The sequence below is a fragment of the Amycolatopsis stemonae genome (assembly GCF_054781455.1).
In genome coordinates this window covers 622,294-734,360 of record NZ_BAAGUJ010000003.1, presented here as the reverse complement: position 1 = coordinate 734,360, position 112,067 = coordinate 622,294, and the positions used below count along the sequence as shown (strand labels likewise).

General features: G+C 72.1%; 104 protein-coding genes (2 of these 104 only partly in view). 54 read left to right on the top strand and 50 right to left on the bottom strand.

Annotation, left to right across the window (positions count from 1 at the left end; genetic code table 11):
* Positions 1–126, bottom strand: partial view of a Stk1 family PASTA domain-containing Ser/Thr kinase gene (gene pknB, locus ACYVLJ_RS15245; RefSeq protein WP_460439061.1) — the beginning only. The gene continues 1,899 nt to the left of window position 1, outside the view; 126 of the gene's 2,025 nt are visible here — the first part of the coding sequence; it begins with the start codon at positions 124–126; the stop codon falls past the left edge of the window.
* Positions 127–229: 103 nt separating this feature from the next.
* Here pknB and ACYVLJ_RS15240 point away from each other — a divergent pair, with 103 nt between their 5' ends.
* Complete coding sequence (locus ACYVLJ_RS15240) at positions 230–598, top strand: Rv2175c family DNA-binding protein (protein ID WP_451973989.1); 369 nt, start codon at positions 230–232, stop codon at positions 596–598.
* Between the two features lie 355 nt (positions 599–953).
* Here the strand turns inward: ACYVLJ_RS15240 and ACYVLJ_RS15235 are convergent, their stop codons facing one another.
* The 5 genes from ACYVLJ_RS15235 to merB are packed head-to-tail and all read right to left on the bottom strand — an operon-like array spanning position 954 to position 5,968.
* Positions 954–1,733 (bottom strand): LLM class F420-dependent oxidoreductase, encoded by a 780-nt coding sequence (locus tag ACYVLJ_RS15235; RefSeq protein ID WP_451973979.1) that lies wholly within the window; start codon positions 1,731–1,733, stop codon positions 954–956.
* Positions 1,730–2,656 carry a phytoene/squalene synthase family protein gene (locus tag ACYVLJ_RS15230; protein WP_460439060.1) on the bottom strand — a complete coding sequence of 309 codons (927 nt, stop codon included), beginning with the start codon at positions 2,654–2,656 and terminating at the stop codon, positions 1,730–1,732. The genes ACYVLJ_RS15235 and ACYVLJ_RS15230 overlap by 4 nt, the downstream gene beginning before the upstream one ends.
* Entirely contained in the window at positions 2,653–4,125 is a 1,473-nt protein-coding gene (gene crtI / locus ACYVLJ_RS15225; protein WP_460439059.1) for a phytoene desaturase family protein, read from the bottom strand. The genes ACYVLJ_RS15230 and crtI overlap by 4 nt, the downstream gene beginning before the upstream one ends.
* Before the next feature lies 1 nt (position 4,126).
* Complete coding sequence (locus ACYVLJ_RS15220; RefSeq protein ID WP_460439058.1) at positions 4,127–5,218, bottom strand: polyprenyl synthetase family protein; 1,092 nt, start codon at positions 5,216–5,218, stop codon at positions 4,127–4,129.
* Between the two features lie 60 nt (positions 5,219–5,278).
* A complete protein-coding gene (gene merB, locus ACYVLJ_RS15215; RefSeq protein ID WP_451973971.1) occupies positions 5,279–5,968 on the bottom strand; it encodes an organomercurial lyase in 690 nt (229 codons plus the stop codon).
* A 114-nt stretch (positions 5,969–6,082) separates the two neighbouring features.
* Between merB and metF the strand changes: the two genes are divergently transcribed.
* The 3 genes from metF to ACYVLJ_RS15200 all read left to right on the top strand — a co-directional run bounded on the left by metF (position 6,083) and on the right by ACYVLJ_RS15200 (position 9,776).
* A complete protein-coding gene (gene metF, locus ACYVLJ_RS15210) occupies positions 6,083–6,967 on the top strand; it encodes a methylenetetrahydrofolate reductase [NAD(P)H] (protein WP_451973969.1) in 885 nt (294 codons plus the stop codon).
* A 42-nt stretch (positions 6,968–7,009) separates the two neighbouring features.
* Positions 7,010–8,698 (top strand): DUF885 domain-containing protein, encoded by a 1,689-nt coding sequence (locus ACYVLJ_RS15205; protein WP_460439057.1) that lies wholly within the window; start codon positions 7,010–7,012, stop codon positions 8,696–8,698.
* 211 nt (positions 8,699–8,909) lie between these two features.
* Positions 8,910–9,776 (top strand): DMT family transporter, encoded by an 867-nt coding sequence (locus ACYVLJ_RS15200; RefSeq protein WP_460439056.1) that lies wholly within the window; start codon positions 8,910–8,912, stop codon positions 9,774–9,776.
* Positions 9,777–9,779: 3 nt separating this feature from the next.
* On the opposite strand, the gene ACYVLJ_RS15195 is transcribed toward ACYVLJ_RS15200, so the two are convergent.
* Together ACYVLJ_RS15195 and ACYVLJ_RS15190 are read right to left on the bottom strand one after the other, a co-directional pair.
* Entirely contained in the window at positions 9,780–10,352 is a 573-nt protein-coding gene (locus tag ACYVLJ_RS15195; RefSeq protein WP_451973962.1) for a GNAT family N-acetyltransferase, read from the bottom strand.
* A complete protein-coding gene (locus ACYVLJ_RS15190) occupies positions 10,349–10,861 on the bottom strand; it encodes a YbaK/EbsC family protein (RefSeq protein WP_460439055.1) in 513 nt (170 codons plus the stop codon). The genes ACYVLJ_RS15195 and ACYVLJ_RS15190 overlap by 4 nt, the downstream gene beginning before the upstream one ends.
* Positions 10,862–11,416: 555 nt before the next feature.
* Between ACYVLJ_RS15190 and ACYVLJ_RS15185 the strand changes: the two genes are divergently transcribed.
* The 5 genes from ACYVLJ_RS15185 to ACYVLJ_RS15165 are packed head-to-tail and all read left to right on the top strand — an operon-like array spanning position 11,417 to position 15,591.
* Complete coding sequence (locus tag ACYVLJ_RS15185; RefSeq protein WP_460439054.1) at positions 11,417–12,052, top strand: SAV_6107 family HEPN domain-containing protein; 636 nt, start codon at positions 11,417–11,419, stop codon at positions 12,050–12,052.
* Entirely contained in the window at positions 12,042–12,809 is a 768-nt protein-coding gene (locus ACYVLJ_RS15180; protein ID WP_451973956.1) for a maleylpyruvate isomerase family mycothiol-dependent enzyme, read from the top strand. The genes ACYVLJ_RS15185 and ACYVLJ_RS15180 overlap by 11 nt, the downstream gene beginning before the upstream one ends.
* 59 nt (positions 12,810–12,868) lie before the next feature.
* Positions 12,869–13,600, top strand: a complete 732-nt coding sequence (locus tag ACYVLJ_RS15175) for a VOC family protein (protein WP_460439053.1) — start codon at positions 12,869–12,871, stop codon at positions 13,598–13,600.
* 15 nt (positions 13,601–13,615) lie between these two features.
* Positions 13,616–14,449, top strand: coding sequence for an alpha/beta fold hydrolase (locus ACYVLJ_RS15170; protein WP_460439052.1), 834 nt, complete (start codon positions 13,616–13,618; stop codon positions 14,447–14,449).
* A gap of 56 nt (positions 14,450–14,505) precedes the next feature.
* A complete protein-coding gene (locus ACYVLJ_RS15165) occupies positions 14,506–15,591 on the top strand; it encodes a GNAT family N-acetyltransferase (protein ID WP_460439051.1) in 1,086 nt (361 codons plus the stop codon).
* A 236-nt stretch (positions 15,592–15,827) separates the two neighbouring features.
* On the opposite strand, the gene def is transcribed toward ACYVLJ_RS15165, so the two are convergent.
* From def to ACYVLJ_RS15135, 6 genes are read right to left on the bottom strand one after another with little or no spacing between them, the layout of a single operon-like run.
* Positions 15,828–16,328: a peptide deformylase gene (gene def, locus ACYVLJ_RS15160; RefSeq protein WP_451973948.1), complete on the bottom strand. Its 501-nt coding sequence runs from the start codon at positions 16,326–16,328 to the stop codon at positions 15,828–15,830.
* Positions 16,329–16,364: 36 nt separating this feature from the next.
* On the bottom strand, positions 16,365–21,029 hold the full coding sequence (locus ACYVLJ_RS15155; protein WP_460439050.1) for a DEAD/DEAH box helicase: 4,665 nt from the start codon (positions 21,027–21,029) through the stop codon (positions 16,365–16,367).
* A complete protein-coding gene (locus ACYVLJ_RS15150; RefSeq protein ID WP_460439049.1) occupies positions 21,007–21,807 on the bottom strand; it encodes a DeoR/GlpR family DNA-binding transcription regulator in 801 nt (266 codons plus the stop codon). The genes ACYVLJ_RS15155 and ACYVLJ_RS15150 overlap by 23 nt, the downstream gene beginning before the upstream one ends.
* Entirely contained in the window at positions 21,779–23,098 is a 1,320-nt protein-coding gene (locus ACYVLJ_RS15145) for an MFS transporter (RefSeq protein WP_460439048.1), read from the bottom strand. The genes ACYVLJ_RS15150 and ACYVLJ_RS15145 overlap by 29 nt, the downstream gene beginning before the upstream one ends.
* Positions 23,095–24,123 carry a PdxA family dehydrogenase gene (gene pdxA, locus ACYVLJ_RS15140; protein ID WP_460439047.1) on the bottom strand — a complete coding sequence of 343 codons (1,029 nt, stop codon included), beginning with the start codon at positions 24,121–24,123 and terminating at the stop codon, positions 23,095–23,097. The genes ACYVLJ_RS15145 and pdxA overlap by 4 nt, the downstream gene beginning before the upstream one ends.
* The gene (locus ACYVLJ_RS15135; protein WP_451973938.1) at positions 24,120–25,370 is read right to left on the bottom strand and encodes a four-carbon acid sugar kinase family protein; all 1,251 of its coding nucleotides are present in this window, start codon (positions 25,368–25,370) and stop codon (positions 24,120–24,122) included. The genes pdxA and ACYVLJ_RS15135 overlap by 4 nt, the downstream gene beginning before the upstream one ends.
* Before the next feature lie 180 nt (positions 25,371–25,550).
* On the opposite strand from ACYVLJ_RS15135, the gene ACYVLJ_RS15130 reads away from it, so the two are divergent.
* The 5 genes from ACYVLJ_RS15130 to ACYVLJ_RS15110 all read left to right on the top strand — a co-directional run bounded on the left by ACYVLJ_RS15130 (position 25,551) and on the right by ACYVLJ_RS15110 (position 29,777).
* Positions 25,551–27,407 carry an Hsp70 family protein gene (locus ACYVLJ_RS15130; RefSeq protein ID WP_460439046.1) on the top strand — a complete coding sequence of 619 codons (1,857 nt, stop codon included), beginning with the start codon at positions 25,551–25,553 and terminating at the stop codon, positions 27,405–27,407.
* Between the two features lie 44 nt (positions 27,408–27,451).
* Positions 27,452–27,646 carry a DUF3046 domain-containing protein gene (locus tag ACYVLJ_RS15125; RefSeq protein ID WP_451973934.1) on the top strand — a complete coding sequence of 65 codons (195 nt, stop codon included), beginning with the start codon at positions 27,452–27,454 and terminating at the stop codon, positions 27,644–27,646.
* Positions 27,647–27,883: 237 nt separating this feature from the next.
* Positions 27,884–28,930: a recombinase RecA gene (recA, locus tag ACYVLJ_RS15120; RefSeq protein ID WP_451973932.1), complete on the top strand. Its 1,047-nt coding sequence runs from the start codon at positions 27,884–27,886 to the stop codon at positions 28,928–28,930.
* An 86-nt stretch (positions 28,931–29,016) separates the two neighbouring features.
* Positions 29,017–29,544: a regulatory protein RecX gene (locus ACYVLJ_RS15115; RefSeq protein ID WP_451974305.1), complete on the top strand. Its 528-nt coding sequence runs from the start codon at positions 29,017–29,019 to the stop codon at positions 29,542–29,544.
* Complete coding sequence (locus ACYVLJ_RS15110) at positions 29,544–29,777, top strand: hypothetical protein (protein ID WP_460439045.1); 234 nt, start codon at positions 29,544–29,546, stop codon at positions 29,775–29,777. Before ACYVLJ_RS15115 ends, ACYVLJ_RS15110 begins: the two co-directional genes overlap by 1 nt.
* Positions 29,778–29,783: 6 nt before the next feature.
* Here ACYVLJ_RS15110 and ACYVLJ_RS15105 read toward each other — a convergent pair whose 3' ends face one another.
* From ACYVLJ_RS15105 to edd, 4 genes are all read right to left on the bottom strand, one after another.
* Positions 29,784–31,136, bottom strand: a complete 1,353-nt coding sequence (locus tag ACYVLJ_RS15105) for an MFS transporter (protein ID WP_460439044.1) — start codon at positions 31,134–31,136, stop codon at positions 29,784–29,786.
* A gap of 19 nt (positions 31,137–31,155) precedes the next feature.
* Positions 31,156–33,144 carry a PEP-utilizing enzyme gene (locus ACYVLJ_RS15100; protein WP_460439043.1) on the bottom strand — a complete coding sequence of 663 codons (1,989 nt, stop codon included), beginning with the start codon at positions 33,142–33,144 and terminating at the stop codon, positions 31,156–31,158.
* 214 nt (positions 33,145–33,358) lie between these two features.
* Positions 33,359–33,964, bottom strand: coding sequence for a bifunctional 4-hydroxy-2-oxoglutarate aldolase/2-dehydro-3-deoxy-phosphogluconate aldolase (gene eda, locus ACYVLJ_RS15095; RefSeq protein ID WP_451973924.1), 606 nt, complete (start codon positions 33,962–33,964; stop codon positions 33,359–33,361).
* Positions 33,961–35,841: an IlvD/Edd family dehydratase gene (edd, locus tag ACYVLJ_RS15090; RefSeq protein ID WP_460439042.1), complete on the bottom strand. Its 1,881-nt coding sequence runs from the start codon at positions 35,839–35,841 to the stop codon at positions 33,961–33,963. Before edd ends, eda begins: the two co-directional genes overlap by 4 nt.
* A gap of 253 nt (positions 35,842–36,094) precedes the next feature.
* On the opposite strand from edd, the gene ACYVLJ_RS15085 reads away from it, so the two are divergent.
* Genes ACYVLJ_RS15085 through ACYVLJ_RS15060 form a run of 6 tightly spaced genes read left to right on the top strand, consistent with a single transcriptional unit; the run spans position 36,095 to position 41,594 of the window.
* Entirely contained in the window at positions 36,095–36,382 is a 288-nt protein-coding gene (locus ACYVLJ_RS15085; RefSeq protein ID WP_451973920.1) for a hypothetical protein, read from the top strand.
* Complete coding sequence (locus ACYVLJ_RS15080; RefSeq protein WP_460439041.1) at positions 36,379–37,203, top strand: hypothetical protein; 825 nt, start codon at positions 36,379–36,381, stop codon at positions 37,201–37,203. Before ACYVLJ_RS15085 ends, ACYVLJ_RS15080 begins: the two co-directional genes overlap by 4 nt.
* Positions 37,204–37,252: 49 nt before the next feature.
* Positions 37,253–39,169, top strand: coding sequence for a succinate dehydrogenase flavoprotein subunit (locus ACYVLJ_RS15075; protein ID WP_460439040.1), 1,917 nt, complete (start codon positions 37,253–37,255; stop codon positions 39,167–39,169).
* Positions 39,166–39,918 (top strand): succinate dehydrogenase/fumarate reductase iron-sulfur subunit, encoded by a 753-nt coding sequence (locus ACYVLJ_RS15070; protein WP_451973914.1) that lies wholly within the window; start codon positions 39,166–39,168, stop codon positions 39,916–39,918. Before ACYVLJ_RS15075 ends, ACYVLJ_RS15070 begins: the two co-directional genes overlap by 4 nt.
* 30 nt (positions 39,919–39,948) lie before the next feature.
* Complete coding sequence (locus ACYVLJ_RS15065; protein ID WP_451973912.1) at positions 39,949–40,473, top strand: GNAT family N-acetyltransferase; 525 nt, start codon at positions 39,949–39,951, stop codon at positions 40,471–40,473.
* Entirely contained in the window at positions 40,470–41,594 is a 1,125-nt protein-coding gene (locus tag ACYVLJ_RS15060; protein ID WP_460439039.1) for an amidohydrolase family protein, read from the top strand. Before ACYVLJ_RS15065 ends, ACYVLJ_RS15060 begins: the two co-directional genes overlap by 4 nt.
* On the opposite strand, the gene ACYVLJ_RS15055 is transcribed toward ACYVLJ_RS15060, so the two are convergent.
* Positions 41,581–42,432: a helix-turn-helix domain-containing protein gene (locus ACYVLJ_RS15055; RefSeq protein WP_451973908.1), complete on the bottom strand. Its 852-nt coding sequence runs from the start codon at positions 42,430–42,432 to the stop codon at positions 41,581–41,583. The genes ACYVLJ_RS15060 and ACYVLJ_RS15055 overlap by 14 nt on opposite strands.
* A 372-nt stretch (positions 42,433–42,804) precedes the next feature.
* Here ACYVLJ_RS15055 and ACYVLJ_RS15050 point away from each other — a divergent pair, with 372 nt between their 5' ends.
* Positions 42,805–43,743 carry a DUF4037 domain-containing protein gene (locus ACYVLJ_RS15050; RefSeq protein ID WP_460439038.1) on the top strand — a complete coding sequence of 313 codons (939 nt, stop codon included), beginning with the start codon at positions 42,805–42,807 and terminating at the stop codon, positions 43,741–43,743.
* Positions 43,736–44,425: a YoaK family protein gene (locus ACYVLJ_RS15045; RefSeq protein ID WP_460439037.1), complete on the top strand. Its 690-nt coding sequence runs from the start codon at positions 43,736–43,738 to the stop codon at positions 44,423–44,425. Before ACYVLJ_RS15050 ends, ACYVLJ_RS15045 begins: the two co-directional genes overlap by 8 nt.
* Here the strand turns inward: ACYVLJ_RS15045 and ACYVLJ_RS15040 are convergent.
* The 5 genes from ACYVLJ_RS15040 to ACYVLJ_RS15020 form a co-directional block, all read right to left on the bottom strand.
* Positions 44,379–45,116 carry an SDR family NAD(P)-dependent oxidoreductase gene (locus tag ACYVLJ_RS15040; RefSeq protein WP_460439036.1) on the bottom strand — a complete coding sequence of 246 codons (738 nt, stop codon included), beginning with the start codon at positions 45,114–45,116 and terminating at the stop codon, positions 44,379–44,381. The two genes, ACYVLJ_RS15045 and ACYVLJ_RS15040, sit on opposite strands and share 47 nt — an antisense overlap.
* 153 nt (positions 45,117–45,269) lie before the next feature.
* Positions 45,270–46,184 (bottom strand): amino acid ABC transporter permease, encoded by a 915-nt coding sequence (locus ACYVLJ_RS15035; protein WP_451973900.1) that lies wholly within the window; start codon positions 46,182–46,184, stop codon positions 45,270–45,272.
* A complete protein-coding gene (locus ACYVLJ_RS15030) occupies positions 46,181–46,867 on the bottom strand; it encodes an amino acid ABC transporter permease (RefSeq protein ID WP_451973898.1) in 687 nt (228 codons plus the stop codon). The genes ACYVLJ_RS15035 and ACYVLJ_RS15030 overlap by 4 nt, the downstream gene beginning before the upstream one ends.
* Positions 46,868–46,943: 76 nt before the next feature.
* Positions 46,944–47,795, bottom strand: coding sequence for a glutamate ABC transporter substrate-binding protein (locus ACYVLJ_RS15025; protein ID WP_451973896.1), 852 nt, complete (start codon positions 47,793–47,795; stop codon positions 46,944–46,946).
* A 53-nt stretch (positions 47,796–47,848) separates the two neighbouring features.
* Positions 47,849–48,577 (bottom strand): amino acid ABC transporter ATP-binding protein, encoded by a 729-nt coding sequence (locus ACYVLJ_RS15020; protein ID WP_284741287.1) that lies wholly within the window; start codon positions 48,575–48,577, stop codon positions 47,849–47,851.
* A 276-nt stretch (positions 48,578–48,853) separates the two neighbouring features.
* On the opposite strand from ACYVLJ_RS15020, the gene ACYVLJ_RS15015 reads away from it, so the two are divergent.
* Positions 48,854–49,528, top strand: coding sequence for a response regulator transcription factor (locus tag ACYVLJ_RS15015; protein ID WP_451973894.1), 675 nt, complete (start codon positions 48,854–48,856; stop codon positions 49,526–49,528).
* Positions 49,529–49,532: 4 nt separating this feature from the next.
* Complete coding sequence (locus tag ACYVLJ_RS15010) at positions 49,533–50,930, top strand: sensor histidine kinase (RefSeq protein WP_451973892.1); 1,398 nt, start codon at positions 49,533–49,535, stop codon at positions 50,928–50,930.
* Here the strand turns inward: ACYVLJ_RS15010 and ACYVLJ_RS15005 are convergent.
* Complete coding sequence (locus tag ACYVLJ_RS15005) at positions 50,927–51,853, bottom strand: TAXI family TRAP transporter solute-binding subunit (RefSeq protein WP_451973890.1); 927 nt, start codon at positions 51,851–51,853, stop codon at positions 50,927–50,929. The two genes, ACYVLJ_RS15010 and ACYVLJ_RS15005, sit on opposite strands and share 4 nt — an antisense overlap.
* An 82-nt stretch (positions 51,854–51,935) precedes the next feature.
* Between ACYVLJ_RS15005 and ACYVLJ_RS15000 the strand changes: the two genes are divergently transcribed.
* On the top strand, positions 51,936–53,141 hold the full coding sequence (locus tag ACYVLJ_RS15000) for an NAD(P)/FAD-dependent oxidoreductase (RefSeq protein ID WP_460439035.1): 1,206 nt from the start codon (positions 51,936–51,938) through the stop codon (positions 53,139–53,141).
* A 50-nt stretch (positions 53,142–53,191) separates the two neighbouring features.
* Here the strand turns inward: ACYVLJ_RS15000 and ACYVLJ_RS14995 are convergent, their stop codons facing one another.
* The gene (locus ACYVLJ_RS14995; RefSeq protein ID WP_460439034.1) at positions 53,192–53,857 is read right to left on the bottom strand and encodes a DUF4097 family beta strand repeat-containing protein; all 666 of its coding nucleotides are present in this window, start codon (positions 53,855–53,857) and stop codon (positions 53,192–53,194) included.
* Between the two features lie 376 nt (positions 53,858–54,233).
* On the opposite strand from ACYVLJ_RS14995, the gene ACYVLJ_RS14990 reads away from it, so the two are divergent.
* Positions 54,234–55,595, top strand: coding sequence for a beta-1,3-glucanase family protein (locus ACYVLJ_RS14990; protein ID WP_460439033.1), 1,362 nt, complete (start codon positions 54,234–54,236; stop codon positions 55,593–55,595).
* Here the strand turns inward: ACYVLJ_RS14990 and ACYVLJ_RS14985 are convergent.
* Entirely contained in the window at positions 55,553–56,053 is a 501-nt protein-coding gene (locus ACYVLJ_RS14985) for a M15 family metallopeptidase (RefSeq protein WP_460439032.1), read from the bottom strand. The genes ACYVLJ_RS14990 and ACYVLJ_RS14985 overlap by 43 nt on opposite strands.
* Positions 56,054–56,140: 87 nt before the next feature.
* On the opposite strand from ACYVLJ_RS14985, the gene ACYVLJ_RS14980 reads away from it, so the two are divergent.
* Positions 56,141–56,809 carry a response regulator transcription factor gene (locus tag ACYVLJ_RS14980; RefSeq protein ID WP_460439031.1) on the top strand — a complete coding sequence of 223 codons (669 nt, stop codon included), beginning with the start codon at positions 56,141–56,143 and terminating at the stop codon, positions 56,807–56,809.
* Positions 56,802–57,917, top strand: coding sequence for a sensor histidine kinase (locus ACYVLJ_RS14975; RefSeq protein WP_460439030.1), 1,116 nt, complete (start codon positions 56,802–56,804; stop codon positions 57,915–57,917). Before ACYVLJ_RS14980 ends, ACYVLJ_RS14975 begins: the two co-directional genes overlap by 8 nt.
* Here the strand turns inward: ACYVLJ_RS14975 and vanX are convergent.
* Genes vanX through ACYVLJ_RS14960 form a run of 3 tightly spaced genes read right to left on the bottom strand, consistent with a single transcriptional unit; the run spans position 57,893 to position 60,532 of the window.
* Positions 57,893–58,501, bottom strand: a complete 609-nt coding sequence (gene vanX / locus ACYVLJ_RS14970) for a D-Ala-D-Ala dipeptidase VanX (protein WP_451973876.1) — start codon at positions 58,499–58,501, stop codon at positions 57,893–57,895. The two genes, ACYVLJ_RS14975 and vanX, sit on opposite strands and share 25 nt — an antisense overlap.
* Positions 58,498–59,532: a D-alanine--D-alanine ligase family protein gene (gene vanA / locus ACYVLJ_RS14965; RefSeq protein WP_460439029.1), complete on the bottom strand. Its 1,035-nt coding sequence runs from the start codon at positions 59,530–59,532 to the stop codon at positions 58,498–58,500. The genes vanX and vanA overlap by 4 nt, the downstream gene beginning before the upstream one ends.
* Positions 59,525–60,532, bottom strand: a complete 1,008-nt coding sequence (locus ACYVLJ_RS14960; protein ID WP_460439028.1) for a D-isomer specific 2-hydroxyacid dehydrogenase family protein — start codon at positions 60,530–60,532, stop codon at positions 59,525–59,527. Before ACYVLJ_RS14960 ends, vanA begins: the two co-directional genes overlap by 8 nt.
* A gap of 220 nt (positions 60,533–60,752) precedes the next feature.
* Here ACYVLJ_RS14960 and miaB point away from each other — a divergent pair, with 220 nt between their 5' ends.
* Both miaB and ACYVLJ_RS14950 read left to right on the top strand, forming a co-directional pair.
* Positions 60,753–62,234 (top strand): MiaB/RimO family radical SAM methylthiotransferase, encoded by a 1,482-nt coding sequence (miaB, locus tag ACYVLJ_RS14955; RefSeq protein ID WP_460439027.1) that lies wholly within the window; start codon positions 60,753–60,755, stop codon positions 62,232–62,234.
* Positions 62,231–62,704, top strand: coding sequence for an Rv2732c family membrane protein (locus tag ACYVLJ_RS14950; RefSeq protein WP_451973868.1), 474 nt, complete (start codon positions 62,231–62,233; stop codon positions 62,702–62,704). Before miaB ends, ACYVLJ_RS14950 begins: the two co-directional genes overlap by 4 nt.
* Here ACYVLJ_RS14950 and ACYVLJ_RS14945 read toward each other — a convergent pair.
* Positions 62,701–63,132, bottom strand: a complete 432-nt coding sequence (locus ACYVLJ_RS14945; RefSeq protein WP_460439026.1) for a hypothetical protein — start codon at positions 63,130–63,132, stop codon at positions 62,701–62,703. The two genes, ACYVLJ_RS14950 and ACYVLJ_RS14945, sit on opposite strands and share 4 nt — an antisense overlap.
* A 171-nt stretch (positions 63,133–63,303) precedes the next feature.
* A complete protein-coding gene (locus ACYVLJ_RS14940) occupies positions 63,304–64,617 on the bottom strand; it encodes a DUF349 domain-containing protein (RefSeq protein ID WP_451973864.1) in 1,314 nt (437 codons plus the stop codon).
* A 219-nt stretch (positions 64,618–64,836) separates the two neighbouring features.
* Between ACYVLJ_RS14940 and miaA the strand changes: the two genes are divergently transcribed.
* Both miaA and dapF read left to right on the top strand, forming a co-directional pair.
* The gene (miaA, locus tag ACYVLJ_RS14935) at positions 64,837–65,748 is read left to right on the top strand and encodes a tRNA (adenosine(37)-N6)-dimethylallyltransferase (RefSeq protein ID WP_460439025.1); all 912 of its coding nucleotides are present in this window, start codon (positions 64,837–64,839) and stop codon (positions 65,746–65,748) included.
* 10 nt (positions 65,749–65,758) lie between these two features.
* A complete protein-coding gene (gene dapF, locus ACYVLJ_RS14930; protein WP_460439024.1) occupies positions 65,759–66,586 on the top strand; it encodes a diaminopimelate epimerase in 828 nt (275 codons plus the stop codon).
* Between the two features lie 16 nt (positions 66,587–66,602).
* On the opposite strand, the gene valS is transcribed toward dapF, so the two are convergent.
* Positions 66,603–69,113 (bottom strand): valine--tRNA ligase, encoded by a 2,511-nt coding sequence (gene valS, locus ACYVLJ_RS14925; RefSeq protein ID WP_451973858.1) that lies wholly within the window; start codon positions 69,111–69,113, stop codon positions 66,603–66,605.
* A 9-nt stretch (positions 69,114–69,122) separates the two neighbouring features.
* The gene (locus ACYVLJ_RS14920) at positions 69,123–70,376 is read right to left on the bottom strand and encodes an MFS transporter (protein WP_451973856.1); all 1,254 of its coding nucleotides are present in this window, start codon (positions 70,374–70,376) and stop codon (positions 69,123–69,125) included.
* A gap of 61 nt (positions 70,377–70,437) precedes the next feature.
* Here ACYVLJ_RS14920 and ACYVLJ_RS14915 point away from each other — a divergent pair, with 61 nt between their 5' ends.
* The 3 genes from ACYVLJ_RS14915 to ACYVLJ_RS14905 are packed head-to-tail and all read left to right on the top strand — an operon-like array spanning position 70,438 to position 73,484.
* The gene (locus ACYVLJ_RS14915) at positions 70,438–70,941 is read left to right on the top strand and encodes an ArsR/SmtB family transcription factor (protein ID WP_451973854.1); all 504 of its coding nucleotides are present in this window, start codon (positions 70,438–70,440) and stop codon (positions 70,939–70,941) included.
* Positions 70,942–70,983: 42 nt separating this feature from the next.
* Positions 70,984–72,426: a GTPase HflX gene (hflX, locus tag ACYVLJ_RS14910; protein WP_451973852.1), complete on the top strand. Its 1,443-nt coding sequence runs from the start codon at positions 70,984–70,986 to the stop codon at positions 72,424–72,426.
* A gap of 53 nt (positions 72,427–72,479) precedes the next feature.
* Positions 72,480–73,484, top strand: a complete 1,005-nt coding sequence (locus tag ACYVLJ_RS14905; RefSeq protein ID WP_460439023.1) for a hypothetical protein — start codon at positions 72,480–72,482, stop codon at positions 73,482–73,484.
* 197 nt (positions 73,485–73,681) lie between these two features.
* Here ACYVLJ_RS14905 and lexA read toward each other — a convergent pair whose 3' ends face one another.
* Positions 73,682–74,341, bottom strand: coding sequence for a transcriptional repressor LexA (lexA, locus tag ACYVLJ_RS14900; RefSeq protein WP_460439022.1), 660 nt, complete (start codon positions 74,339–74,341; stop codon positions 73,682–73,684).
* Positions 74,342–74,694: 353 nt separating this feature from the next.
* Here lexA and ACYVLJ_RS14895 point away from each other — a divergent pair, with 353 nt between their 5' ends.
* The 3 genes from ACYVLJ_RS14895 (at position 74,695) to ACYVLJ_RS14885 (ending at position 78,848) form a co-directional block, all read left to right on the top strand.
* The gene (locus ACYVLJ_RS14895; RefSeq protein ID WP_460439021.1) at positions 74,695–75,162 is read left to right on the top strand and encodes a LysM peptidoglycan-binding domain-containing protein; all 468 of its coding nucleotides are present in this window, start codon (positions 74,695–74,697) and stop codon (positions 75,160–75,162) included.
* A 352-nt stretch (positions 75,163–75,514) separates the two neighbouring features.
* Entirely contained in the window at positions 75,515–76,009 is a 495-nt protein-coding gene (gene nrdR, locus ACYVLJ_RS14890) for a transcriptional regulator NrdR (RefSeq protein WP_451973846.1), read from the top strand.
* 31 nt (positions 76,010–76,040) lie between these two features.
* Positions 76,041–78,848 (top strand): vitamin B12-dependent ribonucleotide reductase, encoded by a 2,808-nt coding sequence (locus tag ACYVLJ_RS14885; RefSeq protein WP_460439020.1) that lies wholly within the window; start codon positions 76,041–76,043, stop codon positions 78,846–78,848.
* Positions 78,849–78,875: 27 nt separating this feature from the next.
* Here the strand turns inward: ACYVLJ_RS14885 and ACYVLJ_RS14880 are convergent, their stop codons facing one another.
* Genes ACYVLJ_RS14880 through ACYVLJ_RS14865 form a run of 4 tightly spaced genes read right to left on the bottom strand, consistent with a single transcriptional unit; the run spans position 78,876 to position 81,586 of the window.
* Positions 78,876–79,667, bottom strand: coding sequence for an isocitrate lyase/PEP mutase family protein (locus ACYVLJ_RS14880; protein WP_460439019.1), 792 nt, complete (start codon positions 79,665–79,667; stop codon positions 78,876–78,878).
* Entirely contained in the window at positions 79,664–81,115 is a 1,452-nt protein-coding gene (locus tag ACYVLJ_RS14875) for an MFS transporter (RefSeq protein ID WP_460439018.1), read from the bottom strand. Before ACYVLJ_RS14875 ends, ACYVLJ_RS14880 begins: the two co-directional genes overlap by 4 nt.
* A gap of 1 nt (position 81,116) precedes the next feature.
* Positions 81,117–81,431, bottom strand: a complete 315-nt coding sequence (locus tag ACYVLJ_RS14870) for a VOC family protein (RefSeq protein ID WP_460439017.1) — start codon at positions 81,429–81,431, stop codon at positions 81,117–81,119.
* On the bottom strand, positions 81,428–81,586 hold the full coding sequence (locus ACYVLJ_RS14865) for a ribbon-helix-helix domain-containing protein (RefSeq protein WP_451973836.1): 159 nt from the start codon (positions 81,584–81,586) through the stop codon (positions 81,428–81,430). The genes ACYVLJ_RS14870 and ACYVLJ_RS14865 overlap by 4 nt, the downstream gene beginning before the upstream one ends.
* Before the next feature lie 101 nt (positions 81,587–81,687).
* Between ACYVLJ_RS14865 and ACYVLJ_RS14860 the strand changes: the two genes are divergently transcribed.
* On the top strand, positions 81,688–82,422 hold the full coding sequence (locus ACYVLJ_RS14860; protein WP_460439016.1) for a ferritin-like domain-containing protein: 735 nt from the start codon (positions 81,688–81,690) through the stop codon (positions 82,420–82,422).
* Between the two features lie 147 nt (positions 82,423–82,569).
* Here the strand turns inward: ACYVLJ_RS14860 and ACYVLJ_RS14855 are convergent, their stop codons facing one another.
* Positions 82,570–84,582 carry a prolyl oligopeptidase family serine peptidase gene (locus ACYVLJ_RS14855; protein ID WP_460439015.1) on the bottom strand — a complete coding sequence of 671 codons (2,013 nt, stop codon included), beginning with the start codon at positions 84,580–84,582 and terminating at the stop codon, positions 82,570–82,572.
* A gap of 172 nt (positions 84,583–84,754) precedes the next feature.
* On the opposite strand from ACYVLJ_RS14855, the gene ACYVLJ_RS14850 reads away from it, so the two are divergent.
* Positions 84,755–85,702 (top strand): neutral zinc metallopeptidase, encoded by a 948-nt coding sequence (locus tag ACYVLJ_RS14850; protein WP_451974303.1) that lies wholly within the window; start codon positions 84,755–84,757, stop codon positions 85,700–85,702.
* On the opposite strand, the gene ACYVLJ_RS14845 is transcribed toward ACYVLJ_RS14850, so the two are convergent.
* Positions 85,695–86,267, bottom strand: coding sequence for a DinB family protein (locus ACYVLJ_RS14845; protein ID WP_460439014.1), 573 nt, complete (start codon positions 86,265–86,267; stop codon positions 85,695–85,697). The genes ACYVLJ_RS14850 and ACYVLJ_RS14845 overlap by 8 nt on opposite strands.
* Positions 86,268–86,344: 77 nt before the next feature.
* On the opposite strand from ACYVLJ_RS14845, the gene pdxR reads away from it, so the two are divergent.
* From pdxR to ACYVLJ_RS14830, 3 genes are all read left to right on the top strand, one after another.
* Entirely contained in the window at positions 86,345–87,751 is a 1,407-nt protein-coding gene (gene pdxR / locus ACYVLJ_RS14840) for a MocR-like pyridoxine biosynthesis transcription factor PdxR (protein WP_460439013.1), read from the top strand.
* On the top strand, positions 87,748–88,170 hold the full coding sequence (locus tag ACYVLJ_RS14835) for a hypothetical protein (protein WP_460439012.1): 423 nt from the start codon (positions 87,748–87,750) through the stop codon (positions 88,168–88,170). Before pdxR ends, ACYVLJ_RS14835 begins: the two co-directional genes overlap by 4 nt.
* A gap of 102 nt (positions 88,171–88,272) precedes the next feature.
* Entirely contained in the window at positions 88,273–88,704 is a 432-nt protein-coding gene (locus ACYVLJ_RS14830) for a CBS domain-containing protein (RefSeq protein WP_451973825.1), read from the top strand.
* 50 nt (positions 88,705–88,754) lie between these two features.
* Here ACYVLJ_RS14830 and ACYVLJ_RS14825 read toward each other — a convergent pair whose 3' ends face one another.
* Positions 88,755–89,921 carry a hypothetical protein gene (locus ACYVLJ_RS14825; protein WP_460439011.1) on the bottom strand — a complete coding sequence of 389 codons (1,167 nt, stop codon included), beginning with the start codon at positions 89,919–89,921 and terminating at the stop codon, positions 88,755–88,757.
* A gap of 243 nt (positions 89,922–90,164) precedes the next feature.
* On the bottom strand, positions 90,165–91,724 hold the full coding sequence (locus tag ACYVLJ_RS14820; protein WP_460439010.1) for a DUF4139 domain-containing protein: 1,560 nt from the start codon (positions 91,722–91,724) through the stop codon (positions 90,165–90,167).
* An 83-nt stretch (positions 91,725–91,807) separates the two neighbouring features.
* Between ACYVLJ_RS14820 and ACYVLJ_RS14815 the strand changes: the two genes are divergently transcribed.
* Positions 91,808–93,613 (top strand): Xaa-Pro dipeptidyl-peptidase, encoded by a 1,806-nt coding sequence (locus ACYVLJ_RS14815; protein ID WP_460439009.1) that lies wholly within the window; start codon positions 91,808–91,810, stop codon positions 93,611–93,613.
* Positions 93,613–94,251 carry a YdcF family protein gene (locus ACYVLJ_RS14810; protein WP_460439008.1) on the top strand — a complete coding sequence of 213 codons (639 nt, stop codon included), beginning with the start codon at positions 93,613–93,615 and terminating at the stop codon, positions 94,249–94,251. Before ACYVLJ_RS14815 ends, ACYVLJ_RS14810 begins: the two co-directional genes overlap by 1 nt.
* Here the strand turns inward: ACYVLJ_RS14810 and ACYVLJ_RS14805 are convergent.
* Positions 94,248–94,889 (bottom strand): response regulator, encoded by a 642-nt coding sequence (locus ACYVLJ_RS14805; RefSeq protein WP_451974301.1) that lies wholly within the window; start codon positions 94,887–94,889, stop codon positions 94,248–94,250. The two genes, ACYVLJ_RS14810 and ACYVLJ_RS14805, sit on opposite strands and share 4 nt — an antisense overlap.
* A complete protein-coding gene (locus ACYVLJ_RS14800) occupies positions 94,886–95,998 on the bottom strand; it encodes a sensor histidine kinase (protein ID WP_460439007.1) in 1,113 nt (370 codons plus the stop codon). Before ACYVLJ_RS14800 ends, ACYVLJ_RS14805 begins: the two co-directional genes overlap by 4 nt.
* Positions 95,999–96,093: 95 nt before the next feature.
* Between ACYVLJ_RS14800 and ACYVLJ_RS14795 the strand changes: the two genes are divergently transcribed.
* Entirely contained in the window at positions 96,094–96,948 is an 855-nt protein-coding gene (locus tag ACYVLJ_RS14795) for a M23 family metallopeptidase (protein WP_451973815.1), read from the top strand.
* 158 nt (positions 96,949–97,106) lie between these two features.
* The gene (locus tag ACYVLJ_RS14790) at positions 97,107–98,231 is read left to right on the top strand and encodes a DUF4192 domain-containing protein (protein ID WP_460439006.1); all 1,125 of its coding nucleotides are present in this window, start codon (positions 97,107–97,109) and stop codon (positions 98,229–98,231) included.
* A 314-nt stretch (positions 98,232–98,545) separates the two neighbouring features.
* Here ACYVLJ_RS14790 and galE read toward each other — a convergent pair whose 3' ends face one another.
* The 3 genes from galE to ACYVLJ_RS14775 all read right to left on the bottom strand — a co-directional run bounded on the left by galE (position 98,546) and on the right by ACYVLJ_RS14775 (position 101,535).
* Positions 98,546–99,535 carry a UDP-glucose 4-epimerase GalE gene (gene galE / locus ACYVLJ_RS14785; RefSeq protein ID WP_451974299.1) on the bottom strand — a complete coding sequence of 330 codons (990 nt, stop codon included), beginning with the start codon at positions 99,533–99,535 and terminating at the stop codon, positions 98,546–98,548.
* A 102-nt stretch (positions 99,536–99,637) separates the two neighbouring features.
* Positions 99,638–100,822, bottom strand: coding sequence for a galactokinase (gene galK, locus ACYVLJ_RS14780; RefSeq protein WP_460439005.1), 1,185 nt, complete (start codon positions 100,820–100,822; stop codon positions 99,638–99,640).
* Entirely contained in the window at positions 100,819–101,535 is a 717-nt protein-coding gene (locus ACYVLJ_RS14775; protein WP_451973809.1) for a metal-dependent transcriptional regulator, read from the bottom strand. The genes galK and ACYVLJ_RS14775 overlap by 4 nt, the downstream gene beginning before the upstream one ends.
* 113 nt (positions 101,536–101,648) lie before the next feature.
* On the opposite strand from ACYVLJ_RS14775, the gene ACYVLJ_RS14770 reads away from it, so the two are divergent.
* The 4 genes from ACYVLJ_RS14770 to ACYVLJ_RS14755 all read left to right on the top strand — a co-directional run bounded on the left by ACYVLJ_RS14770 (position 101,649) and on the right by ACYVLJ_RS14755 (position 107,946).
* Positions 101,649–102,494 carry a sulfurtransferase gene (locus ACYVLJ_RS14770; RefSeq protein WP_460439004.1) on the top strand — a complete coding sequence of 282 codons (846 nt, stop codon included), beginning with the start codon at positions 101,649–101,651 and terminating at the stop codon, positions 102,492–102,494.
* A 465-nt stretch (positions 102,495–102,959) separates the two neighbouring features.
* A complete protein-coding gene (locus tag ACYVLJ_RS14765) occupies positions 102,960–104,129 on the top strand; it encodes an acetoin utilization protein AcuC (RefSeq protein WP_460439003.1) in 1,170 nt (389 codons plus the stop codon).
* Between the two features lie 2 nt (positions 104,130–104,131).
* A complete protein-coding gene (locus ACYVLJ_RS14760; protein ID WP_451973801.1) occupies positions 104,132–106,810 on the top strand; it encodes a bifunctional acetate--CoA ligase family protein/GNAT family N-acetyltransferase in 2,679 nt (892 codons plus the stop codon).
* Between the two features lie 2 nt (positions 106,811–106,812).
* Positions 106,813–107,946, top strand: a complete 1,134-nt coding sequence (locus tag ACYVLJ_RS14755) for a serine hydrolase domain-containing protein (RefSeq protein ID WP_460439002.1) — start codon at positions 106,813–106,815, stop codon at positions 107,944–107,946.
* Here the strand turns inward: ACYVLJ_RS14755 and ACYVLJ_RS14750 are convergent, their stop codons facing one another.
* A complete protein-coding gene (locus ACYVLJ_RS14750) occupies positions 107,947–108,966 on the bottom strand; it encodes an acyl-CoA dehydrogenase family protein (RefSeq protein ID WP_460439001.1) in 1,020 nt (339 codons plus the stop codon).
* Positions 108,967–108,975: 9 nt separating this feature from the next.
* Entirely contained in the window at positions 108,976–110,139 is a 1,164-nt protein-coding gene (locus ACYVLJ_RS14745) for an acyl-CoA dehydrogenase family protein (protein WP_460439000.1), read from the bottom strand.
* 70 nt (positions 110,140–110,209) lie between these two features.
* On the opposite strand from ACYVLJ_RS14745, the gene ACYVLJ_RS14740 reads away from it, so the two are divergent.
* The 3 genes from ACYVLJ_RS14740 to ACYVLJ_RS14730 form a co-directional block, all read left to right on the top strand.
* On the top strand, positions 110,210–110,401 hold the full coding sequence (locus ACYVLJ_RS14740) for a ferredoxin (RefSeq protein WP_460438999.1): 192 nt from the start codon (positions 110,210–110,212) through the stop codon (positions 110,399–110,401).
* An 82-nt stretch (positions 110,402–110,483) separates the two neighbouring features.
* Positions 110,484–111,341 carry a 3-oxoacyl-ACP reductase gene (locus ACYVLJ_RS14735; protein WP_451973791.1) on the top strand — a complete coding sequence of 286 codons (858 nt, stop codon included), beginning with the start codon at positions 110,484–110,486 and terminating at the stop codon, positions 111,339–111,341.
* Positions 111,338–112,067, top strand: the 5' portion of a protein-coding gene (locus ACYVLJ_RS14730) for a glucose 1-dehydrogenase (protein ID WP_451973789.1). 35 nt of this gene lie beyond the right edge of the window; 730 of the gene's 765 nt are visible here — the first part of the coding sequence; its start codon is at positions 111,338–111,340; its stop codon lies off the right edge, out of view. Before ACYVLJ_RS14735 ends, ACYVLJ_RS14730 begins: the two co-directional genes overlap by 4 nt.

Here is a 112,067-nt window from a genome sequence, read left to right as displayed (position 1 = left end):
CGGCCGGTCCAGCCGGGTGTCGGTCCCCCGGTAGACGGAAGACATTCCGCCGTGGGCGAGCAGCCGGTCCACCCGGTAGCGCCGCTCGAGGAGCGTGCCGACCAGGCTGGGATGGGTGCGAGTCACGAGTAAGGATCGTACGGAACCGCACACGGTTGGTGCAGGAGACCTCGCGGGTCACCCGTGCGTACTAGCGGGTGAGGGGACGAAATGTGGCACAGTGTCACCTGTGAGTGGGATTCCTGTCGCCGATGACGTCCTCGACACCGCGGTCGCGGTCCTCCCGTTGACGGAGGTGGCGACCGTTCTCGGGACCTCGGCCAACAAGGTCCGGCAGATGCTGCGCGACGGGCACCTCATCGCGGTCAAGCGCGGTGGCGAGCTGTGCGTGCCCGGCGACTTCTTCGTCAAGGACGGCGTCGTCAAGGGATTGGCGGGGACGATCACCGTGCTCGCCGACTCCGGGTTCTCCCGGACCGAGATGCTGCGGTGGCTGTTCACGGCCGACGAGACCCTGCCGGGCAGCACGCCGATCAACGCCCTGCGCACCAGCCACGGCACCGAGGTCAAGCGGCGCGCGCAGGCGATGGCGTTCTGACCTGCGCGGATACGGCGTCGCGGCGAGGAGCTGAACGCCCGCCGCGGTGAGCAGGGCCGCCGTGGCCCGGTGATCTTCACGCTCGCGGCCGTCGTGAACACCTGCGCGCGGACGTGCTCCGGTGCCTCCCGATGGCGGATCGCGAACAGGCCGTGAGCTGCGGGCCTTCGGCGACCCCGGCTATGGCTGCGCGCCCGGCAGCGGGTAACAGACGGTGACCATCCCGATGCCGGTGCAGGAGATCGCCGACGCCACCGTCGCCCGCCTCAGCGGGTCGCCGCCCACCGGGCCCCGAAGCCGTGAAGGCCACGTCGACGGAACCGAAGTCCCTCGATGCGGCCTTCACGGACGAAAATCAGGCGTTGGTCTTGTCGCGCCAGGCGATCCACTTCTCCAGCGCGCCCAGGTCGTAGTCCGGGCCGCCGACGCCGACCGTGAACGTCGTGACGCCCAGGTCCAGCAGCTGGGGGCCCAGCTCGTCCGGCTCGCCCTGGACGCCGCACGACCGCTCGATCTCCGCCGGGTCGCGGCCGACGTCCGCGCAGTGCTGGTCGAGGATCTTCACCTTGCGCTCGACGACCTCCGGGTCGCCGAAGCCGTGCCAGATGTCGCCGTGCTTCGCGACCAGCTTGAGCGTCTTCTTCTCGCCGCCGCCGCCGATGAGCACCGGGATCTTGCGGGTCGGCGGCGGGTTCAGCTTGCCCAGCCGCGACTCGATGCGCGGGAGCGACTCCGCCAGGTTGTCGAGGCGGCCGCCGGCGGTGCCGAACTCGTAGCCGTACTCGTCGTAGTCCTTCTCGAACCAGCCGGAGCCGATGCCGAGGATGAGCCGGCCGCCGGAGATGTGGTCGACCGTGCGGGCCATGTCGGCCAGCAGCTCGGGGTTGCGGTAGCTGTTGCAGGTCACCAGGGCGCCGATCTCCACCCGTGACGTCGACTCCGCCCACGCGCCGAGCATGGTCCAGCACTCGAAGTGCTTGCCCTCGGGCTCGCCGTACAGCGGGTAGAAGTGGTCCCAGTTGAAGACGATGTCGGCACCCAGGTCCTCGGCGGCCGAGGCGGTGCGCCGGATGGCGTCGTAGTCGGCGTGCTGCGGCTGGAGCTGCAGCCCGATCCGGATCCGTCGATTGGTCATGATCGCAGCGTACGACCGCCGCGGAACGTCTCGCGCGCCCAGACCGCGGCCAAGGGTGGTAGTGCGACTACCAGCCTCCGCGCCTTCGGGACGACCGCGCGCCGTGTCAGGACGTCGTAGTCGAGCGCGACGATCTCGTCGAGGATGCCTTCGTACAGCGTCAGCGCCGTCCGCACGCACGCCCGCGACTCCGGGCGCAGCAGCGGAACGCCCGCTTCGGCCCGCCGGTACACCGCTCGCGTCCGCGCGACGAAGTACGCCAGCGCCGCCCGGATCCGCGGGTCGGGACGCCGTCGTTCCAGCAGGTCGCGGGTGACGCCGAACGCGGCCAGTTCCGACGTCGGCAGGTACAGCCGGCCGCGATCGAGGTCCTCGCCGACGTCGCGCAGGAAGTTCGTCAGCTGGAACGCTTCGCCCAGCGCGATCGCGCCCGGCTCGGCCTCGGCCAAGGTGCCCACCGTGCCGAACACCGGCAGCATCTGCAGCCCGATCACCGCGGCCGAGCCGTACATGTACTCGCCCAGCTCGGCGAAGGTCGGGTACTCGACCGGCTCGAGGTCCATCCGCATGGACTTCAGGAACGCGTCGAACAGTTCGCGGGAAATGCCGTAGCGCCGCACGGTGTCGGCCAGCGCCGCGAGCACCAGGTCGTCGGGCACCCCGCCGGCGTGGACGACGTCGACCATCGCCGCGACGCGGTCCAGTGAACCCGCGGGATCGCTGCCCGGCGCCGGGTTGTCGACCAGTTCGTCGGCCATCCGCGCGAACCCGTAGAGCGTGTGCGCGGCGGGCCGGGCCCGCGCCGGCAGCAGCCGGGTGGCCAGGAAGAACGTGCGCCCGTAGTGCGCGTTGATGCGGCGGCATTCCGCGTACGCGGCGCGCAGGGCCGGGTCGGTGATGCCCGCGGCGTCGAGTTCGTTCACCGGCCGGTGATCCTTTCCGCTGCCAGTCGCCCGGAGATGAGCACCGGCGGGATGCCGACGCCCGGGGTGGTGCCGCAGCCGGCGAGCACCACGTTGCCCGCCGCGCGCACCAGGTTCGCCGGCCGGAACGGGCCGGTCTGCGGGAACGTGTGCGCGAGCGAGAACGGCGTCCCGGCCGCGAGCCCGCGCGCCGCCCAGTCCGCCGGGGTGATCGTCTCGTCGACGGCGAAGGCTTCGCCGAACCCGGTCAGCCCGCGTGCTTCGAGCGTGCGAAGCAGTTCCTCCCGGTACGGCCCGCGGACGCGGTCCCAGTCGATCTTCCCGCTGCGCAGGTTCGGCGCGGGCGCGAGCACCGAGACGATCTCCCCGCCGCGCCCGGCCAGTCCCGGGTCGGTCGCCGTCGGGCGCGTGACCAGCAGCGACGGGTCGCTCATGAGCTTCCCCTCGCGGATGATCTCCGCGAACGTCCGCTCCCAGGCGCCGCCGAAGAAGATCGTGTGGTGCCCGAGGTCCCACTTCCGGGTGGTCCGGCCGTGCAGGACCACGGCCGACGGCGAATACCGCAGCGGCAGCGGCCGCCGGGGCCGCGCGCCGATGAGCCGGTAGGCCGCGCCCAGCTCGGTGGCGAGCACGACGGCGTCGCACTCGATCCGCTCGCCCGAGCGCGTCCGGACCGCGCGCACCCGTGAATTCACCCGCTCGAGCCACGCGGCTTCGGTGCCGAACCGCACGTCCGCGCCCGCCCGGGCCGCCGCGCCGGTCATCGCCCGGCCGATCTCGCCCATCCCGCCTTCGGGGTAGTGGACGCCGCCGACGGTGTCCATGTAGGCGATGACGCCGTACGCGCCGATCGCGCTCGCCGGATCCAGCCCCGCGTACAGCGCCTGGAACGTGAAGAGCCGCCGGACCCGCTCGTCGAGCAGGTAACGGCCGACGCGCGGGCCGAGCCGGCCGAACCCGCCGAGCGCCGCGAGCTTCGCCAGCTCGGGGCGGGCCAGGTCGAGCGGCGAGTCGAAGTTCGCGCCGATGAACCGGTCCTTCTGCACCGCGTACAGCTCGGTCAGCCAGCGCCGCAGCGCCCGGTAGCCCACCGCTTCGCGTGCGCCCGCGAAGGCGCGGATCTCGGCCTCCATCGCGTCGCCGTCGGTGTGCAGGGCCAGGGTGCTGCCGTCGGCGAACCGCGCCCGGTAGGCGGGGTCGAGCCTGGTCAGGCGCAGGTTCTTGGCCAGCGGCTCGCCGACCGCGGCGAACGCCTCCTCCAGCAGCTCCGGCATGGTCAGCACGCTCGCGCCGGTGTCCACGGCGTTGCCGTCGAAGTTCCGCTGCCCGGCCCGGCCGCCCGGGACGTCGGCCTGCTCCAGCAGCGTGACGCGCCGCCCGGCGCCGAGCAGGTGCAGGGTCGCCGAAAGCCCGGCCAGCCCGGCCCCGATCACGACGACGTGGTCGGCGGGCCCGTCGATCTTCCGCACGTCAGTACGTCCGCTGGGTGGCCTTGACGACCAGGCCGGTCAGCGCCTCGGGCGCCGGCTCGGCCAGGTGCGCGCGCTCGAGCGCGGCCATCGCGGCGGTGGTCAGCTCGTCGATCCGCCGCTCGACCGCGTCGACCGCGCCGACCTGCTGCAACGCCATCCGGACGGTCTCGACGTCCTCGTCGGAGAGGTCCGCGTCGCCGATCGCGTCCGCGATCACGGTGGCCGCGGCGTCCTCGCCCTTCTCGGCGGCGAGCTGCAGGCCCAGCGCGACGAGCAGGGTGCGCTTGCCCTCGCGCAGGTCGTCGCCGGCGGGCTTGCCGGTGACGGACGGGTCGCCGAACACGCCGAGGAGGTCGTCGCGCAGCTGGAACGCGACACCGACCTCGCCGCCGAACTCCAGCAGCGTGCCGATCAGCTCGTCCGACGCCCCGCCCAGCGCGGCGCCCAGGTGCAGCGGCCGCTGCACGGTGTAGGCGGCGGTCTTGAGGCGGTCGATCTTCAGCGCGGCCTCGACCGACGCGTCACCGGTGGCCTGCGTGCGGACGTCGAGATACTGCCCGGCGAGCACCTCGGTGCGCATCGCGCGCCAGGCCGGGCGGGCCGCGGCGAGCGTCTCGGCGGGCAGCGGCGCGCCGGCGAACATGTCGTCGGCCCAGGCCAGGGCGAGGTCGCCGACCAGTACCGCGGTGGCCAGGCCGAACGTCGCGGGGGAGCCGAGCCAGCCCTGGTCGGCGTGCAGTTTCGCGCCCGCGATGTGCACGGTCGGGAAGCCGCGGCGGGAGTCGGAGGAGTCGATCAGGTCGTCGTGGATGAGCGCGCACGCCTGGATCAGCTCCAGGCTGGACACCGCCTGCAGCACGCCCTCGGCGTCCGGCCCGGCCGGGTCGCCGCCCGCGCCGCGCCAGCCCCACCACGCGAACGTCGGCCGCAAGCGCTTGCCCCCGGTCAGCACGAACCCGCTCAGCGCGTCGATTCCGGCGGCCACGGTCGGCTCGGTGCCGAGGATCTCCGCGCCCGCCCGGCCGAGGAACCCGGCCAGCGCGCGCTCGACGTGGGCGGGCAGGTCGGCGTCGGAGACGGGCGCGTTCATGCCGCCATCCTCGCGGAACCCGCGGGGCCGCGGACCGCCGGGGCGGCCCGATGTGGCGAATCAGACTCCGGCCGCCGGCGCCCAGAACGGCCCGCTCAGGCCCGCTTCGGCGAAGTAGGCGACCGCGCTGTCCGGTTCGCGGCGGCGGTAGCCGCGCTCGAGCCGGCCTTCGTACCAGCCGCGGGCCAGCCGCCAGAGCGTGACGAGGTCCATCACGTACCCCCGCTCCTGCCCGGTCGCCGCCAGCCACGCGTCCACACAGGACTCGCAGCAGAACAGCCGCTGGTGGTCGCAGGTGCGCAACACGTCGTCCCACATGCGCGCGGCGGGCACGAGGAAGTGCGCCACCTGAGAGCCTTCGGGCGGCGCTTCCCGGCGCACGACCAGCGCGTGCGGCTGGCCGCAGCCGGGGCAGCGGGTCGCGACCAGCACCTCGGGCTCGTCCTCGACGAGGTGCGGGATGGCGAAGGAGTCCCACGCGCAGCCGCCCCACCAGAGCGTGTGCGACCCCATCACCGAGAAGCCGAGCGACTTCGCCGCGAACGGGTGGGCGAGCACGACGTGCTCGCAGTCGTCGAGCACCAGGTGGTGGGCCTCGGCGAGGCGGTGCAGCGCCTGCTTGGCGACGGCCAGGGAGCCGCCCGCCGCGTCGGCCAGTTCCGGCGCGGACGGCGCCCGGCCGCGGTCGGCGAACGCGTGGTAGACGGCGAGGCGCACGTCCTCGTCCCAGCTGGCGTCGTCGTCCCTCATAGGTCACTCCCGGTGGTGCGCGCCCAGTTTAGTCCTCGAACGCGACTCGAACGGCAGTCTCGCGACGCGGACGGGGGCTCCCGCATGCCGGGCGTGGGCCCTTAACATTCGAGTATGAAGTCGGTGATCGAGCGGGTGCGGGGTGACGGGCCGAAGTTCTCCATCGAGTTCTTCCCGCCCCGGGACACGGCGGACGAGGCTGTCCTGTGGAAGGCGATCCGGGAGCTCGAGCCGTACGACCCGGCCTACATGTCGATCACCTACGGCGCCGGCGGCTCCAGCCGCGACGGCACGGTCCGCAGCATCGCCCGCGTCGCGACCGAGACGACGCTGGTGCCGATGGCGCACCTGACCGCGGTCAACCACTCCGTCGCCGAACTGCGGAACGTGATCGGCTGGTACGCCTCGGTCGGCGTCCGCAACATCCTCGCGCTGCGCGGCGACCCGCCCGGCGACGTCTACGGCGAGTGGATCCCGCACCCCGAGGGCCTCACCTACGCCGAAGAGCTGGTGCAGCTGGTGCGCGAGCTGGGCGACTTCTGCGTCGGCGTCTCGGCGTACACCTACGGCCACCCGCGCTCGCCCGACCTGGAGTCGGACACGAAGTACCTGGTCCGCAAGCTGCGCGCGGGCGCGGACTTCGCGATCGCGCAGTTGTTCCACGACCCCGAGGACTTCCTGCGGCTGCGCGACCGGGTGGCCGCGACCGGCTGCGACGTCCCGGTGCTGCCGGGCGTCATGCCCCTGACGACCATGCGGACCCTGCAGACGACGATCAAGCTGTCCGGCGCGCCGGCCCCCCGCAAGCTCCTGGACCGGCTCGAACCGCTGGCCGAGGACCCCAAGGCGTTCCGCGCGGCGGGCATCGACGTCACCACCGAGCTGTGCGAGAAACTGATCGCGGAAGGCGTGCCGAACCTGCACTTCTACACGTTCAACCGCTCGAAGGCGACGCGCGAGGTGATCGCCCGGCTCGGGCTCGTCCCAGCCCGGACATAAGTCCGTACCACCAGCCCTGGGTGGGCCGGTAGCGTGCGGCACATGGCTTCTACTGCTTCCTCGGACGTGCACGCGATCTGCGACCGCTACGTCGACGACTACGCGGCCGCCGACCCGGTCGCGGCCACCTCCTTCGGCGTCAAGGGTCACGACGACCGGCTGACCGACTACTCGGCCGAGGGGTACGCCGAGCGCGCCGGACTGGCCGCGCGGGCGCACGCCGCCGTCGTCGCGGCCGAGCCGAAGGACGCCGCCGAGCGGGCCGCGAAAGCCGTGTTCACCGAGCGCGTGGGCCTGGAGCTGGAGATCCACGAGGCGGGCCTCGACGTGGCGAGCCTCAACGTCATCTCCAGCCCGGTGCAGGAGCTGCGGATGGCGTTCGACCTGATGCCGCTGGAGAACGAGCACGACTGGTCGGTCGTCTCGGCCCGGATCGGCGAGGTCCCGAAGGCGCTGGCGGGCGTCCGCGGCGGCCTGCTCGCGGCCGCCGACGCGGGCCACGTCTCGGCGCTGCGCCAGGTCGGCAAGGTCGCGGAGCAGTGCGAGACGTGGGCGGGTCTGAAGGACGAGACGGGCTACTTCACCCAGCTCGCCGCCGGCGCGTCTTCCCAAGGCGAAGCGCTGAAGACGGACCTTGCGCACGGCGCGCGGGCCGCCGAAGAGGCGTACGCGGAGTTCGCCGGGTTCCTGCGCGCCGAGCTGGCGCCGAAGGCCCCGGTCAAGGACGCCGTCGGCGAGGACGTCTACCGCCTGTGGTCGCGGTACTTCGTCGGCGCGGCCCTGGACCTGCGCGAGGCGTACGAGTGGGGCTGGGCGGAGTTCGCCCGGATCGAGTCCGAGATGCGGGCGGTCGCCAACCGGATCAAGCCGGGCGCCACGATCACGGAGGCCGCGGCGGTGCTCGACGCCGACCCGCGCTACCGCGTCCAGGGCCGCTCCGAGTTCGAAGCGTGGATGCAGCACCTGTCCGACGAGGCGCTGAAGTCGTTGCGCGGCAAGCACTTCGACATCTCCGACCGGGTGATGGCCCTGGAGTGCCGGATCGCCCCGCCGGGGGGCGGCGTCGGCGCGTACTACACGGGCCCGAGCGAGGACTTCAGCCGGCCGGGCCGCATGTGGTGGTCGCTGCCCGCCGGCCGCGACGAGTTCGTCACCTGGCGCGAGACGAGCACGGTCTACCACGAGGGCGCGCCCGGCCACCACCTGCAGATCGCGACCGCGGTGGACCAGTCGGAGGGGCTGAACAAGTACCAGCGCCTGATGGCGTTCACCTCGGGCCACGCGGAGGGCTGGGCCCTGTACGCGGAGCGCCTGATGGAGGAACTGGGCTACCTCGCGGACGAGGGCGACCTGCTGGGGATGCTGTCGGAGCAGCTGTTCCGCGCCGCCCGCGTGGTCGTCGACCTGGGCATGCACCTGGAACTCCCGATCCCCGCGGGCACGGGCTTCCACGAGGGCGAGCGGTGGACGCCGGAGCTGGGCCTGGAGTTCATGCTGACCCGCACGATCACGGACCAGGCCCACGTCCGCGACGAGATCGACCGCTACCTCGGCTGGCCCGGCCAGGCCCCGGCGTACAAGATCGGCGAGCGCCTCTGGCTGGCGGCCCGCGCCGAGGCGCGAGCCCGCGCGGGATCGGCGTTCGACATCAAGCGGTTCCACACGGAGGCCCTGCGGATGGGCGGCATGGGGCTCGACACGCTGCGGGAGCAGCTGGCCCAGCTGGACTGACGTGCGCGGCGGCCGCCGGAAAACCGGTGGCCGCCCGCCCGTAGGCTCCGCTACTTTCCGGTCCGTGCACCGGATCCTGTTCGTCACCCCGCCGCCCCGCGCCTGAGCGGGGTGGTCCTCCGCCGCGTGGCCCGAGCGCCCGCGGCTGCCTTGTCTTGCGCACCGCCCCGCGTCGTCGATCTCCCGATCCCTTCGACGCAGGAGCGTTCCCTTGGTGTCCCTGCCCACGCGCGCCCGGTCTTCGGCCGCGCTCGTCCTCGCCGGTGTCCTGTGGGGCACCGGCGGTCTCGCCGGCTCGCTGCTCGGCCGGCTCGCCGACCTCCACCCGCTCACCGTCGCCGCCTACCGGTTGCTCGTCGGCGGCGGGATCGCGACCGCCGCGGTCCTCCTGACCGGCGGCACCGTCCCGCGGACCGCGCCGGCAGCCCGGCGGCTCCTCGCTGTGGGCGCGCTGTTCGCGCTGTTCCAGGCGAGCTACTTCGCCGCCGTCGCGCTCAGTTCGGTGAGCATCGCGACGATGACCACGATCGGCGCGTCCCCGGTGTTCGTCACCCTCGCCGCGGTGCGGAAGCCGGGCCGCTGGACGCTCGTCTCGATCGCGGGCACGCTCGCCGGGCTCGTCCTGCTCCGCTGGTCACCCGGGCAGCCCGGTCACCTGCTCGGCGGCCTCGGCTGCGCGCTGCTCGCGGCGGCCGGGTTCGCGACGCTGACGTTGCTCACCGCGAAACCCGTCCTGGACCCGCTGGCCACGACGGCGTTCGGCTGCCTGACCGGCGGCCTCCTGCTCACGCCCGCGGCGGGCTGGGCGGGCATGGCGCTGCCGCTGCACGCGGACGTCCTCGCGGTCGTCTGCTACCTCGGCGCGGTACCGACCGCTCTCGCCTACGCCGCGTACCTGCGCGGCCTGGCGACCGCGCACCCGGTGCTGGGCGCGCTGTCGGCGGTGCTCGAGCCGCTGACCGCGGCGGTGCTCTCCGCGCTGCTGTTCGGCGAGCGGCTGAGCGTCACGGCGTGGTGCGGTGCGGCCGTCCTGGTCGCGGCGCTGGCCGTGGGCTACTGGCGGCCCGAACGGCGCTGAGCGTCAGCGCCGGTCGAGCGGCAGGGCCCGCCCGAGGATCGCGAACGGGCGTGGATCGCCGGCGAAGTGGTAGTCGCGCAGGACGTCGACGAACCCGGTGCGCCGGTAGAGCTTCCACGCCCGGCTCGTGCCCTCGGGCGTCGACAGCAGGACGTTCGCGCTCGGCACGCCCTCCAGCAGGCCGCGCAGCAGGTCCTCGCCGATCTGGTGGCCCTGGTTCTCCGGCTTGACGTGGATCTCGGTCAGCTCGAAGTAGTCCGTCAGCCACCGCTCCGCCGCTTCGGGCCCGAAGCGGCGGCTCAGGCCGTGGCGGACCTGCTCGTGCCACCACTGCCCGGCCCGGCCGCGGTAGCCGTAGGCGAGCCCGAGCAGGACGTCGTCGGCGTCGAGCGCGGCCATGCAGCGCCAGCCCTCGCGCAGCGCGTGGGTGAGCCACATCGGGGCGCGCTGCTCGGCCGTGCCCGCCGGGTACCGCATCGCCCGGACGTAGATGTCCAGCGCCTCGGGCAGGCGCGAGCGGAACTCGTCCGTCGAGAGCTGGACGTAGCGGGAGCAGCCGGCGGGCATCGCGGTCACAGCGGTCCATCTTCCTCCGCGCCGTCGAGCGCACCCGGGGTGCCCCCGGTCAACGCCACGAGGTCCGCGAAGGTCGTGGGGTAGACGGCCTTGGGGTGCCCGGCGGCGGCCCAGACGACGTCGTGCCCGCGCAGCGCGGTGTCGACGAGCGTCGGCAGCCGCGACGGGTGCCCGGTGGGTGCGACGCCGCCGATCGGCTGCCCGGTGTGCGCCCGCACGAAATCGGCGTCGGCCTTGCCGATTTCGCCTCCGGCCAGCCGCTCGAGGATGGCCGGATCCGCGCGGTGGGCCCCCGAGGTGAGCGCGAGGAGCGCGTTTTTGTCGGACCCCAGGCGGAAGATGAGGCTGTTGGCGATGGCCCCCACGGGCACGCCGAGCGCCTCGGCCGCCTGAGCGGCGGTCCGGACCTCGGCGGGCAGAACGCGGATGCCTTCGGCGGCGGCGTGCTGCCCGGCCTCGGCCAGCGCGGCCGCCACCTTGGCGACGGCGGGGTGGTCCAGCGAACTCATGAACCTATGAGATCACGCCACCGACCTGGTGTCCCGCGGGATTCCACCCCCGGGGTTGAGCGGACGCCCGGTCCGGGGTTACTCTGGAAATTGTTCGAACAGACGTTCGACACTGGTGAGCGCGCACCGGTCAGGTGCCCGGCGGCGGGACGGGGGAAGCGTCTCGGCGCCGGGCGCTCGATCGGGCTCACAACGCGCAGGAGGAGGGTCGTCATGTCCGTCCCGGTCGTGTCCCCCGCGGACCCCGGGCAGCCGCAGCTGCCCATGCCGCTGCGCCCACCGGCCACCGGCCGATCCCCGCTGCGCTCGTCACCCCAGTCATCCCCCTCGGGCGCGGCCTGCACGGAGCCCCGCAGGCGCCGCCGCCCGGCGGACGCCACCCAGCCCGAACTGCCGATGACGCCGCCCGTTGACGCTGGTCAGCCGGAGTTGCCTGTGGTCTCGCGCGCTGCCGAGGTGCCCGCGGCCGTGCAGCCCGAGCTGTCCGCGGCGCCGCGTTCGGCTGCCGAACTGCCTGTGGTGCCGCGTCCCACTGCCGCTCGGCCCGAACCGCCGATGACTCCGCGCTCTGCCGACGCTGCCTCTCGGCAGCTCGAGCCGCCCGCGGCCGTGCAGCCCGAGCTGCCCGCGGCGCCGCGCCCGGCCGCTGTCGACCTGCCTCTGGTGCCCCCGGTCGTCGTGTCGTCCGCGGCCGAAGGGCACCCCGAGGTGCCGGTGCAACGCTCGACCGACGCGTCGCCGGCCGCCGAGTCAGACTCCGAGCAGTCCCAGCTGCCCATGGCGCTGCGCCCTCCCGCCCCGCCGGCGGCGGCCGGCCTGCTCACCCAAGCCCGCCGCGGGCTCGCCGAAGCCGAGCGCGAAACCGATCCCGTCGAGCAGTTCGTCGGTGCCTACCTCGCCGCCCTGCGGGCGGCCGCCGCCGTGCTCGCCGCCCGGGGCCGGCCGCACCGGGGGCGTGCGCGGCCGGCCAGCACCTGGGTGCTGCTCGACTCCGTCGCTCCCGAGCTGCGGGAGTGGTCTGCCTTCTTCGCGAGCAACTCGGCCGCGCGCGCCGCCGCGCAGGCCGGGATCACCGGCAAGGTCAGCGCGGAGTCGGCCGCCCAGCTGGTGCGCGCCGCGACGCCGTTCCTCGAACTGGTCCGCCGCCTCGTGCACGGCCTCCCGATCACCGGGGAAGCCCATGTCGCGTGAGCACGGCCTGGTCGACCAAGGGCGGCTGCTCACGGCGCTGGGGATCGAGGGCCGCGTGCTGGTCGAGGCCGTGCGCGCGGCGCCGGTCGAAGCGCCGGTGCCCGCCTGCCCGGGCTGGACGCTCGCCGAAGTCGCCCGGCACGTCGGCAGCCTCTACCGGATGGTGCGGCGCCGGCTGGCCGAAGGCCGGAACCCCGAAGACTGGCCGCGCGACCCCGAACCGGGCCAGGGCCTGGGCGAGTACCTGGAGACCGGCCTCGCCGAACTGCTCGACGAGCTGGCCGCGCACGACCCGGAGGAGCGCGCCGACACCTGGTGGCCCGCCGACCCGACGTACGGGTTCTGGCGGCGGCGGATGCTGCACGAGACGCTCGTCCACCGCGTCGACGTCGAGCAGGCGGCGGGCACGCCCGGGCGCGGCATCGCCGAAGACCTGGCACTCGACGGCATCGACGAGGCGCTGACCCTCTGGTTCGGCCAGAAGCTGCCGATGCTCGGGTTGACCGGCACGAAGGCCGGCTCGGTCGGCGTGCGCGCCGGCGGGCACAGCTGGATCGCGCGGGCCGGGCCCGAGGTGACGGAGGCCTGGCGCTGTTCGGCCGAGGAGGCCGAGGCCGCGGACGACGTCGTCACGGCCGAACCCGGGCGAATCTACCTGTGGCTCTGGGGCCGGGCGTCCCTGACCTCGGTGACCGTGCGGGGCGTGCACGACCAGGCGGCGCAGCTCTGGGCGCTGCTGCGGCTCGCGACCCGATGACTCCGGCCGGTGGGGAAGCCGAACCGGAACTGTCGGCGGGGGCGGCTAGCCTGCGGCGCATGAACACGCGCCTGGTGAACCTGGTGATCGACGCGGCGCGGCCGAGGGTCCTGGCGGGCTTCTGGGCCGCGCTGCTCGGCTGGCGCGTCGCCATCGAGGAACCGGGCGAGGTCGACGTGCGCGCTCCGGAGACCGACGGCTGGGACCTGGACCTCGTCTTCGTGCCGGTGCCCGAGCCGAAGGAGGGGAAGAACCGGATCCACCTGGACCTGGCGAGCCGCACGCCGGCGCACCAGGCCGAACTGGTGGAGCGCGCCCTGGAGCTGGGCGGAAGCCGGGTCGACCTCGGGCAGGGCGACGTGCCGTGGGTCGTGCTGGCGGATCCCGAGGGCAACGAGTTCTGCGTCCTCGAGCCCCGCGAGCGGTACGCGGAGACGGGCGCGGTGGCCGCGATCGTCGTCGACACCCACGAGCCGGAACGCCTGGCCGGCTTCTGGGCACGGATCACGGGCCGACCGATCGGCAGCCGGGAGGGCGACGTCGTGGTGGGGCTGCGCGCGCCGTCAGGCCGGGGGCCGTGGCTGGAGTTCCTGCGCAACGACGACGTCAAGCGCGTCAAGAACCGGGTGCACCTGGACGTGGCGCCGCCGGCGGGCACCGAGCACGCGGCGGCGGTGTTCGAGGTCGTGGCGGCGGGTGCGGCGCCGGCCGACCTCGGCGGCCCGGACCTGCCGTGGCGCGTGCTGATGGACCCGGAGGGCAACGAGTTCTGCGTGCTGACCCCGCGCTGACCTAGCGTGGGGATCATGGAGACCTTCGAGTGGCGCGGAAGGCGGATCGCCTGGGTGCGCGCCGGATCCGGGCCGGCGGTGGTGTTCTGCCACGGCACGCCGTGGTCGTCGTGGTTGTGGCGGCCCTTTGCCGAGGCGCTGAGCGGCGACTTCACCGTGTACCTCTGGGACATGCCCGGCTACGGCCGCTCTTCGAAGGACCCGGACCACCCGGTCGACTTCGGGGTGCAGGCGGAGGCGTTCCAGGCCCTCCTCACCCACTGGGACCTCGACCGGCCGCACGTCGTCGCCCACGACTACGGCGGCGCGGTGTCGCTGCGCGCCCACCTGGTCCACGGCGTGCCGTACGCGTCGCTGCTGATGGCCGACGTCGTCGCCATCCCGCCGTCGGGCTCGCCGTTCTTCCGGCTGGTCAAGGACCACCCGGACGTGCTCGCCCAGGTGCCGCCGTACATCCACGAAGCGCTGGTCAGGGCCTACATCGGCAACGCGAGCTTCCGTGAACTGCGGGAGGCCGACCTGGCGGAACTCACCGCGCCGTGGCTCGGGGAGGAGGGCCGGCCGGCGTTCTACCGCCAGATCGCCGCGTACGACGAGGGCTACCTGGCCGAGAACGAGGAGCGGCTCGGCCGGCTCGACCTGCCGGTGCACGTCCTGTGGGGCACCGAGGACACCTGGATCCCGCAGGTGACCGGCGAGCGGCTCGCGGCCGGCATCCGCGGCGCCAAGTTCACCCCGGTGCGCGAGGCCGGCCACCTGATCCAGCTGGACGCCCCGGTGAGGCTGGCGGCCGAGCTGCGGTCGTGGCTGGGTGTTTCGCCGGGGTTGCCGGGCCGCCCGGAACGCTGACCTGCACGAAACACCGGCGTCCTGGGGCGGCAACAACCGCGCGGGACCGTGACGGCATGGAGCGAACCAGAGCGTCGAACGTCGCGAAGCCGCTCGCCGGGACGGCCGTGGTGGAGGAAGCCGCGCCGTCCGCGTGGCGGGTGCGCGTCCGGATGCACGACCACCCGGGCACGCTGGCCCGGATCGCGATCCGGCTGGCCGACCTGGAGTGCAACATCCTCGGCCTGACCGTGCTGCCGGTGCCGGGCGGCGTGCTCGACGAGATCGTCCTGCGCCCGGCGACCGGCCTGCCCCGGCGGCTCCTCGCCGACGCCATCCGCGAGGAGGGCTGCGAATGCACCGCGATCGTCGACGCGGACGTCCACGAGCTGGTCGACCCGTCGTCGTCGACGCTGCTCGCGGCCCGCCGCGCGATCGACGACCCCGCGCGGCTCGCCGAGGTCCTGAAGGACGTGCTGGCCGCGGACCTCGTCACGCTCGTCCCGGTGACGGAGGCGAACCCGGCCCGCACGGAAAGCGGGCACCGGGCGGTGTTCGAGCTGGACAACGCCACGGCGCTGGTGGCGCGCCGCCAGTGGGCGCCGTTCGTGCAGCTGGAACTCACGCGCGCCGAGGCATTGGTGACGTTGCTGGCCGCGGCGGCCAGCAACGTCGCGGGCCCGGTGGTGCTGAACCGCCCGGACGGCGCGGCGATCGTCCTGCGCAAGGGTGTCCCGGCGGACGCCGACGCGGTCTCCGAACTGCACCGCCGCTGCTCGACCGCGACGCTCTTCCGGCGCTACCACACGGGAGTCCGGACGGTCCCGCGCCGCTGGCTGCACCGGTTGCTGGTGCCCCCGCGCGGAACGAGCGTGCTGGCGGTCTTCGGCCGCGAGGTGATCGGCCTGGCCCAGCTGATCCCGGCGGCGGCCGAGAAGGCGGAGATCTCCCTCCTGGTGGAGGACGACTGGCAGCGCCAGGGCGTCGGCACGGCCCTGCTGGCCAGGCTGGCGGTGCTGGCGGAGGCGCAGGGCATCACGGAGCTGAGGGCGGACTGCCTCCCCGGCGACGACGCACTGCCGCGCACCGCGGCCCGCGCGGGCCTGCACACGGAACACCCCACTGAGGACGGCACCCAGCTGCGCATGTTCCTGCACGGCTGAGCAGGCGAGCGGCCGCACTTCGCCCGAGCTGGGTTCGACGGCCGGTGCCGCGGCCCGTGCGCGGCGGGTCGCAGCTGGGCGGGGCCGGCTTTCCTTCGCTTCGGCGGCCGGTGAGCGGTGGCTGCTCGTGCGAGTTGTCCGGCACCGGGCGGGGCGTCCGCTCGCAGCCGGTAGTGGCCGCACGCGTCGGCGGAGCTTCGGCTCGGCTTTGGGCTGCTCGCGGGCGGCTCAGCTGGTCAGCGCCGCCAGAACCAGTCCTTTTCGCGGGCTTGGCGCATTGCCGTTTTCTTGCGCTCGGCGGTGAGGCGGTCGAGGTAGAGCACGCCGTCCAAGTGGTCGGTTTCGTGCTGGAGGCACTGGGCCAGCACGTCCTCGCCTTCCACCTCGATCGGCTCGTTGTGGATGTCGACGCCTCGGACTTTCGCGTGCTTCGCTCGCTTCGTCGGGAACCACAGCTCCGGCACCGACAGGCAGCCCTCGTCGATCTCGTGGGTTTCCTCGGACAGCTCGACGATCTCCGGGTTGATCACGTAGCCCGTGAGGCCGGCGACGTCGTAGCTGAAGATGCGGAGCCCGACCCCGATCTGCGGTGCGGCCAGCCCGGCGCGGCCCGCGGGTTTCACCGAGTCGACCAGGTCCCGCGCGAGCGCCTCGAGCTTCGCGTCGAACACGGTGACCGGGTCGCAGACGGACTTGAGGATCGGGTCCCCGAAATAGCGCAGTTCGCGCATGGCCATGAGCAGAACATCCTTCGTGCGTGTCGGACTGGCAGCTTAGGCCCGCAGCCGCAGACCCGACGGCGTGGCCCGGAAACCGGCTTCCCGCAGGACCTCCGCCAGTTCCGACGTCAGCGCCTGCTCGCCGTCCGCGCGCTGGACCGCCAGCTGGCCCAGCCAGCCCTCCCGCACCGCCGCCGACAGCGCCTGGGCCGCGTCCGACAAGGGTTGCCGTTCCTCCGTGAAGCTCAGCAGGGACCGGCCTCCTCGCTCGACGTACAGCGCCGGGACGCCGTCCACCAGCACCGCGAGCGCGCCGGCCTTGCGGGCCGGGCGGTGCTTCGTGTCGCCCGTCGCGGCCGGCCAGGGGAGCGCCGCGCCGTACGGCTGGGCCGGGTCCGCCGCCGCCAGCACCACCGCGCGGCCGGGTGCCGGACGGCCCGGGCCCGACAGCGCGCGCAGCCGGTCGACCGCGCCCTTCGCCGCGAACTGGGCCGCGCCCAGCCCTTCGACGACGTAGCCGCGGATCACCTGGCCGGTGTCCTCCATCCCGCGGAGCACCTTGTAGATCCCGGAAAACCCGCCGGTGACGCGTTCGGTGTCGAGCGCGCCGCGCGTCAGGACGCCGTGGCGTTCCAGGAACGCCTCGGTCCGCGCGTGGGCCCGCCGGGTCGCGTCCGTTTCGCGGTTCGGGGTCAGCGCCCAGCGGCCGGCGACCGTCGGCGGCCCCGACCGCGAAGGCATCTGCGGACGGCCCGCGCGCAGCCGCGCGTACCGGCCGCGCGGTGCCTGGCGACGCGGTTTGTGCGCGCCGTGCCCGGCGACCTGGGCCCGCAACGGTCCCAGCGTGTCGCCCGTGACCAGCCCGGCCCACACCAGGTCCCACAGCGCCGCCACCACTTCGGCGTCGTTCGGTGCCTTCTCCACCAGGACGGTCGCGCGGTCCACCAGCTGCCGGAAGAACAGCGCGCCACCCTCCAAAGTGGACACGATCGCGTCGTGCAGCGGGCCGGTCGGGATGTCCTCGACGACTTCGGGCAGCAGCAGGTCGGCGACGTCCGTCGGCGCGAGCGCGATCCAGCCGTCGCCACCGGACAGCGCGCCGCAGCCCGCCCAGGTGACTTCGCCCGCCGTCGTCAGCTCGTCGAGCAACGCGGGGGAGTAGCCCGGCAGCCGGCCGGGCAGGATCAGCGACTCCACCGCGCTCGCCGGCAGCGGCGCCCCGGCGAGCTGCTCGACCACCGACAGCACGTCGTCGGCCGTCGGCGCCGCCCGGACGCGGCCGCCGAACCCGTGCCACGCCGGCAAGAACCGGCCCAGTGCCGCCGGTTCGACCGGTTCGACCTCGGCCCGCAGCTTCGCCAGCGATGCCCGCCGCAGCCGGCGAAGCACCGCCGAATCGCAGTACTCGATGCCGACTCCGTGGGTGTCGGGGTGCCCGACCGGGCTCAGCTCGCCGCGCACGAGACGGCCTTCGCCGGTCATCCGGTCGAGGACGCCGGTGACGACGGCCAGGCCCAGCCCGAACCGCTTTGCCGCATCCGCCGCCGCGAACGGCCCGCGGCTGCGGGCGTAGCGCGACAGCAGGTCGCCGAGCGGGTCGGCGACCGGTTCGGTGAACGCCTCGGGCACGCCGACCGGCAGCGCGGTGCCCAGCGCGTCGCGCACCTTGCCCGCGGCTTCGATCGCTTCGAACCGTTCCTCGCCGCCGATCCGCACCCGGATCGCTCGCCGCGCCGCTTCCAGCTCGGTGAGCCACTCGGCCCGGATCCCGCGTTCGGCGGCTTCTTCGACGGTCAGGTCGCCGAGGAACCGCAGCAGGTCCGCGGCGTCCTCCGCCGACCGTGCGTGCCGGTCGGGTTCGAGCCGCTGCAGCGACCGTTCCACTTCGCGCACGGCTTCCGGGTCGAGCAGCTCGCGGATCGCCTCGGTGCCCAGGAGTTCGGCCAGCAGCGCCGAATCCAGCGACAGCGCGGCCGCGCGGCGCTCGGCCAGCGGTGCGTCGGTCTCGTACAGGAACATCCCGACGTAGCCGAAGAGCAGGCTGCGCGCGAACGGCGACGCGGCCGGCGTCTCGACCTCGACCAGCCGGACCTTGCGGGCCCGGACGTCGGCCATCAGCTCTCGCAGCCCGCCCACGTCGTAGACGTCCTGCAGGACCTCTCGCATCGCCTCCAGCACGACCGGGAACCGCTCGTACTTCGCCGCGACCGAGAGCAGCTGCGACGCGCGTTGCCGTTGCTGCCACAGGGGAGTCCGGCGCGGCGGGTCCCGGCGCTGCAGCAGCCGCGACCGCGCCGCGCACTCCCGGAACCGCGCCGCGAACACGGCCGAGCCGCCGACTTCGGCGACGATCAGCTGCTCGACCTCTTCGGGGTCGAGCAGGATGTCGTCCGCGCCGATGGTCACGTCCGCGCCCTCGGCGTCGAGCGCGTCCGGCAGCCGCAGCACGATGCCGTCGTCGGAGTGCGCGACCTGCGCGTCGACCCCGCGGTTCTCGCGCAGCCGCGCGGCGATGGCCAGCGCCCACGGCGCGTTCACCTGCGCGCCGAACGGCGAGTGCACGACGATCCGCCAGTCGCCCAGCTCGTCGCGGTAGCGCTCCAGCAGGATCGTCCGGTCGTTCGGGACGTGCCGCGTGGCTTCCTTCTGCTCGGCCAGGTACTGCAGGAGGTTGTCGCACGCCCGCTCGTCCAGCCCCGCCGCGGTGGCCCGCTCACGGGCCTTGTCCGCGTCCGAAGTGGACAGTTCGCGGACGAACTTCCCCAGCGCCCGGCCGAGTTCCAGCGGACGGCCCGGCGCGTCGCCCTTCCAGAACGGCATCCGTGCCGGTTCGCCCGGCGCGGGCACCACGATGACGCGGTCGTGCGTGATGTCGGTGATCCGCCACGACGAGGTGCCCAGCAGGATGGTGTCGCCGACGCGCGACTCGTACACCATCTCCTCGTCGAACTCGCCGACGCGCGAACCGGGCTTGTCGTCCGCGCCCGGGGTCATCACCGTGAACAGGCCGCGGTCGGGGATCGTGCCGCCGGAGGTGACGGCCAGCCGCTGCGAGCCGGGCCGCCCGCGCAGCTCGCCGCTGATCCGGTCCCACGTGATCCGCGCGCGCAGTTCGCCGAACTCCTCGCTCGGGTAGCGGCCGGCGAGCATGTCGAGCACCGCGTGCAGCGCGTCGTCCGGCAGCGACGCGAACGGCGCCGCCCGCCGCACCAGCGACGCGAGGTCCGGCACCGTCCACGGTTCGAGGGCCACCATCGCGACCACGTGCTGCGCCAGCACGTCGAGGGGGTTGCGGGGGTAGCGGACCGCCTCGATCGCGCCGGTCGCCATCCGTTCCGCGACCACCGCGCAGGAGACGAGGTCGCCGCGGAACTTGGGGAACATCACCCCGGACGACACCGCGCCGACCTGGTGCCCGGCGCGGCCGACGCGCTGCAGCCCGGACGCCACCGTCGGCGGCGCCTCGATCTGCACGACCAGGTCGACCGCGCCCATGTCGATGCCCAGCTCCAGCGACGACGTCGCCACCACGCACGGCAGCCGACCGGACTTCAGGTCCTCTTCGACGTGGGTACGCTGCTCCCGGGACATCGACCCGTGGTGCGCCCGCGCGATCACCGGCGGCGCGCCGGTGGTGACCCCGGACTGGCCGACGGCCTCGGCCGGGAACGCGTCCGCGGGCGTGAGCTCCGTCTGCTCGGCGGCCAGCTCGTTGAGCCGGGCCGTCATCCGCTCGGTGAGCCGGCGCGAGTTGGCGAACACGATGGTCGACCGGTGGGCCTGGATCAGGCTCAGCACCCGCTCCTCGACCGCCGGCCAGATCGACGGCCGCTGCACGGGGTTGCCGGCGATCTCCTCCAGCGTGCCCAGCCCGCCCGGCGCGATGTCGCCCGGCGGGAACGCGTCGGTCATCGACTCCAGGGCGTCGAGCGGGCTCGGCGCCGGGCCCTCGCGCGGCGCGTCGAGGTTGCCCATGTCCTCGACCGGGACCTCGACGCGCACCTCGATGGTCTTCGCGAGCTTCGGCTGGACCACCCGCACCGGGCGGCCGCCGGCCAGGAACGCGCTCACCTCGTCGATCGGGCGGACCGTCGCCGACAGCCCGATCCGCTGCGCCGGCTTGGGCAGCAGCGAGTCCAGCCGCTCCAGCGACAGCGCGAGGTGCGCCCCGCGCTTGCCGCCCGCGACCGCGTGCACCTCGTCGACGATCACGGTCTCGACGCCGCGCAGCGACTCCCGCGCCGACGACGTGAGGATCAGGAACAGCGACTCCGGCGTCGTCACCAGCACGTCCGGCGGGGTCTTGGTGAAGGACCGGCGCTCGGCCGCGGTGGTGTCGCCGGTGCGCATGCCCACTTCGATCCCCGGCACCGGCAGCCCGAGCCGCCTGCTGGCCTGCGAAATGCCGGCGAGCGGCGCCCGGAGGTTGCGCTGGACGTCGACCGCCAGGGCCTTCAGCGGGGAGACGTAGAGGATCCGGCAGCGTTTGGTGGCCTCCGCCGGCGGCGGTTCCACCGAGAGCCGGTCCAGCGCCCAGAGGAACGCGGACAGCGTCTTGCCGGAGCCGGTCGGCGCGACGACGAGGGCGTGCTCGCCCGCGTGCGCCGCCCGCCAGGCCCCTTCCTGCGCCGCGGTGGGCGCGGCGAAGGCCCCCGCGAACCAGTCCCGGGTCGCGGGGGAGAAGAGGTCGAGCACGTCACCTGCCACGTCGTCCATCATGCGCGGCACCACCGACAGTTTCGGGCTCGCCCGCCAGGATCACGCTCTGAGCGAACTCCGGGTACGTCACGTCGACCTTCGGCTCGTCCGTGATCAGCCGGTAGTCGCGGTCGAGTGGCGCCCAGTAGGAAAACGGGGCCTGGCCCAGCTTGGAGTGGTCGGCCAGCACGTACGCCTCCGCGCCCGCGTGCAGCATCGCGTGCTTGACCACCGACTGCTCGAGTGAGGGACAGCACAGGCCCCGGTCCGCCACCAGGCCGTCCGCGCCCAGGAACACCCGGTCGGGTGAGATGTGCCGCAGCTGCGCCAGCACGGTCTCGCCGAGGATGGCTTCGTTCGGGTGCCGCAGCCGCCCGCCGAGGACGATCAGGTCGATCCCGTCGAAGCCGGCCAGTTCGCGGATGGCGTTGACGCCGTTGGTGACCACGGTCAGCCCCTCGCGGTGGGCGAGGTGCCGGGCGAGCCGCCCGGTGGTCGTGCCCGCGTCGAGCAGCACGACCTCGCCGTCCCGCACCAGGGCGGCGGCTTCACGCGCGATGGCGTCCTTCGCCGTCGCGTGCTCGCGGTCCTTCTCGCGGGGACTCCGCTCGGTGTCGAGCGCGCCGCCGTAGGTGCGGACGACGTGCCCGGCGCCGGCGAGCGACGCGAGGTCGCGCCGGATCGTCGACTCGGACACGCCGAACTCCTCGGCCAGCTCGGCGATGCCCCCCGAGCCGTCGCGGACGGCTTCGAGCAGCATCGCCCGCCGGTCACGGGTTCCTGGTCGCGGCTGGGACATGCGCCGAGTCTTCCACGTGGGCGGGCTTCAGCCCGAAGAACGCCAGGCCGGCGGCCACGGCGAGGAACGCGGCCAGGACGACGAACCCGGTGGTCGCGCTGCCGGTGACGTCGGTGAGCCAGCCGACCAGGTAGGGCCCGGCGAACCCGCCGAGGTTGCCGAGCGCGTTGATCAGGCCCATCGCGACGGCGACGACCTCGATGCCGAGGATCCGGCTGGGGATCGCCCAGAACGGCCCGTACGGCATGTAGACGCCGGCCGCGACGACGCAGAGCAGCACCAGCCGGACCACCGGTGGCCAGTGCACGAGGTTGCCCAGCAGCAACCCGGCGATCGCGACGACCAGCGGCACGGTGACCGCGAGCCGCCGGTTGCCGGTGCGGTCCGACCAGTGCGCGCACGCGACCATCCCGGCCAGGGCGAGGACGTACGGCACGGCCGACAGGAACCCGACGGCCGTCGCCGAACCCCCGGTCATGGTCTTCACGACCGACGGCAACCACAGCGAAAACCCGTAGAACCCGGTGATCCAGAAGAAGTAGACGCCGATCAGCAGCAGCACCTGCCGGTTCGCCAGTGCCTGCCGGTAGCCCGCTTTTCGGGGGCCAGAGGCGAAGCCTCGGTTGTCACGGCCCTGCTTCGCGAACGCGGGCTTCGCCTCTTCTTCGGCCTTCAGCGTGGTTTCGAGGTACTCGCGTTCCTCGGCGGAGATCCAGCGGGCCCGGGCCGGCCGGTCGGCGACCGCGAACCACCAGACGACCGCCCACAGCAGCGGCGGCAGGCCCTGGAGCACGAACACCCAGCGCCACGACATGTGGTCGAGCATCAGCCCGGACAGCGGCGACATGACGATCGCCGAGATCGGCAGGCAGGTCATCCACAGCGCGTTCGCCCGCGCGCGTTCGGCCTGCGGGAACCACGACGCCAGCAGGATCAGCACGGCGGGCCAGACCCCGCCCTCGAACAGCCCGAGCAGCAACCGCGCCAGGTACAGCTGGGTTTCGTTCTGCACCAGGCCGCACAGCACGGCCGCGACCGCCCACGCGACCATGAGGACCAGCACCGTCTTGCGGGCGCTCCACTTCACCGCGAGCACCGCGGCCGGGATCTGCAGCACGAGGTAGCCGACGAAGAAGATGCCGCTCGCCAGGCCCTTGGCGCTGGCGGACAACGGGAAGTCGTCGCCGATGTAGGGCAGGATCACCGCGACGTTCGTGCGGTCGAGGTAGGCCAGCATGTACATGACCACCGCGACCGGGATGACGTACGCCCAGCGCTTGCGGGGGATCATCGGACGGCCGGCGGGTAGATGGCGGGCAGCTTCCGCGCGTACGGCGCCAGTGTCGCCGCGGCCTTGAACGCCGCGCGCATCGTGCCGTGCGACGCCCGGCCGGTGCCGGCGATGTCGAACGCCGTGCCGTGGTCGACCGACGTGCGCAGGATCGGCAGGCCGACCGTCACCGAGACCGTGCCGTCGAAGTCGTACGTCTTCGACGCGATGTGCCCCTGGTCGTGGTAGAGCGAGAGGACGCCGTCGAACCGGCCCTGGATCCCTTGGTGGAACACGGAATCCGCCGGGATCGGGCCGACCACGTCGAGCCCGGCGGCCCGTGCCGCGGCCACCGCGGGCGCGATCGCGACGATCTCCTCGTCGCCGAACTTGCCGTTCTCGCCGCCGTGCGGGTTCAGCGCCGCCACGGCCAGTCTCGGTTTTTCGGTGCCGAACACCTCGAGCGCGGTGTACGCCTCACGGATCGCGTGCTCGATGTTCTCCCGGGTGATCTGGTCGATCGCTTCACGCAGCGAAAGGTGCCGCGTGGCGAAGAAGATCTTCAGCCCGGACACCCAGAACATCGTGTTGAACCGGGTCGAGCCGGTCAGCTCGCCGAGCATCTCGGTGTGCCCGAGGTGCCGGGAGCCGGCCGCCCAGATCGCCTCCTTGTTGATCGGCGCGGTGACGACCGCGTCGACCTCGCCGGCCAGCGCGAGCCGGGTGGCCACCTCGATCGCGCCGACCGCCGCCGCGCCCGCGGTCGCGTTCACCTCGCCCCACGGCAGGTCTTCCTTGACCACGCCGAGGTTGAGCACGTCGATCACGCCGGTGGTGAAGCGCGCGTCGGCGACCGTGGCGATCGGGTTGACCTCCAGGTGCAGGCCCAGGTGCCGGACGAGCCGTTCCAGCACGATCGCGTCGCCGACCGCGACGCCGCGCGCCAGCTGCAGGGACTCGGGTTCGGCCAGCGTCTTCAGGGTGATCTCGGGGCCGATGCCGACGGGGTCGCCGAGGGTGACGGCGAGGACGGGGAGGTCGCTCACGGGTTCTTCCTTCCGGTGGCCAGGACGTGGTTGAGGTGTTCCAGGCAGGCGACGGCCGCGTCCCGCCCGCCGATCAGCCCGCCCTTCGTGGCGAAGGGCAGCCCGGCGTGCGGGCCGCCGGAAAGCCGCCCGGCGACCGCCAGGGGCAGCACTTCGGCGTCGATCTCGAAGCCTTCGGCCCCGAGTGCCTTCGTGATCTCGACGGCGATGTCGCCGCCGGTGGCGTAGAGCCCGCCGATCCGGTGCGCGCCGAGCACCAGCCGGGCCGCCTCGCCGAGCGCCGGCGGGATCCGCGCCGCGACGCCCGGGTCCACCGGCGTGCCGGGGGCGGGTGCGCGAGTCCGGATCCCCACCACGCGGTGCCCGGACTCGAGCAGCTTTCCGGCCTCGGCCGCGATGGCGGGCGGGTCCGGGTGCGCCGGATCGACGTCGACGTACCGCGCGTCGAGCACCAGCTCGGTTTCCAGCAGCTGTTCGTGGGTTTGCGCGGTGATGCTGCCGACCACGGCGAGCACCGGCGGGACGGTGCCGTGCCCGGGCGCGAGCCCGAGCGCGGCGGCCAGGCGGACGCCGAACGGCCCGGAGTCCACCGAGACCCACCGCGTGCCCTCGGCCGCGAGCCGGGCCGCGGCCTTGGCGACGGTGGTCAGGTGCCGGTTCGTCGTGGCGTCGCAGACGACGATCCCGGCCGGGCGCCGCAACGCCGCCTCGACCGCATCCACGCCTTCTTCGACCACGTCCAGCGGCAGTTCGCCGATCTCCCGGCCGGTGGGGTGCAGCAGCGTGCGGATGCGTGACGACTTCACCGGTGCCAGCGGGTCCCGCGCCGCCGGGCTTTCGGCCAGGGGCACGCCGTCGACCAGGTGCAGGCCGCCGAGGGTGACCCGGCCGGCGTCCGGGAACGCGGGCACGACCAGGGCCCGTGCGTCCGGCGCCGACGCCAGCACGGCCTCGGTCTCCACGCCGACGTTGCCGCGCAGCGTCGTGTCCACCCGTTTCACCGTGAGCTCGACGGGCCCGACGAGCTCCACGACGTCGCGCACCGCCTGCGCGGCGTGTGGTGGGGAAGCGTGCCGGGTACCCAGGTTCACCACGAGCGCTTCGATCCCGCAGTCCGCACGGAAGCACGGAGCGTCCGGTCCGAGTGGCGCGTTGACGGAAACCGCGCGCAGCCCGAAGCGGGCGTACAGCGCTCCGGTCGCGTTGCTGCCGGTCAAGTCGTCCCCGAGGACGAGCAACTTCGGCATCGACCGCTCCTTTGCGCGTTTCGTGCAACTCGGTTGACCGAACTGCGCAACTATCGTGCCTCGTGATCGACCTCTCCGTCAAGGAGCGGTCACTTTCGCGGGTCCGCACGCACGGTGACCGCGCACATGGCAGCATCACGGCGAACGCCGCCACGGCGTGGTTGTGCGAAGGGGAGTGCAGTGCGGATCCTGTCGGTGGACCTCGGGACGTCCAACACCGTCGCCGTCCTTTCGGCGCACGGCATGCCGCCCCGGGTCGTCGAGGTCGACGGCTCGGCGAACATGCCGTCCGCGGTGTTCGCCACCGAAGAGGGCACGATCATGGTCGGCCGCGACGCCGAGCGGCGCGCCCGCCTCGACCCGACGCGCTTCGAGCCGAACCCCAAGCGCCGCATCGACGAGCAGACGCTGCTGCTCGGCACCGACGTCGTCCCGGTGACCGACGCGCTGGCCGCGATCCTGCGCCGCGTGCTCGAGGAGACCTCCCGCCAGCTCGGCGGCGAGCAGCCCGACGAGGTCCGGCTGACCCACCCCGCGCAGTGGGGCCAGACCCGCCGCAACGTCCTGATGTCCGCCGCCCGCCTCGCCGGGATGGACCGGAACATCCTGCTGGTGCCCGAACCCGTCGCCGCGGCGGCGCACTTCGCGTCGTTCCCCGGCAAGTCCCTCGCCCCCGGCCAGGCGCTCGCCGTCTACGACCTCGGGGCCGGCACCTTCGACGTCGCCGTCGTCGGCGCCACGCAGAACGGCTTCACCGTGCTCGCCGAGGACGGCCTGCCCGACCTCGGCGGCCTCGACGTCGACCAGGCGCTGATGGTGCACGTCGGGCGCGAGGTCTCGCACTCCGACCCGCAGCGCTGGCAGCGGCTGCTGCGGCCCGAGTCGACCGCCGACCGGCGCACCCGGCGCGCGCTGCAGGAAGACGTCAAGGCGGCCAAGGAAGCGCTGTCGCGGCACCCGCAGACCGAAGTGCCGATGCCCGAGCCGTTCAAGGACGTCCTCGTCACGCGCGGCGAGCTGGAAGGCCTGGTCCGGCCGGCGATGCTGCGCAGCGTCGAACTGCTTTCGCGGACGCTCCGCTCGTCCGGGCTGGCGCCGGACCGGCTGGCCGGCATCTACCTCGTCGGCGGGTCGAGCCGGCTGCCGCTGGTCGGCACGATGATCGCGGAGAAGCTCGGCGTCGTGCCGGGCAGCCTCGACCAGCCGGAGACGGCCGTCGCGCTCGGCGCCCAGCACGTCGCCCGCGACGGGCTCGGGGCCCGGACCCAGAACGTCGAAGGGGCGGTGGCCGCGGGCGCCCCGCCGCACCGCCCGCAGTACGCGCCGCCGCCCCCGCCGCAGTACCCGGGGTACGCGCCGTCGAACTTCCCGCCGAGCGGTCCGCAGCGGGTGCAGAACCCGGCGCCGTCGAACTTCCCCGCGTACTCGCCCGCCCCGGAACGGGCCGAGCCGAAGCCGGGCGGGAAGAAGAAGCTGGTCATCGGGATCGCGGTCGCGGTCGTCGTGGTGCTCGCGGCCGGGCTGACCTACTTCCTGACGTCGTCGTCCTCGGCGACGACCTACACCGCGGACCAGTGCAAGACCCCGGGCCAGGCGGACGGCAAGGGCCTCACCGGCTGCCTGCGCCAGCTCGCCGGGAAGATCGCCGACACCGGCGACTGCAAGCCGGGCATGGGCAACGGCCCGGCGGCGCCCGCGAAGAGCCTCGGGCCGGCCTCGACGTGCTCCGCGCCGGGCCGGGCGGGGACGCAGGTGACCTACGTCCAGGGCGACAACGCCGACACGCTCAAGCAGTACACCGACGGCCTGCTCACCTCGGCGGGCGGCGACCGCACCGAGGCCGACTGGGCGGGCAACGGGCTCAAGGGCCACTACTCGTCGGCCGCGGGCAAAACGGCGGCGGTGCTCGTGTTCACGGTGTCGGACCGGCCGCTCGCCGGGTTCATCTACCAGCTGAACTCGAACGACCAGGCCGCCGCGACCACACCGGACACGCTGGCCGACTACTTCGAGGCGAGCGTCCAGCCGGGCGAGTAGTGGCGCGAACGGTCCGTTCGCGCCGCCCGGTTAGAGTGGGTCCGATGCGGATCACGGTTTTCCGGCGGCTGATGGCCGAGGAGTTCGGCCCCGGGCGGGCCCAGGTGCTGTCCCGGGACCACGTGCTCAGCGGGCTCGGCGGCCGCACCGTCGACCAGGCGCTGACCGCGGGAATCCCGGCGAAAGAGATCTGGCGAGAGGTCTGCGACGCCTTCGACGTGCCCCCCGAACGACGCTGACCTGGGCGGATGCGCACGGGTCCTGACCCGGGCGGGCGAAAATCCTAGCGCAAGGGTGTGTCGCTGCCGACCTCGAACAGGTGTTCGTCTATGGTGTTGTCCACATCGGGTCCAGCGATCCACAGATTGGGCGCCGCGCCTGGAATTGTCGGTCCCCGCCGCTAGCGTCGGACCGGACAGCTGAAGAACCGACACAGAGCCCCCGAGACGGGGCTTCGACCAGCGAGGTGGACTTCCATGCCTGCAGCACCCGACAAGGACAAGGCGCTCGATCTCGCCCTGGCGCAGATCGACAAGCAGTACGGCAAGGGCTCGGTGATGCGCCTCGGCGAGGACACCCGGCCGCCCATCGCCGTGATCCCCACCGGCTCGATCGCCCTCGACGTCGCGCTCGGCATCGGCGGGCTGCCCCGCGGCCGCGTCGTCGAGATCTACGGCCCGGAATCCTCCGGTAAGACGACCGTCGCCCTGCACGCGGTGGCCAACGCCCAGCGCAACGGCGGCATCGCGGCGTTCATCGACGCCGAGCACGCGCTCGACCCCGAGTACGCGAAGAACCTCGGCGTCGACACCGACGCGCTGCTGGTGTCCCAGCCGGACACCGGGGAGCAGGCGCTGGAGATCGCGGACATGCTGATCCGCTCCGGCGCGCTCGACATCCTGGTCATCGACTCCGTGGCCGCGCTCGTGCCCCGCGCCGAGATCGAGGGCGAGATGGGTGACTCGCACGTGGGTCTCCAGGCCCGCCTGATGAGCCAGGCGCTGCGGAAGATCACCGGTGCGCTGTCCAACTCCGGCACCACGGCGATCTTCATCAACCAGCTCCGCGAGAAGGTCGGCGTCATGTTCGGCTCGCCGGAGACCACCACCGGTGGCAAGGCGCTGAAGTTCTACGCGTCGGTCCGCCTGGACGTGCGTCGCATCGAGACGATGAAGGACGGCGGCGAGGCGGTCGGCAACCGCACCCGCGTCAAGGTCGTCAAGAACAAGGTGGCCCCGCCCTTCAAGCAGGCCGAGTTCGACATCCTGTACGGCCAGGGCATCTCCCGCGAGGGTTCGCTCATCGACATGGGCGTCGACCAGGGCATCCTGCGCAAGTCGGGTGCCTGGTACACCTACGAGGGCGACCAGCTCGGCCAGGGCAAGGAGAACGCGCGCCGGTTCCTGCGCGACAACCCGGACATCGCCAACGAGGTCGAGAAGCGCATCAAGGAAAAGCTCGGCATCGGCCCGCAGGTCGACGCGGACGCCGTCGAAGCGGTCCCGGCGCCGGTCGACTTCTGATCCGCGGGTGAGGGCGAGCCCTGCCGTGGCCGTGGTCCGCGGTGGGGCGTGACGAGGGAGTGATTCAGGTGGCCAGGGCGCCCAAGGTGCCGCCCGCCGAGCTGCCTCCGGAGGAGCGGTACAAGAAGGCCAAGGAGATCTGCTTCGATCTCCTGGCCGCGCGGCCGCGTACTCAGGAGGAGCTCCGGCAGGCGTTGCACCGCAAGGGGTTCGACGAGGAGACCTGCGAAACCCTGCTCGGCAAGCTCGACCGGGCCGGGCTGGTCAACGACGCGGAGTTCGCGGAGCTGTGGGTGAAGTCCCGGCACGCGAACCAGGGCCTGTCCCGCACCGCGCTGGTGGCCGAGCTGCGGCGCAAGGGCGTCGACGGCGAGGTCGCCGCGCAGGCGGCGGGGGAGGTCGACCGCGAGTCCGAGGAGCAGATGGCCAGGGAGCTGGTCCGCAAGCGCCTCGGCTCGCTGGGCAACGTCGACGAACAGACGGCCCTGCGGCGGCTGCTGGGGTTCCTGGCGCGCAAGGGATATCCGCAGGGGCTGGCGTACACGGTGATCAGGGAGGAGCTCCGCGAGTACGGCGCGGAGTCCACCCTGCTCGACGACGCCGTCATCGACTGATGGGGCCCGGCTGGACCGTCGAGCACTTCTCGCAGAGCAACCCGGCCGGCCCGGGGCAGGGTGACGTGGCCGCCCTGCTGCGCCGGGTCGCCGACACCCTCGACGAGCTCGGTGACGTCCAGGTGCAGGACATCGCCTTCGCGAGCGCGGCCACCGAGGGCGAGGACGACCTGACGATGACGGTGTACTACGACCGGCGGCCCCGGCCCCGGCCCCGGCCCCGGCGCCGGTGACCGGCGTCAGCTCCGGGGCTCCGTGACCCGGGGGCGGACTTCCGAACCGTGGCAGCGGCGTTCCGCGCCGGCGACCGGCAACCAGGGCTCCCGCGCCTCGCGGGCCGGCGCCTGGTCGCGACGCCGGGGCGTGGGCACCCGGCGGTCCGAGCGGTGCTTGCGGACCGCCAAGAGCAGGAGGGCGAGCAGGCCCATCGCCACGCCGGTGACCACGGCCGACAGCACCAGGAACTCGTTCAGCCGCCCGGCCGCCAGGTACGCGCCCAGCGCCACCGCCACCAGCGCGCACACGGCGCGGTCCACAATGGACTCCATCGACAGCAGGGTGGCGCGGTGGCGGGAGTCCGGGATCGAGTCGTTCAGCAGCTGCTTCTGCACCGGGAACGCGATGCCCGTCGCCACCGCGAAGACGCACAGCAGCACCACGGCCGGGAAGGAGCCGACGAAGACGATCAGCCCCAGGCACAGCGCCATCACGATCGTCAGCGTGAACACCGAGCCCACCGGGCCGATCGCGCGGCGGAGCCGGTGCGGACGGGCCGCGCCGAGGGCCTCGAACACCGTCATGGCGGCGAGCACCGCGCCGTACCAGTTCACCGACAGCGACTTGGACTCGAGGATCGGCTGGAACAGGTTCACCTGGCAGATCCGGACCAGCGTGAACATCGCGATGCCCTGCACCATCAGCAGGGCCAGCCACCGCGACGAGCGCAGCGCGGACAGCGCGCCGCCGACGCCCGCGAGCAGGGATGCCGTCTTGCCGGTCGAGCGACGGCCGCCCGGGATCGCCGGGAGCCGGCACGCGAACGCCAGCGCGACGGCCGCGTTGATCGCCGTCAGCCAGTACGGGGAAGGGAGGTTCCACGTCATCAGCAGGCCGATGACCGGCCAGTACACGATCTTGCCGACGAGGCTGTACGCGCGCCCGACCCCTTCGACGCGCAGGTAGTGCTCACCGGCGCCGGAAGCGTGCAGGTACTCGTAGAGGTACGCGCTCTGCGCGCCGGACACCAGTGAGCGGGCCAGGGCGATCAGCACGAAGTGCACCAGGAACCCGGTGTAGGAACCGAGGAACACCGGCACCAGGTTCGCCACCACGAGCACGCCGGCGCCGGCCGCCAGCGACGTGCGGTAGTCGAACCGGTCGGCGACCATCCCCGTCGGGATCTCCAGCAGGCAGAACACGATGTAGTAGATGCTCTGGATGCCGAAGATCTCGCCGTCGGACAGGCCGGCGAGCTTCTGGTACTGGTAGAAGATCGGCACCCACAGCAGCAGGCCGAAGAAGAACTGGAACCCGTAGGTCAGCCGGACGGTGCGCTGAACGGCGGGTTTCGCGGGCAGGCGAAGGCCCAGCATGACGGTGTCTCCCGGGAACTCAGGCGGAATACGGACGCAGCTGCACGATGTGGGCGTGGTCGCCGTCGGCGAGCCATTCGATGTCCACCGGTGAGCCGAACGTGTAGTCGGGTGAGAAGTGCCCCTGCAGCAGGCGACCGGCGACGGCGAGCCGTTGCAGCTGCTCGTGGGCCGTCTCGTCGAGGTCGGTGGTGGCGTCGCCGAGCGAGACCGTGCGGCCGCCGCCCTCGACCGTCGAGTACAGGTACTGCATGGGCAGGGCCGAACCGTCGACGACGTCGGTCACGCGAGGCGACACGTTGACGTACACCGTGCGGAAGTCCGCGCGGTTCATCGGGTTCGTCGTCACGAGCACGCCGCCGAAGTCGGCCGCGACCTGCTCCTGGATCACGACACCCATGTAGCACTCGTCGAGGGAGATCCCGGCCTGGTGCCGCAGCCGCACACTGCGCACGGACACCAGCGAAGCCCAGACTTCCTTGACGCTGGCGAAGATCCGCTCGGCGGACGTGACGTGGTTGAGCGACTCGTAGATCCCGGCGGCGGAGAACCCGGCGAGGTCCTCGGCGTTGGACGAGCTGCGCACGACGAACGTCCGCACCCCGGCCAGCTGCGACACCAGGGCGGAGTCGATCTCCCCGGCCAGCGCGCCCGGCATCCGCGCGGACCGGATCAGGCCCTGCAGCTCGACACACAGCGGCTCGATCTCCCGCGCGTCCAGTTCCAGGGCCATCTTCAGCTTGCCGATGGCCTGCTGGATCCGCGGCGACGATTCGAGGAACCGCCGTTGCAGCGAGAACGGCAAGGCGATGCCGCGGGGCACGCGGATGCGCTCGTCGAGCAACCGGCGAGCGGCGGCCGCGACGTCGGCGTCGGCGGGCACGCCCAGCAGCGTGGCCAGGTGGGGGAGCAGGTTGTCCCGCGGCGGCCGCGGAACCTGGTAGAAGCCGAGGAGCCGCTGCGAGCCGTGGGCCAGCACGTGGTGCAGCTCGCCCAGGTTGGCGGCCTTGGTGCCGTAGCGGTAGCGGTCGGCCGCGCGCAGCCGCGCGAGGTTCACGATCGGGCTGTGCTCGGCTTCGGGTTCCTCCAGCGTGACGCGCTGGGCGTACCAGCCCGGTCGCGGCCCTGCCTCGGCCGGTTCTTCGACCTCCCGCAGGGAGATCGACGACGCCTGGGTGTCCACTGTGTACTCGACCCACCGGCCGTCGAGCCCGCGGCGCTCGACCTCGGCGAGGGCGCCGAGCTGGACGGCGTTCGGGATCCGCCAGCCGGTGGCCAGCACGTTGGTGTGGGACAGCGGTGTCGTGTGGCGGGCGTTGACGATGCCGGCCAGGCGCGGGACGTCGTCCGGCACGCGGTCCATCACGATGATGTCCGACCAGTCCAGCGTGGCGGCCCGGTACTCGGCCTCGGAGCGGAACGCGCGCAGCCGGCCCGTGGCCGTGCCGGGGTTCAGCGCGACGAACGGTGCCGTCGAGAACAGTTCGTGCGCGAACACGCGCGGCAGCTCGTTCGCCGGGATCTCCCGCACGAGCCGTTCCTGCAGCTGGTTGGCCGGCTTGAACAGCAGCGGCAGCGCGGGGTCGACGTACTGCGCGACGAAGGCGTGGAATTCGCGGATCAGCGCGGCCGGCATGGTGTCGACTTCGACCGTCTCCAGCGAGAGGATCTTCTTTTCCCGTCGCGTGTGCAGCGCGAGGATGCCGAGCAGGAACCGGCGGTCCGGTGTGTGGTAGAACGCCTGGTTGTAGGAGTCGATGTCCGCGCGGACGCGTTCTTCCGGGACGCCGAGGATCTCTTCGCCGATATAGATCGCGTGAAAGGAATGGCGCGCGTCGTTCAGGAAGTGGATGACCGATGTTTCGCGGTCGACCACGACCTTGACGAAGGAATAACCGCCGAGGGTGCCGCCCAGCTGGTGCAACGCGGACAGGGAAAGCCGTTCGCCGACGAGCGCGGCGACGGTTTCAGGGGCAGGACTGGGCGCGACCACACTGGTCAGGGACACGGATTCTCCTCGCTGGAAATAGCGAAGAGGAACGATAACAGGCCGGTAAATCACCGACCGGAGTGACAGTGGACCATTCAGTGGCACATTCGGCCGGATTCATGACGGCCGCCACACCCGCTCGGAGCACCGTTCCAGCGCGCTGGAACGGTGCTCCCGGGATCCGGACGCCGATTCCGCCGTTCGGGCGCGGATTCCGGCGGGGTGATCTCCGCTACAGCCGCGCGGCTTCCGCGGCCAGCTTCTCGATCGTGGCGGGCTCGAGCGACGCCGTCAGCCACGAACCGCCGATGCAGCCGACGTTCGGCAGCGCCAGGTAGGACGGCGCCGACGCCGCGGTGATCCCGCCCGTCGGGCAGAACTTCAGCGACGGCAGCGGGCCCGCGATCGACTTCAGGTACGCGACCCCGCCGGACGCCTCCGCTGGGAAGAACTTCAGCGCCGAGAGGCCGCGTTCGGCCAGCCGCATCGCCTCGGACACCGTGCTCGCGCCGGGCAGGAACGGCAGCCCGGTCTCGAAGCACGCGTCGACGACCGAGTCCGTGCAGCCCGGCGTCACGAGGAACTTCGCCCCCGCGTCGGCGGCCTGCTTCGCCTGGTCCGGCGAGGTGACGGTGCCGGCGCCGATGACGATGTCGGGCACCTCGGCCGCGACGCGCTCGATCGAAGCGAGCGCCGCGGGGGTGCGCAGGGTCAGCTCGATGACCCCGATCCCGCCGGCGAGCAGGGCCCGGGCCGTGGGCACCGCGTCGCCGGCGTCGTCGATGACCACGACGGGCATCACGGGGGACAGCTCGAGCAGGTCCTGACCGGTGGTCACTGACCGACCTCCTGGGTGGTGAAAGCGGGCATTCCGAAGTGCTCCGGCGTCACGGGGCCGAACACCGAGGCGCCCTGGTCGGCGGGGCCGACCGCGCGGCGCAACGCGGCGAACAGCTCTCGGCCGGTGCCGGTCCAGGATGCTTCGGACGGCGGCGAGTCCACAAGTTCACGGCGGGCGAGTTCTTCGTCACCGACGAGCACGTCGAGGCTGCCCGTGGACGCGTCGAGCCGGATGACGTCGCCGTCCGCGATGCGGGCGATCGGGCCGCCCGCCGCGGCCTCCGGCGTCACCTGGATGGCGGCCGGGATCTTGCCCGACGCGCCCGACATGCGGCCGTCGGTGAGCAGCGCGACGGCGTACCCGCGGTCCATCAGCACGCCCAGCGCCGGGGTCAGGCCGTGCAGCTCGGGCATGCCGTTGGCCCGCGGGCCCTGCTGCCGGAGCACCACGACGACGTCGCGGTCCAGCTCACCGGCCTCGAACGCGTCCTTGAACGCCTCCTGGGTGGTGAACACCCGCGCCGGCGCCTGGACGACCCGGTGCTCGGGCGCCACCGCGGACACCTTGGTCACCGCGCGGCCGAGGTTGCCCTCGACCATCCGCAGCCCGCCGTCCGCGGCGAAGGGCCGCCACGCCGGGCGCAGCACGTCTTCGTCGAGGCTGCGGGCCGGCACGTCGCGCCAGACCAGCTCGCCGTCGGACAGGATCGGCTCGGCCCGGTAGCGGTGCAGCCCGAACCCGGCGACCGTGTGCACGTCCTCGTGCAGGAGCCCGGCGTCGAGCAGCGTGCCGACGAGGAACTGGATGCCGCCGGCGGCGTGGAAGTGGTTGATGTCCGCGCTGCCGTTCGGGTAGACCCGCGCCAGCAGCGGCACGACGGCCGAGAGGTCGGAGAAGTCGTCCCAGGTCAGCTGGATGCCCGCGGCCGCGGCGACGGCGACCAGGTGCATCGTGTGGTTGGTCGACCCGCCGGTGGCGAGCAGCGCGACGACACCGTTGACGAACGCCTTCTCGTCGAGGATCCGCGAGACCGGCGTGTACTCCTCGCCGCGCGAGAGGGCGACGACCCGGCGGCCCGCTTCTTCGGTGAGCGCTTGCCGCAAGGAAGAACCCGGCTGCACGAAGCTGGCGCCGGGCAGGTGCAGGCCCATCACCTCGACGACCATCTGGTTGGAGTTGGCCGTGCCGTAGAACGTGCAGGTGCCGGCCGAGTGGTACGACGCCGCTTCGGCGTCGAGGAGGTCTTCGCGCGTCGCGAGGCCCTCGGCGTACAGCTGCCGGACGCGCGCCTTCTCCTTGTTCGGCAGCCCGGAGTTCATCGGGCCGGCCGGCACGAGCAGCGCGGGCAGGTGCCCGAACGCCAGGGCGCCGATCAGCAGGCCGGGGACGATCTTGTCGCAGACGCCGAGCAGCAGGCCTGCGTCGAACATGTCGTGCGACAGCGCGATCGCCGTCGACATCGCGATGACCTCGCGGCTGAACAGGGACAGCTCCATGCCCGCGCGGCCCTGGGTGATGCCGTCGCACATCGCGGGCACGCCGCCGGCGAACTGGGCGACCCCGCCGGCGGAGCGCACCGACTTCTTCAGCCAGGCCGGGTACTCCTGCATCGGCTGGTGCGCCGACAGCATGTCGTTGTAGGACGAGACGATCGCGACGCCGGGAGCGCGCGCGGCCCGCAGCGCGGCCTTGTCGGCGCCTTCCATGGCGGCGAAGCCGTGGGCGAGGTTGCTGCACGCGAGACCGCGGCGGACCGGGCCTTCTTCGTGCGCGGCGGCCATGCGGTCGAGGTAGGCGGAGCGCGTCGCGGCACTGCGCGCGGTGATGCGGGCGGTGACGTCGGCGACGGTCTTGTGCAGGGAGGTGGGGCTCATGTCCGGCTCCGGATCACTGGTGTGGGGTGGTCCGCGGGACGGCAGCGCTGACGCCTCTGGGTCGTGACACTGGCCACAGTACCTCGGGAAAACGCCGAATCAAAATCGATTCAGAAGATCCACCCGCGTGACCCCGATCACCTCCGGAACCGTTAGTGTGCTAGTTGTCACACTGCACGACGCGTGGCAAAGCCGTACAGCGAGCGATCGCCCGGCCGGCTCCCTGCCAGCCCCACCACACCCGGGAGGCATGATGTCCACCTCCGAGATCGCCGAGCTGCGGCGAACCATCGGCCAGCTCAGGCAGTGCGTCGGCGCACTGCGCTCGCGTTACGGCGACGCCTCGGCGGTCCGCCGGCTCGCCAACGACGTGGAGCGCCTCGACATCGACACCGCGGACCTCGACGGGGTGCCGCTCGCCGTGCCCTCCCAGGCGAAGCCCGCCGAACGCGTGCAAGTACCCGACACGCCGTACGACCCCGCGCTGTGGCACGGCGCGGACGACGAGGGTGTCGGCGGCTACAAGCGCGACCAGCGGTGAGCGCTCCGGCTGACAACGGCGTCGGCACCGGCGTCCGGGCCCCCAAGCGGGCCCGGATCGCCGAGCGCACCCTCCGCACGGACCGGTGGTGGCTGCAGCCGCTGCTGACCGTGCTCGGACTGTCGGCGTTCATCATCTACGCGACGGTCCGGTCGTTCGTGCGCACCGCGTACTGGGTGCCCGACTACCACTACCTGACGCCGTTCTACTCGCCCTGCCTGTCCACTTCCTGCGTCGAGGGCTCGAGCCACTTCGGCCACTGGTTCGGCGACCTGCCGGGGTTCATCCCGCTCGGCTTCGTCGTGCTGCCGTTCCTGCTCGGGTTCCGCCTGACCTGCTACTACTACCGCAAGGCCTACTACCGGGCCGTGTGGTTCTCCCCGCCCGCCTGTGCCGTCGCGGAACCGCACGCGAAGTACTCGGGCGAGACGCGGCTCCCGCTGATCATCCAGAACGTCCACCGCTACTTCTTCTACGTCGCGCTGGTCGTCTCCGTGATCAACACCTACGACGCGATCACGGCGTTCCACGGCAAGACCGGTGGCTTCGGGTTCGGGCTGGGCAACATCATCCTGCTCGGCAACGTGATCCTCCTGTGGGCGTACACGCTTTCCTGCCACTCGTGCCGGCACGTGACCGGCGGCAGGCTCAAGCACTTCTCCAAGCATCCGGTGCGCTACTGGATCTGGACCAAGGTCTCGAAGCTCAACACCCGCCACATGGCGCTGGCCTGGACGACGCTCGGCACGCTGGTGCTGACCGACTTCTACGTCATGCTCGTGTCGAGTGGCGCGATTTCGGACCTGCGGTTCGTGAACTAGTCTCCCGCTCCCGACAACGACGTCCCCAGTTCCGAGGTGGAATCTCTTCATGACCGAGGTCGAACGGCACAGCTACGACGTGGTGGTGATCGGTGCCGGTGGCGCCGGTCTGCGAGCTGTGATCGAGGCGCGCGAACGCGGTTTCCGCGTCGCCGTGGTGTGCAAGTCCCTGTTCGGCAAAGCGCACACGGTGATGGCCGAGGGCGGGTGCGCGGCGTCGATGGGCAACGCGAACTCGAACGACAACTGGCAGGTCCACTTCCGCGACACGATGCGCGGCGGGAAGTTCCTCAACAACTGGCGGATGGCCGAGCTGCACGCCAAGGAGGCGCCCGACCGCGTCTGGGAGCTGGAGACCTACGGCGCGCTGTTCGACCGCACCGCCGACGGCCGGATCAGCCAGCGCAACTTCGGCGGGCACACCTACCCGCGGCTGGCGCACGTCGGTGACCGCACCGGCCTCGAGCTGATCCGCACGATGCAGCAGAAGATCGTTTCGCTGCAGCAGGAGGACTTCGCCGAGACCGGCGACTACGAGGCGAAGATCAAGGTCTTCGCCGAGTGCACGGTCACCGAACTGCTCACCACCGACGGCGCCATCGCCGGCGCGTTCGGGTACTGGCGCGAGAGCGGCCGGTTCATCCTGTTCGACGCGCCCGCGGTCGTGCTCGCCACCGGCGGCATCGGCAAGTCGTTCAAGGTGACGTCGAACTCGTGGGAGTACACCGGCGACGGTCACGCGCTGGCCCTGCGGGCGGGCGCCAAGCTGATCAACATGGAGTTCGTCCAGTTCCACCCGACCGGGATGGTCTGGCCGCCGAGCGTCAAGGGCATCCTCGTCACCGAGGGCGTGCGCGGTGACGGCGGTGTGCTCAAGAACTCCGACGGCAAGCGGTTCATGTTCGAGTACGTGCCGGACGTCTTCAAGGGCCAGTACGCGGAGAGCGAAGACGAAGCCGATCGCTGGTACTCCGACCAGGAGAACAATCGCCGCACGCCGGACCTGCTGCCCCGCGACGAGGTCGCGCGCGCGATCAACTCCGAGGTCAAGGAGGGGCGCGGGTCCCCGCACGGCGGCGTCTTCCTCGACATCGCGAGCCGGCTGCCCGCCGAGGAGATCAAGAAGCGGCTGCCGTCGATGTACCACCAGTTCAAGGAACTCGCGGACGTCGACATCACGGCCGAGCCGATGGAGGTCGGGCCGACCTGCCACTACGTCATGGGCGGCATCGAGGTCGACCCGGACACGGCCGGCGCGAGCGTGCCCGGCCTGTTCGCGGCCGGTGAGTGCTCGGGCGGCATGCACGGCTCCAACCGGCTCGGTGGCAACTCGCTGTCGGACCTGCTGGTGTTCGGCCGGCGCGCGGGCCTCGGCGCGGCCGAGTACGTGCAGGGCCTCGAGAACCGGCCCGCCGTCAGCGAGTCCGATGTGGACGCCGCGGCGAAGATGGCGCTCGCGCCGTTCGACCCGCCCGCGGGTGCGTCGGCGGAGAACCCGTACACGCTGCACACCGAGCTGCAGCAGTCGATGAACGACCTGGTCGGCATCATCCGCAAGGCCGGCGAGATCGAGCAGGCGCTGACGAAGCTGGCCGAGCTGCGGCAGCGCATCCTGCACGTCACCGTGGAAGGGCACCGGCAGTTCAACCCGGGCTGGCACCTCGCGGTCGACCTGCGGAACATGCTGATGGTCAGCGAATGCGTCGCGAAGGCGGCGTTGACGCGGACCGAAAGCCGCGGCGGGCACACGCGGGACGACTTCCCGGGCATGGACCCCGAGTGGCGGCACAAGCTGCTGGTGTGCTCGGCGTCCGAGGGCGGCAACCCCGTCGTCCCGGACATCGGCGTCGAAGTGAAGGAGCAGGTGCCGCTGCGGCAGGACCTGCTGGAGCTGTTCGAGTTCGGCGAGCTCGGGAAGTACTACACCGATGCCGAGCTGGAGACGCACCCGGGGAGCAAGGCATGAGTTACAAGGCGAGTTTCCGGGTCTGGCGCGGCGACGACACGGGCGGCGGGCTGCAGGACTTCACGGTGGAGGTGAACGAGGGCGAGGTCGTCCTCGACATCATCCACCGCCTGCAGGCCACCCAGGCGTCGGACCTCGCGGTGCGCTGGAACTGCAAGGCGGGCAAGTGCGGCTCGTGCTCGGCGGAGATCAACGGCAAGCCGCGCCTGCTGTGCATGACGCGGATGTCGACGTTCACCGAGGAAGAGGTGATCACGGTGACGCCGATGCGGACGTTCCCGGTGATCCGCGACCTCGTCACCGACGTGTCCTTCAACTACACGAAGGCGCGCGAGATCCCGTCGTTCACCCCGCCCGCCGACCTCAAGCCCGGCGAGTACCGGATGCAGCAGGTGGACGTCGAGCGGTCGCAGGAGTTCCGGAAGTGCATCGAGTGCTTCCTGTGCCAGAACACCTGCCACGTCGTGCGCGACCACGAGGAGAACAAGGAGTCCTTCGCCGGGCCGCGCTACCTGATGCGCATCGCGGAGCTGGAGATGCACCCGCTCGACGTCGCCGACCGGCGCGACGCCGCGCAGGAGGAGCACGGCCTCGGGTACTGCAACATCACCAAGTGCTGCAGCGAGGTCTGCCCGGAAGGCATCCACATCACCGACAACGCGCTCATCCCGATGAAGGAGCGCGTCGCGGACCGCAAGTACGACCCGATCGTCTGGCTGGGCAACAAGCTCTTCCGCCGCGACAAGTGATCCGTGCCCCGCACCTGGCAAGGTGGGGGCATGGAGATCGAGCTGCTGACGCCGTCGGTTGACCGCGCCGTGGTCGAACGGATCACGGCGCTGGTCAACCACGTCTACGCCGAGTCCGAGAAGGGGCTTTGGCTGGGGAGCACCGACCGGACCGACGGCGATGAGGTCGCCGGGTTCGTGCGGGCCGGGGAGATCGCCGTTGCGCTGGTGGACGGGGATCTGGCCGGGTCCGTGCGGGTCCGGCGCCTTGACGACGTGACCGGGGAGTTCGGCATGCTCGCCGCCGATCCGGGGCGGCGGGGGCTGGGGATCGGGCGGGAGCTCGTGCGGTTCGCCGAGGCCGCCGGCCGGGCGGCCGGGTGCCGGGAGATGCAGCTCGAACTGCTGGTGCCACGTGAGTGGACGCATCCGTCGAAGCAGTTCCTCGCCGAGTGGTACGGGCGGCTCGGCTACCGCGTGACGCACCGGGCCGATCTCGCCGAGGACTACCCGCACCTCGCGCCGTCGCTCGCCACGCCGTGCGACTTTCTCGTCTACCGCAAGGATCTCGCGTGACCCTGCTCGCCGGGGCGCGGGTGTTCGACCCCGAAACCGGGGAGACGACCCGGGCGGACGTCCGGCTGGACGGCTCGCGCATCGCCGAGGTGGGGCCGGGGCTCGACGGCGGCGATCGGGTCGACTGTTCGGGCGGGTTGCTGGTGCCCGGGCTCATCGACTGCCACGTGCACGTCGCGTTCCGGCGGCCGGAGCCGCTGCCCCGCAGCGCGCGGATCCTCGAGGCGGTGCCCGTGCTGCGCCGGTTGCTGGCGCGCGGGATCACCACCGTCCGGGACGCCTGGGGTGCCGACGCCGGGTTCAAGCACGCGCTGCGCGAAGGCTGGATCACCGGGCCGGACCTGCTCGTCAGCCTGCGCCAGCTGGGGCCGACCGGCGGGCTCGGCGACACCTGGGACCCGGCCGCGGGCACCGTCGACAACTACGGCGACCCGGCCCTGCCGGACCCGCTGTTCGACGGGCCCGACGCCGCCCGCGCGGCCGTGCGCCGGATGGTGCGGGCGGGCGCCGACTGGATCAAGGTCGGCGCGAGCGGGGCGCTGTGGTCGGTCCGCGCGGGCGTGGACGTCCGCCCCACCGACGACGAGCTCGTCGCGCTGGTCGACGAAGCCGGCCGCTGCGGGCGCGATGTCCTGGCGCACGCGCACACGTCGGCCGCCGTGGTGTCGGCTGCCCGCGCCGGGGCGCGCAGCGTCGAACACGGCACCTTCCTCGACGACTCCGCCGTCGCCGCGCTGGCCGAGGTCTGGTACGTGCCGACGCTCTCGCCGTTGCACGACAGCGAATTCGCCGAGACGCACCGGCGCTCGCTACGCCTCGCCGCGGACGCCGGCGTCCGGATCGCCGCGGGCTCGGACCTCGCGCCGCGTCCGCATGTCGACTTGACGACCGAGCTCCGGTTGCTGGCGGACGTCCTCGGCGACGCGGCCGCCCTGAAGGCGGCGACGTCCGAAGCCGCGCGCCTGCTCCGGCTCGACGACGACCGCGGCCGGATCGAGCCGGGGCTGCGCGCGGACCTGGTGCTGCTCGACGGCACGGACCTGGCCGTCGCCGACCTGCCCGGACGGATCCGGGCGGTCTGGCACGACGGGGAGCCGGTCGACGGGGTCAGGTCGTCATGAGATCGAACTCCTCGGCCAGGCGGACCAGGAAGTCCCGCGACTCCCCTTCGGGCAACGCGACTTGCTCCAGGCGCGTGCGAAGGACGTAGAAGGCTTCGACCGCCACCCGGTCGTCGACGAACAGCCCGGCGGTGAACGTCTCTTCGTAGGCCACCGGCGGGTGTTCGGCGAACTCGAGGAGGGTGAACCGGCTGCTGACGAGGTGGTACGGCGGAGCGGACGCGGGGACGACGCGGATGGTGCAGTGCGGGAGGTTGGTGGCCAGCACGAGGTACTGCAGTTGTTCGTGCATCAGGGCCGGGTCGCGCAGGATCGCTCTCAGGGTGTGCTCGTAGACGAAGTAGATGCAGTGGGGCGGGTCCCGGCGCTGCAGCAGCCGCTGCCGGTCGATCCTGGCCTGGATCAACGGTTTCAGCCGGTCGGTGGTGTACCGGCCGGACATCTCGTAGAGGGTGCGCACGTAATCCTCGGTCTGCAGCATGCCGGGCAGCGCCGTCGGGCTGTTCGAGATCACCGTGGTCGCCAGGTTCTCCTGGATGATCAGGGACCTCATCGGGTCGACGAGCTTGTCGAAGTACGGCCGCACCCAGTACTGCTCGCCCGGTGGCCGGGTGAGCTCCAGCAGCCGCGCGCGCTCCGCGGCGTCGGTGCCGCAGAGCGCGAGGTAGATCGCCGCGTCGATCGGGGAGACGCGGCGGCCGTTCTCCCAGCCGGACACCTTCGACGCCGACCAGTGGGCGCGCCGCGCGACTTCGCGCAGCGACAGGTGCTTCGCCTCGCGCTGCGTCTTCAACTCGATGCCCATCTCCCGAGTGCGCACCGTGCTCTTTTCGGTCATGCTCGGACGGTAAGGGGAGGTACCGACAAAATTTGCGCTGCCACGCTGGGGTTCACCGGAACGTATGTCGGTGTTCTGGTCGTGTGACAATGGAATCCGCTGGCGAAGCGCTGCGAAGCAGCTTCGCACAATGAAGGGCGCTTCGCGCGTTAGGGAGGCGAATTGGTGTGGTGCTCCCGGTCGCGTCGATGTTCACCGTATCGTACGTAGCTGTTCTGCTTGTGCGACAACGAGAAGGAGCGCGAAGTACCTTTGCGCGGCGAAGCGTGCTTCGCGTGCTGTCGTGTTCGCCAGACATTCAGGAATCAATGCCGCGAAGCGGTTTCGCATAATGAAGCGCGCTCCGCGTGTCAGTAAGTCATAATGGCATTCATGACGTTCTTTTCCGGAATCGCGTTGAGTCGCCGTTTCTACGCCGAAGCGGTCGCGCCGCGTGTCGGCGGACGGCACAGCGCTGCGTTGCTCGGGCCCGGCTCCGAGGTGCTCGGCTTCGACACCGAGCGCTCCACCGACCACGACTGGACCGCTCGTGTCTTCCTGTTCGTCCCCGGCGGCCGCGGCCCGGAGGTGCCGCCGACCTTTCTCGGGCACCCCACGAAACTGGTTGTCGCGAAGCTCGACGACTGGACGCGCGACTTCCTCGGCTTCGACCCGCGGCACCCAGAGCCGCAGGACTGGCTCGCCACCCCGACCCAGGTCTTCGCCGAGTTCACCGCCGGCGCCGTCTTCCACGACGACCTCGGGCTCGAAGCGCTGCGAAGCCGCGTCGCCTGGTACCCGCACGACGTCTGGCGGTACGTCCTCGCGTGCCAGTGGCAGCGCATCGGCCAGGAAGAGGCGTTCGTCGGCCGGTGCGGGGAAGCCGGCGACGAGCTGGGCTCGGCCGTCGTCGCCGCGAGGCTCGTGCGGGACCTGATGCGGCTGTGCCTGCTCATGGCGCGCCGGTACCCGCCGTACGGCAAGTGGCTCGGCAGCGCCTTCGCCCGGCTGCCCGCGGCCGCGACGCTCACGCCGTCGCTGGCCGGCGCGCTCGCGGCGACGCACTGGCGAGACCGCGAACACCACCTCGTGACGGCGTACGAGTGCGTGGCCGGGCTGCACAACGCGCTCGGCCTCACCGCCCCGGTGGACCCGCGGGCCCGCCTCTTCTTCGACCGGCCGTTCCGGGTCATCGGCGCGGAGCGGTTCGTGGCGCCGCTGCTCGCCGGGGCGCGGCTGCCCGTCGGGGCGATCGACCAGTTCGTCGACAGCACGGACGCGCTCGGGCACCGCGAACTGACCCGCCGGGTGGTTGACTGCGTGCATGGCTGAACCGAAACCGCGGGACCTGGCCGCCCTGCTGCTGACGCTCACCGTCGTGACCGGGGTCGTCGATGCCGTCAGCTTCCTCGGGCTGGGCCGGGTGTTCGTCGCCAACATGACCGGCAACGTGGTGTTCCTCGGCTTCGCGGCGGCGGGGGAGACGACGCTGTCGGTGCTCGCGTCGCTGACCGCGGTGCTGGCGTTCCTGGCGGGCGCGCTCGCGGGTGGCCGGCTGGCCCGCCGCGAAGACGACTACGACACGCTCCACCAGGCGACGGCGGCCCAAGCGGTGCTGGTCGCGGTGGCCGTCGTGCTGTCGGCGACCCTCGGCACCGGCACCCGGGCGGGCAGCGAACTGCTGATCGTCGTGCTGGGCGTGGCGATGGGCCTGCAGAACGCGGCGGTCCGCCGGATCGGTGCCCCGGACCTGACGACGACCGTCCTGACCATGACGCTGACCGGGTTCGCGGCCGACTCCAAGGCGGCCGGCGGGCAGGGGGCGCACCCGCTGCGGAAGATCGCGGCCGTCGGCGCGATGCTGGTGGGTGCCCTCGCCGGCGGGCTGCTCCAGCTGCACGTCGCGATGTGGACGGCGCTGGCACTGGCGCTCGTGCTGATCGTCGGCGTGCTGGTGGCGCTGCGGGTCAGCCGAGCGCGCGACCGCCGTCCACCAGCAGACGCTGTCCCGTGACGAAGCCCGCCTCCTCCGAGGCGAAGAAGCTCACCGCGGCCGCGACGTCGTCCGGCGTTCCCAGCCGGCCCGCCGGGACCGACTGCCGGTAGTCCTCCCGCTCGGCCGCCGGGACCTCCGCGTGCCGTTCCACCGGGACGAACCCCGGCGCGACCGTGTTGACCGTGATGCCGTCCGATGCGAGTTCGCGCGCCCACGCGCGGGCCAGGCCGATCTGCGCGCTCTTGGCCGTCGCGTAGGCCGAGCGGCCGGGTGGCGGGCGGTCCGCGACCTCCGAGTCGACGTGCACGACGCGCCCGTAGCCGCGGGCGCGCATCCCGGGCAGCACGGCGTGCCCGAGCAGCACCGGCGACCGCACGAAGAAGTCCAGCTGCGCCAGGTGGTCCGGCCAGTCCACTTGCGACACGGGCGCTTCGGGCTGCGGTCCGGTGGCGTTGAGCACGAGCACGCCGATCGGGCCGAGCAGCGCGGTGACGCCGTCGACGAGCTCGCCGACCTGGCGCCGGTCGGTCACGTCCGCGGCGAACGCGGCGGCCCGGCCGCCCTCGGCGAGGATCCCTTCTGCGGCGGTCTTGAGGTCGGCGTCGTCGTGGAGACCGTTGACGGCGACGGAAAACCCGTCGCGCGCCAGTCTCCGCGCGATCACCCGGCCGAGTCCGCGGGAGCTGCCGGTCACCAGTGCGACGCCCATGGGTCCCGACGCTAGGGGAGAGCCGGGGGCAGGACAACCCCACGGCACCGGGCCCGCCTTCGCGGTGAAGCCGGCGCGGCAGACGTCAGCGGACAAAAAAGCGGGTGAGTGCGTTTCCGCGCACTCACCCGCTCCGGTGTGAAGACGTGAAGATCAGCCTCCGCCCGAGGCGTTGCCGGTGGCGAAGTCGGTCGCCGCGGTGACCGCCGCCGGGGCGGCTTCCATGGGCTTCGCGCCCCGAGGGGCCTTCTTCCGGCGGGACAGCTTCCGCTCCAGCCACGACGCGAACCACGACAGGAGCAGGTTGAGCGTGATGAAGATGATCGCGATGACGATCAGCGTCGGGATGGTGTTGTTGAAGTTGCCGGTGATCGGCCCCGAGCCGCGGATCAGCTCGTCGTAGCCGATGGTCAGCTGGCCGGCGAGCGCCGTGTCCTTCAGGATGACCACCAGCTGGCTCACCAGGGCCGGCAGCATCAGCGTGATGGCCTGGGGGAGCAGGACGTTGATCATCGTCTGGGTCTTGCGCAGGCCCAGCGCCGAAGCGGCTTCGGTCTGTCCCTTCGGGAGCGACAGGATGCCCGCGCGGAACACCTCCGCCATCACCGAGCCGTTGTAGAGCACCAGGCCCGTGACGGCGGCGAACAGCGGGCGGGTGTCCGCCTCGATCGGGGTGTAGTACGCGTACAGCGCCGCGCCGAACACCATCAGCAGCAGCACCGGGATGGCCCGGAAGAACTCGACCACCGCGCCGACCGGGATGCGCACCCACTTGTGCTGCGACAGCCGGCCGATGCCGAGCAGGGCACCGATCGGCAGCGCGATCACGATCGACAGCGCGGCCGCTTCGAGCGTCTTCAGCAGGCCGGGCAGCAGGAACTGCGTCCAGGTCGAGCCTTCGATGAACGGCTTCCAGAGGGCGCCGGCCCACTGGCCCTTCTCGTCGAAGCCGGTGTAGACGAACCACGCCACCAGGAGCAGCACCAGCACGAACAGGACCGTGTAGATCCAGTTGCGGGCCTTGGCCTTCGGGCCGGGCGCGTCGTAGAGGACGGACTGCGTGCTCATCGCTTGACCTCGGCTTTCTTGGCGACCCAGCCCAGCAGCAGGCCGAGCGGCAGGACCAGCGCGACGAACACCAGGGCGAACAGGATGAAGACGAGGAACAGCGAGTCGGACTCGTTCTCCACCATCGTCGACATCAGCAGCGACGCTTCGGCGACGCCGATGACCGAGGCGACCGTCGTGTTCTTGAGCAACGCGATCAGGACGTTCGCCAGCGGCGCGATCACCGCGCGGAACGCCTGCGGCAGCACGATCAGGCCCAGCACCTGCAGGAAGTTGAGCCCCAGGGCCCGCGCCGCCTCGGCCTGGCCGACGGGCACGGTGTTGATGCCGGACCGCAGCGACTCGCAGACGAACGTGGCCGTGTAGACGACGAAGCCCAGCACGGCCAGCCGGAACGCGTTGTCCGCCAAGGACGTCGGGGAGTCCGGCGCGGCCAGGTTGATGCCCAGCGTGGACGAAAGACCCAGCGACGTGAAGATGATGATGACCGTCAGCGGGGTGTTCCGGAAGATGTTGACGTACGCCGTGGCGAAGCCGCGCATGATCGGCACCGGGCTGACCCGCATCGCCACCAGGATCGTGCCCCAGACGAGCGCGCCGATCGCCGAGAAGAACGTCAGCTGGATCGTCGTCCAGAACGCGCCGACGAGGTCGTAATCAGGGTTGTTGAGGAACTCGAACACGGTTGTCCAACCTGGCCTCGGTATGGGAACGGTGCGCCGCGGTCACGGCGCACCGTTCGACTTCACAAACCGGATATCAGGGAGCGATCGCGGGCGCGGCCGGGATCTTGTAGCCCGACGGGCCGACGTTCGTCTGCAGCGACTTCTCCCAGGAGCCGTCCTGCTCCATCTGCTGGATGGCCTTGTTGATCGCGGCCTTGCCGTCCGCGTCGTCCTTCTTCAGGCCGACGCCGTAGTTCTCGTCGGTGAAGCCCTTGCCGACCAGCTTCAGCTTGCCGGGCTGCTGCGCCGCGTAGCCGGCGAGGATGACGTCGTCGGTGGTCATCGCGTCCACCGTGCCGTTGAGGAGCGCGGTCACGCAGTCGGTGTACTTGCCCACCTCCTGCAGCTGCACCTCCTTGGCGTACTTCGTCTTCACGTTCTGCGCCGGGGTCGAGCCCTTGACCGAGCAGAGCTTCTTGTTGCCGGTCAGCGACTCGGGGCCGGTGATGTCGGTGTTGTCCTGGCGCACGAGCAGGTCCTGGTGCGCGATGAAGTACGGGCCGCCGAAGGAGACGTCGTTCTTGCGCTTGTCGGTGATCGAGTAGGTGGCGACGATGAAGTCGACCTCACCCTTCTTGATCAGGTCTTCGCGCTGCGCGGACTGCGCTTCCTTCCAGGTGATCCCCGACTCGTCGACGCCGAGCTGCTTCGCGATGTACTTCGCGACGTCGACGTCGAAGCCGGCGTAGGTGCCGTCCGGCTTCTTCAGGCCGAGGCCCGGCTGGTCGAACTTGATGCCGATCGTCAGCTTCTTGTTGTCCTTGGCCCGCTGGACCAGGTTCTTGTCGCCGCTCGCGCCGCTGCCGGACCCGCCGCCGCAGGCCGTCAGGGCCAGCCCGGCGGCCATCACGACCGCGCCGACCTGCAGAACTCGGTTCAACCGCATCGTCTCTCAGGTTCCTTCCGAATCTCGCCCGGCCGCGTGGCCGGGGAAAGTGCTCAGTGGGTCAGGATCTTGCCGAGGAAGTCCTTCGCGCGCTCGCTCTTGGGCGCGGTGAAGAACTCTTCCGGCGTCGTGTCCTCGACGATCTCGCCGTCGGCCATGAAGATCACCCGATCGGCTGCCCGGCGGGCGAAGCCCATCTCGTGGGTGACGACCAGCATCGTCATGCCGTCCTTGGCCAGGCCGGTCATCACGTCCAGGACCTCCTGGACCATCTCCGGGTCCAGCGCCGAGGTCGGCTCGTCGAACAGCATGACCTTGGGCCGCATGGCCAGGGCCCGCGCGATCGCGACGCGCTGCTGCTGGCCACCCGAAAGCTGGGCCGGGTACTTGTCGGCCTGGTTGGCGATGCCGACGCGCTCCAGCAGCTCCATCGCCGTCTTGCGGGCCTCGTCCTTCGAGGCCTTGCGGACCTTCGTCGGCGCCAGCATCACGTTCTCGACGATGGTCTTGTGCGCGAACAGGTTGAACGACTGGAACACCATGCCGACGTCGGCGCGCAGGGCCGCCAGGGCCTTGCCCTCCGCGGGCAGCGGGACGCCGTCGACGGCGATCTCGCCCGAGTTGATCGGCTCGAGGCGGTTGATCGCCCGGCACAGGGTCGACTTCCCCGAGCCCGACGGACCCAACACCACCACGACCTGGCCGCGGGGCACCTCGAGCGTGATCTCCCTGAGCACGTGCAGGTCGCCGAAGTACTTGTTCACGGCGGACGCCTTGATCATCGGCGCCGCCACCTCCGCGGTCATCTGGCCTCCAGGGTCGTTCGAATGCGGCGTGGGTCACCACGCGATGGCGAGAACCTACCGTTGCTGCACCGGCTGGCAAGCCGAGTTGAGCAATACTTAGGGTTTCAACTGCGTATCGATGTCCCATTTGGGAGTATCGGCGTCAGGGTAACCCACAGTCACCGGCCGGGTGGCTCGAGCGTCCCGTGACGGGACGTCCTAGAGTTCGGCGCTACCGGCCGGTGAGGCAGGTCACCATGGGAGGCGGACGGGGTGCGGGTGCTGCTGGTGGAGGACGACGACCGGGTCGCGGGCGCCCTCATCCCGGCGCTGACCCGGCGCGGGCTGGCGATCGCCCGGCTCGCCACCGGCGCCGGCGTGCTCGAACGCGTCCACGAGGTCGACGTCATCCTGCTCGACCTGGGCCTGCCGGACATCGACGGGGTGACGCTGTGCCGCCAGATCCGCGCGGTCAGTGACGTCGCGATCATCGTCGTCTCGGCGCGCGGCGAGGTCGACGACCGGATCGCGGGCCTGCGTGCGGGCGCCGACGACTACCTGGTCAAGCCCTACGACGTCGAGGAGCTGCTCGCCCGGGTCGAGGCCGTGCGCCGCCGCCGCGGCGAGCACGCGGTCAGCGAGCCGGTCGTGATCGAGGTCGGGGACGTCAGCGTCGACCTGTCGCGGCACGAGGTGCTCGTCGACGGGCGCGCGATCGCGTTGTCCCGCAAGGAGTTCCAGGTGCTCGCGCTGGTGGCGGGCGCGCGCGGCGCGGTGTGCTCGCGCGAGCACGTGCTCACCGAGGTGTGGGGCCACCGCGGCCCCGCGGAGAGCCGTTCGCTGGACGTCCACGTCGCGACGCTGCGGACGAAGCTGGGCCGCCCGGCCCTGATCGAGACGGTCCGCGGGGTCGGCTACCGGCTCGGCGGCCAGACCGCCCGGAGCTGACGCCGTGCGGGTCCGGCTGCAGGGCATCGTGCTGACCCTGGTCGCGCTCCTGGTGTTCGGCCTGGGCATCCCCCTCGCCACGTCCATCGCGGCCGGCGCGCGGCAGGACCTGTTCCTCGACCGGCTGACCGACACGGCCCGGTTCGCTTCGCTGGCGCAGCGGCCGCTGCTGGACAACAAGCCGTACCTGCTCGAGCCCGACGTGCGCCGCTACACGGAGGTGTACGGCGTCCAGGTGATCGTCGTCGACCAGGACGGCAAGCCGGTCGTCACCTCGCTCGGCCCGGCGGCCGCGCGGATCGACCTCAAGGCCGAGCGGATCAGCGACCCCGTCCACGAAGCGCTGGCCGGCCGCCGGTCGCAGCCCTCCGGTGTGCTGATGCCGTGGGATTCGACGCCGCTGGTGCTCGCCGAGCCGGTGCTCGCCGACGGCGAGGTGCGCGGCGCGGTGCTCACCGTGTCCGACACCGGGACCGAGCGCGCCGAAGTGCTGTGGTGGTGGCTGCTGCTCGCCGCGGGCGGGATCCTCGCCTTCGTGCTGGCGCTGGCCGTGGCGATCCCGGTCGTCCGGTGGATCCTGCGGCCGGTGAAGCGGCTCGACGACGCGACCGGGGCGCTGGTGGCGTCCGTGGTCAGCGGCCGGGAGGCGGAGCCGGTGGGGGAGGGCGGCGGGCCGCCGGAGCTGCGGCAGCTCGGGCGGTCGTTCGACCGGATGGCCGAGAGCGTGTCCGGCGCGCTGGCCGCGCAACGCGCGTTCGTCGCGGACGCCTCCCACCAGCTGCGCAACCCGCTGACCGCGCTGAAGATCCGGCTCGGGAACCTCGAAGGCCACGTCGTGGACGAGCAGTCCGCCGCCGACCTGGAGGCCGCGCGGATCGACGCCGGGCGGCTGCACCAGATCCTCGACGGCCTGCTCTCGATGGCCCGCGCCGAGGCCTCCGGCGGCGAGCTGGACCCCGTGGTGCTGGACGAGGTGGTGGCCGAGCGCGTCGCCGACTGGTCGGTGGTCGGCGAGGCCCGGGACGTGCGGCTGGTCGTGGCCGCCGCAGGCGACGGCGCGCGGGTCCGGATGCCGCCGCGCGGTGCCGAGACGATCCTGGACGCGCTGCTGGACAACGCGCTGAAGTTCACCGCGGCCGGGACGGACATCCGGGTCGCGGTCGAGCGCGAAGGCGACGAAGTCAGCCTGTCCGTGCGTGACCACGGCCCGGGGCTGCCGCCGGAGGAGCTCGAGCGCGCGCTGGACCGGTTCTGGCGCAGCCCGGCCCACCAGAACGTGCCGGGTTCGGGCCTGGGCCTGGCGATCGTCAGCGAGCTGACCGCGCACTCCGACGGCAAGCTGGCCCTGGACCTGCCCGAAGGCGGCGGCCTGCGGATCACGATGACGTTCCCGGCCGCCTAGGTCTTGACCGCCCGGTAGTAGCGCAGCGCGCCCGGGTGCAGCGGGATCGGCTGGGTCTCGATGCCCGGGTGGACGTCGATCGACAACGCCGCCGGGTTGGCCACGGCGAGCTGCTGGCGGGCGTCGAACAGGCCGCGGACCAGCGCCTCGGCGACGTCGTCGCTCATCGACTTCGGCACCACCAGGAAGTTCGGCACCAGCAGCGTGGTCACCGGGCCCGTCTGGTTGTAGGTGCTGGCCGGGATGGACGCGGTGCCGTAGACCTGGTTGAGCTCCTGCATCTTCGGCATCACGTCGGCGATGTCGAGCAGGCGCAGCGACTGCTTGTCGTTGTACTTGGCCAGGCCGGGCGTCGGCAGGCCGCCGGACCAGAAGAACGCGTCGATCTGGCCGCCGAGCAGGGCGCTCACGGAGTCGTCCAGGCCGCGCGCGCTCGTGGTGACCGAGCCGGCGAGCCCGGTCGCCTCCAGCAGCCGGCTGGCGATGTACTCGACGCCCGAAGACGGCGCGCCGGTCGCGATCCGGCGGCCGCGCAGCTGCTCGACGGTCCGGATGTCGGAGTCGGTGCGCACGACGATGTGCAGGTAGTCGTCGTGGATGCGGGCGAGGGTGGCCAGCCGCGGGTCGCGCTTGTACCGGTCGGCGGCGACGTCCGCGGCGACGAACGCGACGTCGGCGGTCCCGGCGAGCACCCGGTCGAGGTTGTCGGGCGAGCCCTGGGTCTGCAGCACGGCGGGCCGGTCGATGTCCAGGCCGGCGGCCCACGCCGTGGCGAGGGTCTGGGCGAGCTTGTCGTAGACGCCGCCGGAGTTGCCCGCGGCGATCCGCAGCTTCAAGCCGCTGAACCCGGAGCTGCACGCGGTGAGCGCCAGCAGCAGGGCGCCCGCCAGCGCGAGCGCTCGTCTCCGCCGCGTGCCGGTCACCGCCCGATCGTGCCAGATCCGGTGGCCGAGTGGTTGGTCACCGGCCACGCGGGCATGCTGCGGAGGACGAAGGGAGCACGGCATGGACGTCGTCGTCGTGGGTGGCGGGCTGGCGGGGCTGAGCGCGGCGGCGCGGCTGAGCCGGGCCGGGGCCGAGGTCACCGTGCTGGAGGCGGGTGACGACGTCGGCGGCCGGGTGCGCACCGACGTCGTCGACGGGTTCCGCCTCGACCGCGGGTTCCAGGTGCTGCTGCCCGCGTACCCGGCGGTGCGGCGGCTGGCCGACGTCGGCGCGCTGCGGCCGCGGCCGTTCACGCGCGGCACGGTCGCGATGACGGGTTCCGGGCGCCGCTGGCTCGCCGGGCCGTGGCACGGCGTCTCCGCGGTGCGCGGTGCGGCGGAGTTCTTCGCGGGCCGTCCGGTCGACAGCGTGCGGATGGCGGGGCTGGCCGTCCGGGACGTGCTGACGGCGGCCCGCGGCGACAGCGGGCGCACCACCGCCGAAGAGCTGCGGCGCTGGGGGCTGTCGCGGTCCACGGTCGAAGAGGTGCTGCGGCCGTTCCTCGCCGGGGTGTTCCTCGACCCGGCGCTGGCGACGTCGGGCCGGCTGTTCCACCTGATCTGGCGCAGCTTCCTGCGCGGCGGCGGGGTGCTGCCGGCCGAGGGCATGCAGGCGCTGCCGCGGCAGCTGGCCGCCGGGCTGCCGGTCCGCACCGGCGTCGAGGTCGCGGAGGTCACCGCGGACGGCGTCCGCACGACGGCGGGGGAGGACGTGCGGGCGCGCGCGGTCGTGGTGGCGACCGAGGGCGACACGGCCGCGCGGCTGCTGCCCGGCGTCGAGGCGCCGGACTGGCACGCGGTGACGACCTTCTACTACCGCGCCGGGGTCTCGCCCCTGCGCTCGCCGACGCTGATCGTCGACGGCCTGGACGAGCTGCTGCTCAACACGGCGGTGCTCAGTGACGTCGCGCCGGGCTACGCGCCGCCCGGGTCGGCGTTGATCTCGGCGTCGGTGCCCGGCCGCGCCGACCCCGGTCTGGAACCGCGGGTGCGGCAGCGCTTGGCGCGCGTCTACGAGACGGACACGGCCGGCTGGGAGCTGCTGAAGGTGTACGCGCTGCCCCGGGCGTTGCCGGTGTTCGGTGCGGGTGCTCCCCTGCGGCGCCCGGTGCGCGTGAGCCGCGGCCGGTACGTCTGCGGCGACCACCGCGACACGCCTTCGGTCCAGGGGGCGCTGGTTTCGGGGCAGCGCGCGGCGGCCGCGGTGCTCGCCGACCTCGCGGCCTGACGGCCCGGTGCCGGCGCACCGGGCCGTCTCCGTCCACAGTGGACCTCCGGTCACCGGCTGCGGGCGACGATGTCCCCCTGCGACGTCGTGGCGCGGATCCGCAGGTCCGCGGCGCCGTCGTTCTTGAGCGAGTTGTCGACGCGGCCGTAGGACGTGCCGGCGTCCAGGGAGGCCGAGACCCCGGCGGCCGCGCCGACCGAGATGGCGCCGGACCGGGTGCTCAGCACCACCTCGCCGCGGACGGCTTCGGCGATGCGGATGTCACCGCGGGCGGTGCTGATCTGCGCCGGGCCGTCCAGGCGGCCGACCTCGACGTCGCCGTCGGTGGCGGTGAGCCGGACGCTCGCCGCCCGGGCCAGCTTGATCTCGCGGTACGCGCCCTCGAAGGCGACGTCGCCCAGGCGGCCGGTCCCGTGCAGCTCGGCGGCGGCGGCCTTGGCCTCGACGCTCGAGCCGGCGGGCAGTTCGACGGTGATCTCGACGGATCCGGTGGCGCCGGAGAACCGGTTCTCCGGCGCCGGCGTGCGGACCCGCAGGACGCCGTCGGCGAACTCGACCGTGGTCCGGCCGGCCGTCTTGACGTCGCGGTTCTTGCCCGGGTCCGCGGGCCGGACCTCGACCGTGGTGTCGGCGCGGTCGGCGGCGACGAGCCGGACGCGGCCCGCGGGGAGGTCGAGGAGAGCGGCGATCGGGGCGGGGGTGGCGAAGGTCTGCATCGTGAGCTCCTGTGCGGTCGTGGTGTGCCTTGCTGGAAACCACGATCGCGGGGGCGGCTGACACCCGGCGGCCACTGCGCTGACACGGTGGCTGACACGGCGGGGCCCGTGCGGAGGGGCATGGCTGACTCCCGGTGAGCCGGCCCCTGAGCGGGTGGCGGCGCCACGCAGAGGGTCGATACGGAACCGGTTCCGAGGATCGCCCCGGGACCCCGGGCTGTCAAGGGTTGACAGGTCCGGGCTGGTGGTATGAACCTTTTCACCGATCGTCCCCGCCGGCCCTCGTGGGCATCCGCCCGGCGTCACGGGACGAGCCGGACGACGCCGTCCCCTGACCGGCGGCGGGTCCGCCCCACTTCCCGGCCAGGGAGGAACCATGCCCACGAACGCCCTGCCGCGGCGCCGCCGCCGCGGACCCGGAACCCGCTTGGCGACGCTGGCGGCCGCCCTCGCGGTCGCCGCGCTCGGCCTCGCCGCCCCCGCCGCCCAGGCGGCGGACACCCTGATCTCGCAGGGAAAAGCCGTCACCGCGTCATCGGTGGAGAACGCCGGGACACCGGCTTCCGCCGCGGTGGACGGCAACACCGGCACCCGCTGGTCGTCGCAGTTCAGCGATCCACAGTGGATCCAGGTGGACCTCGGCGGCGCCGCGACGATCAGCCGGGTCGTGCTGAACTGGGAGGCCGCCTACGCGACGGCGTTCCAGATCCAGGTGTCCGACAACGCTTCCGGCTGGTCCACTGTGTACCAGACGACCAGCGGGACCGGCGGCACGCAGACCCTGAACGTGACCGGCGCCGGGCGGTACGTCCGGCTGTACACGACGGCCCGGGCCACCCCGTACGGCGTCTCGCTGTGGGAGTTCCAGGTCTACGGCACCGGCGGCGGCACCACCCAGCCCGGCGCGGGCGTCCCGCCCGACTCGTTCTGGGGTGACACCTCGAGCATCCCGGCCGCGCGCAACGTGCTCACCGTGAAGGTGCTCAACCGGACCAACGGCAAGTACCCGGACAGCCAGGTGTACTGGAACTTCGGCGGCCAGACGCATTCGATCGCCGAGCAGCCCTACATCGACATGCCGGCCAATTCGGCCGGCCGGATGTACTTCTCCCTCGGCACCCCGAACGGCCAGTACGCCGACTTCATCGAGTTCACCGTCGGCCCGGACGTGTTCAACGGCAACACCACCCGGGTCGACGCGTTCGCGCTGAAGCTCGCCATGCGGCTGCACGCGCACGACGGCTACGACGTCCAGGTCGGCGACGACTACGGGCTGTTCCAGGAGGACCGGTCGGCCACCTTCGCCCGGTTCCAGGCCGAGGTGCCGACCGAGTTCAAGGGGCTGGCGACGGTGAACGCGCCGTACCGGATCCCGGCCCCGGGCAGCGCGCCCGACTTCCGCGCGGGTGGCAAGTACGCCAACTACTTCACCGCCTACGCGCAGTCGGTCGGCGTCAACGAGCCGACGTCGAACATCACCGGCTGCGCGGGTTCGCTGGCCGGCAACCCGAACACGTGCGCGGCGCTGAACCGGCACACCGCCCAGCTGCCGCAGTCGCAGTGGCAGGACCCGGCGAACTACTACAAGGCCGCGCCGGCGAACTACTACGCGAAGTTCTGGCACGACCACGGCATCAACCACCTCGCGTACGGCTTCCCGTACGACGACGTGGCCGGGCAGTCCTCGTTCGTCTCTCACGGGGACCCGCAGTGGCTGGTGGTCGCCGTCGGCTGGTGACGCGCTCCGGTGCGCCGCAGCCTCGGATCGTGTGAGGGGTCGGCGTACAGGGGCGGGCAGCCGCCGGTGATCGCCTCGGGGCGCAGCTCGTAGTGCCAGGGTTCGTTGCGGTAGATCTGGCACAGCCCGTACCGCGCGCCGTGCGCGGACAGCCACGCCCGGGCCGCGGCGGGCCCGATGTCGACGGCTTCCCCCGACACGTGCGCCGACGTGTCGGGGGTCGCCACCCAGCGGGCGGCCGCCTCCGCCGAGCCGTACTTCGCGACGGCTTGGCGGAGCAGCCCCGCCTGGTACTCCGGGGACCGCCAGCCGCCGTTGACGAAGATCTCGACGCCGTCGGCCGCGGCGTCGGCCGCTGCCCGGCGCAGGGCGGTGAGCAGGCCGGGGCCGAGGTTGGCCACGGCCGGGACGTCGGCGAAGACGGTCACGGGGACGGGAACGGCGCAGTCGTGGGTCATGCCCCGAGTGAAGGCAGCGGGGTGTTGCCGGGGCGTACCCGGTTTTCGATATGCGCGCGAAATGCGCCGCCTCGTAGCATCGGGCGCATGCGTGTGCTGATCGTCGAAGACGAGCCCTACCTGGCGGAAGCCGTCCGCGACGGGCTGCGCCTGGAGGCGATCGCGGCCGACATCGCCGGCGACGGGGACACCGCGCTGGAGCTGCTGAGCGTCAACTCCTACGACATCGCCGTGCTCGACCGGGACATCCCCGGGCCGTCCGGCGACGAGGTCGCGCGGCGGATCGTCGCCTCCGGCAGCGGGACGCCGATCCTGATGCTGACCGCCGCCGACCGGCTCGACGACAAGGCCACGGGGTTCGAGCTCGGCGCCGACGACTACCTCACCAAGCCGTTCGAGATGCGGGAGCTCGTGCTGCGGATCCGGGCACTGGACCGCCGGCGGGGGCACAGCCGGCCGCCGGTGCGGGAGATCGCCGGGCTGCGGCTGGACCCGTTCCGCCGCGAGGTCTACCGCGACGGCCGGTACGTCGCGCTGACCCGCAAGCAGTTCGCCGTGCTCGAAGTGCTCGTCGCCGCCGAAGGCGGGGTGATCAGCGCCGAAGAGCTCTTGGAACGGGCCTGGGACGAGAACGCCGACCCGTTCACCAACGCCGTGCGCATCACGGTTTCGACCCTGCGCAAGCGGCTCGGCGAACCCTGGCTGATCGCCACCGTGGCCGGCGTCGGCTACCGCATCGGCGGGGACCGTGGATAGGGAACCCGGGCTGAGCGTCCGCCTCAAGCTCACCCTCAGCTACGCCGGGTTCCTCATGCTCGCGGGGTTCCTGCTGCTCACGGCGGTCTGGGTGTTCCTGCTGCGCGGCACGCCCCTGCACATCCTGATCCCGCGCCCGTCGGACTTCCTGCGCGCGTTCGACCCGCGCAACTTCGGCCCGGCCGTCTTCGGCCCGGCGGCCGTCGCGGTGCTGCTGTTCCTGCTGGTGTTCGGCCTGCTCGGCGGCTGGCTCCTCGCCGGGCGGATGCTCGCGCCACTGGGCCGGATCACCGAGGCCACCCGGCTGTCCGCGAACGGCTCGCTGTCCCACCGGATCCGCCTGCCGGGCCGCAACGACGAGTTCCGCGAGCTCGCCGACGCCTTCGACACCATGCTCGCCCGGCTCGAAGCGCACGTCGCCGAGCAGCGGCGGTTCGCCGCCAACGCGTCGCACGAGCTGCGCACGCCGCTGGCGATCTCGCAGGCCATGCTCGAAGTCGCCCGCACCGACCCGGACCGGGACGCCGGGGAGCTCGTCGAACGCCTCCACGCCGTCAACGCCCGGGCGATCGAAGTCACGGAGGCGCTGCTCCTGCTCGGCCGCGCCGAGCAGGGCTCCTTCACCCCGGAGCCGGTCGACCTGTCCCTCATCGCGGAGGAGGCGGCCGAAACCCTGCTCCCGTTCGCGGAACGGCACGGCGTCGCCGTCGAGACGTCCGGGGGCGTGACGCCGGCCAGCGGGTCACCGGCCCTGTTGCTGCAGCTGACCACGAACCTCCTGCACAACGCCATCGTCCACAACCTCCCGGAAGACGGCACCGTGCGGATCGAAACCGCCGTCCGCGCCGGGTTCGTGCTGCTCACCGTCGAGAACACCGGCGCCCAGCTCTCCCCGCGGCTGGTCGCGACGCTCACCGAGCCGTTCCAGCGCGGTGCCGAACGCGTCCGCACTGGCCCGGCGGGCGTCGGGCTCGGCCTGGCCATCGTCCGCAGCATCACCCGGGCGCACGACGGGATCCTCAACCTCGCTCCCCGCGCCGGCGGCGGGCTGCGCGTCACGGTGCAACTGCCCGCGCCGTCCGGTCACGCGACGGGGAAGTCGAAGTAGGTGTCCGGGTGCGGCTCGTCCTTCAGCGTGTAGTGCCACCATTCGCGCTCGTACGCGGTGAACCCGCAGTCCTCCATGACGCCGCGCAGGTGGTGCCGGTTCCGCGTCTCGGCCGGCGTGATCCCCTTCGCGCCGTGGTGTGAGCGGGGATCCATCAGGTCGTGGTCGCCGCCCATGGCGGCGAGCTCGCCGGTGCCGAGGTGGTAGAGCGTCAGGTCGACGGTGCTGCCCCGGCTGTGGCCCGATTTCGCGGCCACGTACCCCTGTTCGACCATCCCGGGCCGGTCGATGTTCGGGTAGTGCCGCGGCTTCGTCCGGCCGTCGTCCGGCTGGGCCGACCAGCGCAGGAAGCGGTCGACGGCGCGTTGCGGCCGGTAGCCGTCCCAGACGAGCAGGCCGAAGCCGAGCGACGCGGCCTTTTCCTGCGCGTTCCCCAGGGCGGTGCACAGCGCCCGGGTGCCGACGATCCGGTTCGCCAGGTACCCGTCGACCGGCTTGCCGGTGAAGTTGTCCCAGGTCGCGTACTTGGCGTCCCAGCGGATGCCGGGTGCCCACTCGTCGAGGTAGCCGAAGTCGGCGTTCACCGGGCGGTGCCCGTCAGCGCGAGCGTGACGGCCCGGTCGAGCACCTCGGCGAGCGGCAGCCCGGCCGCGGCCATCATCCGCGGGTACCGGCTGTAGGACGTCAAGCCGGGCAACGTGTTGACCTCGTTGAGGACGACCGTGCCGTCCGCCGTCAGGAACATGTCCACCCGCGCCAGCCCCCGGCAGCCCATGGCGCGGTAGATCGCCTTCGCCGTTTCCTGGACGAGCGCGCGCGACTCCGCCGGGATGTCGGCGGGCACGATCGGCGTCGAGTTCTCCGAGCCGCTCTCGGGCGTGCTTTCCTGGTGGATCCGGAAGAAGCCGTGGGACAGCGCGATGTGGTCCACCTCGCCGGCGAACAGCTCCGGGCCGTTGCCCAGGATCGCGCAGCCGACCTCGCTGCCGGCGACGGCTTCCTCGATCAGCACCTTCGAGTCGTACTGGCCCGCGCTCGCCAGCGCGGCCGCCAGCTCTTCCTCCCGGGACACCTTGCTGACCCCGAAGGACGAGCCCGAGCGGGCGGGCTTCACGAAGACCGGGTAGGTGAGCCCGCCGGCGTCTTCGCCGGGGGAGACGATCCGGAAGTCCGGCGTCGCGATCCCGGCACCGCGGGCGACGAGGTAGGCGAGCGACTTGTCCATGCACAGCGCGGAACTCGGGATGTCGCAGCCGGCGTACGGGATGCCGGAGAGTTCCAGCAGGCCCTGGATCGCGCCGTCCTCACCGAACTTGCCGTGCAGCACCGGCAGGACGACGTCCAGGCCGACCAGGTCGTACTTGCCCTCGTCGAGGACGAGCAGCCCGGGGGTGCCGCGGTCCGGCGACAGCACCACGGGACGCGAATCCGTGCTTTCCCAGTCCGTGTCCGGGCCGTCGCACAGCCGCCAGGCGCCGGTTTTCGTGATCCCGATCCAGAACGGTTCGTACTTCGCGGTGTCGAGGTGCTTCGCGACTTCTTGCGCGGACTTGACGGAGACGGGGTGTTCTTCGGACGCGCCGCCGAAGACGATCCCGGTTTTGAGCCTATTCATGGTGTTTCCCCTCTTCGAAGAGCAGGCAGTTGGCGAGGCTGTGTTCGACGGTGTCGCTCAGCGCGTGGTCCGTGTAGTACGCGGTGTGCGGGCTGATGAGCACGTTCGGCATCCGCTGCAGCCGCGGCAGGGTTGCGTGGCCGAGGGACTTGGTGCGGCAGTCGGCGTAGAAGATTCCTTCTTCGCCCTCGATGACGTCCAAGGCCGCGCCGCCCAGCCGGCCGCTTTCCAGTGCTTCGGTGAGCGCGGCCGTGTCGAGCAGCGGGCCGCGTCCGGTGTTGACGACGAACGCGCCCGGTTTCATCCCGGCGATGCGGCGGCGGTCCAGGAGGTGGTGGGTGGCTGGGGTGAGCGGGGTGTGGAGCGTGACGATGTCGCTCAGCCGCAGCAGTTCGTCGAGGTCGACGTACTCGACGGCGGTCTGGGGACGCTCGTCGCAGGCCAGGACGCGGCAGCCGAAGCCCCGCAGCCGCTGCACGACGGCCCGGCCGATGCGCCCGGTCCCGACCACGCCGACGGTCAGGTCGCGCAGTTCCTTCCCGCGGACCGCGTTCAGCCGGTAGTCGTGGGTGTCCGTGCGGCGGATGACGCGTTTCGCGTCGCGCACCGCCATCAGCATGAGCATCACGGTGTAGTCGGCCACGCTGTCGGGCGAATAGGCGACGTTCCCGACGGTGATACCGACGGCTCGCGCGTGGTCGACGTCGAGGTGGTCGAAGCCGATGCTCCTGGTGGAAACGTATTCCACGCCCGCCCGGGCGAGGGCGCGCAACGTCGCGTTGGTCACCGTGGTCTTGTGGCCGATGCTGACGCAGCGGTTCCCGGCGGCCAGGTCCGCGGTGGCTTCCGAAACGGCGGCCTCGGTGATGGTCGGCACGACGCCGAAGCGCGGCGCCAGCTCGCGGAACAGCACGGCTTCGTCCGGCCCGCAGCCGTAGATCGTGATCCCCGTCTTCGTGACGGCCGTGGCGGACGGGGACGGCAAAGGGCTGGAGGACATGCCGCCAGTCAAGGCGGCGCGGTGTTGCCGTCCCGTATGCGCTTTCCGATACGACGACGATAAGTTACTGTTCGGTAACTTACCGGGTTGTGATGCCGCCGTTCTGCCCCGCGACGCCGAGGACGTGTGGTCCCGGAAGCCACCTGGCGGCAGCGACGGCGGTCACGAGCGGCCGAGGCGGCGGCTTCCGCTGGTGGGGCGAGGGTTACCCTGGTGGTCGATGACCGAGAAGCAGGCACCCAGGGCGTACCAGATCCGCACCTTCGGCTGCCGGATGAACGTGCACGACTCCGAGCGGCTCGCCGGGCAGCTCGAGGACGCCGGGTACGCCCCGGTGCGGGAGGGCGCCAAGCCTGACCTGATCGTGTTCAACACCTGCGCCGTCCGGGAGAACGCGGACAACAAGCTCTACGGCACCCTCGGGCACCTGCGGCCGGACAAGGTCGCGAACCCGGACCTGCAGATCGCCGTCGGCGGGTGCCTCGCCCAGAAGGACCGCGGGGAGATCGTCAAGCGCGCGCCCTGGGTGGACGTCGTCTTCGGGACGCACAACATCGGGTCGCTGCCCACCCTGCTCGAACGCGCCCGGCACAACGCCGAGGCCGAGGTCGAGATCCTCGAATCCCTCGAGACCTTCCCCTCGACGCTGCCCGCGCGGCGCGAATCGTCCTATGCGAGCTGGGTGTCCGTTTCGGTCGGGTGCAACAACACCTGCACCTTCTGCATCGTCCCCGCCCTGCGCGGCAAGGAACGCGACCGGCGGCCCGGCGAGATCCTCGCCGAGGTCGAGGCGCTCGTCGCCGAGGGCGTGCTCGAAGTCACCCTGCTGGGCCAGAACGTGAACTCCTACGGCGTCGAGTTCGGTGATCGGCTGGCGTTCGGGAAGCTGCTGCGGGCGACCGGTGGCATCGACGGTCTCGAGCGCGTGCGCTTCACCTCGCCGCACCCGGCCGCCTTCACCTCCGACGTCATCGAAGCCATGGCCGAGACGCCGAACGTCTGCCACCAGTTGCACATGCCGCTGCAGTCCGGTTCCGACCGCGTGCTGCGCGAGATGAAGCGCTCCTACCGCTCGGCGCGCTTCCTGAAGATCCTCGACGAGGTCCGCGCGGCGATGCCGGACGCGGCCATCACCACCGACATCATCGTCGGCTTCCCCGGCGAGACCGAGGAGGACTTCCAGGCCACGCTCGACGTCGTCGAGCAGGCCCGGTTCTCCAGCGCCTTCACCTTCCAGTACTCGATCCGCCCGGGCACGCCGGCCGCGACGATGCCGGACCAGCTGCCCAAGGCGGTCGTGCAGGAGCGCTACGACCGGCTGGTCGAGCTGCAGAACGCGATCTCCTGGGAAGAGAACAAGAAGATCGTCGGCCGGAAGGTCGAGCTGCTCGTCGCCGAGGGCGAAGGCCGCAAGGACGCCGAGACGCAGCGGATGAGCGGCCGCGCCCGTGACGGCCGCCTGGTGCACTTCGCCCCGGGCGACGCGCAGGTTCGCCCCGGCGACGTCGTCGAGACGGTCGTGACCTACGGCGCGCCGCACCACCTGGTGGCCGACGGCGACCTGCTGTCGCACCGGCGGACGCGGGCCGGGGACAACGCGGAGGCCGGGCTGCGGCCGAAGACGAGCGGCGTCACGCTGGGCCTGCCGGGGTTCGGTGCCCCGGCCGCCCGGCCCGAGCCGGTGAGTGGGTGTGCGCTGTGACGGAGTCCAAGGGCAACGGGGAGCTGGCCGAGCTGGCCGCCGAGATCGACGAGGTGGGGCAGCACGCGTCCCGGACGGTGGAGCTGGGCCGGCGTGGGTTCACCATCGCCGTGTTCTCGTTCGTGCTGCTGGTCTGCCTGCTCCTGCCGTGGGTCGGCGAGCACGCGGGCTGGCAGGTGCTGGCCGGCGAGGGCGGCGGCATCCCGCAGCTGTTCGCGGCGACGTCGACCGGGGTCGGCATCCTCGCCTCGGCGCTGGCGCTGGTGACGCGCCGGTGGTGGCTGGCCTGGGTGTGCGCCGCCGGCGGCTGGTTCGCCTCGGTGGACGGGCTGCTGGCCATCTGGTCGCAGCAGTCGTCGCACGCCAGCGGAGCCGCGGGCGGCGGACCCGGGATCGGCTTGATCATCGCCTGGATCGCGATGATCTGCCTCGCGGTGCAGTGGATGCGGACGGCGTTCTCGCGGTCCTAGATCACCACGAGACCGATGACGCTCGAAACCGCGCTGACGTAGAGATCGGTCTCCGGGTGGTAGACCCGCAGCGACAGGCTGGCCCGGACGCTGAAGCTCAGGCTGAACACGAAGTTCCCGTTCGGCCGGCAGGTGCCCGTGGTCAGGTCCACCCAGACGCCGGCCTGCAGCTGCTGGACGATCACCGGCTCGCCGCCGGCGATGCTCTCCTGCCCGCCGAGGTCGGCGAAGGAGCCCTTGATCTTCGTCTGTTCGCCGACCTTGACGCGGGTCTTGTCGGCCTTGGCGTCGACCTTGGCCTGGTGCTTCTTGTGCCCCTGGACGGCGGCCGGGGCCGGGCCACCCGCCGCCAGCGCGACGCTCGGGACGGCGAGGGCGACGGTGCAGGCTACGACCAGTGCGGACACGAGGTTCGATGTTCTGCTCATGATCGAAGTGGAGCACCGCGGGGCGCGGAAAGCGCCGGAAGACCCCCGGCCGTGCAGCCCGTCACACCGCTTCGGGTGATGCGTTAACCCTCCGCTTACCGAGCCGGAAAGCCGTGAAGGCCGCATCGAGGGACTCCGAGTCCCTCGATGCGGCCTCCACGGACTCGGGGCTCAGCGGTCGGCGACCGCGGCCTCGGCGGCCTGCAGCCACTCACGCCACTGCGCGGCCTGCTCGTCGGCCTTCTTGGCGCGACGCTCGTCGCCGGCCGCACGCGCCTTCTCGGCCTGGGCCTCGAACTGCTCGACGCGCTCGCGGAACTGCGCGGCCCGGGCCTGGGCCTCCGGGTCGGTGCGGCGCCAGCGGGTGTCCTCGGCCGACTTCACGCCGTCCTGGACCGCCTTGAGCCGGCCGTCGAGCTCGCGGATCCGCTCGCGGGGGACCTTGCCGATCTCGTCCCACTGCTCCTGGATGCGCCGCAGCGCGCCCTTCGCCGCCTCGAGGTTCGACGCCGCGTCGATCTTCTCGGCCTCGATCAGCAGCTCTTCCTTGCGGGCCGCGTTCTGCGCGAACTCCGCGTCGCGCTCGGAGAACACCGCGGACCGGCGGGCGAAGAACTTGTCCTGCGCCGCGCGGAACCGCTGCCAGAGCGCCTCGTCGCTGTCCTTCGGCGCGCGGCCGGCGGCCTTCCACTCGGTCATCAGGTCCTTGTAGCGCCCGGCCGTCTCGCCCCAGTCGTCGGACTCGCTGATCGCCTCGGCTTCGGCGATGAGCTCCTCCTTGCGCTGCTTCGCCGCGGCGCGCTGCTTGTCCAGCTCGGCGAAGTGCGACCCGCGGCGGCGGTTGAACGCCTCACGGGCTTTCGAGAACCGCTTCCACAGCTCGTCGTCGGTCTTGCGGTCGACGCCCTTGACCGTCTTCCACTCGTCGAGGATCGCGCGCAGCCGGTCGCCCGCCGCCTTCCACTGGGTGGAGTCGGCGGCGATCTTCTCGGCTTCTTCGGCCAGCTCCTGCTTCCGGGCGACGGCGGCCGCGCGGGCCTCCTCACGCTCGGCCTTCGCGCTGGCCAGCGCCTTCTCGGCGTGCCCGATGACGTACTCCAGCCGCGCGGCGAGCGCGGCCAGGTCGCCGACCAGGGCGGCTTCGGCCAGCCCGTCGCGCAGCTGCGTGGCGCTCGACAGCGCGTGCTTCGGGTCGCCCGCGCCGGAGACCAGCCGGGTCTCGAGCAGCTCGACTTCGGTGCGCACGTCGTCGAAGCGGCGGGCGTAGTGCACCAGGCCCTCGTCGGGGCTGCCTGCCTGCCAGACGCCGACCGCGCGTTCACCCTCGGCGGTGATGACGTAGACGGTGCCCTCGTCGTCGATCCGGCCCCAGGTGGACGGGGTGGGCTCGGCGGGCGGCACGGGCGGGGCGGCGTGCCCGGCGTGCAGCGCGTGCGGCACCGGGTGCGGGGCCGGGGTACCGGTGGAAGTGTTCTCCTGGGCCATCGCAGGCTCCTTATCGCCTGTACGCCCGCTCGCGCGGGCGCCCCGCCGCGGAAGCGGGGCCGGGTAATGCGGTCGTCACGGGCCGTGCTCGGATGCTACGGCCCCCACGCGGCATTCAAGCAGCTCAGCGCGCACCGTGGTACCGGATGAGCCACTCGAAGCACGTGATCCTACTTCCGGTGGACGCTCCGTGGCGGCCCGCCGGTATCGTCAGCCGCCGTGAACAGCTCCGTCGTCCCGCTCGCGGTGGTCGGGCCGACGGCCACCGGCAAGACCGCGCTCGCCGTCGACCTGGCCCTGGAGCTGGGCGGCGAGGTGGTCAACGCCGACGCGCTGCAGCTCTACCGGGGGATGGACATCGGCACGGCGAAGGCCACCGCCGAGGAGCGCCGCGGCGTCCCGCACCACCTGCTCGACGTCCTGGACGTCACCGAAACGGCGTCCGTCGCGGCCTACCAGCGCGAAGCGCGCGCCGAGATCGAGCGGATCCTGGCCGCCGGCCGGGTCCCGGTGCTGGCCGGCGGGTCCGGCCTCTACGTCCAGGCCGTGCTCGACGACCTGCGCTTCCCCGGCACGGACCCGGCCGTCCGGGCCCGGCTGGACGCGGAGGCCGAGCAGCTCGGCACGCCCGCGTTGTACACCCGGCTGGGTGAACGCGACCCGGCCGCGGCGGCGGCGATCCTGCCGACCAACACCCGGCGGATCGTGCGTGCCCTCGAAGTCATCGAGATCACCGGCGAGCCGTTCTCGGCGAACCTGCCCGAGCCGGGCCCGGCCCGGTACGGCACCGTCGTGGTCGGCGTCGACCGCGATCCCGCCGAGCTCGACGAGCGCGTCGACGAGCGCGTCCGGCGGATGTTCGCCGCCGGGCTGGTCGACGAGGTCCGCGCGCTGGTGAAAGCGGGCCTGCGCGACGGGAAGACGGCGTCCCGGGCGCTTGGCTACCAGCAGGTGCTCGCCGAGCTGGACGGCGAAGGCGACTTCGACGCGGCCGCCGCGGCGACGGCGCAGGCGACGCGGCGCTTCGTCCGGAAGCAACGGTCCTGGTTCAAGCGCGACAAGCGGATCCACTGGTTCGACGGCGCCGGGCCGGGGCTGGCCGAGCGCGTCCTGGATACCCTGGGCCGGTAATCTTGCCCCCATGGGCGGAATCGAGTTCCTCAAGGGGCACGGCACGCAGAACGACTTCGTGCTGCTCCCCGACGCGGCGGGCCGCCTCGAGCTGACCGAGGCGAGGGTCGCCGCGCTGTGCGACCGCCGCCGCGGCCTCGGGGCCGACGGCGTGCTGCGCGTCGTCCGCGCCGCCGCGCTCGACCTGCCGTCCGCGGGCGAGTGGTTCATGGACTACCGCAACGCCGACGGCTCGATCGCGGAGATGTGCGGCAACGGCGTGCGGGTCTTCGCCCGCCACCTCGTCGACTCCGGCCTGGCGACCGAGGGCGAGTTCGTCGTCGGCACCCGCGCGGGCGACCGCCCGGTGGTGGTGCACCCGGACCGCTCGGTGACCGTCCACATGGGACCGGCGACGATCACCGGCACGTCGGTCACGGTGGTGGCCGGCCGCCCGTTCTCCGGCGTGGCGGTCGACGTCGGCAACCCGCACCTGGTGTCGGTGCTCGACGACGACGTCGCGGACCTCGACCTGCGCGACCAGCCCGACTTCGACCACGACGTCTTCCCGCACGGGGTCAACCTCGAGTTCGTCAACCGGCTCGGCGAAGGCGCGCTGCGGATGCGCGTGCACGAGCGCGGCGTGGGCGAGACCCGGGCCTGCGGCACGGGCACGGTCGCCGCGGTGGCGGCGGCGGTCCACCTGGCGGGCACGGACACCGGCGCGGCCACGGTCGACGTCCCGGGCGGCCGCGTGTCGGTGACGGTGTCGCGCGGCGCGTCGACGCTGTCGGGCCCGGCGGAGATCGTGGCCCGCGGCGAGATCGACGAAGCCTGGTGGGCCGCCGCCGGTTCCTGACGGCGGCCCGGCGGCGTCAGATCTTCGCGTCCACCGCGAACTCGCCTTCGCGCGTCTCCACGGATCCGATCGCGCCCGCGACCCGGATGTCCGCCTGGATGCCGGCGAAGCGGGCCAGCACCTCGGCCGGGCCGGTCAGCGTGAGCGTCTCCACCGGGGTGCGCATCGACACCTTCGCGTCCGTCTTCGCCCGGCGCACCGCCGCGATCACGTCGCTCGCCAGGGACAGCAGCTCCGGGTCACCTTCGGCGGTGAGCGAAGGCCAGGAAGCCCGGTGCACCGAGCCTTCCCGCCACCACGACCAGACCTCCTCGGTCGCGAACGGCAGGAACGGCGCGAACAGCCGCAGCACCGCCGACAGCGCCGTCACCAGCGCGGCCTGCGCGGACGCCGCGGCCTCCGGGCCGAGGTCGCCGTACGCGCGGCCCTTCACCAGCTCCACGTAGTCGTCGCAGAACGTCCAGAAGAACGTCTCGGTCACCTGCAACGCCCGCGCGTAGTCCAGTGCCTCCAACGCCGCGGTCGCCGAGGAAACCACCGATGACAGCCCAGCCAGCAGCGCCCGGTCGAGGGGCTCGGTCGCGACCGCGTCCGGCGAAGGCACGCCGAGGCCCAGCACGAACCGGCTCGCGTTGAGCAGCTTCGTCGCCAGGCGGCGGCCGACCTTCATCTGGCCTTCGTCCACCGCCGTGTCGACGCCCGGGCGCGCGCTCGCCGCCCAGTAGCGGACCGCGTCGGAACCGAAGCGCTCCAGCAGGTCGACCGGCGTCGTCACGTTGCCCTTGGACTTCGACATCTTCTTGCGGTCCGGGTCGAGCACCCAGCCCGCGATCGACGTCTCGCGCCACGGCAGCACGCCGTGCTCCAGCTCCGCCCGCACCGCCGTCGAGAACAGCCAGGTGCGGATGATCTCGTGCGCCTGGGGCCGCAGGTCCATCGGGAACACGCGGGCGAACAGGTCGTCGTCGAGGGTCCAGCGGCCGACGATCTGCGGCGTCAGCGAAGACGTCGCCCAGGTGTCCATCACGTCGGCTTCCGCGACGAACCCGCCGGGCACGCCGCGCTGGTCCTCGGTGAAGCCGGGCGGGACGTCGCTGCTCGGGTCGACCGGCAGGTCCTCCGGCAGCAGGCGCGCGTCGTGGTCGGGCTCGCCGTTCGCGTCGAGCCGGTACCACAACGGGATCGGCACGCCGAAGAACCGCTGGCGGCTGACCAGCCAGTCGCCGGCCAGGTTCTCGACCCACGACGAGTACCGGACGCGCATGTGCTTCGGCACCCAGTTCAGTTCCTCGCCCCGGGCCAGCATCTTCTCCCGGAACGCCTCGTCGTTGCCGCCGTTGCGCAGGTACCACTGGCGGCTCGCGACGATCTCCAGCGGCTTGTCGCCCTTTTCGTAGAACTTCACCGAGTGTGTGATCGGCCGCGGTTCTCCCCGCAGGGCACCGGCTTCGCGCAGCAGGCGCACCACGATTTCGCGTCCCGTGTGGACGGTCTTGCCGGCCAGCGGCGCATAGGCCCCGGCCGGGACGTCGTGCGGCGCGTCGGGCAGGAACCGGCCGTCGCGCCCGAGCACGACCCGCGTCGCCAGCCGCAGTTCACGCCACCACGTGACGTCGGTCGTGTCGCCGAACGTGCACACCATCGCGATGCCGCGGCCCTTCTCCGGGTCCGCGAGGTGGTGCGCCACGACGGGCACCTCGACGCCGAACACCGGGGTGCGCACGGTTTTCCCGAACAGCGGCCGGAACCGCTCGTCGTCCGGGTGGGCCACCAGGGCGACGCACGCGGGCAGCAGCTCCGGCCGGGTCGTCGCGATCACGACGTCGGCGCCGTCGGGGCCGGTGAACGCGAGGTCGTGGAACGCGCCCGGGCGTTCGCGGTCCTCCAGCTCGGCCTGGGCCACCGCCGTGCGGAACGTGACGTCCCACAGCGTCGGCGCTTCGGCCTGGTAGGCCTCGCCGCGGGCCAGGTTCTTCAGGAACGCGCGCTGCGAGATCAGCCGCGAGTCGTGCCCGATCGTCTGGTAGGTCATCGTCCAGTCGACCGAAAGGCCGAGGCGCCGCCACAGCTCTTCGAAGACCTGCTCGTCGGTTTCGGTCAGCGTTTCGCACAGTTCGACGAAGTTGCGCCGCGAAATCGAGACCACGTCCTTGCCCGGCTTCTCCGGGGCGCGGAAGGCCGGGTCGTAGGGCAGCGACGGGTCGCAGCGGACGCCGAAGTGGTTCTGCACGCGACGTTCGGTCGGCAGGCCGTTGTCGTCCCACCCCATCGGGTAGAACACCTCGAGCCCGCGCATCCGCTTGAACCGCGCCAGGACGTCGGTGTGGGTGTAGGAGAACACGTGCCCGATGTGCAGCGACCCGCTGACCGTCGGCGGCGGCGTGTCGATCGAGTAGATCTCTTCACGCGTCTTCGTGCGGTCGAAGCGGTAGGCGCCGGTGGATTCCCATACGGGTACCCACTTGGCCTCCAGACCGTCGACACCGACCTTGTCCGGGACCTGGGGGCGTTGGTATGGGGTACTCATGAAGCAACTCTAGGCGGCGCTGGAACCGCTTTTCGCCGTGGTCGGCAGATCGCGCATGCGCCGCAACGGCGAGCACAGCACCCACAGCACGGCGGCGGCCTCGCCGGCCACGGCGACCCACACCGCGTCACGCAGCCCGAGCCACTCGCCCAGCGCGCCACCGAGCAGGCCGCCGAGCGGGATGGTGCCCCAGACGACGAACCGCACGCTCGCGTTCATCCGGCCGAGCAGCCGGTCCGGGCAGATCGCCTGGCGGTAGGAAACCTGGGCGATGTTGTAGACGATGATCCCGAAGCCGCTGACGACCAGGCCGAGCCCGGCGAGCACGGTGCGCCAGCCGGGTGCGGCCAGCGGCACCAGCAGGCTCGCCGGCATGGTGACCAGGGGGAGCAGCCAGATCGCGCGCGCCTGGCCGATCCGCCGGGTGATCCCGCCCGCGCAGAGCGCGCCCGCGATCCCGCCCGCACCGCCGGCCGCCAGCAGCACGCCGATCGCGGCCGGCGGCAGCCCGACCGTCCGCGTCAGGAACAGCACCTGCACCGCGTTCAGCGCGGCGCCGAACAGGTTGGCCGTCGCCGTGCACCCGACGATCGCGCGCAACGGCCGGTCCGAGAACACGAACCGCAGCCCCTCGGCGATCTGCGGGAGCAGCCGGGCGTGGCCCCCGCGCACCGGCTCGGGCTCGGCCGCGCGGATGCGCAGCAGGCACAACGCCGACGTGAGGAAGCCGAAGCCGGTGACGAGCACGGTGTTCGCCGCGGTGATGAGCTGGACCAGCACGCCGGCCGCGCTCGGCCCGGCGATCTGCGCGGTCGACTGGACGGCCTGCAGCTTCGCGTTGCCTTCCAGCAGGTGCTCCCGGCCGACGAGCGAGGGCAGGTACGACTGGTAGGCGACGTCGAAGAACAGCGTCGCGATGCCGACGAGCAGGACGACCACCAGCAGCTGGGCCAGCGTCAGCACCCCGGCCCACCAGGCGACCGGCACGCTCAGCAGCAGCGCGAAGCGGGTGAAGTCGGCGGTGAGCATCACCCGGCGGCGGCTCAGCCGGTCGACCCACACGCCGGCGGGCAGCCCGAGCAGCAGGAACGCCAGCGTCTCGGCCGCGGTGAGCAGGCCCATCTCGAACGGCGTCGCGGCCAGTGTCACGGCGGCGAGCAGCGGGACGGCGGTGTTGCCGACGAACGTGCCGAACTGGCTGGCCGTGTCGCCGGCCCACAGCCGCCTGAAGTCGGCGTGGCGGAAGAGGGACCCCCTGGGCATGCCCCGAGTGTGGCGTGAGTGATTGGAAAGCGTCAATCACTTTTCGCTCTAGGCTGAGCGCGTGCTCCCCGCAGAACGACGCGCCGCGACCGAAGCCGAGGCCGCCGCGCTGGCCTCCGGAATACGGCTGCGCATCATCCGGTTGACCTTCTCGGAGGCGCTCACGAACAAGGAGCTCGCCGAGCGGCTGGGCCGCGACCCGGCGACGACACTGCACCACGTGCGCCGGCTCGTCGAGACCGGTTTCCTGGCCGCGCAGCCGCCGCGGCGCGGCGCGCGGGGCGCCAAGGAAATTCCGTATCTTTCGACCGGTCTTTCCTGGACACTCGACTCATGCGGTGACAAGGACGTGGAACAGGCGGTGCTCGAGGCCTATCTGGCCGAGATCGCCGAAACCGGATTCGAGGGCGTGCACCAGTCACGCCTGGTCGTCCAGGTGGCCCCCGAGGAGCGAGCGGAGCTGGAAACCCGGCTCAACGCCCTGCTCGAGGAGTTCCGCGCGCGCCCGCGCCGTCCCGGCGCCGAGCGCACCGCGATCTACCTCGCCACCTATCCCAGCACGTAAAAGTTCGGTTCCCGCGGCGAATCGTGGGACCATGGAGGCACGATGACAGAACTGACACACACCGAAGACCACGACGACGACCTGTACGACCCTTCGACAGGCGAGATGGAGCTCGAGGACCGGGCTTCGCTGCGCCGGGTCGCGGGACTGTCCACCGAGCTCGAGGACGTCACCGAGGTCGAGTACCGGCAACTGCGGCTCGAACGCGTCGTGCTGGTCGGCGTGTGGACCGAGGGCACGGCCCTGCAGTCCGAGGCGTCGCTGGCCGAGCTGGCGCGCCTGGCCGAGACGGCGGGCTCGGAAGTCCTCGAAGGTCTCATCCAGCGGCGTCCGAAGCCGGACCCGGCCACCTACATCGGCTCGGGCAAGGTCAAGGAGCTGCGGGACATCGTCGGCTCCACCGGCGCCGACACGGTGATCTGCGACGGCGAGCTCTCGCCGGGCCAGCTGCGGCAGCTCGAGGAGAAGGTCAAGGTCAAGGTCATCGACCGGACCGCCCTGATCCTCGACATCTTCGCCCAGCACGCCCGGTCCAAGGAGGGCAAGGCGCAGGTCGAGCTGGCCCAGCTGCAGTACCTGATCCCGCGGCTGCGCGGGTGGGGTGCGTCGCTGTCCCGGCAGGCCGGTGGGCGCGCCGGCGGCGCGAACGGCGGCGTCGGCCTGCGTGGTCCCGGTGAGACCAAGCTCGAGACCGACCGGCGGCGGATCAACAAGCGCGTGGCGAAGCTGCGCCGTGAGATCGCCGCCATGGACACCATCCGCGAGACCAAGCGCGGGCGGCGGCTGGCCAACGAGGTGCCCAGCGTGGCGATCGTCGGCTACACCAACGCCGGCAAGTCGAGCCTGCTCAACGCGCTGACCGGGGCCGGGGTGCTGGTGGAGGACGCGCTGTTCGCCACCCTCGACCCGACCACGCGGCGCGCGCAGACCGCGGACGGCCGCGGCTACACGCTGACCGACACCGTCGGCTTCGTGCGGCACCTGCCGCACCAGCTGGTGGACGCGTTCCGCTCGACGCTGGAGGAGGCCGCGGACGCGGACCTGCTGCTGCACGTGGTGGACGGGTCCGACCCGGCGCCGGAGGAGCAGGTCAGCGCCGTGCGCGAGGTGCTCGGCGAGATCACCCGCAAGCGCAAGGAGCCGCTCCCGCCGGAGCTGCTGGTGATCAACAAGACCGACGCGTCCGACGAGGTCAGCCTCGCCCGGCTGCGGCACGCGTTGACCGGGTCCGTCCAGGTCTCGGCGCGGACCGGGGCGGGCATCGCGGAGCTCGTCGAGGTGATCGCCGACCGCCTGCCGCGGCCGGAGGTCACGGTCGACGTCCTCGTGCCCTACTCGCGCGGCGAGCTGGTCGCGCGGGCGCACGCGGACGGCGAGGTGCTCGAAGAGGAGCACGCCGAAGACGGCACGCGCCTGCTGGTGCGGGTCCGTCCGGACCTCGCCGCGGCTTTGCGGGACTACGAGACCAACTCGACCAGGGCCTGAGACGTCTCCGTAGTGTGCTTTCCGGGTGGATCGCACACTACGGAGGTGGCTGGGTGCGCTGGGTGGTCGCGGTCGCGGCGGTTTCGCTGGCCCTGGTGAGCGGGCCTGTCCCAGCGTCGGCGGCGCCGGCACCGGAGCCGCTGTGCACGGTCAAGGACTCGCGCCTCAACGAGCTTTCCGGCCTGGTCTCCGACGGCTCGAAGCTGTACGCGATCAACGACGGCGGCGCGAAGGTCCAGGTGTTCGTCCTGGGCCGCGACTGCAGGGTCCAGCAGGTCCTGACGGATCGGACGGACCCGTTCGACGTCGAGGACCTGGCCCGGACCCCGGACGGCACGCTGTGGCTGTCCGACACGGGCGACAACCAGAAGGGCCGGCTGACGGTCGCCCTGCTGGAGATGAGCCCGCAGGGCAAGGTGACGCTGCACCGGCTGACCTACCCGGACGGCCAGCACGACACCGAGGCGCTGCTGATGGACAAGTCCGGCACGCCGTACCTGATCACCAAGGACATCCTCGGCGAGGCTCGCGTCTACCGGCCGTCCGGGCCGTTGGCGAGCCCCGGGCCGACCAACCTGGAGAAGGTCGGCTCGCTGAAGATCAAGGAGACCGACACCCCGGGTGGCCCGGTGGGTTCGCTCGGCTCGGTCCTGGTGACGGGTGCGGCTTCGACGGCCGATGGCAGCGTGGTAGCGCTGCGGACGTACACGGACGCGTACTTGTACCCGGTCCCGGACGGCGACGTCCTGGCGGCGCTGCACCAGACCCCCGTTCGCATCCCCCTCCCGGGGGAAAAGCAGGGCGAGGCGATCGCGTTCGACCCGGACGGCACGCTGCTGTCGGGAAGCGAAGGGGTGGGCGAGCCGATCCGCGCGGTCAAGGGCGCGGCGGCGTCCGCTCCCGCGGCGTCTTCGGCCGGCAAGCCGGGCACGGCATCGGGTGGCGTGTCCGCTTCGGACGGTGGGGGAGTACCGCTCCTGCCCGCGGCGGGCATCACCGTGGCCGTGGTCGGGCTCGGGTGGTTCGGCTTCAGCCGCCTGCGACGGCGCCGGGGCTGACAGCCGGGCGCCGCGCGAGCCTGCGCGTCCACATGCGACCGCGTCACCGCGGGTGCGGGGCGCGCAGGCCGAAGCCGCGCGCTCCGGCGCACCCGCGAGGATCATCCGATCGGGGTGGGGGAGGGACCGGGCTTCCCGTCCGCCCACCACCGGTACCGGCGACCGGTTCTGCCCCCAGATCCGGCCGCCGGCGGGGATCAGAGCCGCCGCAGCACCGCCACGACCTTGCCGAGCACCGTCGCGTCGTCGCCGGGGATCGGCTCGTACGCCTCGTTGTGCGGCATCAGCCAGATGTGGCCGCTCTTGCGCTTGAACGTCTTGACCGTGGCCTCGCCGTCGATCATCGCCGCGACGATCTCGCCGTTGTCCGCGTCCGGCTGCTGCCGGACCACGACCCAGTCGCCGTCGGTGATGGCCGCGTCGACCATCGAGTCACCGGTGACCTTCAGCAGGAACAGCTCGCCCTCGCCGACGATCTCCCGCGGCAGCGGGAACACGTCCTCGATGGCCTGCTCGGCCAGCACCGGGCCACCGGCGGCGATCCGGCCGACCAGCGGCACGTACGCCGCTTTCGGCATCGACGGCGGCTGGTCCATCTCGATGCCCATGGGGTTGTCGTCGGTCGCCGACAGGACGCCGACCGCGCGCGGGCGGTTCGCGTCGCGCCGCAGGTACCCCTTGCGCTGCAGGGCGCGCAGCTGGTGCGACACCGACGACGTCGACGTCAGCCCGACCGCCTCGCCGATCTCGCGGACGCTCGGCGGGTAGCCGTAGCGGCTGACCCAGGTGCGGATCACGTCGAGCACCTGCTGCTGGCGGACGGTGAGGGTCTCGTCCACGTCGTACACCTCGGGCATGGAGTGCACCTGACCCCCGGGGGACCCACTGGTCCTGCCCGCCTTGTTCTCCTTCGCCACTGCGTCGCCTCCCAGACGTTCGCTGCACGTATCGCGCGCCGGCCGCCGCCCGCCGGGTGCGGGCAGCCTCGCCGGCGGCATCTGCCCGGCAGATGCCCTGGTCACCGACGTTAGCCCCCGGGCACGACGATTTCAAACATCTGTTCGATCGACACGCCGTGTCCGCTCGATTTTGTCGGTGGTAGGTGGTAGACCTTCGCACGGGCGTTCGATAGAACGCCTGTTCGACCTTGATCCACGGGCCGGCACCGGCCCCGGAAACGGGCGGACACCAGGGTTTCGAGGAGGTTCGGATGTCCATTCTGGCCGAACGCGGGCACGCTCGCCCGGCGACCCCGGTCCCGGCGCACCCCGGCCCCGTGCGCGTGACGCGCGGGCGCCGCGGGGAGATCCAGCGCCCGCCGACACGCGCACGGGTCGTCGCGGGCCGCCGCCCGGCCGGCGCGCCCTGCGCGGCGCCGAGGCGGGTGCCGGTCCGGTGGCCGTGGCTGGCCGCGCTGGCCGTCGCGAGCTGCCTCGTGGTCGTCGGGCTGGGCCTGCTCGGCGGGGGCTCCGCGAGCGCCCCGGTGCCCGAGCGCACCGCGACGGTGTCGGTCGGCCAGGGCGACACGCTGTCTTCACTGGCCGCGCGGTTCGCGCCGGAGAGCGACGCGAGCGCGGTCGTCGCCCGGATCAAGGAGCTCAACCGCCTCGACGACGCGGTGCTGGTGCCCGGGCTGCCGCTGACCGTCCCGGTCGACGGCGCCGTTCCCGCGCCGTGAAGATCACCCGCTCCGGTGAACCTGCCACTGGGCCGGACCGGTGAACGCCAGCGTCGCCGCGGGATGGCCCGTCCGCCCCTCACCCGGGCGGGGTCGACCACGGCCGTGCCGCTTGCGCACACCTCCGCCGAGTTCTACGCTCGCCCGCTATATGTAGTAGTTACACCGCTGTAGTTGGTCCACAGGTTGGGGTAGACTGGGCAGCAGTTGTCCACAGCTGGTCGGCCTTTACCCACCGGATGTCCACAAAACGATCACCAGGTGCAGGGGTGCCGGGTGCTCGACCGGCCGCGCGTGGCGGCCGGGGGACGTCGACCGGGGCGGCCGGCGCGGAGGGGAAGGTGATCGGCGGATGAGGTGCCCGTTCTGCCGGCATGCGGACTCTCGGGTCGTCGACTCCCGAGAGGTGGATGAAGGCCAGGCGATCCGCAGGCGGCGCTCGTGCGCGTCGTGCGGACGGCGGTTCACGACTTCGGAGACGATGGTGCTCGCCGTCGTCAAGCGGTCCGGGGTCACCGAACAGTTCAGCAGGGACAAGGTGGTGAGCGGCGTCCGCCGCGCCTGCCAGGGCAGGCCGGTCGACGACGACGCGTTGCAGCAGCTCGCGCAGCGCGTGGAGGAGTCGATCCGCTCCGCCGGGCTGGCGGAGATCCCGAGTCACGAGGTCGGCCTGGCGATCCTGGGCCCGCTGCGTGAGCTCGACGGGGTCGCCTACCTCCGGTTCGCCAGCGTCTACCGCTCGTTCTCCTCGGTCGAGGACTTCGAGAAGGAGATCGCCGATCTTCGTGAGGCCATGGCGGGTTCTGCTGCTCCGGAGGAGAGCGATCAGCGCGAAGACGGCAACTGACCGTCCCGCTGCGGGAGTGAGGGTTCGACCGATGACCGAAACCGTGGGAACCGGGGCCGGCGCGGCCGCCGGCAAGAAGAGCAAGGCGGCCGGCGGGCTGAGTGTGAAGCGCGTCTTCACCACCGAGGGCAAGCACCCCTACGACCAGGTGACCTGGGAACAGCGCGACGTCGTGATGACGAACTGGCGCGACGGCTCGGTCAACTTCGAGCAGCGTGGCGTCGAGTTCCCCGACTTCTGGTCGGTCAACGCGACGAACATCGTCACCAGCAAGTACTTCCGCGGCGCCGTCGGCAGCCCGCAGCGCGAGCGCAGCCTCAAGCAGCTGATCGACCGGGTCGTGAAGACCTACGTCAAGGCCGCGCGCGACCACGGCTACTTCGCGTCGCCGCAGGACCTCGAGATCTTCGAGCACGAGCTCACCTGGATGCTGCTGCACCAGGTCTTCAGCTTCAACTCCCCGGTCTGGTTCAACGTCGGCACGGCGTCGAAGCAGCAGGTCAGCGCCTGCTTCATCCTCGCGGTCGACGACACCATGGAGTCGATCCTCAACTGGTACCGCGAGGAGGGCCTGATCTTCAAGGGCGGCTCCGGTGCCGGCCTGAACCTCTCCCGCATCCGCTCCTCGAAGGAACTGCTGACCTCCGGCGGCACCGCGTCCGGGCCGGTCTCGTTCATGCGCGGCGCCGACGCGTCCGCGGGCACCATCAAGTCCGGCGGCGCCACCCGGCGTGCGGCGAAGATGGTCGTGCTCGACATCGACCACCCGGACATCGAAGAGTTCGTCCAGACGAAGGCGCGCGAGGAAGAGAAGATCAAGGTCCTGCGCGACGCCGGGTTCGACATGGACCTCTCCGGCGCGGACATCTCTTCCGTGCAGTACCAGAACGCGAACAACTCGGTCCGCGTGTCCGACGAGTTCATGCAGGCGGTCGAGAACGGCACCGACTTCGGCCTGCGCGCCCGGCTCACCGGCGAGGTGATCGACCGGACCGACGCGAAGAAGCTGTTCCGCAGCGTCGCGCAGGCCGCGTGGGAGTGCGCCGACCCCGGCATCCAGTACGACGGCACGATCAACGACTGGCACACCTGCCCCGAGTCGGGCCGGATCACCGCGTCGAACCCGTGCAGCGAGTACATGCACCTCGACAACTCGAGCTGCAACCTCGCGTCGCTGAACCTGCTCAAGTTCGTCACGCCCGAGGGCACCTTCGACGCGCCGCTGTTCGCGCGCGCCGTCGAGTTCGTCATCACGGCGATGGACGTCTCGATCTGCTTCGCGGACTTCCCGACCGAGCCGATCGCCGACACCACGCGCAAGTTCCGCCAGCTCGGCATCGGCTACGCGAACCTCGGCGCGCTGCTGATGGCGCTGGGCCACGCGTACGACTCCGACGGCGGCCGCGCGCTCGCGGCGGCGATCACGTCGCTGATGACCGGCGTTTCGTACCGGCGCTCGGCGGAGATGGCGCAGGTCGTCGGCGCGTACGAGGGCTACGCGCGCAACGCCGAGTCGCACCAGCGCGTGATGCGTAAGCACGCGGCGGCGAACGAGCTCGTCCGCACCTACCACTCGAACGACGCCGCGGTCCGCGCGCTGGCGACGGAGGAGTGGAAGAAGGGCATCGACATCGGCACGAAGCACGGCTGGCGCAACGCGCAGGCGTCCGTGCTCGCGCCCACCGGCACCATCGGCTTCATGATGGACTGCGACACGACCGGGATCGAGCCGGACTTCTCGCTGGTGAAGTTCAAGAAGCTCGTCGGCGGCGGCTCGATGCAGATCGTCAACCAGACGGTGCCGCGTGCGCTGGAGGCGCTGGGCTACCCGGCCGAGCAGGTCGAGGCGATCGTCGAGTTCGTGGCGCAGAACGGTCACGTCGTCGACGCGCCGGGGCTGCGGCCCGAGCACTACGAGGTGTTCGACTGCGCGGTCGGCGAGCGCTCGATCGCGCCGATGGGCCACGTCCGGATGATGGCGGCGGTGCAGCCGTTCCTGTCGGGCGCGATCTCCAAGACGGTCAACATGCCGGAGTCGGCGACGGTCGAAGAGGTCGAGGAGATCTACTTCCAGGGCTGGAAGCTGGGCCTGAAGGCGCTGGCGATCTACCGCGACAACTGCAAGGTCGGCCAGCCGCTGTCGACGGCGAAGAAGGAGTCGGCGGTCGCCGAGCCGGAGAAGGTCGTCGAGTACCGGCCGGTGCGCAAGCGCCTGCCGAAGAAGCGCCCGAGCCAGACGGTGTCGTTCACGGTCGGCGGCGCGGAGGGCTACCTGACGGCGGGCTCGTACCCGGACGACGGCCTCGGCGAGATCTTCGTCAAGCTGGGCAAGCAGGGCTCGACGCTGGCCGGCGTGATGGACGCGTTCTCGATGTCCATTTCGGTCGGTCTCCAGCACGGCATCCCGCTGGAGTTCTACGTCTCGAAGTTCTCGAACCTGCGCTTCGAGCCGGCGGGCATGACGGACGACCCGGACATCCGCATCGCGACGAGCGTGATGGACTACCTGTTCCGCCGCCTGGCGCTGGACTACCTGCCGTACGAAAAGCGTTCGCAGCTGGGCATCCTGTCGGCGGACGAGCGTTCGGCGGAGGTCGAGGCGAGCTACGGCACACCGGACCTCGAGACCCTGCGCTCCACAGTGGACTCCTCACCGGAACCGCACGCGGAGCAGCCGGAGGCCCCGCACCGCGAAGCCCACACGACGACGGAGCTGATGGAGCTCCGCCTCGGCAAGGCAGCGGACGCCCCGCTGTGCATGACGTGCGGAACGAAGATGCGCCCGGCAGGCTCGTGCTACGCCTGCGAAGGCTGCGGCTCGACCTCCGGCTGCAGCTGACGACCGGGGCTGCGGCAGGCGTCCGGCTCAGTCGAACGCCTGCCGCAGCTCGGACTTCGGCGGCAGCTCGCCGACGAAGCCGAACCGCCCCGCCAGCATCTCCCGCGCGCCGTCCATGAAGGACTTCAGCGCCAGGCGGGACAACGCCGCGCCGATGCTGATGCGGCGGACGCCGATCTCCGCCAGTTGCTCCAGGGTGATCGACGGGTCCGCGAAGCCCATCACCACGTTCACCGGCTTGCCCACCGACGACACCACCGCGCGCATCTCGGCGAGCGTGCGCAGGCCGGGCGCGTACAGTACGTCCGCGCCCGCTTCCTCGAACGCCTGCAGGCGCTTGATCGTGTCGGCGAGGTCGTCGATGCCCAGCCACAGGTTCTCGCAGCGCGCCGTGAGCACCACGCCTCGCGCCCGCGCCGTCTCCACCGCCGCGCGGACGCGGTCGACCGCCAGGCCGAACTCGTAGATCGGCGAGCCGCGGTCACCCGTGTGGTCCTCGATCGACGCGCCCACCGCGCCCGCTTCGGCGGCCGCGTCGATCATCTTCGCGGCCTCGGCCGGGTCGTCGGCGAAGCCGTTCTCGAGGTCCGCGTTCACCGGCAGCGGCGTCGCGTCGGCGATCTCGCGGATGTTGGCGAGGATCTCCGCCCGGGTCGCGCGGGTCCGGCCCACCACGTTGGCCACGCCGAGGCTCGTCGTGGCCAGAGCTTCGTAGCCGAGGCCGGCGAGCAGCCGGGCCGTGCCGGCGTCCCACGGGTTCGGCAGCAGGAAGGGTTCGGGGCGCTCGTGCAGCGCGCGGAACGCGTCGGCGGTCGTCATGCGTCCAGCTTCGCGCCCCGGCCGCCCTCGGACAAACGCGGAGTTTTCAGCCTTCGGGGACGCCGGCCGCGGGCCGCGGACAGGACCGCCGCGGCGAGCATGACCACCGTCAGGGTGGTGAACGCCGTGCTCAGCCCGTCGGTGAAGACCGTCGCGAGTGGACCGTCCAGGCGGGCCGAGCCGACGAAGATCGCGAACGCCGTGCCGCGCGGGATCGCCTGGGCGGCGACCAGGATCGCCGTGGTGAACGAGAACACCATGCCGATGCTCGCGAACGTCCGCAGCACGCCCGACGCGATCCCCAGCCGCTCGGGCGGGCAGGCCTTCATCACCGCGGAGCTGTTGGCCGGGTAGAAGAAGCTGCCGCCGATCATGATCACGACGTTGCCGGCCGCGGGCAGCCACAGCCCGCTCGTCGTGGTCATCCGGGCGAAGAGCACGAGGGCGACGACCGAAAGGCCGAGCCCGGCCGTCGCGGGCAGTGCCGGCCCGACGCGGTCGGCGAGCCGGCCCGCCCATGGGCCCACCGCGGCTCCGAGCACGTACCCCGGCAGGAGCAGCAGCGACGCGTCGATCGGGCTCAGCCCGCGGGGCCCCTGCAGGTACATGATCACCAGGAACAGCACCGCGAAGCTGCCGAGCCCCTGAAGCAGCGACGCCAGCAGCGACGGCGCCACGGCCGGGATCCGGAAGAGCGACAGGTCGACGGTCGGGTCCGGGTGCCGCAGCTCGACGACCACGAAGACGCCGAGCAGCACCAGACCGCCGGCCAGGTACGCGAGGTGTGTCCAGCGCGGGGGTTCCGCGGCCAGCGACGTCATCGCCCACGACACGCCGAACAGGCCCAGGCCGAGGGTGAGCATGCCGGCGACGTCGAGCCGGCGGCGCGTCCGCTCGCCGCGGTCGTGCAGGAAGCGCACGGCCAGCGCCAGCGCGACCGCGCCGATCGGCAGGTTGATCCAGAAGATCCAGCGCCACGACACCGACGTCACGATGATGCCGCCGAGCAGCACGCCGACCACCGAGCCGACCGAGTAGCCGAGCGCGTTGAACCCGTAGGCGCGGCCGCGCTCGGCCGGTGGGTACAGCTCGGAGATGATGGCGCCGCTGTTGGCGGCGATCAGCGCCGCGCCGAGGCCCTGGACGATCCGGAACCCGATGATCGACGCCGCGTCCCAGGCCAGCGCGCACAGCACGGAGCCGCCGACGAACACCGCGAACCCGGTCCGGTACATCCGCACCCGGCCGAACAGGTCGCCGAGCCGCCCCAGCTGCGTCGCGAGCACGGTGACGACGAGCAGGTAGCCGATGACCACCCAGGTGACCGCGGACAGCGAGATGTCCAGGTCGGCCTGGATCGCGGGGAGGGCGAGCACGACGATGGTGCCGTCGACGGCCGCGATGAGCACGCCGGTCATCACGACGAGCATGCCCAGGGTGCGGTGCACGTCAGCGCCTGGCCTGGAGGATCCACTCCCGCCCGTCGGGGTCGCGGACGGTCATCTCGCGGGTCCCGAAGTGCGTGTCCTCGAAGGGGGAGACGACCTCGACGTCGGGGGTCACCTCTTCGCCCTTGAGGACGATCTTCATCCCGGTCGGCCGGCTTTCGGGCACCTCGGCGACGAACACGTAGGGCCCGTCGCCGTTGCGCAGGAGCCCCGAGTTGTGGTCGGTGGCGAAGTCGAGCTCGAACCCGAGGGCCTGGAAGAACTTGGCCGCCTTGCCCCAGTTGTGGGTCTCGAGGTACACGGCTTCGATGGTCATCGCTGGTCTCCTTCGGTGTTGGCCAGGTACTGGCGCAGTGCTTCGGTCACGAGGGCCGAGAGGGATTGCCCGCGGTCGACGGCGTGGTGCTTGACCTCCCGGATGAGGTCCACGGGGAGGTACACGTTGAACTGCTTGACGTCCTTGTCCGCCATGACAGGATGCTAGCATCCTATGTAGCTAGCACGTCAACCTTCACCGGATCTCCACCGGAGCCGCCCGGAAAATCCACAGGCGCGCGGCAGGATCGGACCCGATGAACTGGTTGCGGGAGTTCGAAGCGGAAGCGGAGCGGCGACGGCGCCGGGAAGACCCGCCCTGGGCGCGCGGGGCCCGGCTGCACCCCGACGTCGCGAAGAGCGTCCAGCGGTTCCAGGTCGGCGAAGCCGGGGACGGCGCCAATCTCATCTCGAAGGCCGGCGGTGGCGACTACCTCGCCGCCGTCAAGCTCTTCGTCGCCGAGGAGCAGAACCACGCCCGGATGCTCGCCGAGCTGCTGGGCGCGGCCGGCGTGCCCACCATCGCCACGCACTGGACGGACGCGGTGTTCGTGTGGTTGCGCCGGGCGCTCGGGCTGCGGCTGGAGCTGATGGTGCTGCTCATCGCCGAGGTCGTCGCCCTGCGCTACTACCGCGCCCTGCGCGACGGCACCGCCGACCCGCTGGTCAGGCAGGTCTCCGCCCGGATCCTCGCCGACGAGGAACGGCACGTGCCCTTCCACTGCCACCGGCTGCGGACCGGCTTCGCGGGCTTGTCGAAACCGGCGCGCGCCGCCGTGTTCGCGGCGTGGCGGGTCCTGCTGCTCGGCGTCGCTGTCACGGTCGCCGCCGACCACGGCCCGGCACTGCACCGCCTGGGCGTCGGACGGCTCGTCTTCGTCGCGGACGTCCTCACGGCCTTCGAGGCCGCCCTCGCGCGGATCCGCGGCGAAGAGCCGAAACCGAAGCCGCGATACGTCCCGAAGCGCGCGAGGCCGCGCGGGCTGGTCTAAAGCAGGCTCGCCAGTTCTCGCAGCGACGCCGTGATCCGCTCCGGCGTCACGCCCTGCGCGCTGGTGCAGGTTCAGCTCCGGGGCGAGCGGGGCCAGCAGGACGTCGGCCAAGACGTCCGGGTCCGGGGCGGTGCTCGCCGGGTTCGTCTACTTCGTGAGCTGCTCCCACAGGAACTCGAACACCAGCGCCCACTTGAACGCCAGCTGCTCGTTGTCGGCCGCGGCGCCGTGGCCGCCCTCGATGTTCTCGTGGTAGCGGACGTCGTGCCCCTGCTCACGCATGCGCGCCACCATCTTGCGGGCGTGGGCGGGGTGCACGCGGTCGTCGCGCGTCGAGGTCACGAACAGCGAGGGCGGATACCTGCGTCCACTGTGGACGTTCTGGTACGGCGAGTACTTCGAGATGTACTCCCATTCCGCGGCCTCGTCGGGGTCGCCGTACTCGGCCATCCACGACGCGCCGGCCAGCAGCTGGTGGTAGCGGCGCATGTCCAGCAGCGGCACCTGGCTGACGATCGCGCCGAACCGCTCCGGGTAGCGCGTCAGCATGACGCCCATCAGCAGGCCGCCGTTGCTGCCGCCCTGGATGCCGAGCTTCTCCGGCGTCGTGATGCCGCGCTCGACGAGGTCGGCGGCCACGGCGGCGAAGTCCTCGTACACGCGGTGCCGCTCGGCCTTGATCGCCTGGGTGTGCCAGCTCGGCCCGTATTCGGCGCCGCCGCGGATGTTCGCGACGACGTACGTGCCGCCGCGAGCGAGCCAGCCGCGGCCGATCATCCCGCTGTAGGACGGCGTCAGCGAGACCTCGAAGCCGCCGTAGCCGGTCAGCAGCGTCGGCCCGCCTTCGGCGCCGGACGGCCGGACGACGAAGTACGGGATCTTCGTGCCGTCCTCCGACGTCGCGAAGTACTGCGCGACGCTCATGCCCGAAGCGTCGAAGAACGCCGGAGCCTGCTTCAGCACTTCGACCTCTTCGCCGACGTGGCCGTAGCTGAGTGTCGACGGCTGGAGGAAGCCGCTCGAGTCGAGCAGGTACTCGTCGCTGACGTCGGGGTCGGTGTCGAAGATGTCCGCGCTGCCGAACTCCGGGCCGCCCGCCAGGGGCTCCTCCGCCCAGCCGTCCGGGCCGGGCGTCAGGGTGCGCAGCTCCGTGCGGACGTCGCGCAGCGTGCCGAGCAGCAGGTGGTGGCGGGTCCAGGCCCAGTAGTCGAGCGAGGTGTGGTCGTCGGGCGTGAAGAGCGTCGTGAAGGTGCGCTCGCCGCCCATGAAGTCGTCGAAGCGGATGGCGATCAGCGACCCCGCCGGGTGCTCGGTGCCGCCGACCGCCCACGCCGTCCGCGGCCGGACCAGCAGCCATTCGCGGTGCACGGACGCGCTCGCGTCGTCCGGGACGTCGATCTTGACCAGCGCCCCGGGCGTCCGCAGGTACAGCTCGGAGCGGTAGAAGTCGACCGCGCGGCTCACGAAGTCGCGCTCGAAGCCTTCGGTCGGGTCGTGCGACGCGCCGATCGAGACGTCGTCGGGCTTGCCCTCGTACACCGTGACGGCTTCTTCGATCGGCGTGCCGCGGCGCCACTCCTTGGCCAGCCGCGGGTAACCGGAGCTGGTCAGCGAGCCTTCGCCGAAGTCGGTGCCGACGTACACGCGGTCCTCGTCGATCCAGCCGATCCGCGTCTTCGCTTCCGGCAGGGTGAAGCCGTCTTCGACGAACTCGTGCGCGTCGAGGTCGAACTCGCGCACGACCGTGGCGTCCGCGCCGCCGCGCGACAGCTCGACGAGGCCGCGCCGGTAGTCCGGCCGCAGCACGGTCGCGCCCTGCCAGACCCAGTTTTCGCCCTCGGCCTCGGCCAGCGCGTCGACGTCGAGCAGCAGTTCCCACTCGGGCTCGGCCTGCCGGTACGACTCGAGCGTCGTCCGCCGCCACAGGCCGCGGGGGTGGCTCGCGTCCTGCCAGAAGTTGTAGAGGAGCTCGCCGCGGCGGCGCACGTACGGGATCCGGTCGTCGGCGTCGAGCACCTCGCGCAGCTCGTCCCGCAGCTCGGCGAACCGCGCGCCGCGGGTCAGCTCGGCGAGCGTCTCGTCGTTGCGGGCGCGCACCCAGCTCAGCGCGTCATCGCCGGTCACGTCTTCCAGCCACAGGTACGGGTCCTCGACACTCATGCCGACAGTTTCGTCTCCCCACGGTCCCGCCGGCCACCTGACGGCGTTTTCGTTTCGTGATCCCGGCCTCTCCGGTGGTCCGTATGCTGGTCGCACTGAGCAGGGGGAGAACGTGAACGACACCGACGGCCCGGCTCCGCCGGGAGATCCCGGGCTGCCATCACCGCCGCCGATGGCGGCCCGGCTCCCGGAACCCGCGTGGACGCCGGAGCCGAACCCGTGGGCCCCGAACTGGGCCGCCGCGCCACCCGTCCCGATCGCCCCGCCGCGCAGCCGGCTCTGGGGTGCCGTCGCCGGCGTCCTGGTCGTCGTGCTGGCGATCTCGCTGATCGCGGCCACCATCCCGCACCGGGTCGACGGCCACGCGCTCGTCGCGCAGGGCGCCGACACCGGCCGGGCCTACAGCGGCGGCTCGGAAGTGAAGCCCGTGCCGGAGCTGGCCCGCAACCCGCTGCTCGCCGACGACATCACGCCCGGGCCCGCGACCTGCGCCCTGCCCGACCTCGGGCGGGCGGCCGACCAGCTCAAGGCGTACTACGACCGGCTCGTCGACTGCCTGGCGGAGTCCTGGCGCCCGGCCCTGGACAAGGCGAACGAGCCGAGGCTGCTCGCCTTCGTCTCGGTGAAGCTGCCCGAGCACAGCGCGTGCGGCGCGGCGCCGACGGAGAACGAAGCCGTCGCCTACTACTGCGGCGGCGACACGACGATCTACGCCCCGACCGACTGGATGCTCTCGGACGCCGGGCTCAACAAGGCCCGCCACATCGCGACGATCGCCCACGAGTACGGCCACCACGTGCAGCGCGAGAGCGGCATCCTGTCCGCGGCGGCGGACAAGATGACCTCGCCGAACGAGGACAGCGCGGCCGACAAGGAGGTCGTCCGCCGCATCGAGCTGCAGGCGAACTGCTTCGGCGCGCTGTTCCTGGCAGCCGTCGCCGGCTCGGGTTCGATCAGCCGTTCCCTGGCCAACGCCGCCGTCGCCGACTACGGCCGCGCCAACGACAGCGACACCCACGGCTCGCGCGCGCACCAGCTGTCCTGGGCGAAGGCCGGCTACGACGGCCGGACGACGAAGGCGTGCGACACGTGGAGCGCGCCGGTCGCCGACGTCAGCTGACGGTCCAGGCCGGGTCGCGGCCGAGCAGGGCGAGGAACCGGTCGAGTTCGCTCGCGTCCGCCTCCGTTCGGACGATGGGCGCGAACGAGCCGTTCTTCTCACGGCCCTCGTCCGGGATGCGCTCGGCCAGTTGCAGGGCGGCGTGCACGGCTTCGGCGTCCGGCTCGTAGGGCAGGCCGAGCGTGCGGGCCAGGTCCCAGCCGTGCGCGACGGTGTCGACCAGGTGCATGTGCGCGGCGATCGTGCCCGGGAACGTGCCGAAGTGGTTGATGGCGAGCTGCCGGTCCAGCACGGCGTCGTCGGCCATGGCGTCGAGGAAGTCGTCGACGGACGCCTGGTAGGCGGCCCGGGCGTCGTCCCCCAGGTCACCGGCGTCCCAGTCCGGCGCCGAGCCGGCGCGGGCCGCCGTGGCGAAGGCGTGGTTCTCGCTGACCTGGTGGCGGAGGAGGTCGGCCAGGGTCCAGCCGGCGCAGGGGGTCGGGCGGGCCAGGTCGGCGGGCGTGGTCGTGGCGACGAGCTTGTCGAGGACGAGCAGGCTGCGGCGGTCGAGTTCGCGGAGATCCATGCTTCGCACGCTAAGCGGCGGAGCGGACCACGAACAGTGCCAAATCCGGCCTAGATCAGGTGTGCCAATCTGGAGGCGTGGACGTGCACATCGACCTGGCCGGGACCCGCGGGCACCGCGACGCGATCTACCGGCAGCTGCGGGCGGCGATCCTGGACGGCCGGATCCGGCCGGGCGAGGCCCTGCCGCCGACGCGGGAGCTCGCGCAGCGGCTGGTGGTCTCCCGGACGACGGTCAGCGCGGCTTACGACCGGCTCACCGCCGAGGGGTTCCTCGAGGGCCGGGTCGGCGCGGGCACGTTCGTCAGGGCCTCTTCCCTGACCCGCCCGGCGCCGTCCTCGGTCTCGGGGGTCCGTCCGCTGCCGGAGTGGGACGCGGTCCCGTCCCCGCCCGCGCCGTTTGCCCCGGCGCCGGAGTTCGACTTCCGGCCCGGCGTCCCGGACCTGACGCGGTTCCCGTTCGACACCTGGCGGCGGCTCGTCACGCAACGGCTGCGGGCGGGCCAGGCGGACCTGATGACGTACGGCGATCCACAGGGGCTCGCTGCGCTGCGCGAGGAGCTCGCGCGGCACGTCGGGGTGTCGCGGGACGTGCGGGCGAGCGCGTCGCAGGTCGTCGTCACGGCCGGGGCCCAGCAGACGACGGACCTGGTCGGGCGGGTGCTGCTGCGCCCGGGTGACCTGGCCGCCGTCGAGGACCCCGGCTACCCGCCGCCGCGGCTGGTGCTGGCCGCGCGGGGCGTACGCGTGGCGCCGGTGCCGGTCGACTCCCACGGCATCGTCGTCCGGGCGATCCCGGCGGGGACGCGGCTGGTGTACGTGACGCCGTCGCACCAGTACCCGCTGGGCCTGTCGATGTCGCTGGAGCGGCGGCTGGAACTGCTCGACTGGGCCGAGCGGAACGACGCGGTGCTCGTCGAGGACGACTACGACACCGAGTTCCGCTACACCGGACGGCCGCTGGAACCGTTGCACAGCCTGGATTCCCGCGGCCGGGTCGTGTACGTCGGCTCGTTCTCGAAGGTGCTTTCGCCGGCGCTGCGGCTGGGGTTCCTCGTCGCTCCGCCGTCTTTGGTGCCGGCGCTGGTGAAGGCGCGGTACCTGACGGACTGGCACGCGCCGAACGTCGAGCAGGCGGCCCTGGCGGCGTTCATGGCCGAGGGCGGCTTCGCGCGGCACGTCCGGCGGATGCGGAAGGTCTACCGCGAGCGGCACGAACTGCTGTCGTCGCTCGTCGGCGAGTTCCCGTTCCTGACGCTGCTGCCGTCTTCGGCCGGCCTGCACGTGAGCGCGGTTTCCTCGGCGGACCTGTCGCCGCTGGTCCGCCGCGCCCGCCGGGCCGGCGTCCGGCTGTACTCGCTGGGGGACTTCGCCGTGGGCGAGCGCCGGCACGGGCTGGTGTTCGGCTACGGTGCGGTCGCGGCCGAGCGGATCGGGCCGGGGCTGGCCCGGCTGCGGGCGCTGGCGGACGGGGGAGCGGCATGACCGACGACGTGCTGGTGGCGATCGACGCCGGCCTGCGGCAGCACATCGGCGGCGACCGCGCGGGCGCATACGCGACGTTCACGGCGTTGTGGGCGTCGATCGGCCCGGACGGCGAGCCCCTGCACCGCGTCGCGCTCGCGCACCACATGGCCGACGTCTGCGACGACCCCGCGGAAGAGCTCGAGTGGGATCTGCGTGCGTTGGCGGCGGCGGGCGCGATGACCGACACGGCGACCGCGCGGGGGTTCTACCCGTCGCTGCACCTCAACCTGGGTGAGGACTACCGCAAGCTGGGCGACGAGCCGGCGGCCCGCGAGCAGCTGGCGCTGGCGCGGTCCTGCCTGGCCGCCCTGGGCGACGACGACTACGCGACGGGAATCCGCCTGGCCCTCGACGGCCTGGCCGAACGCCTGGGCTGAATCGTTTTCAATACCACGAAAACGCCCCGTTTGCCGGACTTTCGCGCACGTCCCGGCGCCCTTACCCTGTGGTGATCCAGCTCACCGACGGGAAGGATCGCCATGCGGATTGCGGATCTGCTGCGCAAGAAGGGGTCGGCGGTCGCGACGGTCACCCCGGAGACCACGGTGACCACGCTGCTGGCCGGCCTGGCCGAGAAGAACGTGGGCGCGATGGTGGTGGTGGCCCCGGACGGCTCGATCGCGGGGATCGTCTCGGAACGCGACGTGGTCCGCCGCTTGAACGACCACGGCCCAGCCCTCCTGGACGGCCCGGTGTCCTCGATCATGACAACGCTGGTGGCGAGCTGCACCCCGGACGATTCGGTGGACCAGCTGTCGGTCCTGATGACGGAGCGCCGCATCCGCCACGTCCCGGTACTCGCGGACGGCCGGCTGGCGGGAATCATCTCCATCGGGGACGTGGTGAAGAACCGGATGGAAGAGCTGGAGAAGAGCCAGGAACAACTGGAGGCCTACATCTCCCAGGGCTGACTGCCTGAGTCCTGTGCTCGCCGGAGGAGCCGGCGAGCACAGGCTGCGGTTTACCGGCTTGGTGTTCGCTGAAGCTCGCGACCGACTTGTCCACAGAATCGGTGGACACCGTGGTGGACCAGCCCGCTCAGGAACATCCGAAGGCCTGAGGACGGGTGGAGCCGCACTTTCGGGCGCACGAGGTTCCGTGCCAAGTCGTCCCAGCTGAAGAAGGACCAGTCTTCGAACTCGTAGTCGCTTCGAGGCCAGTCTCGGATGCGTGACTCCAGTTCCACACGGTGCAGGCCGACGGTGGTCAGCGCGGCAAGCCCGATGTTGAGGATGTCGGTCTCCAGGAAGACGCCCAGATATCGAGTATCGCTGTCCCGGGCTTCTGCAGTGGTCAGCCCGAGTTCTTCGTGGAGAGCGCGCTCGACCCATCGTGATGTGACATCGCGTTCCCCTTGTGTGAGATCGTCCGAGCTGAGTTGTTCTTCGATGCTGCAGGACCAGGTCCCTGGGTGGTAGGCCACCTTGTGGCTTCGTCTGGTGAGGAGCAGATAGCCATCTCGAGTCGCGACTGTGAGGTGAAGGACGGCTGTGTTGGGGTAGTCGACTCGACCGTTGACTATGTCGTCGATGGCTTTCAAGCGAACAGCTCGGATCAAAGACAGCTCTCGGTTCACGAACAGTGCCTCGGAGAACTTCGTCTGCTGAACCCGGACGACCAGTGTCGGATCGTCCAGGAAAGCAGCAGGGTTGCTCATGATCCGAAACTTCGCGTAGCCGCGCCGGACGAACTCGTCGGCTGTTTCCAACCAACGTTCGTAGCTGCTCTCGTCCTCGCGGGATCGCCAGCGGAAGTCGGACGCATCCTTGATCACCAGGATGTCTTCGGGACGCCACCCTTCACCGATTCGCGGGCAGTTCTGAATGACCAACTGGTCCCCCCAAGCGAGTCGTCCCCTGCAGAACGGTTGCAGCTCTGGTGACACGACCCGCTCGGAAAGATTGCCGAACAGCTTGAGAGCCTGGTCTTTCGTGCCCACCCGGCGACGAAGAACCGAGTAGGTGATCGGAGTCAGCACTAGGAAAGCCGTTGTCGCGATCGCCAGCCACGCCAGCGGTCGATCGTCGATCCGATAGACCCTGCCCAGTGCATCGGTGAGACCGTGAACTTGAGGATCCGAGGCCGCGTTCACCCAAATCCCCATGATGAAGGCCGAGGTGACCGGCAAGGCACGTCGAGCGGTCCGAGACGCGTGCAGAATTCTTTCCAGGAATCGGTGCGGTCTGTCTCGCTCCGACAACCGCTCGACGAGACGCCGAGATCGTCGGGCGACTCCGGCGAACGGCCCCACCCTTGTTTCCCCTCCGCGATCGCGCACAGTCGTCACCCGGCGCGGTGCCAAAAGACTCGGTGGAGAACTCGTTGTCTCGGGTTTGTCTGTTACGGCTGCAGGTCTGATCGGCCCAATGTGTCACTCCCGCCAGCCGGACAGTTCCACGCCCTTCGCCACGTCCACCCGGTACGAGAGCTTCACCTCGCCAGTCTCGCCCGGTGCCAAGGTCAGCTTCCACGTCAGCTCGCCCAGCTCCGACGTCTCCACCGGCTCCGGTGACGTCTTCACATCGCGGACCGTGATCCCGTCGTCCCGCGAGACCGGCGCTTGATCCAGCACCGTCACGACCGCCGAACGGGGGCCGTGGTTGCCGACCGAAATCCGGTACTCCGCCTCACGCCGCCGCTGTCCCGACAACGCCGCCTTCGAAGCCGTGCGCCGGACCAGCTCGCGTTCGACCCGGATCCGGTCGTCCACTCCCAGCGCCAGCGCCAGCTCTTCCCCGGGAGCCCAAGCCTCCAAAACGGTGGTTCCGACGAACTCGGCGTCGTGGAACACCGAAGCCCGACCCGGTCGCAAGGCGACGGACGAGGTGTTCACCACCGTGGCCCGCAGATAAGCCTCTTCCGCCAGCACCGGTGCCGTGACGTACCCCAGATCAGCCGTCAGCGATAGCTGCGCCAACGTCGTCCGATGCCCCTGGGCCCCCGACGGCACCGCCACCGGACGCGACGGCCGGTACGTCACCGCCGTCGTGCCCTGCTCCACCGCGGCCAGCTTCGGGGCCATCGGTGCCGCGGCCAAAGCGGCGAAACCCCTCGCCCGCGCTCCCTCGGGGATGCCGCCGCCGGACCCGCCGTAGGCGGCCGCGGGCGCAGCCGGGGCCGGAAGGAACCGGTCCAGGTACCACGGCGAAAGTTCCGGCACCACCACCGAAACCGCCGGCCGCGCGGTCGACAATGCCAGCTCGCACTCCGGCCAGTCCTCGCCCGTGTGCTGGGTGACCAGCCCGTACGACATCACCGTCACGTCCGTGCCGCGCACGCGGACGTCGTACCCCGGCTCCCAGCTCGCACCGGGGACCACATAGGACAGTTCCAGCTCCGCCGAGCCGGCGGTGTCCGAGATCTCCAGCTCCACCACCACCGACGTGCTGTCCTCTTCGGACCGAGCGCTGTGGGACTCGATCCGCCGGTCCAAAGCCGCGAGGTCCTCGCGCAAGCGCGTGATCCGGTCCGAAAGCACCCGCCGCGCCTTCAACGCCGACGCCAGCCGCGAACTCAGCGCGTCAGTCACCTCCGCGACGCGCGACGGCTCGGCGGTCCCGGCCGCCAGCGCCTTCGCGAAGCTGCCACCGCTGCGCTTCGCGAGCGAAGTCAGCAGATCGACCTTCATCGCTTCGGCCGCTTCGTCGTCCACGACGCCGTCGAGCGTGGCCTGGTCCGCGCGCCGCTGCTCCACCAACGCGCGCAACGCCGCGTCAGCCGGGGAGGCGTGCCGTTCGGTGCGGACGTCGACGCCGGCGATCAGCGCGGGTCCGGTGCCCGTGACGCGCACCGATGCCGGGTCGAGGGCCAGGGGCAGCCCGGCGAAGGTCAGGCGGGGCCCGCCGTCGAGCGCGGCCTTGCCCCGGCGGGTGATCCGGGCCTGCTGCGGGTAGACGGTCACGGCGGCGATCGGCGCTTCCACGGTCGGCATGCCCCCGACGTTAGTCGCTTGACACTCCCGAGGGCGGAGCGGAAGTCTCGACAGTCGTCCGCTTCGCCCGGCTTGGGGGTTTGATGAAAGCCGCACGAACCGCAGTCCTGCTCCTCGCCCTGGCGACCCTGCCACTCACGGCGGTCACCGCCGAAGCGGCCCCGCCCGCCCCGGTGTTCACCGGCGGCCAGGCCCAGCCGGTGTTCGACCCCGCCGACGTCATCCGCGAAGACGTCTGGGTCACCGCGCCCGTCGACAGCGACCACGACGGCCAGGACGACCTCGTGCACGCCCAGGTCGTGCGCCCGCGCGCGACGCAGCAGGGCCTGAAGGTGCCCGTCGTCTACCAGGCCAGCCCGTACTACGCCGGCGGCAACGACGTCGCGAACCACGACGTCGACGTCGAGCTCTACGCACCCGGGTACGCCCGCGGCCCGGAAGGCCCGCGCGTCGCCGCGCACGGCGTCGGCCCGGCCACCCCGATCACCTGGCGCTACCAGGACTACTTCACCGCGCGCGGATTCGCCGTCGTCTACGGCGAATCGCTGGGCACCGGCCTCTCGACCGGCTGCCCGACGACGGGTGACGTCAACGAGACGATCGGCGCGCGGTCGGTCGTCGACTGGCTCAACGGCCGCACCGCCGCGAAGGACGCGAACGGCGCCGCGGCGAAGGCCGACTGGAGCACCGGCAAGACCGGCATGATGGGCGTGTCCTACAACGGGACGCTGCCCAACGCCGTCGCGAGCACCGGCGTCGAAGGCCTCGAGACGATCGTGCCGATCGCCGCCATCTCCAGCTGGTACCAGTACTACCGCAACGACGGCGCCGTCGTCGCGGCCGGCGGCTACCAGGGCGAGGACGCCGACGTGCTCGCCGAATACGTCTACACCCGCGCCGACCGGCAGGTCTGCCGCCCGGTGATCGACGGCCTCACCCGCGACCAAGACCGCGTGACCGGCGACTACACGCCTTTCTGGGACGTCCGCAACTACCGCAACGACGTCGCGAAGGTGCACGCGTCGGTGCTCGCGGTGCACGGCCTCAACGACTGGAACGTCAAGACCGACCAGGTCGCCGAGTGGTACGAAGCGCTGAAGGCCCACGGCGTCGAGCACAAGATCTGGCTGCACCAGTCCGGCCACGCGGACCCGTACACGCTGCGGCGCGACGTCTGGCTCACGACGCTGAACAAGTGGATGTCGCACTACCTCTACGGCATCGACAACGGCATCCAGAACGAGCCGAAGGCGACGATCCAGCGCGAAGACCTGTCCTGGGTCGACGAAGCGGACTGGCCGGCGCCGACGACGGCCGACGTCCGCGTCTACCCGTGGCCGGGCGGCAAGGCGAAGGGCACCCTCGACACGCGCAACCCGGTGCCGGGCACCGCGGCCGTCGAAACCCTGGCCGACGACTCGTCGAAGACGATCGAGCAGCTGGCCGGCCTGGCGTCGTCGGGCAACCGCCTGCTGTACGCGACTTCAGCGGCGAAGCAGGCTGTACGTCTCTCCGGGACCGCGCGCGCCGACTTGGCGCTGGCCTTCGACCGGCCCGCGGCGAACGTCTCGGCGATCCTGCTCGACCGCGCCCCCGACGGCACGTCCCACGTGATCAGCCGCGGCTGGGCCGACCCGCAGAACCGCACGTCGCCCGCCCGCACCGAACCGATCACGCCCGGGAAGACGTACAAGATCGGCGTCGAGCTGATGCCGAAGGACTACGTCCTCGCGGCGGGCCACCGGCTGGAGTTCCTCCTCGCCTCGAGCGACCACGACTACACGCTGCGGCCGAAGCCGGGCGCGGGCCTGGCGCTCGACCTGACGAAGACGTCGGTGACGCTCCCGGTCACGGGGGGCAAGCCGGCGCTGCGAGCCGCGTTCGGCTGATGCTGCCGGACCACCTGGACGCCGACGTCCGCACGTTGTGGGAGTACCACGACCTGCGGCACGCACCACGGCGCTCCGACGTCGGGATCGGGCTCGGCAGCCGCGATCCCGGCGTCGCCGTCCACACGGCCGAGCTGTTCCGGGCGGGCCGGTTCCCGCTCGTCGTCTTCACGGGCGCCAACGCGCCGACGACGGTCGAGCGCTTCCCGCGCGGCGAAGCGGTCCACTACCGCGAAATCGCGCTGGAGCTGGGCGTCCCCGACGACGTCATCCTGGTCGAGCCCGCGGCGCGCAACACGGGGGAGAACATCGAGTTCACCCGCCGGCTGCTGGCCGGGCGGGCGATCCGGTCGGTGACGCTGGTGACGCGGCCGTACCAGCAACGCCGGGCCTACGCCACGGCGAAGCGGTGCTGGCCCGGCGTCGACGTCGTGTGCGCGTCCAAGGCGGTGTCGTTCGAAGAGCACCTCACCGGCGAAGAGGACGCCGAACGGGTGATCAGCATGCTCGTCGGCGAGACCCAGCGGATCACCGCGTACGCCGAGCGGGGTTTCGCGATCCCGCAGACGATCCCGGCCGGCGTGGCGCGGGCGTTCGGCCGGCTGGCCGCGGCGGGGTTCACCCAGCGACTGCTCTAGTCCGCGATGCCCGCCCGGTAGGCGAAGGCGACCGCCTGCGCGCGGTCCCGCAGCCCGGCCTTGGTGAACAGGTGGTTCACGTGGGTCTTCACCGTCGCCTCGCTCACCACGAGCGTGCGCGCGATCTCCGTGTTCGACAGCCCCGCCGCGATCAGCCGCAGCACCTCGATCTCGCGGGCGGTCAGGCCTTCGATCTCCTTGACCCGCTTGGGCGTGCTGCGGGTGGCGGCGTCGACGAGCCGCCGCTGCAGCTCGCCGTCCACTGTGGACTGCCCGGCGGCGGCCGAGCGCAGGGCCCTGGCGATCGCCTCGGCGTCGGCGTCCTTCGTCAGGAACCCGCGGGCCCCGGCGCGCAGCGCGGCCAGCAGCGACTCGTCGTCGGCGTACGTGGTGAGCACGACGACCTCGGTGCCCGGGTGCTCGGCGCGGATCCGTTCGGTGGTCTCGACCCCGTCGCAGCGGGGCATCCGCAGGTCGACCAGCACGACGTCGGGGTGGTGCGCGGCGACGAGGTCCAGCGCGGCCAGCCCGTCGGCGGCGGCGCCGACCACCTCGACGCCCGGCAGCAGCCCGAGCAGCGTGACCAGGCCTTCCCGGACGACCGCCTGGTCGTCGGCCAGCACGACGCGCAACGTCACGCCGGCACCGTCAGGTGAATCCGCCATCCGTCCTCCCCCGGCCCGCTCTCGAAGCGCCCGTCGAGCAGCGCGACCCGTTCGCTCATCCCGCGCAAACCGTAGCCTGCCGCCGGCGCGTCCGGCGGGCGCCTGCCCTGCCGGTCGGCCACGGTCAGCGCGACGCTCCCGGAGCCGTAGTCCAGCGTGACGTCGACGTCGGCCTGCGCCGCGTGCTTGCGCGTGTTCGCCAGCGCTTCCTGGACCGCGCGGACCAGGGCGGTGCCGACCGCCGCGTCGAGGTCGCGCGGCTCGCCCTCGACGGTCAGGTCCGCCCGGGCGCCGCTGTCGAGCCGGTACGCGGCCAGCAGGTCCGCGATCGTGCGTTCGACCGGGACGGCGTCTTCGCGCAGCGCGGCGACGGCTTTCCGGGCCTCGGCGAGGCCTTCCGACGCCAGCTTCTGCGCCCGTTCGATCTGCGCGACGGCGTCCGGGCTCGCCCCGTCGCGCACCAGCATGAGCCGGGCGCCCTGCAGGTTCAGCGAGAGCCCGGCCAGCGAATGCGCCAGGACGTCGTGCAGCTCGCGGGCGATGCGGGCGCGTTCGGCGAGGGCGGCCGCGCGGGCGTGCTCCTCGCTGGCGGTCTGCGCGCGGGCCAGCGCCAGCTCGGTCTGCTCGATCTTGGCCAGCCGGGTCCGGCGGTTCAGGCCGAGCAGGACGATCACGGCGACGATCGCGTACGTCGGCAGGGCGCCGCCCCAGGCGTGGTGGTAGCCGGCCCAGAAGGTGATCGCCGCCAGGTCGATCGCGACGGCGAGCACGATCGGCACCGCCGGCTGCCGGATCACCACGAAGAAGGTGGTGGCGAACATCGTCACGGAGGCGAAGCTGTTCGGCACGACCGCCCACAGCGCACCGGCGGCGCCGATCACGGCGACGGTCGCCACGGGCAGCAGGCGGCGGCTGCCGACGTCGTAGATCCACAGCAGCGGCAGCGACAGGACCAGGGTGATGCCGATCAGGATCCAGGCGAGCGTGTTCGCGCGGGGCATCGCGGCGAACATCGGCACCGCGACGAACCCCCAGCGCACCCAGTCCTGGACCTGGGGGAGCCCGGCTCGTCTGCTGATCATCCTCGGTGCCTCCGCTGGGTGCTTGTACGGAAAATGTACCGACGGGGGCTTCACTGTGCGGTGTCGAGATGTCCCGTTCGTCAGGAGGTTCCCCCATGTCCAGGTTGCGACGGCTCGCCGTGTTCGCCGCCGCCGCGGCGCTGCCCGCGCTCGGCCTCACCCTCGCCGGCCAGGCGACGGCCTCGGCCGCGCCGAACTTCCAGGTGCCGTTCAAGTGCGGGGTCACCGTGACCGCGGCGACGTTCAGCGGCCACAGCCCCGAGTACTCGGTCGACTTCCAGAAGTCGGGCATCACGGGCATGCCGGTGCTCGCCGCGGCGTCGGGCACGGTCACGCGGGTGGCCGACGAGGGCAGCACGAGCTACGGCAAGTGGATCGAGCTGGACCACGGCGGCGGCTGGCGCACCCGGTACGCGCACCTGTCCGCCCAGGAGGTCTCGGTCGGGCAGACCGTCGGGCTCGGCAAGGAGATCGGCAAGGCGGGCGCGACCGGCGGCGTCACCGGGCCGCACCTGCACTTCGAAGAGCGGCTGAACAGCGTGGTCCAGAAGGCGAAGCTGAACGGCGTCGCCGTGCCCTACTACGGCCACACGGACTTCACCAGCAAGAACAACTGCGGCGGCAACCCGTACTCGGCCGAAGAGGTCTGCGGCGCCGGCTTCTCCGTGGTCGACCAGCAGGCGCTGGCGAACTCGTCGGGCACGGCGTACCTGCTGTACAACGCCTCGACCAAGGCGAACTGCGTGACCACGCTCAAGGCGACGTCGCTGGGCACGGCCAGCCCGGTCTCGGCGTTCCTCGAGGTCCAGGGGTCGGCGCGGGTGACCGACTCGGGCAGCTTCACCTACTACGCCGGGCCGGTGAAGAAGACCGCCGACGCCACCTGCGTGAAGTGGGGCGGTTCGGTGGGCAGCAACACCTACGAAAGCGGTTTCGAGCACTGCGGCTGAGCCGGGCCGGTCGGTGGGGCCGGGCAGCCTAGCCCGCCCCACCGACAGAAACCCGCCGTCCGGCCGGCCGCCGGCCGGATCCGTCCACATCGGCCCCGACGATCCACAGATTTGCCGCCACCGCCCCGGCCGGCCCCGTCCTGCCCCATCGTGGAGGCATGACCACTGCCACTCCGACCGGCCGGCCGCCGGTCAACCTCCGAAGCCCCGCGCAGCTGCTGGCCGCGCTCCCGTACCTGATCGGGTTCCGGCCCGAGAACTCCGTCGTCCTGCTCGGCCACCGCGCCCCGGCGGGCAACCGCATCGGCCTGGTCCTGCGCGGCGACCTCCCCCGCCGCGAAGACCGGGCCCGGCAGGCCAGGGCGCTCGCGCCACGGTTCGCCCTGGCACCCCACACCGGCGTGACGCTGGTGGTCGTCGGCGGACGGCGAAGACCCGGCAGCGCGCCGCCGCACGCGGGGTTCGTCGAGGAGCTGGCGGACGCGCTGGGCGAGCTCGGCCTCCCGGTGCTGCACGCGATGTGGGCCGAGAACATCACCGAGGGCGCGCCCTGGGGCTGTTACGCGGACCAAGACTGCGGCGGCGAACTGCCGGACCCGCGCGCGACGGTGCTGGCGGCGGCCGCGACGGAGGACGGCACCGTGGCGTTCGACAGCCGCGACGAGCTGGCGGCGCTGCTGGCCCCGCGGTCACCGGAAGCGCTCGCCCGCCGGGCGGAGGCGCTGTCCGCGCAGTCCTCGTTGCCGTGGCCGGAAGCCACCGCGGTGTCCGACGCGGCGTCGGTGATCCGAGCGGCGTTCGAGCGTCAGCTGCGCGGTGAAGACCCGCCGACGGACGAAGAAGCGGTCCAGTTGGCGAGCGCCCTGACGATCCCCGAGATCCGGGACGTCTGCCTGGCGATGGCGGTCCCGACCCACACCCCGGCCGCGCGCGAGGCGGAGCGCCTGTGGCTGATGCTGGTCCAGGAGCTCCCGGCTCCCGAGCGCGCCGAGGCGGCGGCCCTGCTGGGCTACACGGCCTACATGCGCGGTGACGGCACGTTCGCGGGCATGGCCCTGGAGAACGCCCTGGAAGCGGCGCCGGACCACGTCCTGGCCCAGCTGCTGACGAAGGTGCTGAACCACGGCTTCCCACCGGAACAGCTCCTGGGCCTGGCGTTGGCCGCGGACCCCACGGGCATGTCGGGCTTCGGCCTCGCCCCGGCGGACTTCGCCGAGCCGGGTCCGTGCCTGCCGTCGGGTGTCGCATTCGGACACTCGGAAGCGCGGAAAGACTCATCCTGACCGACGCCTGCCGGCTGCCGACGCGGTGCCTTGTGGCCGAGCTGCGGCAGGGCGGTCCGGGCGGGCTGCCGGGTCCGGGCGGCCGCCCTGGCGCCGGTGCGCTCTGGCTTCTGGGCCCGGTTTGCTCGGGCCGGATCGCCCGGCGGCCACGGCTGGGCGCCCGGGCGGTCTGCCAGGGCTGGACGAAGCTCCCCAGCTCCGGTGCGTTCCGGCTCCCGGGCCGGATCGCCGTCAGCCCAAGCCCCGGCCCCGGACTCAAGCCCCGGCCCCGGACGCGGGGCCCGGGCCGCAGCTGAGGCGACCCAGGCGTGGAATCAGCCCCGAGCGGTCTGCCGGGCCTGGGCGAACTCCCAAGCGTCGCGCACGATCCCGGTCAGCTCCGTGCGCTCCGGCTTCCAGCCCAGGTCCTCGCGGGCCCGGTCGCTGGCCGCCACGAGGACCGACGGGTCGCCCGACCGGCGCGGAGCCACCGCCGCCGGGATCGGGTGGCCGGTGACCTCGCGGCAGGCCTCGATCACCTCGAGCACGGAGAACCCGGTGCCGTTGCCCAGGTTGTAGATGCGGTGCTCACCCGCCGTCGCGTGCTTCAGCGCCAGCAGGTGCGCGTCCGCGAGGTCCACGACGTGGATGTAGTCGCGAATCGCGGTGTGGTCCGGCGTCGGGTAGTCGTCGCCGAAGATCTGGATGCGCTCGCGGTCGCCCGAGGCGACCTGCAGGACGAGAGGAATGAGATGGGTTTCCGTGGTGTGGCGCTCCCCGAAGGCGCCGTACGCGCCCGCGACGTTGAAGTAGCGCAGGCTCACGGCGGCCAGTCCGTGCGCGCCGGCGAAGCTGGTGATCGCGTGGTCGATCGCGAGCTTCGTCGCGCCGTAGGTGTTGGTCGGCCGGGTCGGCGCCGACTCCGGGATCGGCGACTGCTCCGGCTCGCCGTACGCGGCCGCCGTCGAGGAGAACACCAGGCGTGGCGTGCCGTGCTCGTGCATGGCCTCGAGCAGCCGCAGCGACGTGACGGCGTTGCCCTCCCAGTACTTCGTCGGCTCCGCCATCGACTCGCCGACCAGCGACTTGGCCGCGAAGTGCAGCACGCCGTCGAAGCCCTCGCGCAGCAGGCTGCCCGCCACCTCGGCCGCGTCACCCTCGATGAACCGCGCGTCCGGGTGAACGGCGTCGGCGTGCCCGGTGGAGAGGTCGTCGACCACGGTGACCTGGTGCCCGGCCTCGATCAGCCGGGCGGCGCAGACGCTGCCGATGTACCCGGCTCCGCCCGTCACGACCAGTTTCAGGGCGTTGCTCTGCTCCGACACGTCCAGGCCTTCCTGCTCAGGGTGGTGACTGTGCGCCACAGTCTTCACCCCCGGCGACGCGCGGGTCCGCGCGGGGGTTGCCCCGGGCGGACCCGCGCGGCCTCAGATCTCGTCGCGTCCGGCACCGCGGGACGGCACCGCGGTGAACATCCGCGGCCGCCGGTAGCCGGCCTTCTCGTACGCCGCCTCGACGGCTGCCTTGACCCCGTCCAGGTCGGCGTCGCGGACCAGTGCGATCGCCGAGCCGCCGAAGCCGCCCCCGGTCATCCGGGAGCCGAGCGCGCCGGCTTCCCGCGCCGAGTCCACCGCCAGGTCCAGCTCGGCCGTGGAGATCCGGTAGTCGTCGCGCATGCTGACGTGCGAAGCGTCCAGGTACGGGCCGATCTCCGCGAGGCGCCCGGCCCGCAGCAGCTCGACCACCTCGAGCACCCGCTGGTTCTCGGTGACGACGTGCCGCACGAGCGGCACCAGCTCGGCCGGCAGCCGGCTGAGGGCGTCCTCGAGACCCTCGACGGTGACGTCGCGCAGCGCCTTGACCTCGAGCAGCTCCGCCGCCCGTTCGGTGCCGCGGCGACGCTCGCCGTACCCGCCCTCGGCGTGCGAGTGCTTCGTGCGGGTGTCCATGATCAGGACCTGCAGCCCGGCCTCGGCCAGGCCGAACGGCACCTGCTCCTGCTCGCCCGAGCGGACGTCGAGGAACAGCACGTGCGATTCGGTGCAGCAGAGGGACGCCGTCTGGTCGAGCAGGCCGGTGGGCGCGCCGACGAAGTCGTTCTCCGAGCGCTGGACCCACCGCGCCACCTCGGGCCGCGTCGGCACGCGGTCACCGGGGGTGCCCAGCTCCAGCCCGGCCAGCCCGAGCAACGCGAGCGAGACCGCGCATTCGAGCGCGTGCGAAGAGGAGAGTCCTGCCCCCGAGGGCACGTCACCCGCGATGACCAGGTCGGCACCGGCCGAGAAGCCCTGGTCGCGCAGCACCCAGGCGACCCCCGCCGGGTACGCGGCCCACCCGTCGACCGTGCCCGGCGCCAGGTCGGCGATCTTGAGCTCGCCGGAGCGCTGGAGCTGGCCGTCGTCACCCAGGGTGGCCACGGACAGGACGCCGTCCTCGCGGGGCGTCGCGGCCGCGGCGAGGCGGTGCGGCAGGGCGAACGGCAGCACGAAGCCGTCGTTGTAGTCGGTGTGCTCGCCGATCAGGTTGACGCGCCCCGGCGCGGACCACACGCCGGCGGGCTCGCCGCCGTGCACCGTGCGGAACGCCGCCGCGGCATCGGAAGCCGGGCTCACCTGGCTTGCGCCAGGACGGCGTGCAGCGCGGAGCTGGCGACCTGGGCGGTGTTGTCCCCGCCGGTGACCTCGATGGTGCCGCCGTTGGCCTTGCCGACGGTGACCGTGCCGCCCGGCACGATGCCGACGGACTTGAGCTCGGTCATCAGCGACTCGTCCAGCTGGACGTGCTCGGCGATGCGCCGGATCTCGACGCGGCCGCCACCGGTGCGGGCGAACTCGTCCAGGCGGACGAGGTCGGCCTCGGCGGGCGGTGCCGGGTCGCCGTCACCCAGCTTGTCCAGGCCCGGGATCGGGTTGCCGTACGGGGAGGTGGTCGGGTGGTCGAGCAGCTTGACCAGCTTGCGCTCGACGGCCTCGCTCATCACGTGCTCCCAGCGGCACGCCTCGTTGTGCACGTGCTCCCACTCGAGCCCGATGACGTCGACGAGGAGGCGCTCGGCCAGGCGGTGCTTGCGCATGACGGCGATGGCCAGCTCGCGGCCGTGGTCGGTCAGCTGGAGGTGCCGGTCGTCGGCCACCACCACCAGGCCGTCCCGCTCCATCCGGGCGACGGTCTGGCTCACCGTCGGGCCGCTCTGCTGCAGGCGCTCGGCGATGCGGGCGCGCAGCGGAACGACACCCTCTTCTTCAAGCTCGTAGATGGTACGCAAGTACATCTCGGTGGTGTCGATGAGATCGTTCACGCTGTCCCCTTCGTCCGCGTCGCTCATCGTAGTCGTTGACCCCGACAGCGGCGGCGGCCCTCAGGGATAACAACTCGCCGGTGGGCCTTGTGCCGGAACCCGGCAGCGGCCGGGTGGCGGACCGCTGGAAGATGGGAGGCATGCGTCCGCTGATCAGCACCACCGACCTCGCCGCCGCGCTGGCCGGCCCGGCGGGGGACCGGCCCGTCGTCCTCGACGTCCGCTGGCGGCTCGCCGGCCCGCCCGGCGCCGATTCCTACCGCGAAGGCCACGTGCCCGGCGCGGTCTTCACGGACCTCGACCGCGTGCTCGCCGGCGAGCCGGGCGAGGGTGGCCGGCACCCGCTGCCCGACCCGGCCGCCCTGCAGCGCGACCTGCGCGCGGCCGGCGTGCGGGCGGGCGCGCCGGTGGTCGTCTACGACGACGCGGACGGTTCGGTGGCGGCCCGTGCGTGGTGGCTGCTGCGCTGGGCCGGCCACGAGGAGGTGGCGGTGCTCGACGGCGGCTACGCGGCGTGGACGGCCGACGGCCACCCGGTGAGCACGGACGCGGCGCGGCCGGAGCCGGGCGACCTCACGGTCCGGCCGGGCGCGATGCCGGTGCTCGACGCGGACGAGGCCGCGGCCCTGGCCCGCGACGGCCTGCTGCTCGACGCCCGGGCGAACCCGCGCTACACGGGCGAGACCGAGCCGGTCGACCCACGGGCGGGCCACATCCCGGGCGCGGTGAACGCCCCGTTCGCCGGCCACACCACCGACGACGGCCACTGGCGCGCGCCCGAAGAGCTGGCGGCCCGCTTCGCGGACCTGGGCCTGCGCCCGGGTGAGCCGGTCGGCGCGTACTGCGGCTCGGGGGTGACGGCCAGTTCGGTGGTCCTGGCCCTGGAGCTGGCGGGCCACCCGGGCGCGGGCCTGTACGCGGGCTCGTGGTCCCACTGGTCGAGGAACCCCGACCGCCCCGCCGCGACGGGCACCCTGCCGGGCTGACCCCGCGCCAGGACCGCCCGGGGCGAGGGCATCCTGCCGGGCTGACCGGCGCAAACGGCCGAACTGCTCCGCGACGGGCACCCTGCAGGGCTGAGCCCGCGCCAGGATCGTCCGGGGCGAGGGCGCCCTGCTGGGCTGAGCCCGCGCCAGGATCGTCCGGGGCGAGGGCGCCCTGCTGGGCTGAGCCCGCGCCAGGATCGCCCGGGGCGAGGGCATCTTGCCGGGCTGACCGGCGCAAACGGCCGAACTGCTCCGTGACGGCCGGCAGCACCGCGTGGCCGGGCCCACGACATCCCCGGCCGCGCGCAGCAGGGGCCGGCAGCCGCGCAGCAGGGGCCAAGAGGCGTAGCGGCCGAGAGGCAGTCCGCAGGCAGCGATGGGCGCGGGCGGCCGTATGGCAGCAGTGGCGGGACCGGCGCTCTTCGAGTCCACGGATTCGCTCGATCGGCACTAGAGTCGGGCGGTATGTCGCCGGCTGTTGTTTGGGACTCCGCTCTGCTCGGTTATGACCTGGGCGGGGAGCATCCGTTCAACCCCGTCCGGCTGGAGCTGACCGTGCGGCTGGCCACCGAGCTCGGGGTGCTCGACAACGTTCCGCTGCTGGTGCCCACCGGGGCCGGGGACGAGGAGCTCCTCCGGATCCACGCTCCCGAATACATCGCCGCCGTGCGGGAGGCGCCGCTCGTCGGGTGGGATGTCGGGCATGGGCTCGGGACTTCCGACAACCCCGTCTTCTCGGACATGCACGACGCGTCCGCGCTGGTCGTCGGCTCGACGTTGCTCGCCGCGCGGAAGGTCGCCGAGGGGGCGGCCACGCGCGCGGTCAACATCGCCGGGGGGCTGCACCACGCCATGCGGGACCAGGCGTCCGGGTTCTGCGTCTACAACGACTGCGCCGTCGCCATCAGCTGGCTGCTCGACCACGGCTTCGAGCGGATCGCCTACATCGACACCGACGTCCACCACGGCGACGGCGTCCAGGCCGCCTTCTACGACGACCCGCGCGTCCTCACGATCTCGATGCACCAGCATCCCTTCACGCTCTGGCCGGGCACCGGCTACTCCGCCGAGACCGGCCGCGGCAAGGCCGACGGCACCGCCGTCAACGTGCCGCTGCCGCCGCGCACGCAGGACCCGGGCTGGCTGCGTGCCTTCAACGCCGTCGTCCCGTCGCTCCTCGCCGACTTCGAGCCACAGCTGCTGTTCACGCAGTGCGGGGTCGATTCGCACGAGGAGGACCCGCTCGCCGACCTCTCGCTGAGCGTCGACGGGCACCGGACCATCTACCGCACCCTCCGCGACCTCGCCGAGACCTACGCCGGCGGCAAGTGGATCGCCGTCGGCGGGGGCGGGTACCAGCTGATCCGGGTCGTGCCGCGGTCGTGGACGCACCTGATCGCCACCGTCCTCGACCGGGACGTCGACCCGGCGACGCCGCTGCCGCCCGGCTGGGTTTCGACCGTCACGAACGCCGCGCCGCACGCCGAACTGCCGCGCGCGATGACCGACGAGCGCGAGACCGGGTTCAAGCCGTGGGGCGACGGCGAGGACGACCCGGTCGACATCGCCATCCGGGACACCCGCCGCGCCGTCTTCCCGCTGCACGGCCTCGACCCGGACGACCCCAGGGACTGACCATGGCCGGCCGCGACCCCTTCGACTACCCCCGCGACTGGGAGGCCGACGTCGTGCTGTCCGACGGCGGCACCGTCCACCTGCGCCCGGTCGTGCCCACCGACGCCGACGGCCTGGTCGCGTTCCACGGCAAGCTCTCCGAACGCACGCGCTACTTCCGCTACTTCGGCGCCTACCCGCGGATCCCCGAAAAGGACCTGAAGCGCTTCTCGACGGTCGACCACCACGACCGGGTCGCGTTCGCCGCCTTCCTGGGCGACGACATCGTCGCGGTCGGCCGGTACGAGCGGCTCGACGGCGGGCCGTCGGCCGAGGTGGCGTTCGTCGTCAGCGACGCGCACCAGGGCCGCGGGCTCGGCTCGATCCTGCTCGAGCACCTCGCCGCGGCCGCGTCGGAATGCGGGCTGCGGCGGTTCGTCGCCGAGGTGCTGGCCGAGAACGCCGCCATGGTGCGGGTCTTCCGCGACGCCGGCTACCAGGTCAGCCGCGAGATCGAGGAAGGCGTGCTGCACCTGGAGTTCGACATCGACCCGACCGAGGAGTCGCTCGCCGTCGCGCGCTCCCGCGAACAGGCCGCCGAGGCGCGCAGCGTGCACAACCTGCTGCACCCGGCGTCGGTCGCGGTGATCGGCGCGTCGGCCGAGCCGGGCAAGGTCGGGCACGCCGCGTTCGCGAACCTGCTGGTCGCGTCGTTCACCGGCACCGTCTACCCGGTCAACCCGGAGCACCGCTCGGTCCGCGGCGTCCGCGCGTACCCGTCGGTGCTGGACATCCCGGACCCGGTCGACCTGGCCGTCGTCGCGGTGCCCGCCGAGGCCGTCGAGTCCGTTTTGGACGCTTGCCTCGCGAAGGGCGTCAAGACGCTGCTGATCCTTTCCAGCGGCTTCGCCGAGGCCGGGCCGCACGGCCTGCACGCCGAGCTGCGGCTCGTCGGGGAGGCGCGGGCGCACGGCATGCGCGTCGTCGGCCCGAACGCGCTGGGCGTGCTGAACACCGCGCCGAGCATCCGGCTCAACGCCACCCTCGCGCCGAGGCTGCCCGGGCGCGGGCGCACCGGGTTCTTCTGCCAGTCCGGTGCGCTGGGCACCGCGATCCTCGCCGACGCCGAGTCGCGCGGCCTCGGCCTGTCGACGTTCGTCTCGGCGGGCAACCGCGCCGACGTCTCCGGCAACGACCTGCTGCAGTACTGGGAAACCGACCCGGACACCGACCTCGTCCTGCTGTACCTGGAGTCCTTCGGCAATCCGAGGAAGTTCGCGCGCCTGGCCAGAAGGCTGGCGAGGACCAAGCCGATCGTCGCCGTGAAGTCCGGGCGGCACGCCGTCCGCCCGCAGCTGGCGGCGACGTCGACGGAGATCGACGAAGCCAGCGTCCAGGCGCTGTTCGAGCAGGCCGGCGTCGTGCGCGTGGAGTCACTGGCGCAGCTGTTCGACACCGCGCTCGTGTTCGCCCACCAGCCGCTGCCCGCCGGGCCGCGGGTCGCCATCGTCGGCAACTCCAGCGCGATCGGCCTGCTCGCCGCCGACACCGCGCGGATGCAGGGCCTGCGCCTGGCCTTCGACCCGGTCGACGTCGGCCCGCAGGCCGGGCCGGACGACTTCGCCAAGGCGGTCGGCGAGGCGCTCGCCTCGCCGGACACCGACGCGCTGGTCGTCGTGTTCGCGCCGCCGGTGGCGATCCCGGGCACCGCGTACGCCCGCGCTCTCCGCGAAACCGTCGAACTGGGGGAGCGCAAGCCGATCGTCTCGACGTTCCTCGCCGCCGAAGGCGTGCCCGACGAACTCGCCGAGCTGTCGGACGACGGTGTGCCGGCGCGCGGCTCGATCCCGTCGTACCCGAGCCCGGAACGCGCCGTGAACTCCCTTGCCCGGGTCGTCCGGTACGCGGCCTGGCGGCAGCGCCCGCAGGGCACGCTGGTGCGCCCGGCCGGCATGCACACCGAGCAGGCGCAGGGCATCGTGCGCGAACTGCTGGAGTCCGAAAGCGGCAGGACGACGCTGCTGTCGGACACCGACGTCGTGCGCTTGCTGGGCTGCTACGGCATCGACGTCGTCCCGTTCCGCGTCGCGTCCACTGTGGACGAAGCGGTGACGGCGGCGGCCGAGCTGGGCTACCCGGTGACGCTCAAGGCGGTCGACGAGCGGCTGCGCGGCCGGCCCGACCTGGCCGGGGTGCGGCTCGACCTGGCGTCCGAAGACTCGGTGCGCACGGCTTACGAAACGCTGCGCGAGATCTCCGGCGACGACGACGTGTACGTCCAGCGGATGGCGCCGAAGGGCCTGTCGTGCGTGATCGGGCTGCAGGACGACCCGTCGTTCGGCACGCTGGTGTCGTTCGGGCTGTCCGGGCTGGTCAGCACGCTGCTGGGCGACCGCGCCTACCGTGCCGTGCCGCTCACCGACGTCGACGCGGCGACGCTGCTGCGCGAGCCGCGGACCGCGCCGCTGCTCACCGGCTACCGCGGCGACGAGCCCGCCGACCTCGCCGCGCTGCAGGACATGGTGCTGCGCGTGGCCGCGCTGGCCGAGGACAACCCGGAGGTGCGGTCGCTCGTGCTGGACCCGATCCTGGCCTCGCCGGACGGCGCCTTCGTCGCCAACGCGCGGCTCGTGCTGGGGCCGCCCCCGTCCCGTCCCGACACCGGCCCGCGGCGCCTGCGCGCCATCAACCCCCTGGACTGACCATGGGCACGCTGACCGAGGTGCTGACCCGGCACGCCGCGGACGTGCCGGGTGCGGTGGCGCTGGTGGCGCACGGCGGGCAGGCCGAGGTCGCGGCCGTGGGGGCGGCCGACGCCGAGGGCATCGTGCCGATGGCGCCGGACTCGCTGTTCCGCGTCGGGGCGCTGACCGGGCCGGTCGTGGCCGCGGCGCTGCTGCTCCTGGTCGACGACGGCGAGCTGGCGCTGGACGACCCGGTGGCGCGGTGGCTGCCGGAGCTGGCGTCGCCGGTGGTGGTCCGGACGCCGGCCGGGCCGGTCGACGACGTCGTGCCCGCCGTCCGCCCGATCACGGTGGCCGACGTGCTGGGTTCCCGCTGCGGGTACGGCCTCGCGGCGGACACGACGCTGCCGGCCGTCGACCTGCTGCTCCAGGTGCTGGGCCACCCGGCCGCGGCGCCGCGCGGGCTGTCGCCGGACGAGTGGCTGGCGGCGCTGGCCCAGGTGCCGCTGCTGCACCAGCCGGGCGAGGCGTGGCTCTACGCCACCGGCTCGGACCTGCAGGGCGTGCTGATCGCGCGGGTGACGGGCCGGCCGCTGCCGGAGTTCCTGGCGGAGCGGCTGTTCGAGCCGCTGGGCATGGCCGACACCGGCTTCGCCGTGCCGACGGCGGCGCTGGGCCGGTTCACCAGCGCCTACCGCCGCCGTGACCACGGCCTGCAGCTGGTCGACTCGCCGGAGGGCCGGTGGAGTGCCCCGCCGAAGTTCCCGTCCGGGGCGGCCGGGCTGGTTTCGACGGCGGGCGACCTCCTCGCGTTCGCCCGGTTCGTGCTGGCCGAGGGCACGGTCGGCGACCACCGGCTGCTGCGGCCGGAGTCCGTGCGCCGGCTGACGGCCGACCACCTGACGCCGGCCCAGCGCGCGGCGGCGCGGCCGTTCCTGCACGGCCAGGGCTGGGGCTACGGCGGTGCGGTCGACGTCGAGCCGAAGCACCCCTGGGAGGTGGCGGGCCGCTACGGCCGGGTCGGCGGGGCGGGCACGGCGGCGCACCTGGTCCCGGCGACGGGTACCGTCACGGTCCTGCTCACGCAGGTGGAGCTGACCAGTCCGGAGCCGACCCCGCTGATGCGCGAGTTCTGGACGTACGCGGCGAAGTAGCTACCGGCCCGCCAGCTCGTCGCCCAGGGCCAGGAGCTGGGGAGTCGCCGAGCCGAGCAGGAACTCCAGGCGCTTCGCGGCCGTGAAGTAGCGGTGCACCTCGTGGTCGACGTCGATGCCGACGCCGCCGTGCAGGTGGACGGTCGTGTGCGCGACCCGGTGGCCGGCCTCCGCCGCCCAGAACTTCGCCGTCGCCACGGCCTCGGCCGACGGGAGGTCCGACGCCAGCCGCCACGCGGCCTGCAGCGACGTCAGGCGCACCGCTTCGACGTCCACGTACGCGTCCGCGATGCGCTGGCGGACCGCCTGGAACCCGCCGAGGACGTGGTCGAACTGCTTGCGCTCGCCCGCGTACGCCGCCGTCAGCTCCAGCGAGCGCTCGACCACGCCGAGCTGCTGCGCGCAGACGCCCACCGTCCCGCGCAGGCGCAGCCATTCGCCGATGTCGCCCAGCGAAGTCCCGGGAACTTCGGACAGTTCGAGCAGGCAAGCGTCGGCGTGGTCGGTCGTCTGCTGCGGTCGCACGGTGACGCCCGGGGCCGCCGCGTCGACCAGGAAGACCTCGCCGGAAGCGGCCACGAGGAAGCCGTGGGCGAACGCGCCGAAGTGCACCGCGGACTGCGAGCCCGAAAGGACCCCGTCCGAGGCGGTGAAGCCGGTCAGCGCCACCGCCAGAACGCGTTCTCCCCGCAGCACCGGCAGCACCCAGCGGTCCACCAGCTCCGGCGTGCCGAACTCGGCCAGCGCCGACGCCGCCATCGTGATCGACGGCAGGTAGGGGACCGCGGCCACCGCCCGGCCGATCTCGGTCAGCACCGCGCACTGCTCCAGCAGGCCGAACCCGCCGCCGCCCAGCGACGAGGGCAGCGCCGCGTCGAGCACGCCCGCCTGGCCCAGCGCCGTCCACAGGGGAGCGTCGAAACCGCCGGTGCCGTGCGGGTCGTGGGTGGCCCTGTCGGCGAGGATCCGCCGGGTCAGCGCGGCCAGGTCGGCCGACGCCTCGGAAGGGGTGAAGTCCATGCGACGCTCCTAGCGCGTGACGGGCAGGCCGAGGGCGGTGGCGGCGATCATGTCCCGCTGGATTTCGTTGGTACCGCCGCCGAAGGTGAGGATCAGCGCCGAGCGGTGCAGCCGCTCGATCCGCCCGGCCAGCAGCGCGCCCGGCGAACCGTCGCGGACGACGGCGCCCGCGCCCAGCACCTCCATCAGCAGCCGGTAGGCCTCGATCGCGAACTCCGTGCCGTACACCTTCGTCGCCGACGCCTCGGCCGGGCCGAGCTCGCTCGCCGCGGCCGCCCAGGCGATCCGCCAGTTCCGCAGCTTCAGGTACTCCGCGCCGGCGTGCACCCGCGCGAGGTGCAGCCGCACCCATTCCTGGTCGATGGCGCCGGTTTCCTTCGCCCACGCCAGCACGTCGGCGAGGGCCTTGCGGACCGGCGCCGCCGACGTCAGCGCGACGCGCTCGTGGTTGAGCTGGTTGGTGATCAGCGGCCAGCCCGCGTTCTCCTCGGCGACGCGCGCCGACACCGGCACGCGCACCTCGTCGTAGTACGTCGCGCTCGTGCCGGCGCCCGCGACCGTGTGCACCTTCGTCCACGAAAACCCGGGAGACGACGTCGGCACGATCAGCATCGACAGGCCGCGGTGCTTCTTCGCGTCCGGGTCGGTCCGGACGGCGAGCCAGACGTAGTCGGCGTACTCGATCAGGCTCGTCCACATCTTCTGCCCGGTGACGACGTATTCGTCGCCGTCGCGGACCGCGCGCGTGCGCAGCGACGCGAGGTCGGTGCCGGCCTCCGGTTCGGAGTAGCCGATCGAGAAGTGCAGCTCGCCGGCAGCGATCTTCGGCAGGTAGAACGCCTTCTGCTCGTCGGTGCCGTAGCGCATGATCGTCGGCCCGACGGTGTTCACCGTGAGGAAGGGGACCGGCACGCCGGCGACGGCCGCTTCGTCGGTGAAGATGAGCTGGTCGAGCATCGGCCGGCCCTGGCCGCCGTACTCCTTCGGCCAGCCGAGCGCGAGCCAGCCGTCCTTGCCCAGCTGCCGGACGATTTCCTTGTACGCCAAGCCGTCGCCGTACTCGCCGCCGCCCGCGCGGAGGCTGTCCCGCCGCTCGGGCGTCATCAGCTCGGCGAAGTACGCCCGCAGCTCCTCGGCCAGTGCGCGCTGCTCCGGCGTGTAGTCGATCCGCACCCGTCACCTCGATCCGGCGTTATAGTAGAACCTGTTCTAGTTGTACCAGGACTCACGCGGCGGAGGAAGCATGGAGATCGGCGTCGATCGTTCGCTCTGCGAGGCGAACGCGGTGTGCGTGGGGTTCGCGCCGGAGGTCTTCGACCTGGACGACGACGAAGAACTCGTCATCCAGCCGGGACCGGTTCCGGACAATCAGATAGAACATGTTGCAGATGCGGTGAAAAGTTGCCCGAAGAACGCCCTGTTCATCGCAGGTTAGCGGTGTTCACTCAGGGGGTTGCCCTCGACGAGAACAGATTCTAATGTAGGCCCGATCACAGGACTCGACGAGGAGGCCGTGCGTGAGCCTGACCGGCAGGACAGCGATCGTAACCGGAGCGGCCGCGGGGCTGGGACGGGCCGAAGCGCTCGCGCTCGCCGCGCGGGGCGCGACGGTCGTGGTCAACGACATCACCGAGGCGAAGGACGTCGTCGACGAGATCGAAGCGGCGGGCGGCAAGGCCGTGGCGGTCGCCGGTGACATCGGCGAGCGGGCCACCGCGGACGCGCTCGTCGCCGCCGCCCTCGACCTCGGCGGGCTCGACGTCGTCGTGAACAACGCGGGCGTGTTGCGCGACAAGATGCTCTTCTCGATGTCCGACGACGACTGGGACACCGTGCTGCGCGTCCACCTGCGCGGGCACTTCCTGTTGTCCCGCAACGCCGCGAAGCACTGGCGTGACAAGTCCAAAGAGGACGGGAAGCCGGTGTACGGGCGCCTGGTCAACACCGCGTCCGAAGCCTTCCTCATCGGCTCGCCCGGCCAGCCCAACTACGCCGCGGCGAAGGCGGGCATCACCGCGCTCACCATGTCGGCCGCCCGCGGCCTGGCCAAGTACGGCGTCCGCGCCAACGCGATCTGCCCGCGCGCGCGGACGGCGATGACCGAGGGCGTGTTCGGGGCTCCTCCCGCCGAGGGTGCCGACCCGCTCTCGGTCGAGCACGTCGCCCCCTTCGTCGCCTACCTCGCTTCGCCCGCGGCCGAGCACGTCAACGGGCAGGTGTTCATCGTCCACGGCGGCACGGTCTCCCTGGTCGCGGCGCCGAGGATCGAGCAGCGCTGGTCCCTCGGCGAGCTCGAGACGTCGGTCAGCGCCTTCTTCGCCGACCGCGACCCCGGCCGGATGTTCGCCGCCACCGAGATCCTGGGAGAGTCATGAGGCTGGACGGGAAGATCGCCCTGATCACCGGCGCGGCGCGCGGCCAGGGCGCGGCCGCCGCCCGCGCGTTCGTCGCCGAGGGCGCCGAGGTGCTGATCGCCGACATCCTCGACGACGAGGGCAAGCAGCTCGCCGCCGAGCTCGGGGAGCAGGCCGTCTACCAGCACCTCGACGTCGGCGACGAGGACGGCTGGGCGGCCGCGGTCGACCGGGTGACCACCGAGTTCGGCGCCCCGAACGTGCTGGTCAACAACGCGGGCATCCTGCATTTCTCGGAACTGGGCAAGACGAAGCTGGCCGACTACGAACGCGTGATCCGGGTGAACCAGATCGGGGCGTTTCTCGGGATGCGCTCGGTCGTTGAACCGATGACCGCCGCCGGCGGTGGCTCCATCGTCAACGTGTCCTCTGTGGAGGGTCTGGCCGGGATGCCCTACCTCGTCGCCTACACCGCGAGCAAGTTCGCCATCCGCGGGATGACCAAGGTCGCGGCCATGGAGCTCGGGAAGAAGCACATCCGGGTCAACTCGGTGCACCCCGGCGCGATCGACACGCAGATGGTCGAGACCGCCGCCGGCGGCCAGAAAGTCGACATGTCGTACGTCGGGAAGAAGGTCGCGCTCGGGCGGGTCGGGCAGCCCGAAGACGTGGCGAAGCTGGTGCTGTTCCTGGCCAGCGACGAAAGCGCGTACTGCACGGGCGCGGAATTCATCGCGGACGGCGGCG

Excerpts from the sequence above, each read along its gene's own strand:
- ACYVLJ_RS15235 (WP_451973979.1), bottom strand. The coding sequence starts at position 1,733 with ATGACCAATCGACGGATCCGGATCGGGCTGCAGCTCCAGCCGCAGCAC.
- ACYVLJ_RS15220 (WP_460439058.1), bottom strand. The coding sequence starts at position 5,218 with ATGAACGCGCCCGTCTCCGACGCCGACCTGCCCGCCCACGTCGAGCGC.
- merB (WP_451973971.1), bottom strand. The coding sequence starts at position 5,968 with ATGAGGGACGACGACGCCAGCTGGGACGAGGACGTGCGCCTCGCCGTC.
- metF (WP_451973969.1), top strand. The coding sequence starts at position 6,083 with ATGAAGTCGGTGATCGAGCGGGTGCGGGGTGACGGGCCGAAGTTCTCC.
- ACYVLJ_RS15205 (WP_460439057.1), top strand. The coding sequence starts at position 7,010 with ATGGCTTCTACTGCTTCCTCGGACGTGCACGCGATCTGCGACCGCTAC.
- ACYVLJ_RS15190 (WP_460439055.1), bottom strand. The coding sequence starts at position 10,861 with ATGAGTTCGCTGGACCACCCCGCCGTCGCCAAGGTGGCGGCCGCGCTG.
- ACYVLJ_RS15185 (WP_460439054.1), top strand. The coding sequence starts at position 11,417 with ATGACTCCGCGCTCTGCCGACGCTGCCTCTCGGCAGCTCGAGCCGCCC.
- ACYVLJ_RS15180 (WP_451973956.1), top strand. The coding sequence starts at position 12,042 with ATGTCGCGTGAGCACGGCCTGGTCGACCAAGGGCGGCTGCTCACGGCG.
- ACYVLJ_RS15175 (WP_460439053.1), top strand. The coding sequence starts at position 12,869 with ATGAACACGCGCCTGGTGAACCTGGTGATCGACGCGGCGCGGCCGAGG.
- ACYVLJ_RS15170 (WP_460439052.1), top strand. The coding sequence starts at position 13,616 with ATGGAGACCTTCGAGTGGCGCGGAAGGCGGATCGCCTGGGTGCGCGCC.
- ACYVLJ_RS15165 (WP_460439051.1), top strand. The coding sequence starts at position 14,506 with ATGGAGCGAACCAGAGCGTCGAACGTCGCGAAGCCGCTCGCCGGGACG.
- def (WP_451973948.1), bottom strand. The coding sequence starts at position 16,328 with ATGGCCATGCGCGAACTGCGCTATTTCGGGGACCCGATCCTCAAGTCC.
- ACYVLJ_RS15155 (WP_460439050.1), bottom strand. The coding sequence starts at position 21,029 with ATGATGGACGACGTGGCAGGTGACGTGCTCGACCTCTTCTCCCCCGCG.
- ACYVLJ_RS15150 (WP_460439049.1), bottom strand. The coding sequence starts at position 21,807 with ATGTCCCAGCCGCGACCAGGAACCCGTGACCGGCGGGCGATGCTGCTC.
- ACYVLJ_RS15145 (WP_460439048.1), bottom strand. The coding sequence starts at position 23,098 with ATGATCCCCCGCAAGCGCTGGGCGTACGTCATCCCGGTCGCGGTGGTC.
- ACYVLJ_RS15135 (WP_451973938.1), bottom strand. The coding sequence starts at position 25,370 with ATGCCGAAGTTGCTCGTCCTCGGGGACGACTTGACCGGCAGCAACGCG.
- ACYVLJ_RS15125 (WP_451973934.1), top strand. The coding sequence starts at position 27,452 with ATGCGGATCACGGTTTTCCGGCGGCTGATGGCCGAGGAGTTCGGCCCC.
- recA (WP_451973932.1), top strand. The coding sequence starts at position 27,884 with ATGCCTGCAGCACCCGACAAGGACAAGGCGCTCGATCTCGCCCTGGCG.
- ACYVLJ_RS15110 (WP_460439045.1), top strand. The coding sequence starts at position 29,544 with ATGGGGCCCGGCTGGACCGTCGAGCACTTCTCGCAGAGCAACCCGGCC.
- ACYVLJ_RS15105 (WP_460439044.1), bottom strand. The coding sequence starts at position 31,136 with ATGCTGGGCCTTCGCCTGCCCGCGAAACCCGCCGTTCAGCGCACCGTC.
- edd (WP_460439042.1), bottom strand. The coding sequence starts at position 35,841 with ATGAGCCCCACCTCCCTGCACAAGACCGTCGCCGACGTCACCGCCCGC.
- ACYVLJ_RS15085 (WP_451973920.1), top strand. The coding sequence starts at position 36,095 with ATGTCCACCTCCGAGATCGCCGAGCTGCGGCGAACCATCGGCCAGCTC.
- ACYVLJ_RS15075 (WP_460439040.1), top strand. The coding sequence starts at position 37,253 with ATGACCGAGGTCGAACGGCACAGCTACGACGTGGTGGTGATCGGTGCC.
- ACYVLJ_RS15070 (WP_451973914.1), top strand. The coding sequence starts at position 39,166 with ATGAGTTACAAGGCGAGTTTCCGGGTCTGGCGCGGCGACGACACGGGC.
- ACYVLJ_RS15065 (WP_451973912.1), top strand. The coding sequence starts at position 39,949 with ATGGAGATCGAGCTGCTGACGCCGTCGGTTGACCGCGCCGTGGTCGAA.
- ACYVLJ_RS15055 (WP_451973908.1), bottom strand. The coding sequence starts at position 42,432 with ATGACCGAAAAGAGCACGGTGCGCACTCGGGAGATGGGCATCGAGTTG.
- ACYVLJ_RS15050 (WP_460439038.1), top strand. The coding sequence starts at position 42,805 with ATGACGTTCTTTTCCGGAATCGCGTTGAGTCGCCGTTTCTACGCCGAA.
- ACYVLJ_RS15045 (WP_460439037.1), top strand. The coding sequence starts at position 43,736 with ATGGCTGAACCGAAACCGCGGGACCTGGCCGCCCTGCTGCTGACGCTC.
- ACYVLJ_RS15040 (WP_460439036.1), bottom strand. The coding sequence starts at position 45,116 with ATGGGCGTCGCACTGGTGACCGGCAGCTCCCGCGGACTCGGCCGGGTG.
- ACYVLJ_RS15035 (WP_451973900.1), bottom strand. The coding sequence starts at position 46,184 with ATGAGCACGCAGTCCGTCCTCTACGACGCGCCCGGCCCGAAGGCCAAG.
- ACYVLJ_RS15025 (WP_451973896.1), bottom strand. The coding sequence starts at position 47,795 with ATGCGGTTGAACCGAGTTCTGCAGGTCGGCGCGGTCGTGATGGCCGCC.
- ACYVLJ_RS15020 (WP_284741287.1), bottom strand. The coding sequence starts at position 48,577 with ATGATCAAGGCGTCCGCCGTGAACAAGTACTTCGGCGACCTGCACGTG.
- ACYVLJ_RS15000 (WP_460439035.1), top strand. The coding sequence starts at position 51,936 with ATGGACGTCGTCGTCGTGGGTGGCGGGCTGGCGGGGCTGAGCGCGGCG.
- ACYVLJ_RS14995 (WP_460439034.1), bottom strand. The coding sequence starts at position 53,857 with ATGCAGACCTTCGCCACCCCCGCCCCGATCGCCGCTCTCCTCGACCTC.
- ACYVLJ_RS14990 (WP_460439033.1), top strand. The coding sequence starts at position 54,234 with ATGCCCACGAACGCCCTGCCGCGGCGCCGCCGCCGCGGACCCGGAACC.
- ACYVLJ_RS14985 (WP_460439032.1), bottom strand. The coding sequence starts at position 56,053 with ATGACCCACGACTGCGCCGTTCCCGTCCCCGTGACCGTCTTCGCCGAC.
- ACYVLJ_RS14980 (WP_460439031.1), top strand. The coding sequence starts at position 56,141 with ATGCGTGTGCTGATCGTCGAAGACGAGCCCTACCTGGCGGAAGCCGTC.
- vanA (WP_460439029.1), bottom strand. The coding sequence starts at position 59,532 with ATGAATAGGCTCAAAACCGGGATCGTCTTCGGCGGCGCGTCCGAAGAA.
- ACYVLJ_RS14960 (WP_460439028.1), bottom strand. The coding sequence starts at position 60,532 with ATGTCCTCCAGCCCTTTGCCGTCCCCGTCCGCCACGGCCGTCACGAAG.
- miaB (WP_460439027.1), top strand. The coding sequence starts at position 60,753 with ATGACCGAGAAGCAGGCACCCAGGGCGTACCAGATCCGCACCTTCGGC.
- ACYVLJ_RS14945 (WP_460439026.1), bottom strand. The coding sequence starts at position 63,132 with ATGAGCAGAACATCGAACCTCGTGTCCGCACTGGTCGTAGCCTGCACC.
- ACYVLJ_RS14940 (WP_451973864.1), bottom strand. The coding sequence starts at position 64,617 with ATGGCCCAGGAGAACACTTCCACCGGTACCCCGGCCCCGCACCCGGTG.
- dapF (WP_460439024.1), top strand. The coding sequence starts at position 65,759 with ATGGGCGGAATCGAGTTCCTCAAGGGGCACGGCACGCAGAACGACTTC.
- valS (WP_451973858.1), bottom strand. The coding sequence starts at position 69,113 with ATGAGTACCCCATACCAACGCCCCCAGGTCCCGGACAAGGTCGGTGTC.
- ACYVLJ_RS14920 (WP_451973856.1), bottom strand. The coding sequence starts at position 70,376 with ATGCCCAGGGGGTCCCTCTTCCGCCACGCCGACTTCAGGCGGCTGTGG.
- hflX (WP_451973852.1), top strand. The coding sequence starts at position 70,984 with ATGACAGAACTGACACACACCGAAGACCACGACGACGACCTGTACGAC.
- lexA (WP_460439022.1), bottom strand. The coding sequence starts at position 74,341 with ATGCCCGAGGTGTACGACGTGGACGAGACCCTCACCGTCCGCCAGCAG.
- ACYVLJ_RS14895 (WP_460439021.1), top strand. The coding sequence starts at position 74,695 with ATGTCCATTCTGGCCGAACGCGGGCACGCTCGCCCGGCGACCCCGGTC.
- nrdR (WP_451973846.1), top strand. The coding sequence starts at position 75,515 with ATGAGGTGCCCGTTCTGCCGGCATGCGGACTCTCGGGTCGTCGACTCC.
- ACYVLJ_RS14885 (WP_460439020.1), top strand. The coding sequence starts at position 76,041 with ATGACCGAAACCGTGGGAACCGGGGCCGGCGCGGCCGCCGGCAAGAAG.
- ACYVLJ_RS14880 (WP_460439019.1), bottom strand. The coding sequence starts at position 79,667 with ATGACGACCGCCGACGCGTTCCGCGCGCTGCACGAGCGCCCCGAACCC.
- ACYVLJ_RS14870 (WP_460439017.1), bottom strand. The coding sequence starts at position 81,431 with ATGACCATCGAAGCCGTGTACCTCGAGACCCACAACTGGGGCAAGGCG.
- ACYVLJ_RS14865 (WP_451973836.1), bottom strand. The coding sequence starts at position 81,586 with ATGGCGGACAAGGACGTCAAGCAGTTCAACGTGTACCTCCCCGTGGAC.
- ACYVLJ_RS14860 (WP_460439016.1), top strand. The coding sequence starts at position 81,688 with ATGAACTGGTTGCGGGAGTTCGAAGCGGAAGCGGAGCGGCGACGGCGC.
- ACYVLJ_RS14855 (WP_460439015.1), bottom strand. The coding sequence starts at position 84,582 with ATGAGTGTCGAGGACCCGTACCTGTGGCTGGAAGACGTGACCGGCGAT.
- ACYVLJ_RS14850 (WP_451974303.1), top strand. The coding sequence starts at position 84,755 with ATGGCGGCCCGGCTCCCGGAACCCGCGTGGACGCCGGAGCCGAACCCG.
- ACYVLJ_RS14845 (WP_460439014.1), bottom strand. The coding sequence starts at position 86,267 with ATGGATCTCCGCGAACTCGACCGCCGCAGCCTGCTCGTCCTCGACAAG.
- ACYVLJ_RS14835 (WP_460439012.1), top strand. The coding sequence starts at position 87,748 with ATGACCGACGACGTGCTGGTGGCGATCGACGCCGGCCTGCGGCAGCAC.
- ACYVLJ_RS14830 (WP_451973825.1), top strand. The coding sequence starts at position 88,273 with ATGCGGATTGCGGATCTGCTGCGCAAGAAGGGGTCGGCGGTCGCGACG.
- ACYVLJ_RS14820 (WP_460439010.1), bottom strand. The coding sequence starts at position 91,724 with ATGCCGACCGTGGAAGCGCCGATCGCCGCCGTGACCGTCTACCCGCAG.
- ACYVLJ_RS14815 (WP_460439009.1), top strand. The coding sequence starts at position 91,808 with ATGAAAGCCGCACGAACCGCAGTCCTGCTCCTCGCCCTGGCGACCCTG.
- ACYVLJ_RS14810 (WP_460439008.1), top strand. The coding sequence starts at position 93,613 with ATGCTGCCGGACCACCTGGACGCCGACGTCCGCACGTTGTGGGAGTAC.
- ACYVLJ_RS14800 (WP_460439007.1), bottom strand. The coding sequence starts at position 95,998 with ATGATCAGCAGACGAGCCGGGCTCCCCCAGGTCCAGGACTGGGTGCGC.
- ACYVLJ_RS14795 (WP_451973815.1), top strand. The coding sequence starts at position 96,094 with ATGTCCAGGTTGCGACGGCTCGCCGTGTTCGCCGCCGCCGCGGCGCTG.
- ACYVLJ_RS14790 (WP_460439006.1), top strand. The coding sequence starts at position 97,107 with ATGACCACTGCCACTCCGACCGGCCGGCCGCCGGTCAACCTCCGAAGC.
- ACYVLJ_RS14775 (WP_451973809.1), bottom strand. The coding sequence starts at position 101,535 with ATGAGCGACGCGGACGAAGGGGACAGCGTGAACGATCTCATCGACACC.
- ACYVLJ_RS14770 (WP_460439004.1), top strand. The coding sequence starts at position 101,649 with ATGCGTCCGCTGATCAGCACCACCGACCTCGCCGCCGCGCTGGCCGGC.
- ACYVLJ_RS14765 (WP_460439003.1), top strand. The coding sequence starts at position 102,960 with ATGTCGCCGGCTGTTGTTTGGGACTCCGCTCTGCTCGGTTATGACCTG.
- ACYVLJ_RS14760 (WP_451973801.1), top strand. The coding sequence starts at position 104,132 with ATGGCCGGCCGCGACCCCTTCGACTACCCCCGCGACTGGGAGGCCGAC.
- ACYVLJ_RS14755 (WP_460439002.1), top strand. The coding sequence starts at position 106,813 with ATGGGCACGCTGACCGAGGTGCTGACCCGGCACGCCGCGGACGTGCCG.
- ACYVLJ_RS14750 (WP_460439001.1), bottom strand. The coding sequence starts at position 108,966 with ATGGACTTCACCCCTTCCGAGGCGTCGGCCGACCTGGCCGCGCTGACC.
- ACYVLJ_RS14740 (WP_460438999.1), top strand. The coding sequence starts at position 110,210 with ATGGAGATCGGCGTCGATCGTTCGCTCTGCGAGGCGAACGCGGTGTGC.